This is a genomic window from Shewanella chilikensis, assembly GCF_002836945.1.
Taxonomy (GTDB): domain Bacteria; phylum Pseudomonadota; class Gammaproteobacteria; order Enterobacterales; family Shewanellaceae; genus Shewanella; species Shewanella chilikensis.
This window is the reverse complement of record NZ_NIJM01000001.1, coordinates 55,892-171,234: the sequence shown is the minus strand read 5'-3', so window position 1 is coordinate 171,234 and position 115,343 is coordinate 55,892. Positions and strand designations below refer to the sequence as shown.

Sequence of the window (115,343 nt, the reverse complement as noted above, 5' to 3'; positions counted from 1 at the left end):
CGAGCTCAAGCAGCAGCTCAAGTTGCTGTGGCATGTGCTGGTGCGTTTTGGTCACAGCCGCTGAGGGCACTCCATCTCTGGTCGGTCGTCTCGATTGAGCTGGTATTACCCCGTGAGTATGCACTGTGTGCTCACGGCGGTAGCTGTGCCATCGAAGCGACCCTCTAGCGTTAAGTAGAACTAGCGTTAAGTAGATAGCGGGGATGTCGTTAACCTGGGGTTAAGCTGCTTGGCTTATGGTGCGTTTTTTTGATCTGGCGCAAATTTTGTGAGTCCGGTAACAGTTCCTTGGCAACGGGTTTATTCCCTTGACGATGCCTGCGATACTGCTTGCCTACCGAACGATTCGCCTTAGGTCAAGCTATTACCTTGCTGCTTTGGCAGCAACAGCGTCATTAGCTGATTTTGCAGTAGGATCCCATGGACAAATCCTTAGAGAAACAACTCGGTCGCTGGCTCAAAGCGCAACAATCTGCCTGTGGCCCCTTCCTTAAACTCTCTGTGTTGTTGGGCGTACTCAACGGCTTGGCGCTGGTGGGTCAGGCCTGGGTGCTGGCCACTGTGTTGCAGGGGCTGATTATCGACGAGCTAGAGAGACAGGCATTTATTCCGCATATGTTGGCCTTTGCCACCTTGGTGCTGCTGCGAGCCGTTATCGCTTGGCTCAGAGAGCGAGTCAGCTTCGAGGCCGGCAGACGCCTTAGAGAGCAGATGCGCGCCGCTGTGCTCAATAAGCTTGAGCGTCTGGGGCCGGCCTTTGTCAATGGCAAGCCTGTCGGCAGTTGGGCCAGTATAGTGCTGGAACAGATAGAAGATTTGCAGGATTTCTACGGCCGTTACCTGCCGCAGATGAGCCTGGCGGCCTTTATTCCGCTGATCATCTTGGTATGTGTGTTCCCCATCAACTGGGCCGGTGGCCTGATTTTGCTCGGCACTGCTCCCCTCATTCCACTGTTTATGGTCTTGGTCGGCATGGGCGCCGCCGATGCCAACCGCAAGCATTTTGGCGCGCTGCAGCAATTGAGCGGCCACTTTATGGATCGCCTCAAGGCTTTGCCAACGCTCAAGCTTTTCTATCGCGCCGAAGCGGAGCAGCGCGCCATAGGCAAGGCCTCGGAAGATTTTCGTGAGCGTACCATGGCTGTGCTCAGAATGGCGTTTCTCAGCTCCGCCGTACTGGAGTTTTTCGCCGCGGTATCCATCGCCATTTTGGCGGTGTATTTCGGCTTCAGTTATCTGGGGCACCTGGACTTTGGCCATTACGGCATGGGTATCAGCCTGTTTACCGGGATGTTTGTGCTGATTTTGGCACCAGAGTTTTATCAGCCGCTGCGCGACATGGGCACTCACTACCATGCCAAGGCCCAGGCGGTGGGCGCCGCCGAATCCTTGATGGCACTGCTGGAATTGCCTGAGCCACTCAAGCGTGGCGAACAGCCCCTCTCCGGTGAGAGCATTGAACTGCAGGCCAGGGATCTCAAGGTGTTGAGCATAGACGGGGTGCCTTTACTGGGGCCGCTGAGTTTTAGCTTAGCGGCGGGCGAGAAGCTGGCCTTGGTGGGCCCGAGTGGCGCCGGTAAAACCAGCCTGCTCAACGCTCTGCTGGGGTTTCTGCCCTATGAGGGCAGCTTAAAGCTCAATGGTATTGAACTGGCCGAACTGGATCCTGCCGCCTGGCGCAGCCGTATCGCCTGGCTTGGCCAGAATCCGCAGCTGTTCCACGGCACCATCGCCGATAATCTGCGCCTCGGCCAGCCCGAATTGACCGAGGCGCAATTGTGGGATTATCTGCAACAGGCCAAGGTGGCCGACTATGTTCGCGCCTTGCCGGATGGGCTGGCGCATCAATTGGATGAATACAGCGGTGGCCTGTCTGTGGGGCAAGCGCAGCGGCTGGCTTTGGCTCGCGCCCTTGGGCGTCAGGCGCAGCTGTTTGTGCTCGATGAGCCCAGCGCCAGCCTCGACAGCCAGAGTGAACAACTGGTGCTGAGTGCGCTGTGGCAGGCGATGGCCGGTAAGAGCTGCCTGATGGTGACTCATAGATTGGATCAACTGGATCGGATGGACAGAGTCCTGGTGCTGGATCAGGGAAAACTGGTGCAGCAGGGCACCTTTGCCGAACTCAAAGCGCAGCCGGGCTTGCTGGCGCAGATGCTGGATGAGCTGCCGCTGGCGGTCTCCCTCGATGATACGCCGCCGATTGCCGCGACCGCTGAGGCGGAAGCCGGGTCAGACTCAAAACCCGCGTCTGAGTCAAAACCAGAGTCAAAACCAGAGTCAGGGGAGGAGCGTTGAGATGAAGCTGTTACTGCCCTTTATCCGTCTGTTCCGCCGCCAGTCTTTGATGATGTTTGTCGGCCTGCTGCTGACAGTAACGACCCTAATGGCCGGTATTGGCCTGTTGTCGCTCTCCGGCTGGTTTTTATCTGCTACCGCAGTGGCCGGTCTGGCTCTGGTGACGGCGGAAGCCTTCAACTACTTTACTCCGGCGGGCGGGGTGCGCTTCCTCTCCATTGCCCGCACGGCAAGCCGCTACGGGGAAAGGCTGGCTACCCATGAGGCCACTTTCAGGATCCTGACCGATCTCAGGTTGTGGGCCTGGCGCTCTTTGCTGCCTTTGAGTGAACGCAATCTCTCCGGAATGCGCCGCGGCGATCTGCTCAACCGTTTGGTGGCCGATATCGACACGCTGGATCACCTGTATCTGAGGTTGTTGACGCCGCTGACGGCCTTCTTGCTGATGTTGCTGGCATTGACCACCTTTATCGGTTGGTTTGATCTCAACTTGGCCATCCTGCTTTGTACTGGCCTCTTGCTCAGTTGGTTGTTGTTGCCGAGTGTGTTCTACCTGCTTGGCAGGCAGCCCGGGCGCGAGCTGATTGAAGCGCGGCGCAGCTACCGGGTTCGGCTGCTGGAATGGTTATCCGGCCAGGCAGAGCTGAGTCTGTTTTCCGATGCCAAAGGTGGCGCTGCTGAAAGCTTTCGCGCGGAACTCGACCGCGCCGAGCAGAGCTGGTTTGCCAGTCAGAAGGCGATGGCGGCGATCACCGGCCTGAGCCAGGCCATGTTGATCCTCTGTCACGGCTTGTTGGTGTTGTTGCTGCTCTGGTTTGCTGCCGCAGGTGTTGGGCCGGCCGTGCCTCCCGGGCCTTTGCTGGCCATGGTCTTGTTTGCCACTCTGGCCTGTATCGAGATGATGATGCCGCTGGCCGGCGCCTTTCAACATCTGTCTTCTGTGCTCCTGGCTGCCAAGCGGGTGTCCGAGCTGACAGAGCAGCGCTCCGACATTGAATTCCCTGCCGTCTCGGCAGGTGCGCCCGAGAGCGGCGCCCTTAGCATCAAAGATGTGCATTTCGGTTACACAGATACCCAGCCAGTGCTGCAAGGCTTGTCGCTGCAGGTCTCGGCGGGCAGCAAGGTGGCGCTCCTTGGGAAAACCGGTTCGGGTAAGTCCAGTCTGCTGGCCTTGATAACCCGTCAGTGGCAGCCGCAGCAGGGGGAGATACTGCTGGGCGGCGTACCTGTGGCCTCTCTGGATGAAAAGACCTTGCGGGCTTCCATGACAGTGGTCAGTCAGCGGGTACAATTGCTCAGCGCCAGTCTCAGAGATAACCTGCAGCTGGCCTTGCCGGAAAAAGTCACTGATGACACGCTAGCCGAGGTGCTGTGCCAGGTTGGGCTGGAGGGGCTGCTTGCGGGTGAGGGGCTCAACGCCTGGATAGGTGAAGGCGGGCGTCAGCTATCCGGTGGCGAGCAGCGCCGGATCGGCGTGGCTCGTGCATTGCTGCGGGATGCGCCGCTGCTGCTGCTTGATGAACCTACAGAGGGGCTGGATCGGCGCACCGAGCAGGAGATCCTCAAGTTGCTGTTGCAGTTTGCCAAAGACAAGACGCTGGTGATGATAAGCCATCGCCTAACCGGTATGGCGCAGATGGATGCCATCCACCTGTTGGATGAAGGCAAGCTAGTGGCCAGTGGTAGCCATGAGCAACTGCTGCAGGAGTCGCCAGCCTACAGCGCCCTGTATCAGAGGTTACACTGAGCCGCAGAGGTTCAAGTTAGCTTATTCAAAGGGATGCATCGGCATCCCTTTTTCTTTAAAAACGCAAAATTCTTGCCTGGATCACAGATCCCATACAGGTTCAAAGTCAGAATAGAGTTATTGGCATATGCCAATAACAAATAAGGATACTCCCATGCCCAGACCCAGAAAATGCCGCCGCCTGCAGCATGGCACGCCCTGCCGCTTCTACAAACCCAACGGCATTCCGGCCTCAGCCCTGGAGGCGGTCGCGTTGGCTGCCGATGAGTTTGAGGCCCTGGCGTTGGCCGATTTTCGCGGTCTGGCGCAACAAGAGGCCGCCGAGCAGATGGGGATATCCAGGCAGACTTTTGGCAACTTGATTAAGCAGGCACGCCATAAGCTGGCCAAGGCCCTGATAGAGGGACAGATGCTGGAGTTGCCCCACACTGAGGAACAGAGATGATAGTGATACCCTTGAGCCGGGGCCGCTTGGCCGGGCATTTTACCAAGGCCAAAGAACTGGCCTTTTATGATAACAAGCACAACCACTGTTTTACCCTGGATAATCCGGCAGCCGCAGGCGGCAACTGCGCCGCCAAAAAGGCGATGCTGCAGCTTATCAAGGACAAAGGTGGCCGCATTGTGTTGGTGGATCAAATCGGTGAGCGAATGTTGGGTAAGCTGCTCGATGGCGGCATCAGCGTTTGTCGGCCCGGCAAAGAGAGCAGTGATATCGCTGCTTTGCTGGTTGCGGCCAGTGATATTCAGTTGCGGCTGACCAGTGCTGCGGCTGGACGTCCGTCACTCAAACATCAAGCCAAAGGAGGCTGTGGTGGTGGCTGTGGTTGCCATGGTGATGAGCATGGCCATGAAGCGGAAGCGAAAGGCGGTTGTGGTGGCGGCTGTGGCTGTAAGAGCCGCACTGAGGCCAAATTAAAACCCCTTGGTGACCCGTTAAACCAGCAAGGCAAGTTGAGTTACGCAGGCTTCAGGCCTTTGCGATAAAGCCGTCTACAGAAATAGAAACAAGAGTGCCGGCAGAAAGCCGGCACTCTTTTGTCATCTTGTGTTGTCAATCATCCAGGCGGCACTGGCTCAGCAGTTCGCCACTTAAGCGGCATTCCAGGTCGACCCTTTTGCCAATATGAGGCGCAAGGCTGTCGTCGCTGGCCTTATAACCCCAGAGGCTGGCGCCTTGGCCGTCATCATTGACCAAGCCCTTGAGCTCTATGTCCGCTTCCTGCACCTCAGGTTCGATTTCCATTACCAGGAATTGGCCATTTTGCTCTGATCCTTCAACCTGTACCCAGGTGCCGTTGAGGCTGGCTTGGTTCAAACCATCTTCAAAGCGGGTCTGAGGCGTGAGTGTCAGCGCTATGCCGTTGATGCTGAATACACCGGCCTCATACACAGCCTTGCCTTCAACTTCAAAAGCGTGGCTTGCAATCACTGGTGGCTGACTCTGTTTTTCAAAGTCAATCTCGGTGGCCTTCAGCTCTTGAGTATCGTCTTGCCACAGGCCTTCCACATCGACCAAGGCACCGGGTTTGAGATCGGCAACAGTGCCATCTTCATAGAGAGTTTTACCATCCAGTGTCACTTGCCATTTTTGGTTCAAGGTGAAGCGGGTTTGCAACTCGTTGACCCAGGTAACCTGACCTTCGAGTTCTACCTCAGTGCCCTTGTCCAAATCCGGGGCGCGTTCGACTTCCACTTCAGAAGCCAGTAATACTTCACCCTGATATTGACCTTCAACTTCTACCCAGGAACCATTGGCCAGCGTGTCATCTACCTGAACGGCATTGGCACCATAGTCCACCTGCATATTACCGAGATAGAACTGCTTCAGATGAGTGTCCAGCTTGCTTACCCGACCTTCAACTTCCATCTCTTGCCTGTCATTGTCGATAGCAAAATAGGTGGCCTTGAACTGACTATCACTCAGGTTGTAACCACTGAGTTCAACTATATCACCTGCCTTGACTTTACTGAGGTCAAGTCCAGTTACTTGGTAACCGGCCACAATAGCCTGCTCGGCATCAATTGCGCTCACCGGGGAAACCAGCACAGGGTCATAGTCTACGCTGATGGCACTGTTGCCATCTGTCTTGATGTTGAGCTGCATACCGGGCTTCAACTCAGTGAGGCTGGCCTTGGTTTCATTGATTTCAACACTGGCCCTGGCCGCCGGGATTGCCACACCATTGACCCAAAGCGTATCCGTATCGACCTTTTGCAGGGTACCTTGGATAGTCTTGGCCAAAGTGGCAACCGGCGGTTGGGGATCGGGATTGTTCGACTCATTGGAGTCTGAACCGCCACAGGCGCTCAGTCCGGCAACGAGAGGAACCAGCCATATGCTTCTTTGCATTCTGTTCTCCTTAGGGTCTTGGTTTTTAAAGCGGCGGCAGGATAAACAACTGCAGATGAGGTTAAGATTAGGGCGGGATGAAAGTTTATTAATGATCGTATGCTGTCGTTAAAAAATAGAGGGTTACTTTGAAAATTCCTCTGCAGATGTGTTTGGTTTTTGAATTCAGTTAAGGTTTAAATCAGCATGATTTACTGCAATCGGCAGACAAACATGCTGTCTATACACTTTTTGTTCACATCCCAAGCCAACTTAAATCGCAAGTAGTATGATTTTTAGAGGGCTTATAAGGGAGGTGTCCAGGCAGTGGGAGACTCTGAATAGCTAAAAAAGAGAACAAGTTACTACTTGGAACTATGCTTTTTTATAGCTACAGTTATCAGTATTAGAAAAGTTGTGACAATGACGTCCCCCACTAATCAGGAAGATACTATGACCCTCACCAAAGAGAGTTCCTTGGATTTGGAAGTGATCAGTCTACTGGAAGACAGGCAGACGATTCATGCGATTAAACTCCTGCGAGAACGAGATAACCTGAGCCTGAAAGAGGCAAAAAAGAAGGTGGATGACTATTTGCAGGGGCATCCGGAACTGGAATTGGCCGACAAAGAGCCAGGAAGCGGCAATGCCATTGTTTGGATAGTGCTGGTAGGGTTGGCTGCAGCAGCAGCCTTGGCTGTCTCGACTCATTTGTAGCTGTTGAGATATCTCTATTTTAAGCCGTTATAAAGCGAGTTTATTTAAGCTTTCCTCATTAAAATGCAAAGAGAATTGAATATTTTAAATTCTCTTTGCATCTTTTGCCATTTTTGACTAATTGTTGAGCCTGAGTCGAGAAAACTCACGGAAGCGATTGGCTTGAATGTGGTACCTTTGCCCGCTTTGATTTTGACAAGATGACGCCCTTGTGCGGCGGAGACATAACAATGAATAACAAACACTGGATTGGCAATATCGGCGTGCAAGTCGTGATTGCCATGTTTTTGGGGGCGGCTGTCGGCTGGTGGTTTGGTGAGGATGCCAGCATGTTTGCCCCATTGGGGACTATTTTTATCCATTTGATCAAGATGTTGGTCATACCGCTGGTATTGGTGGCTATCATCTCAGGTGCAGCCAGTCTGGGGGATACCCCTTCGGCTGGGAAAATCGGTCTAGGAACATTCGGCTTCTTTATTGTGACTTCGGGGATCGCAGTCACCTTGGCATTGGTGCTGGGAAACCTGTTTCAACCTGGTAAGGGGGTTGATTTTACTGCTCACAGTATGACTGACCTAATGGAAGTCACCAAAGAACAGGGTGATCTACCAGGTGTAATGGATACTTTCATTGGCATGATACCAACCAATGTGTTTGAGTCGCTGACCGGGGGGAATATTTTACAGATCCTGGTGTTCAGTATCTTCTTTGGCATAGCACTGACCAAGGTCAAGGGCGATGGGGCCAAGCCGATCCTTGGGGCGCTCAATGCTATCACAGAGGCTATGGTCTGGATGATCAACTGTGTCATGTTGGTGGCACCCATAGGGGTATTCGGTCTGATGGCCGACTCAGTCGGCACCTTTGGTTTTGACGCTCTTGAGGTGGTATTTAAACTGTTCATCGTCTTCGTTGGGGCGATTTTGATTTACGGTTTCATCTTCTTCCCCTTGATGGTGCAGCTGTTTTCCAAGGTGTCGGCGGCGCGCTTTATCAGTGCAATGAAAAAGCCTCAGGTGATGGCCTTGTCTACGGCTTCCTCCATGGCAACCTTGCCGGTGAATATGGAAACTTGTGAGCAGGAGTTGAAGGTCTCAAAAGCCACAGCTTCTTTCGTATTGCCGTTGGGCGCCACCATCAATATGAGCGGCAACGCCATTTACTATGGTTTGGTCGCTATGTTCTTTGCTCAAATGTATAACATTGATCTGAGCCTTGCCGCCTATGCGGCTATTATATTCACTTCCACTTTGGGCGCTATTGGCCAGGCCGGGGTGCCGGGACCTTCTTTCCTGGTGGTGGCCGTATTACTGGCGGCCAAGATCCCTATTGATGGACTGCCACTGCTGTTTGCCCTCGACCGGGTATTTGACATGATACGTACATCGCTGAATATTACCGGCGATGCCGCCTGCGCTCTGGTGATGGACAACTTTTGTCCCGAGGAAGCCAAGAGCTGATAGCGTGAGTTTGTTTGCCGTGAGCAGGTAATAAAAAGCCAGGAAACTATTCCTGGCTTTTTTCATGGGTGGAGATTATTCCGCATCACCCAGTGACAGTAGAGTGGCATTGCCACCTATGGCTGTGATGTTGTTGGTGCGGGTCTTTTCCGTCATAAAGCGGGTCAGGTAGTGTGGCCCGCCAGCCTTGGGGCCTGTGCCGGAAAGCCCCTGACCACCGAAGGGCTGCACACCCACCACGGCGCCAATCTGGTTACGGTTGATATAGACGTTACCTACATTGACTCGGTCGGCAACGCTCAGGGCGTGGCCTTCATTGCGGCTGTGGATCCCCAGAGTCAGGCCAAAGCCTGTGCTGTTGATATCGGCAATCACCTTGTCCAGCTCTGAGGCTTTGAAACGGATAATGTGCAGTATCGGGCCGAAATGTTCTTTCTCCAGCACCTTGATGGAATCGATTTCCACCGCGGTTGGCGCAACGAAATGGCCATCCTTGCAGTCAGCGGGCAGCTCCACCTGTTTGATAAGCTTGCCTACCTGTTTTATGTGCTCGATATGGGCGTTGAGATTGGCCTTGGCTGTGGCATCGATCACCGGGCCGACATCTGTCTTCACTGAACCTGGATAGCCAATGCTGAGTTCATCCATGGCACCCTTGAGGATCTCCAGCACCCGTTCGGCGATATCTTCCTGCAGATAGAGTACCCGCAGCGCCGAGCAGCGCTGGCCAGCGCTGGTAAAGGAAGAGGCAACCACATCGTTGACCACTTGCTCCGGTTGGGAAGTGGAGTCCACCACCATGGCATTTTGACCACCTGTTTCGGCGATAAGTGGAATGATGGCGCCTTCGCGGGCAGCCAGAGCGCGGTTGATCACCTTGGCCGTGCCGGTAGAACCTGTGAAGCAGACGCCGCCGATACGTTCGTCGCTGGTCAGTGCGGCGCCGACACTGGCGCCTGTGCCCGGCAGGAATTGCAGCGCTTCTTTGGGGATCCCGGCTTCATGGGCCAGCTGTACGGCGCGGTAACCCACAAGGCAGGTTTGCTCGGCTGGTTTGGCGATAACTGTGTTGCCGGCAGCAAGGGCAGCAGTCACCTGACCGAGGAAAATCGCCAACGGGAAGTTCCAGGGGCTGATACAGACAAAGACACCGCGGCCTTGAACAAACAGCTCGTTCAATTCACCGGTCGGCCCAGGGAGCAGCTCGGGCTTGCTCATCATCTTCTTGGCCTGCACCGCATAGTAGCGGCAGAAGTCGATGGCTTCACGGACTTCATCTATGCCGTCCTGCAGGCTCTTGCCGGCTTCGCGGGTACAGAGCACTATCAGCTCTTCGCGATTTTCTTCCAGCAGGTCGGCCAGTTTTTGCAGCGCGTTGGCGCGCTGTGCCACCGGTGTGCGACACCAGGCGGGGAAAGCTGCGACGGCTGAACTGATGGCCTGCTCAACGGCTTGGTCGTCGGCAAAAATAACCTGACCGACGGTTTGTGTTGTGTCATAGGGGCTGACAACCGCCTTTGACTCGCCGCTCAGGGTTTCACCATTGATCAGCGGGCCGCCATGCCATTGATGAGTCTTGAACTGATCCAGTGCTGCGAAGAAGGGTTCGGCTTCAGAGAGAATGTTCATATTGAGTCCCTTGGAGTTTTTGCGTTCACTGCCAAAGATGTCGGCAGGCTTCACTATCTTGTTATTGGCCAGGGTTTTATATTGTTTGACTGTCACCAGAGGGTGGGTGATCAGTGAATCGATAGGCGTGTTGGGATCCACCAACTTATGCACAAATGAAGTGTTGGCACCGTTTTCCAGCAGACGGCGCACCAGATAGGGCAGCAGATCTTTATGGGCACCTATCGGCGCATAAATTCGGACGGTGCGAGCTCGGCTTTCCGCCAAAATAGTGTCGTATAGTTCCTGTCCCATGCCGTGCAGACGCTGGAATTCAAACTCACGATCGCCGGCCATATCGCTGATGGCAGCGACTGTCTGGGCGTTATGGCTGGCAAATTGTGGATAGATGGCACCGCGGGTCTTGTCCGACAGCAGGAAGCGGGCACAGGCCAGATAGGACAGATCCGTTCCCACCTTGCGGGTGTAGAGGGGGTAACCGGCTTCACCTGCCTGCTGAGCCCACTTGAGTTCGCTGTCCCAATAAGCGCCTTTCACCAGTCGCAGCGGGATTTCATCACCTTGCTCTTTGGCAAGCTTGGTTAGCCACAGGAGTACAGGCAGGGCCCGTTTGGAGTATGCCTGCACCACTATGCCCAAAAGGCCCCAACCCTTGGCGGCTTCAGAGTTGTATAGCTTGCGGAACAGCTTGAGCGACAACTCAAGACGGTCTACCTCTTCGGCATCGATAGAGATACCGACATTCAGGCTGCGAGCCTGCTCAATCAGCTTGATCACTGTGGCATACAACTCGGACATGACTCTGTCTTCATTGGCCACTTCATAGCGGGGATGCAGCGCCGACAGCTTGATGGAAATCGTCGGTCTGGGCGCCTGGGATTCATCGTACTGCTGGGCCCCCAATTCGCTGATGGCGTGGGAGTAATCCTGGAAGTATTTCTGGGCGTCTCTCTGGGTCAGTGCGGCTTCACCCAGCATGTCGTAAGAGTGGGTATAGCCCTGTTTGCGCTTGTCTTCACTGTTTTTTAGTGCTTCTTTAACTGTGCGGCCGAGTACGAACTGTTTGCCCATGATCTTCATGGCGGCATACATGGCTTGACGGATCACCGGCTCACCCAGGCGATTAACCAAGCGCTTCAATAAGTTGCTTGGACTGCCATCCAGGTTGCGATCCAGTTTGACGATTTTGCCCGTCAGCATCAGGCCCCATGTCGAGGCGTTGACCAATACTGAATCACTCTTTGACAGATGCTCGTCCCATTTGGCTCCTGAGAGCTTGTCTTCAATCAGGGCATCGGCCGTTTCCGGATCCGGGATCCGCAGCAGGGCTTCGGCCAGGCACATGAGTATGATGCCTTCCTGAGTCTCAAGGCTGTATTGCTGTAAAAAAGCGTCTATACCTACCATCAGACCTTTTTTGTCATATTGACGAACCTTGCTGACCAAGTCGTGGGCGCGACGGGTCACACGCTCAATGGTTTCGTCACTCGACGGGACTAGCTTGATCAGATCGGACAAATATTGCTCTTCGTCGACAATATAGTTGTCACTGATGGCTTTAAAGAGTTCGTCGAGATTGGCGCTATCATAGTGGCCTGCCAGAACTTCACTCGCTTTGAACATAGTTATCGCTTCCATCTAAGCCGGTTGGGGGCAGTTAAGGACTGCTCGAATTACCTGGAATATGTCTGACGCAAAAGACGCTTTATTAATTTTGTATACAATATTGGCGCTTGCGCGCGCCGATTATACAATCAAAATGTGATCTGTGACACCAATCTTGGCGGGAATGTGAAAATTGTTTAATTGGCTTTACGCACCCCAGCTGTAAAGTCACATAAACAAAAGGCCAGTGGTTTTAAACACTGGCCTTTGAGAAGGGAAAAATGCTATTACATCCAACGATCTTTCTTGCGTCGCTGTGGTCTTGGCATGTAAACCAGAATGACCCCGAGGATTAAACCCAGGGCGGCGATAAGTCCGCCTTCCTGCCACATACGAAAACGTTCGTTATCTTTCATTGACTTGAGCTTGGCAATGGCTTCATCGCGTTCTGTGCTAGCCTCTGCCAGTTCTGCCTGGGCCTTGCTCAACTGAGACTTGAGGCTACCCAGCTCGCCCTTGAAATCGCCATTTTCGTTCTGAAGCCCAGCGAGCTGGCCTTTGGCTTCGGTCAATTGGCTTTCCAGCTCAGAGACGCGAAAACGCAGCGATTTGTCTTTGGATATCATGCTGGTCAGAACCCAGCCTTCGCGATCCTTATGGTCGATAATCTTGGTGTAATCGCCTTGGCGCTCAGGTAAAACGCTTACCTGTTGACCGGCTTCAATACTACCCAGGATCCGGTATTGAGTGCCGGGTCCACCATGAATGTAGATGTAGACATCGTCCGAAATATAGCGCGTCTGGCCTTGGGCCAATAGGGTGGGAGACAGGAGCATCATCCCTATGAGAGTCAGGAGTCTTAACACTTAGTCATTCTCTGTCGCAAAATACTGCCCACATGCTAGGGATTTGAAGGCTTCAATGCAAGAGGGAAGTCATTCGACTTCCCTCTTATAATCATGATATTTACCGTGATTTCTAATGCTACTTCTGTTAACCGAACACACCCTTGATAGTGAAGAAGAACAGAATAGACAGGCCGGCACCGGCTGGTAGGGTCACGACCCATGAAACTACAATGTTGCGAACCACACCTATATTGATGGCGGCAATACCCCTGGCCATGCCCACACCCAATACCGCACCTACCAGAGTTTGAGTGGTAGAGATAGGTAAGCCTGTACCCGAGGCGATAACCACGGTTGAGGCCGCGGCCAGTTCGGCGGCAAAGCCACGACTTGGGGTCAAGTGAGTAATATTCTTACCTATGGTGGTCATTACGCGCTTGCCGAAGATGGCCAGTCCCATAACGATACCGACGGCACCCAGAGGCAGGATCCACCAAACCAGCGGTGCCTTGGCTTCAATGGCACCGCCACTGTTTACCACAGAAACTACTGCAGCCAATGGGCCAATAGCGTTGGCCACGTCGTTGGAGCCGTGGGCAAAAGCCATACAACAGGCGGTAACAACCATCAGAATGGCAAAGACTCGTTCAACGTTGCCGAAGTTGGTCTGGCGATCATTTTTGCTGCTCATCTTCAGACGGCTGATGGCGATTTTACCCGCAATACCCACCAGAATGGCGATCGCCAGTGCCAACAGATAGGCTTCTACAGTGCTGAACTTGAGACCAACGTGTTTCAATCCTTTGGTGATGGTAACCAAGGACATCACAAAGCCGGCAAATGCCATATAGAAAGGCACATAACGTTTAGCGTTTTCCAAAGGGTTTTCAGTATTGAAAATCAGTTTTTGTACGCTCTGGAAAATCATAAAGGCGATAAAGCCTGAGATGGCCGGGGTGACGACCCAAGAGCCAACGATACCAACGACTTTGCCCCAGGCAACGGCTTCAGTGCCAACACCCACAGCGGCAAAGCCTATGATGGCTCCCACGATAGAGTGAGTGGTGGAAACCGGCCAGCCCAGAGCTGATGCGGCTACCAGCCAGATACCCGCAGCCAACAGAGAGGCTATCATGCCGTAGACCAGTAGCTCGGGACTATCTATGAAGAAAGCGGAATCTATGATCCCTTTCCGTATGGTACTAGTGACTTCACCACCGGCCAGATAGGCGCCGGCGAATTCAAAGATCATTGCGATAATAATCGCTTGCTTAATGGTAATAGCGTTTGAACCAACAGACGTACCCATAGCATTTGCTACGTCGTTGGCCCCAATGCCCCAGGCCATAAGAAACCCGAAAACAGCCGCGATACCTATGAGCCATGGGCCATAGGTGACTAATACATCAACCATGTTGTTACCTTGATAACCTTTTGTTTGTTAGACGCGAGCCAGCATCAGCTCAAGGCGGGAACCGACACGTTCGGCAAGATCTGCCAGGTCACCAACCCACTCAATTATCTTATAGAGGAACATGACATCGATAGGATTAAGTTCAGCTTCCATGGCGAACAGCTGTCGACGCACCTGAATTTGCAGATCATCAGTGTCTTCTTCGATAGCATCGAGTTCACTGATCATTTTGGCTACCAAATCCACTTCACGGCCTCTAAAGCCTGCTTCCAGCAGATCATCGAGCTCGTTGATCGCTTCTTTGGCCAGGGCGACTGCATCCAGGCAGCGCTGCAAATAAGCGATGAATGGGGTTTGGATGGTTTGAGGAACAAGCAGTTGGCGGCCGATGATTCGACCGGAAATATCTTTAGCTTTATTAGCGATTTTGTCCTGTTGGGTCAGGAGCTCCAGTAAGTCAGTCCTTTCTACTGGCATAAACAAGCCACCTGGCAGTGTCAGGCGGATTTCGCGTTTAAGAAAGTCAGCTTCTTTTTCCTCTTGGCTGATCTTCTTGCGAATAGTGACCGCACTGTCCCAATCTTCAGCTATGGTCGCTTCGAAGAAGGGCACGAGTAGCGAAGCACAATCGTATACTTTGTCTATATGCTCTTGCAGAGGTTTTATCGGCGATTTTGCAAACACGCCTAAAATAGAGTTTACTGGCATAGCCGTTTACCTATTTAGGTTATTCCACTATTGGAAATGCGGGCGAATGTTAACCCAAGCGTCCGCTTATTGAAACTGTGTTTTTACAGAAAACACGTCAGTTTTTATTCTATCGGGTTATATATCACCCGACAGGATAATCCTAGGTCATTTTTGTGACAACAATATGACATTGTGACCTTTGCATGACGAGATGATGAATTTTTGATGACAAAATGAGCAGTAGTGCACCATGGATGCCGACAATCAACAAAATGAGATAGAACTTAAGCTCTTTTTCCCCGCCGCAGAAGTCAGTCACCTGACTACATTTCTGAACTCCTTACCTGCCGCCACACCCCAGGGATGCCGACAGTTGAGTAATGGCTATTATGATACGCCCGAGCTGGCACTGCGTCAGCTGGATATGGGGCTTAGAGTCCGCGGATGTGACGGCAAGCGGGAACAGACCATAAAAACAGCCGGCCGGGTCAGCGGTGGGATCCACAGTCGACCGGAATACAATGTCGATATTGATGTTAACAGCCCTATTTTATCGCTGTTTCCTGCTGAAATCTGGCCTGAGAATACCGACATCGACGCACTGCAAGCCCGGCTCGGTTGCCTGTTTCATACCGATTTTCAGCGTTGCTGCTGGTTGGTTGTTCAGGGGGAGAGTCTGATAGAGCTGGCACTGGATACCGGCACTATCACTGCCGGGGGACGGAGCGAATCGCTTTGTGAGTTGGAGTTTGAACTCAAGCGGGGCCGGGCGGCCGATCTCTTACCGCTGGCACAGCTGGTGGCAGCCAATGTGCCTCTGCGCCTGGGGAAGGCCAGTAAGGCGCAGCGAGGCTATCGCCTGGCGCAGCAGGCCAGTCCACTGGCGTTGGAGGCGCTGCAATATATCAGCTTGCCTTGTGATAGTGATATCAAGGCAACACTCTTGGTGGTGCTGGAAACGGCGTTGGAGCGTTGGCAATTGCTGGAGGGTATGATTGCCGAGAGTTTTGATGATCCGTCAGGGCAAGCGCTCTTGTGGCAGCGTCTGCGCTCTTGTGTGCGCCTGCTGCGCTTGACTTTGGGGCAGTTTACTCTGGGCAACAGCCAGACAGATGCGGGATTTGCCTGGCTGGAGCAGCAACTCGGCTTTGTAACAGAAGCCAATTATCTCACGCGTTTGGCCCAGGATAAGTTGCTGCTTGGTAAGTTGGCCGATGCAGATGATGTGCGTGAACGGGCATTGCAACAGCTGCAAAAGATGGATTTCCGCAGCCGCTTGCAAGCGCTATGGCAGGATTGCCGCTATGGTCAGCTGCAGTTGCAACTGGTGAACATGTTGCTCGAGCTCGCCAGTGGTGAGATGCAGATAGTCGTGGCCGGAGGTTTGCGGGGAACCTGTGACGGTCTGCAGGAGGCTTCCTGGCAAAAGCTGCTCGCGGCCATGCCGGGGGATGAACTCAGCCGTGATGATTATTTGAATCTGGCTACCGCTTTAGATGAAGGTATTTTGGTGGGGCTGGCCTATGGCAGTCTCTACTCATCCAAGGCTCGTGATAGTTTCCGCGCGCCCTGGCAGGATTTGAGTCAAGGGATCATTAGTCTTGGCGCTTATGTCATGGCCGAGCAGTTGGCGCCTGAGTTTGCCGAAGCCCTGGCCGACAAACAGCAGAGTTTGACTTTTGCTATGGAACAATCCCGTAAGATGGCGCTGCAGCAACATCCTTACTGGCGCTGATGCCTGGTAAGAGTTCCGGACGAATCGCTCGCGAGTAAGCATTAAGAAGGACGCCTCGGCGTCCTTCTTAGTTGATTCTATTCGTCCCGCTGTTGCTGCGCCAACTTCTGTTTCAAGTCGGCGATTTCCGTCAGCATCTGTTGTTGGTTAGCTTCCATACGTTCGAGTACCAGATCCAACTCGCTCTTAATGACCTTGCTTTGGTTTTCCAGGCTCTCTTGCTCATCGGGGGCGACAAACAGCGATGCCATATAACCGGAAATAACCCCGAAGAAACTGACCCCGCAGACGATGACTACGCCACCTATCACATGGCCTACTGTCGTCACAGGGTAAAAGTCACCGTAACCTACGGTTGAAATAGTCACAATCGCCCACCAGATAGCGTTTTCGGCGGTTTGAATATTGGCGCCTTCGACGCCGCTTTCCACCAGCAACATCATGACCGAGGCGATAGTGATGATAGTCACCATGGACACCAGTAGACTGGCGATGGTGGCCTGACGCCTTTGTTTTAGTAGTGGCCCTATCAGGGAACTGCTCATGCGAATGAGCCGCAATACCCGGAGGATCTGGAATAAACGGGCGAAGCGCAGCGCTTCAATCGCCGGAATACTGGCGACAAAGTCGACCCAATGGTATTTGATGTAGGCGAGTCGATTTTCTGCCCGGAAAAGCCCTATCAGAAAATAACTCATAAAGATAAAACAGATACCCGTATCGATGTAAAACAGTAGCTTGTGGGTTTCGGGATCGACAGGGACAAAGGTCATGATCAGGATCACAACCACAGAAATCAGCGACAATAACATCATCGCCAATTCGAAAGGGGATACTTGAACAGGCGGCTTCAGGAACCAGCGAGATTTATCCGGCATTGGTTCTTCCATTGAAAAACTAGATATCCTTTCAGGGTAAAAGACTTACCGTTTCCTGTAAACGCGCGTGTTTATTGTTCGTCTACGAATTGTACCAGGTCTTCCAATACCCGTTTTTTAATTTCTAGCTGTGCATCCGGCGTCAAGCCGTATTTTTCGGCGAGCTGGACATAGTCGGCAGGACTGAGCGAAACGGTTAACCGTGGCCGCTTGGGACGCTTGGCCACGGATAAACCCAATATCATGCGGATCTGATCTGAAGGGCTGACACCTGTATCCAGGGCCGCCTTGCGGATAGAGTATTGAAACCTTTCATCCAGATCGAATGCTACCTGAGTCGCCTTGGCAGCCTTTTGGTTTTGTAACCATTTTTCCGGATAAGGGTGGTTCTTGCTCATGCCGCATTATTCTCCTGGCCAGTAGTCACGAATATCGCTGAGGGGGCGGTAAAGGGTCAGCGCAACGTCGGTTTCGCCTCCTTCATAGACTTCGATATCCACAGCGCGAGACTCATCGTCATCCAGCAACTGATAGCTTTCGAAGGCATCACCTGTTGCACCGTCAGCATCCTGAGGAGGCCTGAGTCCACGGTAATCTTCCCGGTGGAAATAGCCAAACTCAGCAAAACTGACCTGATGGTAGTGTTTCCCGAGCCATTGCTCAAGCATCTCAGTCTCGGCAGTGAGTGCCTTGGTACTCAGCTCAGCTTTCCCCGGCTCATCGAAGATGGCGGAGAAATCATCCAGATCGAATAAGGCATCCACCTGAGCGCGGCTTATCTTCAGCGAGAAAGCCAGCCAGGTTTCGTCGTCTTCATCCAGCCCCAGATAGATGGCTTCGCCGCTGTGCCCCTTGAGTACCCATTCAGTCGACTGACTGCGCTGATACTCATAGGTATTGACGGCTTCGACCCTAAGCTGCTGCCCGCGCAGATGCGCGGGCAGGGCAAAGCTGTCATCAAGGGAGATCATATCGCCCTTTTGCAGCTCTGATGGGTGCTTAAGCTGACGCACTGGAGTTTCTTTTTTGCCAAACAGGCTGCCAAAGAATCCCATAGGTTATCAGCCTTTCTTGGCTTTCAAACGCTCGAGCACATCGCTGGCGTTGCTCTTCTGCTCACCGATACCGGCTTCAGCCAGCTTGGCTTTCAGCGATTGGTCGCTGTTCTCGGCTTCCAGGTTTTCGGCAGCCTTCAAGCGGTCGTCAAACTGTTGCTGACGTGCCTTGATACGCTCCAGTGAGTCTTTGGCGTTGAGCAGCTTGGAGTTGCTTGACGCGAAAGAGTCGGTAATGGAAGCCGTGGCCTTTTGCACGCTTTCAGTGGTCTTGACCATGCTCAACTGGCGCTGATAGTCGGCCAGCTGGCGTTCGGTCTTCTTCACTAGATCTTTCAGGCGGGCAGCATGGGCACTGAAGCTGTCGTTGGCAGTTTGTTGCTCGGCCAGTTCCATTTCCAGCTGGGCAATTTTCTCGGCCACTTCCAGTGCCAGGGTTTCATTGCCTTTTTCCAGTGCCTGAGTGGCATAGCCTTCATGCTCGGCGACAGCACGTTTAATGCGATCGATTTCACGGCTGGCTTGCATCTCTTTGGCCATCACATCTGTCAGTTCACGCTTGGCCTTGGTGAGGTGTTTCTCGGCGTCACGGATCTCCTGTTCGAAGATGCGGGTTGAATTGGCATCCACTATGCTTTGGCCGACTTCGTTGGCCCCACCGCGGAATGCTGTAAGAATTTTGTTCAGTATGCCCATGATTTGGCTCCTTATTTCAAAAAGTCGACCAGTTCGTCAATGACTTCGAGACAGTTGTCAGACAGGACAGAGAGTTCCTGCTCTATTTCCAGCATGCTCGATTGCAGGGAGAGTGCACCGTAAACCACATACTTATCGTCAATCTTGGCGAATGAAGACAGTGGCATAGGGATGTTGAGTTCCAACATGGTTTCAAACATCTCGGCACGGCGTTCCTGCTTGAGTTCATCCTCTCCCCAGAGATAACTGATGCAGAGGATTTGGTTTTCCGTTACCGAAACAAATACGGGGATCTCTTCACGGCCAACCACATTGACCTGCAACACTTCTACATCCCCTTCAATGGGGTAACAGTCAAACTGGAACCCAGTAGAGCTGTTGTCGCCAAGTCCATTTAAATGATTGGCAATAGTGTGAATATTCATATTTGTCCTCTTTGACATATTATGTCTGCGTTTAAAGATAACATCGAGACATAATATGTCAAGCGTTATCTTTGCCTGTTTAAAAGGTTGCTACACCCTGTTCATCTGTCCATGCCTGCAGGTGGTAGTAATACAGCTGCAGTGAGCCTATGGTGTTGGGCTGAACTTGGTCCATCTTAGTGTAAAACTGTTTCGGAAACTCGAAGGCGCCGCGAATAAGTCCGGGCGTCAACCAGTCATCCTCTACCGGCAGTTGCTGCATCTGCTGCAGCCGGCTCTTGGCGTCCTGGCCATTGAGTGTCCCTATGGTCCAGCCCCATTCGCCAAAGCTGGGCACATTGTGGTGATACTGATTCACCTTGAATCCCGCCAGCGCAAGGGTCTTGCCTACAGAGATAAAGGCCTTGGTCGCATGGTAAGGCGAGGTGGACTGTATACTGATGGCTCCATCCGCGCTCAAAAGTTCCCTGAGTTTTTTATAAAACAGGTCTGAATAGAGCTTATTGAGATCCGGATGGGAGGGATCAGGCAGATCCACTATGATGGCATCGTATTTATCGCCGCGGGCCAGCAAGCGGTCGACACCGTTAAAGGCATCGTCGAAAACCGTTTCCACCCTGGGATCGGCAAAGGCGTTGCCGTTGAGGCCGAGCAATGCTGTCCTGAGATCTTCCGGTACGTCAGCCCCGGGTTCTTTGAATAGCTTGACCATCTCGGCATCGAGATCCACCAGAGTGACCTGCTTGGGTTGCCATTTCAGTACCTGCTTCAAGCCCAATCCATCACCGCCGCCTATGATCAACACCTTGTCGTGACGGGCGCTTGCCGCCAGAGTCGGATGTACCAGGAAGGCGTGATAGATATGTTCATCACTGGAGGAGAACTGCAACCTGCCATTGATATAGAGGGAGTAAACAGGTGGCAGATGGTTACCCATCAGGCGTTTGGTCAGGGTCAGTTGCTGAAACCGGGTAGCCTTGGCATAGACCACCTTGTCTTTATACAGGAGGTTGTTGAACCCTTGCTCCCAAGTCGGCCCCTTAATGGCCAGCATCAGCAGCACTCCTGTGGCCAGTACGTGTGCCGCCAGTAACCAGTTGGCGGCGCGGATCCTGTCCCTGAAGCGGATAATAAAGATAAATCCGGCCAAGAGGTTAAAGGCGGCGGTCATGGCGGCAGCCAGCTGGATATCCAGCGCCAGCATAAAGCCGACCCAAAGCGCGGCGCCGACACCTGCGCCTATATAGTCGGCGCCATAAATGGTGCCGGCATTGTGCAGCAGGTGTTCTTCGGAAAGAGCCTGACGCACCCTGGCAATGAGCGGGATCTCCATCCCTATCATTAAACCGAGTAACACACCCCAGAAATAGGGCAGGTAGCGGGACAACTCCTGAAAACGGCCGATAAAGCCACCCTGAGGCAGATGATCCGGCGGTAGTCCCAGGGTTCGTCCTATCAGTTCCGGCAGCTCGTGGCCAAAACCGATGACAGCTGCGGTGATCAGAATCGCCAGAGAGCCCAGCAAGGCGACAGTCAATTCCAATACTGCAAAGCCACTGAAGGCGCACTTTATCTTGCGGGCGGCAAAGGCCCCCAAGCCCATGGAGACTATCATCAAGCCTATCATGGTGTAGATGGCCGCCTCGAGGGCGCCCAAAATGCGCCCGGCATAATGGGAAAGCAGGTATTCGTATATCAGACCACAGGCCGCCAGTACCCCCATGATCCCTAAAAGCAGGGCATCATCAAGGGCACCCAAGTGGCGTCTGTTGGGCTCTTGGGTGTTGGCGTTACTACTTAGTGCCACGGGATCAGGCCATCAAAGCGGTGAGGATCAGCGCAACCGCTATGCTGATCGCCATTTCAACTGCGGCCAAGCCTATGTTGTGCTGCTTCTCCACCTCATCGGCGAGGTCAATTTTTGCCAGCACCAGGAGTTTGACCAAGGGCAGCAACAGGCTCAGTACCACCAACATAATGAAGGAGAACACCAGCCAGCCAAGGGCGTTGGTGACATAGGCTTCAGGGCTGAAGACGATAAAGTGACTGGCGGCATTGAAGCTCAGCGCCATGGCTATCATCGCCCCGGCATGACGTATCGCCAGGGCGGTATTTCCCTGCGCCAGCGCCTGCTGCATTGAGCTGTCCTGATTGCGGGCGGCGTAGCGATTCTCTCTGAGGCGGGTCAGCAACACCAGCATCAATTGAGAAATAGCGAAGGCGCTGAGGATGGCAATAAAGGTATCCAGGGTCAGATCTTCGGCCCATAGCAGCACGGCGCGGATAATAATCGCAGTGGCGATAGCGGCCGAGGCATCGACTATCGCAACCGACACATTGCCTTTGAGTACCAGGGCGTTCTTGTCGATATTATTCAAGGCGATTTTATCGTGCAAAAAGCGCCCCAGTTTGATTAGCACTAGACCAAACAGGCCGTAGGCGCTCATGCCAATGGCTTCCTGCAGATAACTGTGAGCGGCGGCGCCGGTAATGGCGCCTGTCAGCACTATACCCAGTGCCGCCACAGCGCCGGCGGTGCTGATGCCGAAGGCGAAGTTGTCTCTGACCGCCAGCTCTTCACTGCTGTTTACCCGAATACTCCAGCCCTGCAGGTAGCGGGTCAGAGTGAGCAGTACCACGGCGATAGAAAGGTCGATGGCGAGTATGACGGCCAGTTCCTGAGTGATGCCGAATTCCTGAAATAGAGTCATGTTCATTCCTTAAGTTGTGATCCTGGCTGAGTTATTTGCCCCGGCTGACACCACGGCTGGTGCGACTGCCAGAATTACGGAAACTGCTGTCTTTAGAGTAGTTTGAGCGAAACTTGCTGGCCGATTGCCCACTGCTGGATGGCTTGGGTGCCGCGCTGCTCTGACGAGAGAGGGCGCTGGAGCCGGAGCGGGACTTGGCATAAGGGCTGTCAAAGCGTTTGCCTTGAGAGTCGAAACGTTTTTTGGTGCGCTCATAGACCTGAGTTTGGGCCTTGGCCTGCTTGGGGGAGGTATAGCGATAGCGGCCCACATCATTGTAGTAGCTGTAATCCCTGCCTCTGGACCAGTTGTCATAATAAACCGGCCTGTGGAACAGGTTGGAAAACATGGAGTACATGCCATACCAGGCCCAAAAGGACATGCCGTTGGAATCGGTTTGCCACTGGCCATAGGCGGGGTTACCCACCAACTGGCTGCCGGCACCAAAGTCTTCCGAGTCATTGGCCAGGGTTGAAGCCTCGCGGCTGATGGCGTTGACCCTGGCGAGTTTGCCCTCTGACATATCGGCAATCACATTGACGGGATCTGACAGCATGTCGTTGAACAGGCTTGAGTCCAGCGCTTGATAGAGGTTGTTTTCCTCTTCCAACTGTTGGTCAAGATTAACAAAGTTGCTCGCCACCTTGGCGTCTTTCACCCTGCTTTCCAGTGACTTGTACAGTGGTCCTTTACTGGTGGCATCCAGTGTCAGTTGCTCCACCAGCGGTTGTAATTCCGGCCGCTGCTGCGCCAGAATTTGACCATACTGTTTGAGTAAGATGCCATTGCGCAGCTGGTCTTTGTCCAGCATCTGGCCGAGTTTTTCCAGACGTTGGTCATTCAGCTGTTGCAACTGGGCAATCTGCTCTGGTCTATCGTCACCGCAGGCTGTCAGTGATAACAGCATCAGCAGACTGAGAATACGGATCAGCATTCCTGCCATGTTTTCTCCATTATGATAAGCACTTGAGACTGGCAAACGGTGCTAAAACCTCTGGTCCCGTAGGCCGTCAGTGCAAGTTGGTGTAATCTGTGCACAGAGTATCACCCACAAGAATTGGGGTGAAGTCAGAATCACAGGCATCGACTTGGTAACCCCCATGTCGAGCAGAGATACGTGCAGCAAAATGACATAATATGTCTAAATAGTCTTCAATACAATCGAACAGGGATAACTATGGAATTGGGGTGTGACAGTCAAAAGCCGTTTTCCGAGTTGCTGTGCCGGCAGGCCGGTAAGCATTGGCATCTGCTGGTGGAGCGCTGGCCTGAGGTGGTCACTGAGCTCAGCCTCATCGAGCAGCAGGAGGTGCAGCGGGTTATGGGCCTGAGTGATTATGTTGCCACTCAGCTGTGCCGCCACCCAGAATGGATTGCCCCCTTCTTTAGCGGCCAGCTCACTCGCCTGGATAGACAAGACTTTGCCGACGAAATCCAATCCCTGCTCGACCCTGTCACCCAGGAAGAAACCGCCAAATCAGTGCTGCGAAACTATCGCAACCGGCAAATGGTACGTCTCGCCTGGCGCGACTTCATGGGTTATAGCCCGCTGCAGGAGTCACTGCTTGATCTCTCTGTATTGGCAGAGGCACTTATAATTGGCGCCAGAGACTGGCTCTATCGCGAAATGTGCCAGAGTCTGGGAACCCCCTGTGACTGCGACGGCAAGCCACAACCTTTGATGATCCTGGGGATGGGCAAGCTGGGCGGTCGCGAGCTGAACTTCTCCTCGGATATCGATTTGATCTTTACCTTCCCGGAACACGGTGAGACCCAGGGCGGTCGGCGCAGCCTGGATAACCAGCAGTTCTTTATCCGCATGGGGCAACGCCTGGTCAATCTGCTGGGGCAAGTCACAGTCGATGGTTTCGTGTTCCGGGTCGACATGCGTTTGCGTCCCTATGGCGAGAGTGGCCCGTTGGTGGTCAGCTACAGCGCCCTTGAGGATTATTATCAGGAGCAGGGGCGTGACTGGGAGCGTTACGCCATGGTCAAAGCCCGCGCGCTTGGTCCCTGGACTCAATACTCTGACGAACTTCACGACCTGCTACGCCCCTTTGTTTACCGGCGTTATATCGACTTTTCCGCCATAGATTCCTTAAGGCGGATGAAGCGCCTGATTGCCCAGGAAGTGCGGCGGCGCCAGCTCAAGGACAACATCAAACTCGGTGCCGGCGGTATCCGCGAAGTGGAGTTCGTGGTGCAGAGTTTTCAGCTTATCCGCGGCGGCCGGGAGCCGGCGCTGCGCAGTCAAAGCCTGTTCGATGCCATAGATACCCTCTTTAGTTTGGGACAACTTGAGTACCTGGCGGTAGATGAACTCAAGCAGAGTTATCTGCTGCTGCGCCGGGTAGAAAACCTGTTGCAGGCCATAGGGGATAAACAGACCCAGACCCTGCCGGATAACGGCCTGGATTGGCATCGTCTCTGTTTTGCGTTGGAGATGGCCAATGAAGCTGAGCTGCGCAGTGAGATTGAGGCTGCGATGTTCAAGATTCATCGCCATTTTCGCGATACTGTCGGCGGTGATGAAGATAATGAGGAGCAAAGCGATAGCTGGGCCTGCCAGCTCTGGGTCTGTGACAGCGAGGAAGACATACAATCGCTGCTGGCCGAGCGAGGCATAGAAGACAATGAACTCTGGAGCAGTCTGGCTCATTGGCGCGAGACGGTATCACGCCGGGCCATAGGCCCGAGAGGGCGGGATACCCTGGATAAGCTGATGCCGAAAATGCTTGAGGAGCTGACGCTGCAGCCCAATCCCGGCAAGGCATTCAAGCCGGTAACCGGCGTACTGGAGCAGATCCTGACCCGTACCACTTATCTTGAACTTCTGTGTGAAAACCCTGGCGCCCGCCAACAATTGGTGAGCCTGTGTTGTGCCAGTCCCTGGATTGCCCAGCAGTTGGCGAAATTCCCCATGTTGCTGGATGAACTGATCGATCCGGCGCAGCTTTATGACACCACCTCTCTGGATGACTACGGCAGTGAACTGCGCCAATACCTGCTGCGGGTTCCGGAAGAGGATATGGAGCAGCAGATGGAGGCGCTTAGGCAGTTTAAACTGTCGCAACAGTTGAAAATTGCCGCCGCGGATGTCACCGGGGTCTTACCTATCATGCAGGTCAGCGATCACCTGACTTTTCTTGCCGAGGCCATCATAGAGCAAGTGGTGCAACAGGCCTGGCAGCAAATGACAGAGCGCCACGGCGTGCCGCCTGGCCTGGCTGACGGCGAGATAGGTTTTGCCGTCGTCGGCTATGGCAAGCTGGGGGGCATTGAGCTGGGCTACGGCTCGGATCTCGACCTGGTGTTTCTGCACAATGCCAAGGGTGGCTCGACTGACGGTGACAAGCCGTTGGATGTAGGGCACTTCTATCTCAAACTGGCGCAGCGGATATTACACCTGTTTTCCACCCGCACCATGTCGGGCGAGCTTTACGAGGTAGACATGCGCCTGCGACCATCGGGCGCCTCCGGGCTCTTGGTCAGTGAAATTGGTCGTTTCGGTGAATATCAGCAGCAGGAGGCCTGGACCTGGGAACATCAGGCTTTGGTTCGTGCCCGCTTTGTCTTCGGTGATAACGCCCTGGCGCAGGAATTTCAGGCGGTGCGTGACAGTGTGCTGAGCCAAGCAAGAGACAGGAAAAAACTGGCCAGCGAAGTGCGCGAGATGCGCCTTAAGATGCGCGACCATCTGCTCAAAGCGCCACAGGGAATGTTCGATCTTAAACAAAGCGTTGGCGGTATCGCCGATATTGAGTTTATCGCTCAGTATCTGGTGCTGGCCCATGCCCATAAGCACCCCGAGTTGTGTATCTGGTCTGATAATGTGCGGATTTTTGAGGTGTTGGCCGAGCTTGAGCTGCTGCCCTTGATGTCGGCGCAGCATCTGACCCAGGCCTATTGCATGCTGAGGGATGAAAACCACAGGTTGACTCTGGCCGGTTTGCCTGGGCTGGTGGCACAGGAAAAAGTGGCGGAGCAGGCCGAACGGGTCAGCAACATCTATGAGCTTATTTTGGGGTAAGAGTTATTTATGGCTGATGGGCAGGCTCGGATACAAGAGGTTGATGCCATCTTTATTCGACTTTCAATAACCTGCCCTTGGCTTGCCGGGAGTTCGCTGCAACATTTCGCTTAAGCGGCTGTAGGTGCGGCGAAACTCGAAGCTGAGGGCGCCGCCCTGATAAAGCTGCTCCAGTGGTACTTGGGCATGTAGCACCAGTTGTTTACCCCTGTCATAAAACTCATCTATCAGGGCGATAAAGCGCCGGGCGGCATCATCCTCTGGCGCATAACTGAGTTTTCTATCGCCTGTGCTGACGGCTTCGGCAGCATCTTCGGTGCCGCGGGCGCGGATCCAGCCGCGGCGCTCACCGCCAAGCCTGGGCACATGGCTCAGCAGCAGAGTATCCAGTGTTTCGGCCAGCTCCATATAATCCAGAGTGGATCTCGGCCCTTCGCAGAGCTGATCGAAGCGAAACCAGGCCAGGGATTGTGTGGCTTCCATGGCTTGGAAAAAAAGCGGTCTGCCCATGATGCTGAGTTGCCCTGGGCCCGAGGCGTTTTTTGAAAACCACTGGCTGAAGTCAGGTTCATTGCCAAGCTGCAGCAGGGGAAGTGCCGCCTGGGCATGGGGCGCGCCTTTGGTGAGGCGATGGTCCCGCTCGCCATTGAGGTGCAGCGATTCCATCTTCTGTTGCAACAAGTCGATAGTCGGTAAAAAGCGCTCTCGCTGCAGGCCGTTTTCATAGAGGCGCTCGATTGGCGTATTGGAAGTGCTGACCAGCATAACGCCACGGTTAAACAGGCCTTCGAGTAAACGTCCGAGAATAATGGCATCGCCGATATCCGAGACGAAAAACTCATCGAAGCATAACAGGCGGCATTCTTTGGCCAGTGTGGCGGCAATCTGATCCAAAGGCTCACGGGTGCCGCTGATGCGGTTCAGATCTCTGTGAACCCTGGCCATAAAGTGATGAAAATGCAGTCTGAGCTTGGGTTGCCCCTCGACGGCATTGAAAAAGAGATCCATCAACATGGTCTTGCCGCGGCCGACATCCCCCCACAGGTAGAGCCCGGGGACTTTGTTTCCCTGACCGAGCGCCTGAAAACGCTTATCAAGCGCTGCCAGCGCAGGCAACTGGGCGGGGTCTTGCTGCCAAGGGCCTTGGGCATAGCGTTCAGAGGGGGAAATTGTGTGCTTCATTCTGGACGTCTCATCCTGTGACTGTTATTTAAGTGCCATAAGTGCCGCGGGCGGCCAGTATAGCAAGGGCTTGAGCCTGAAGGAAAAGTGCCTGCCATGCCGCTTCATCTATTCATGGAATAGTGTTCAGTTCCTTTTACGGATAAGATGCGCCTTTTGAGCCATAGGTTGAGGAACAAGCCATGACGGCAGAATTGGCAATCATAGATATTGAGGAAGGTCAGGGCAAAGCCGCGGTGAAAGGAGCGCTTATCACGGCTCACTACCGAGGTTGGTTGAGTGACGGTACTCAATTTGATTCTTCCTGGGATAAGGGGCGTCCCTTTCAGTGTGTCATTGGCACAGGGCGGGTGATCAAGGGCTGGGATCTGGGCTTGATGGGAATGAAGGTCGGTGGCAAACGCCGACTCAAGGTTCCGGCACATCTGGCTTATGGTGAACGCCAGGTTGGGGCGCTGATCAAGCCGAATTCGGATCTTGAATTTGAAATTGAACTGCTGGAAGTCCTGACCCGCGACGATTGAGTCCAGGGCTTTTGAGCGCTATTGGCTCAGATGGATTTTGTTTTTATATAAAGCTGATATTATAGCTTTGCCCTTCATTCATCTGAGTCATAAAAGCACTATGAGCCGTTCCCCCTTCGCATCTTTTCAATGGCATTCAGACATTTTTGCCTGCGACAGTACGGATATCGAACATTTCTATGCCCAACTGCAACAGGAAGTTGACCGTCTGCAGCTGGGTCGCAAGAAGCTGGGCGAAATAGGTGATTATCCACTGGAGCTGTATCAGTCGCCCTCAGCGACGGCGGAGCTGCCTTCTGTGTTGATCAGTGCCGGATTCCACGGTGAAGAGGCTGCCGGCCCTTGGGGTATGCTGCATTTCCTCAGTGAACTGCAACAGGATATTTTCGAGCGAATTAATCTAAGCTTGTTGCCTTTGGTCAACCCCACTGGCTTTGCCAAGGGGCACAGATTCAATAAGTTCGGTGAAAACCCCAACCGGGGGTTTTTACAGCCCAAAGAGGGCGAAGCCAGTTCACCTTCGGTTGAAGGCAAGCTGCTGCTGGAATATGGCCAACTGCTGCAGGGCGCCAGCCGCGAAGGCATATTGACCTGTCATGAAGATGTGTTGCAGCAGCACACCTATATCTATTCTTTTGAGCCCAGACAATCACCCGGCCAGTTCAGTTTGCAGCTGCGTGATACTCTGGGGCGTTTCTTTGATATTGCCGCCGATGGCGATATCGATGGCTGTCCGGTGCAAGACGGGGTCATCTTCAACCACTTTGATACTTCGTTCGAGGCCTGGCTGGTTCGCACCGGTGCCAAGGTGGGTGTTTGCAGTGAAACGCCGGCAACCCAGAATCTGGATCAGCGAATTCTGGCCAACAGCGCCGTGATGCACGCCTTTGTGCAGCAGCAGTTGGCTCCCATCAAGGGGTAACAGCCAAAAGCGATACCGCTCAAAAGCAAGACCCCAGCCTAAGCTGGGGTCTTGCTTTTGAAAGGCTTTCAGGGGTTGAGGCGGGTAGGGATACCGCTTCTGTCATCCAACAGGCGTTTGAGCACGGTGGAGTCGGTGTCGGCATGGGCGATAAAGCGGCTGATGGCCGGGGTCATCTTCAATACCACAGGTGCGGTGGATTCAAACTCGGCCTCGGTGCGCGACAGCGGCTGATGCACTTCCAGATAGCGACCTCCATCCGGCTCCAGGCTGGCCTTTATCGGCTGATTGACAAACTGTACCCGGGTGCCGTTGGGCACAGTATTGAACAAATGTTCGATATCCTGATTGCGCAGGCGGACACAACCTTGGCTGACACGCAGGCCGATACCGAAGCTGGCATTGGTGCCGTGAATGGCATACAGGTTACCGATATAAAGTGCATATAAGCCCATGGGGTTATCCGGGCCTGCAGGCCATACCTTGGGCAGGGTGATACCGTTGGCGGCATATTCCTTGCGGATCCTGGCCGTTGGGGTCCAGGTGGGGTTGGCACGTTTGCGATAAACCTTGGTCACCCAGTTTTCCGGGGTATCCCGGCCTATCTGACCTATGCCTATGGGTAAGACCTGTACCGTATTGCTGTCTTTGGGATAGTAGTAGAGGCGCATTTCGGCCACGTTGATCACTATCCCTTTACGAGGGGCATCCGGCAGGATCAGCTTGTGAGGGATCAGTAATGTGCTGCGTGGCTTGGGAAGAAAAGGGTCGACCCCTGGGTTGGCCTCGGTCATGTTGGTTAGTCCCAGTTGATATTCGTCGGCAACACTCTCCAGTGTGCGCTTGTCATCTGGCACCACATAATACTGGTTGTCACCGACGATACTGCTGCCTTCGGGCGGCAGAGGATATTCAACGGCCTGCGACAGGCAGGCGGGAAGCAACAGGCCCAGTAACAGGGCGAGGCGGGGAATTCTTGTCATAGGATATTTTTCTTCATTAAACGCTGTCAGTCGCCCTGGTTTCAGGCATCAGAGTCGAGCAGGCATCCTTACCTTTTCCGGCGCAGATTTCAACAGATTGCGGCAAAAAAACTATTTCAGTTGTAGGCGTTTTGCCAGTCGATGCAGGTTGCCAGGGTCGACGCCCAACTCGCGGGCACTGGCGGCCCAGTTGTATTGATGCCGCTCCAGCACACTGCGCAGCAGCTGTCTTTGGAACTCCTCTGTGGCTTGCTTGAGTGTGATGGCTTCTGCAGGCGCTGTTGTGTCCAGCTGGCGCGACAGCGCACTTGGAGAGGGGGTCTTTGACTGCAACTCACCCAGTTGCAACTGGCATTGGTTATGGTCACTGGCGGCGCGCGCCAACACGCTGGCGCGGTGCAACAGGTGTTCCAGTTCCCTGACGTTGCCAGGCCAGTCGTTGGCCAGCAGCCAGGCTTCCGATTCGGCGGACAGACTCAGGCGCTCCAGCCCCAGCTTGCTGCGGCAACGTTCAAGAAAATGCCCGGCAAGCAGCAGTATGTCGCGACCCCTTTCTCTCAGTGGCGGTACAAGTAGCGGGAAAACACTCAGCCTGTGGTAGAGATCGGCGCGAAAGCGGCCTTCAACCACCTCGGTTTTGAGATCCTTATTGGTGGCGGCGATAACCCGCACATCCACTGTCAGGCTTCTGTCTTCGCCAACCCGTTGCAGATCGCCGTATTGCAGCACCCTGAGTAACTTGGCCTGCAGCGGCAGGCTGAGCTCGCCTATCTCGTCGAGAAACAAAGTCCCCTTGTCGGCCAATTCAAACTTACCGGCGCGATTGCTGATGGCGCCGGTAAAGGCGCCTTTGACATGACCGAAGAGTTCACTCTCGGCGACCGACTCGGGCAGGGCGGCGCAGTTGAGGTACACCAGAGCCTTGTTGCCTCTGGGCGAGGCGGCGTGTACTGCCTTGGCAACCAGCTCCTTACCCGTGCCGGTTTCACCGAGGATCAACACGTTCAGGTCGCTGGGAGCGACCACGGCAATTTCCCGCTTCAGCGCCAACATCAGCGGGCTTTCCCCCAGAAGTTCACTGTGGCCGGTTTCCGGCAATGGTTGACTCTGGCTCTGTAGCGACAGGCTTTCCAACTTATCCAGCAGCAGGGCATTGCCGAGGGAGGCGGCGGCGATGGCGCTCAGGCTTCGCAACTCTTCATCGCTGAAATCGTCGAACTGGCAAGGGTCCAGACCATCTATGGTCAAGGCGCCTATCAGCTGTTCCTTGTCCAGCAGCGGCAGGCCGATACAGGCATGCACCTTGAGCTTATCTGTGTGGGCGGCTATCAGGCCATCGTAGGGATCCGGCAATTGGCTGTCTGCCGGAAAGCGCACCAGATCGCCGGCGCGGGCGATGGCCTCCAGTCTCGGGTGCTCTGTGATGTTGAAGCTGCGACCGAGTACATCGGCCCTGAGGCCGTCGATTGCCAGTGGGATAAAGCGATTGCCCTGAAATCGCAGCAGAGCGGCGGCATCACAATGGAGATTGTCCCGTACTGTCGCCAGCAGGCGACTGAATCTGTCGCTGTTTGGCAAACCTGAGGTGATATCCAGCGCGATACGGGTAAGATCGGAATGGCTGAGTGGCATAAGCTGACCTGAATAGAATCCCTGGGGTGAGTCTACCCCAGGGACAGCGGAATGTCATTTTGACATTATTTTTCAGTGCGAGTGGCTAGTGACTGGTAGCAATGGCCAAGCGTTTGGCCTTGACCGCCTGTCGCAACAATCCCAAGAGGAAGGCGCCCAGCAATAAACCGCCGACGGAGAAGATGATGTCACCAAACATCCGCATCCATACCAGGCGTTCTACCAGCGGGCTGTGGATCACCTCTGCCGAGCGGGCAAACCAGTAGCCATGATCCAGCACGGCGAAGAACTGCACTATGCCCACCGGCAGCAATGACAGGAACAACATGGCGGCCAGCCCCAGATTCAGGCTCCAGAATGCCCCCTTGAGCCACTTGTCTTCCCAGCGCAGTTTACCGGCAAGTCCCGACAGGCAGAACAACATCAGGCCTATCCCCAGCATGCCGTAGACTCCCATAAAGGCGCCGTGGGCGTGGGTGGCCGTGGTATTCAGCCCTTGAATGTAATAGAGGGCAATCGGTGGATTGATCAGGAAGCCCAGTACACCGGCGCCCACCAGATTCCAGAAAGCGGTGGCAACAAAGAACATGATGGCCCAGTGATAGCGTTGCATCCAGGGAGCGGCCCGGCGCAGGCGATAGCTTTCTACCGCTTCAAAACCGATAAGGGCCAGAGGCACCACTTCCAGCGCCGAGAAGATAGCGCCCCAGGCGATGACCGAAGTGGGTGTGCCGGTGAAATAGAGGTGATGCAGTGTGCCTATCAGGCCCCCGGTCAGGAAGATCAGGGTAGAGAAGAGTACCGCACTATTGGCACTGCGGGCACGGATCAGGCCAAGACGCACAAACATCAGGGCGATAACCGAGGTAGCAAAGGTTTCAAAGAAGCCTTCAACCCACAGATGTACTACCCACCAACGCCAGTATTCGGCGATGGCAAGGTTAGTGTGCTTGCCCATAAACAGCCCGGCACCATAGAAGAGGCCGATGGCAACACAGGAGGCATAGAGCACCCAGAGCACAGGTTTTAGCTCAGACTCCTGTTTCAGGGCGGGCAACATGGCGCGGCTCACCAGCGCCAGCCAGATCATCAATCCGGCCAACAGCAGCAGTTGCCACACCCGGCCGAGATCTATGTATTCATATCCCTGGTGACCGAAGAGGAAGTTGTTGTCCAGTGAGAAATATTGCTGTACCCCCAGCCATTCACCGGCCATGGAGCCCAGCACCACTACCAGCAGAGCGACCCACAATAGGTTGACACCGAAGCGTTGATATTTGGGCTCGTGGCCGGAAAGCGCCGGCGCGATATAGAGTCCGGTACCGAGCCAGGCCGTCGCTATCCAGAATACAGCCAGTTGAGTATGCCAGGTGCGGGTCACTGAATAGGGCAGGATCTCACTCAAGGGAAAACCGTAAAACTCCTGGCCTTCAACCGCATAGTGCGCCGTGACGCCACCTAGCAGTATCTGCAGCAGAAATAGGCCGATAGCGGTAATGAAATATTTACCTGTGGCCTTTTGTGACGGTGTGGGTTTGTGTCTGAACAGGGGATCTTTTGTGGCGGGAGCCGGCAGGGCTTCATGTTTGCCGGCTGCGTGATACCAAACCAGGGCACCGATACCGGCCAGCAGAGTCACTATGCTCAGAATCGACCAGACGATATTGTCTGAGGTCGGTGTGTTACCCAGTTGCGGATCGTAGGGCCAATTGTTGGTGTAGGTGTAATTGGCATCCGGGCGTTCGGTCACTGCGGCCCAAGCGCCCCAAAACAGGAAGGCATTGAGCTGTTGACGGCGCTCGGCAGATCCTATGGTATTGGTTTTCATCGCATAGGCTTCCCGTAGCTCATTCAACGCGGGATCGTCACCGAACAAAGATTGATAGTGCTGACTCACTTGCGCCATGGCGGCGATACGGGTGTCGGAAAGCATTACCCGTGTGTGACCTCTCTCGTCTGTAGTGACAGTGTTATGGCGCAAATCATCCCTTAAAGCTTGCTCCAATGCGGCCTGAGTACTCTTGTCCAGGCTATTGAAAGGTTTGTTGTATGTCTCCTTGGCGCGAATATCCAGCCAGGCTTCGGCCTCACGGTGTAGCCAGTCTGCAGTCCAATCCGGAGCCACATAAGCACCATGGCCCCAGACGGAGCCAAGTTGATGCCCGCCCATGGAGCGCCAAACCAACTGCCCTTGTTCTATATCCTTGCCGCTGAAAACCACTTGGCCCTGGCTGTCGCTATAGGTATCGGCAATCGGTGGTTTTTCCCGATAGATTTCACTGCCGATACTGAGAAGCACAGTGAAAGAAGCGACCAACACAAGTAACAGTGCGATCAGGGTGAATTTTTGTCTGCTCATTGGCATCCCTCTGACAAAGTCTATTTGATAGGTTTCCTTCCATAGAGCAGCTAACGTGCCAACTTTTATTCTTGTTTTTAATCAGTGTATTACTTATTTGTGTGCTTTTGATACTGTCATTTTGATTGTGTTTAATGTGTCCTTTTAACATTAATTGTTGTCATTGTGACACTGACTGTTTACCAGAAAGCTATAACTGATATCTTGACGAGAATTCTTGGATTTCAAATTCTTTAGTTAATTGAAAAAATAGGTTTTTTTTCATTAATTTGAGTTTATGTTTCTTTGGGTGCGCATTTGATGTTTTATGGGTAAATATTCTATTTTTTAATGGGTTACCTGGCTTCTTTTTCTGGTTTTTTTCGCTAAAAGCAAAAATAAGTCAACTGTTTCTACTGAAAAATAACCCTAATTAATGATATAATCCCGCCTGTAACCCACGTGTTTTCCGGAGTCTCGTTAGAGCCAGGTTTCTCTTTTATTAGCTTCCCCGCATTTTCAACTGGAGGGTCATTTGAACGCAGATATCATCAACAGCTTTTTCCTTGTCGGGGCCTTGCTTGTCGCAGTCAGCGTACTGCTCAGCCCAGTATCGTCGCGACTCGGTATTCCTATTTTGGTGGTATTTCTCGCTGTGGGTATCTTTGCCGGTGAAGATGGTCCCGGCGGCATAGTATTCAACGACTATTCAGTTGCTTATTTGGTTAGTAACCTGGCGCTGGCGGTTATTCTGCTTGATGGTGGCATGCGTACCCGGGTTGCCAGTTTCAGGGTGGCATTGTGGCCGGCCTTGTCCTTGGCCACTTTTGGGGTGGCGTTAACCACCACGCTGACAGGTTTGTTGGCTGCCTGGCTGTTCGATCTCAACTTACTTCAGGGCATGTTGGTGGGGGCTATTGTCGGCTCGACCGATGCTGCGGCGGTATTTAGCCTGCTGAAAGGCAAAAACGTGAATGAGCGTGTCGGTTCGACACTGGAAATTGAATCTGGCTGTAACGACCCCATGGCCGTGTTTTTGACCGTGACTCTGATTGCCATTCTTGGCAGCAGTGGCGATGAACTCTCGGGCAGCTATCTGGCACTGAGCTTTATCAAACAGTTTGGCCTTGGCGGGATCCTCGGTGTCGGCGGCGGTTGGCTACTGTGGCAGGTTATCAATCGCAATCAATTGCCCGAAGGCCTCTACTCCATTTTGGTGCTAAGTGGCGGACTGATGATCTTCGCCATCTCTAATGCCCTGGGAGGCAGTGGTATTCTGTCTATCTATCTGGTGGGACTGTTTCTCGGTAATAAGGCGACCCGTGGCAAACACTCGATTCTCAACGTGCTCGATGGTATGACTTGGCTCAGTCAGATAGGCATGTTCCTGGTACTGGGACTCTTGCTGACGCCATCGGATCTGAAAGATATCGCCTTACCGGGTTTGGCACTGGCCTTTGGGATGATCTTTCTGGCGCGGCCGATTGCGGTTTGGCTCAGTTTGCTACCGTTTCGCAGCTTCCATGATAGAGACAGATGGTTTATCTCCTGGGTTGGGCTGCGCGGCGCAGTACCCATTATTCTCGCGGTATTTCCCATGATGGCGGGGCTGCCACAGGCGCAGCTTTACTTCAACCTGGCCTTCTTCGTGGTGATGGTTTCCTTGCTGCTGCAGGGCAGTACCTTGTCCAAGGCGGCGCAACTGGCCAAGGTGGAGTTGCCCCCCAAACCGGCACCTATTTCCCGCGCCGGGGTGGAAATTTATCCCACCAGTGAATGGGAGATATTTGTCTATCGCCTCAGTGAAAACAAATGGTGTATCGGTGAACCTCTGAGGCGCCTTGCCATGCCGGCGGGAACCCGGATTGCCGCCGTATTTCGCAATAACGAACTGTTGCACCCTTCGGGGAGTACCAGGCTGATGGCCGATGATATTCTTTGTGTGCTGGGGCAAGAGGACGATTTGGAGCCTCTGAGTCAGCTGTTCAGTGAGGCGCCAGAAAAACGCGAGGCGCCCCGCTTCTTTGGTGACTTCTTTATTTCTGTGGATGTGATGCTGGCCGACATGGCACCAATTTACGGCATGCAGCTGGAACCCGAATATGAGCAGCTGCGGGTTGCCGACTTACTGCAGCAGCAACTTGGCAGTCACCCTGTGGTGGGGGATCAATTCCTCTGGCAAGGGCTGGACTGGATAGTCGCCGAGGTGCAGGAAGGGACAGTCAGCCGGGTTGGTTTGAGATTGCCCTCTGAAGACTGAAAAAAGCGAAGAACGAAGAAATGCCGACCTTGAGTCGGCATTTTTACGGCTACTTTCTCAATAGAGTGAGGGATCGCTCTCATTGGGGCGGGTCTTGAACCTGCGATGCAGCCACATGTACTGCGCCGGATTACGGCTGATCAACTGCTCGACAATGCCGTTACCGCGTTTGGCGTCTTCCACCTCATTTTCGCCGGGGAAGTTATCCAGCGGCGCCTGTATCTCTATGTTGTAACCCGTATCGTCGGCGTTACGCTCGACAAAGAAGGGCAGCACTTTGGCTTTACCCAGTTTGGCCAAGGTGGTGCCGCCGGTAATGGTGGCGGCATCGGGAACGGCGAATAAGGGGATAAAGACGGCACTGGAGCGGCCAAAGTCCTGATCTGCTGTATACCAGATGACATCAGGGTTACGCAGGCAACGCACCATCTGCCTGAGATCCCGCTTGGGAACCAGCGCTTTGTTTGAACGCAAACGGCCCTTTACCTGCAGGTATTCCATTACAGGGTTGTTATGGGGGCGGTACACACCAACCCCGGGCTGAAATTGGCCGAATATTCTTGCGCCCATCTCCAGCGGCAAGCAGTGAACCGCAAACAGAATAACCCCCTGACCGGCTGCCAGTGTCTGCTCTACATGCTCCTGACCCTTTATCTGCATGTGCTTTTGCACCTTGTCATTGTTCCACCACCAGGCATTGATGGTATCGAAAATCGCCTTGCCTGTTTCCTGGAAATTACGTCTTAGCAGCGTCTCTCGCTCGGCCTCACTCATTTGTGGAAAACACAGCTCAAGGTTACGCCTGGCGGTGTTGACCCGGCTTCCGGCCAGCTTCATTGCCAGAAGGCCAAAGGTGCTGCCAAGCTTCATTTGCCATTTAAGTGGCAGCAGGAGAGTCAGCCTGGCCAGGCCGACAGCAAACCACAGCAACCAGAATTTAGGATGATACAAGTGAGTGGAAAATTGCGCTTTCTCTACCAAAACGATAAACCCGTTTACTGGAAAAATTACCGCATATTCTAACCCAATTTATTGTGAAAATTAGGTACAATTAGGGTTTATTTGGCCCGAAGAAGACAAGTTCGTTATGAAGGTAACTCTGCCCCCATTTGAAAAAGCCAAGGTTCTGGTCATTGGTGATGTAATGCTTGACCGATACTGGGGTGGCTCAACCGGTCGCATTTCACCCGAGGCGCCTGTACCTGTGGTGCGAATCAATCAGATAGAGGATAGGCCCGGCGGTGCTGCCAACGTGGCACTAAATATCGCGGCGCTGGGCGGTTCGGTGCAACTGGCCGGTATTGTCGGTGCCGATGAGGCCGCAGCTGCCCTGCATATGGGCATCAGCACCTTAGGCGTGGAACCCAAGTGGCTGACAGTCGAAAACAAACCCACGATCACTAAGCTGCGAGTGCTGAGCTGCAATCAACAGCTTATCCGCTTGGATTTTGAAGAGACCTTTGCCCGGGAACAGAGCCAGGCGTTATTGGCGCAGAGCGAGGCCTTGCTGGATGATTGCAAGGTACTGGTATTGTCTGACTACGCTAAAGGGGCCATCGACCAACCTCAGGCCTTTATTGCCAAGGCCAGAGCCAAGGGGATCTGTGTCTTGGTGGATCCCAAGGGCAGTGATTTCGGTCGTTATGCCGGAGCCAGCCTGATCACCCCCAATATGAATGAGTTTGAGGCTGTAGTGGGCACTGTCAGCTCTGAGGCCGATCTGGTGGCCAAGGCGCAGGCCTTGATTAGTGAGCATCAACTGGGGGCGATTCTGGTGACTCGTTCGGAGAAGGGCATGACACTTATCACCAGTGAAGGAGATGAGTTGCATATCCCGACTATGGCCAGGGAAGTTTATGATGTGACCGGTGCCGGAGATACAGTGATCTCGGCGCTTGCCACAGCTTTGGCTGCAGGCAGCGACCTGCCGCAAGCTTGCGCCATTGCCAATAGCGCCGCCGGTGTGGTGGTTGGCAAGCTGGGGACTTCCACCGTCAGTCGTATTGAACTCATCGAGGCCCTGGCTCAGCATCAGGGAGAGTCGGGCTTTGGGGTGGTCAGCGAAGATCAACTGCTGTACGCCATTCAGCAAGCCAAGCTCAGAGGTGAGCGGGTGGTGATGACCAATGGTTGCTTTGACATACTCCATGCCGGGCACGTCAGTTACCTTAAAGAAGCCAGGGCCTTGGGTGATAGATTGATAGTAGCGGTTAATGACGACGCTTCGGTAAAACGGCTCAAGGGTGAAGGACGTCCGGTCAATAGTCTTGAGCGGCGAATGGCAGTACTGGCGGGGCTGGCTTCTGTCGATTGGGTGGTGCCTTTCAGCGAAGATACGCCGCAGCGGGTGATCGCCAGATTGTTGCCGGATCTCCTGGTCAAGGGGGGCGACTACCGGGTAGAAGAGATTGCCGGCGGTGAAGAAGTGATCGCTGCCGGTGGCAGTGTTAAGGTGCTGGGATTCGAAGATGGTATCTCCACCACTGCCATTATTCAGAATATTATGACCAAGTCCTGATGTTGATGGCGGCGTTGCTATCGGGAAGCTTGTTTTGGACCGATGTGGGTCCGAAACAGGCTTTGATATGTCCGCCATCTGAATTACCTCAGTGTTTGCAGCAACTCCCCGATAGGGTCAAGCAACAATTGCCTCTGTCTCAACAAGCTTTCTTCGATGCTTTGGGGAGGAGAGGTGCCATGTCTCTGCCTGTCGAAGATGACAGAATTGCCGGCATGGTTCTCTGGGCACCGCAATATATCCCTCAAAGTCAAAGTGCTATCTGGAATGGTCAAAATCATGAACTGCCGTTGCAGCATCAGCCGCAATTAACTCTCTGGCATGAGTTGGGGCATTTGGAAGTAAAGCGCCTGCAAGGAAATGTTCTGCCTGCCGAGTTGTCTGAACTGGACCATGAGTGGCTGGCTGATACTTATCTCGCTTGGCGTTGTGCTAAAGAATGGAACAGTCTGGAACTTGTTTGGCAACAATACCATCGTCGCAACCTGGCCGTCATTTCTGATATCGGCAATTTGTCACACTGGAGCCCCCTTTACCTGATACAAGTGTTAAGAAGATATGATCAAAAGAAAATCGCAGGATTTGCTGATTTTACAACATTTGTGCTCGATTTTTATCCGGTTATCAGTAGTTATTCTCAGGACGAAGTGGCGGAATTTTCCAGCTTACTGCAACATCTTTTTTCTCGAAATCGTCGGCAAGCCCTTCCAGGCTATATGTTTTGGCGTCGTGAGCAGTTGGGTAGAGTGTTGCAACCCACCTTGGAACAGCTGTTAGGAACCGAAAGCGCCAATTTTTTGTTGTTTAAAGAAGGCATGTTGCAATAATGTGAAAAATAAGCTCTTTTTTTAGTTTTCTTAGCTGAACCTTTGCTGAACAAAAGTGAAAAACACTGTTAACCTCCCTCTTTTCGGCAGTATTCTCTTTAGCCCTTTGATAAGCTCGTTTGCAATAAAAACAACAGGGATAAGAGGCAAACAAGAATGGCCAAGCGTTCAAAGGCTCAGACTGAGCTGACTATCAATCAGATTATGGACGAAGCTCTCAAACAGATCTTAACTATTGGCTTTGAGGCTATGTCTTATACAACACTTTCTGAAGCAACGGGGATTAGCCGCACGGGAATTAGTCATCATTTTCCGCGCAAAATTGATTTTTTAACAAGATTAGATGTGCGTATTGGCCGATTGTTTCTGGCCGCTCTGGATTTTTCCAGTGTTGAAGCGCTCGAACATTCCTGGATGCAGGCGCTGCAACAAGCAGAGCATAGGGCGGTATTGAGGCTTTTCTTTAGTCTTTGTGGATACAATAATCCAGAGATCACTCTGTTTCGTGCCGTAGCTATGGCCAGAGAAAACGCTCAGATAGAGCTGGGGGATAAGGGTGACCAGATGATCAACGATCTCCTGGGGCGCAGTGCTGTTATGTTATTGTCCGACCCGGGTATCTCTTACGCTGCTTAAAATCCCGATTAAGCGACTCCCATTCAAGCGATTCATAGAGATAATTGAGACAGCAGGCTTAGGCCTGCTGTTTTACTTGGACGCTCTGTATATTAAGGCCAGCTGTCGCTGCGAAAAGCAGCGCCGTACACAGCAACTCTTTATTATCAAAGGCAACTTATATCAGAGCTGGCGGGTATAGGCCTGGCAGATATTCTGCTCACCTGTCTGCTTGGCTCGTTTCAGTGCCACTTCTGCATTGCCGAGGAATTGCTCCAGACTCTGGCCCGGTAGATAGGCGGCTATACCTATGCTGATCCCTTCGGCCAAGCCATTTTCACTTAGGCTGGCCAGAGCCTTGACCGCATAGTGGTGCGCCTGGTTGGCATCGGTTTCCGGCAATATGATAATGAGTTTTCCCAACTGCCAGTGGGACATTTGATAGCTGTTGGGCAGATCCCTGAGTAGTTGCATCTCCACCTCGTGTTGGCGGTTTTCCAACTGGCCTATATCACTCATATGGCTGAGCATGCCCTCGGGGCTTATGTCCATCAGAAGCAGACTGGCCTGTAGTTTTTCATCTTCGGACATGGACTTGAAGTAGCGATCCAGATCTCTGAGATTCACCAGGATGGTACTGCGGTGCGGCACCAGATCGCCACTGGCTTCAACTTTATTTCTCGGGGTTGCCTGTTCCAGGGTGCATATCAGATACTCAATCTCGCCGTCTTGATCCAGATAGCCCTTGAGCGTGGCCTGCAGGCAACTGCCATGACGCTGGGTACAAAGGATCTGCCCCTGCCACTGGCCTTGCATACTCACCAATTGGCTTATTCTTTGCCATTGGTTGCCAAGATCGTTTTCCAGTAGAGCCGCCAGACTATGGCTGATATCGCCATTGAGCTGCATCAGCTTATCGAAGGCGTCGTTAACTTTGAGCAACTGCCCCGACGGCGTGGTCAAGGCGGTAGCAACATTGCTGCCGGTCAACAGCTTGCTGAGGAAGGCTTCCTGTTGGGCTTGTTTGAGTTCGCCGATATCCTCAAAGGTAATCAGTAGATAAGTCTGTCGGCTGGCATAGTAACGGCGGATATGCAGTCTGAGTTGGGCGTTGTCCAGAGACTCTAGTTGCACCTCGCCACGCCACTCTCCGATATCTGCAAGTTGCTGTTTTATTGATGCGTAGAGCTCATCCTCCAACTGCAGGATCCGCTGCAAACTGCGATCCGGCAGCTCATCTTGTTCGAGTTGCAGAATACGGGCAGCAGTGGCGTTGGCGCTGACGATACGGCCACTAGGGTTGACCAGTACACAACCCAGGTTGGAGCGGAACAGGCCACGGGCCAACTCGATGCTGTTTTGTCTGGCACGCTGTTCGAGGCGGAACATATGGGTCAGCAGAATAACCGCGGTCGCCAGAATGGTCAGTATGGCGGCACAAGCCAACAACATATTGCGCCATTGGAAAAAGCGCGAAGCGATATCGTGATTGCGGATATAGGAAAGCAGCAGATATTCACGCTTGGCATCATTGGGCGAGGCCAACTGCAATTTGAGGTAGACGAAGGTGGCGTCTTCACCGTGGAATTGGCCAAAGTTGCTTGCGGCCATCTTGCTCCATAGTGCCGGGTAGCTCTGTCTTATGCTGCTGCCCATGGTTTCCGGTAACCTTGCCAAGGGCTCCAGATCCGATGCTCCGGCATAGAGCAGGCCTTGATTGTCAAACAGCAATAGCGGCGAGGCATTGCTGGAGAAAGCCGGTTTTATCGCCTGCAGCATTTGCAACATGGAGTTGTAGGTGACCAGATAACCGCGCACAGTCTGATCTTGAGTTTCCAGTCGGGCGACTTGATATATGTAAGGTTCGAGACGCCCGCTAATCGGGGCAAACTCCAATGCCGAGGTATAAATATCCTGGCTTCCGAGGTTATGCTTGTTACCCAAGAGTGCCGGCGGCATAGACATGCCGCCGAAGGTATTACTGGTAGCGATACGAAACTTGCCATCGGCATCAAACAGGGCCAGATCCAGTAGCTCTGGGGTGCTACGCTTCAGGCTGTCCCAGCTCGTCAATAGACGCTGATATTCCTTGTGTCCCGGATTATCCAGGTACTGGCGTAGATACTCGGACTTGGCAAACATCTGGGTGCGAAACTGTTGGAAGGAGATTTTATCGGCCAGCAGGGCGCCGACGGTTTGCAGCTCGCTGTATCTTTGTACCGCCCATTCCTCCTGCAGACGTCGTTCGCCTAAGGTGATTAACACATTGGTAATAAGTATCACAGTGATCACCAGCATGCTCAGCTGACTGGCAACGGCCAGCAAGCGCTGCTGGGACCAGTGAATACCCTGAGCCGAGATAAGCAAAGGCGTGTCTTTGAGTCCGGTATTCTTTTTGAACATGGAACTGTGCTGGCTCCAGAGTGAAAAATTGCGCTCATGTTAACACGAAATAACCCGGCGGGCATCGACGGTGACTGAGTGCTCACCGAGCGGTTAACAATGGGGCCAAGCAAGGCGCAAATCAGTTATGTGACGGTTTTGACCGGGGTTATGGCATCATCGGCTGGATTCAGCGGTTAAATTATCCCAGCTGCCCGAGGATCCTGTGCTTGAATTGACAACCGGCGTCTTCCACTAGTTTGCGACAGGCGTCGATATCCACCCCTTCCAGGCCATCGAGTGCCGATACCTGCACCTGCTTGATGTAACGGGGCGCTTCGCGGATAAAGGCGTTGACCGCATCCCAGGAACCCGCCAGCCGTGGGCGACAGTGTTTAATATAGCCTGTCTCTGTGTCGGCATTGAGTGAGATCGACAGGGCATCGACGCACTCGGCCAGCTCAGGCAATATGTTGCGCCTGTGAAACAGGTTACCGAGGCCATCGGTATTGACTCTAACCTTACCACCGCGGCGTTTTATTTCGCGGGCCACTTCCAGCAAGGTGTCGAGATTGAGTGTCGGTTCACCGTAGCCGCAGAACACATATTCATCGAAACGGGTTACCTCGCCGAGTAGCGGAATGATATCGCTGCCGCGGGGGCGGACCTTGAGATCCAGCTGATACTCATGAATACTCTTGCTGCCGTTGTGCTTGGGGCAGAAGCGACATCTCAAGGTGCAGCGGCCGGTAATATTCAGATAGCGGCTGTTGCGTATGTCATAGACGAGTGTGGGTTGGTTTTGGGCTGTGCTGCTCATAACGACTCAATAGGGCATGCAGGATATATCTTTGAGTCTAACCAAGAATCCTTGTTGAAAATGCTAGCAGGATCAGAAAACCCCTACTTGGGGCCTGTATTGGTCGGCTTGATATGAATTTGTTGCCTGATAAGGGAAGGGAGCCTTTGGGCTCCCTTAAATAACTTACTCAGTGTTGCGATTCATTTAACTGGGCCTCAGCCTCTTTAGGACGCCACCACCAGTGGTACAGGGCCCGGCTCTTGTGGGTCAGATCATCGAGAATGATATAGAGCATGGGTACCAGGATCAGGGTCACCAAGGTGGAGAACAGAATACCGAACGCCAGAGAGGTGGCCATGGGGATCACTATCTGTGCCTGCAGGCTGCGCTCCATTATGATGGGCACCAGGCCGACGAAAGTGGTCAGCGAGGTGAGGATAATCGCCCGGAAACGATAACACCCCGAATCTATGGCCGCCTTGACCACTGACTGACCCTGCTCACGGGCGCGGTTGACGAAGTCTACCAAAATCAATGAATCATTCACTACCACCCCTGCCAGAGCAACTATGCCGCAGAGACTGAGAATGCTCATGGACAGCCCCAGAATAAAGTGGCCAAAAAGTGCGCCTATCATACCGAAGGGGATCACCGACATGATGATCAGCGGCTGGCTGTAGGACTTGAGCGGAATGGCCATCAAGGCATAGATGGTAAATATCGCGAAGAAGAAGCCTTGCAGCAAGCCGACCATAGCCGCCTGTTCATCCTGGCTGGCACCGTCGAGGCTGGCGGAAATATGGGAATATTTACGCTCGAGCTCAGGCATAAACTTCTCCTGGATCTCCTGCACCACCTTGGAGGGCTCCACTTTATCCTTGTTGGCGTTGGCGGTTACGGTAATCGCCCTGCGACCATCCACCCGGGTTATGGAAGAGTAAGATTCCCCCAGTTCGAGTTCGGCCACGGTAGAGAAGGGCACCGCCATGCCATTTGGCGTGCGGATCATCATGTTCTCCAGATGGCCTATGGTGCGGCGCTGTTCCAGCGGATAACGCACCATCACCTTGACCTCTTCCTTGTTGCGTAAAATTCGTTGCGCCTCATAACCATAGAAGCCATAACGCACCTGGCGTGCCAGATCCGATAACGTCAGCCCAAGCGCCTCGGCCTCGGGACGAATTTTGAGGCGAATTTCATGGCTGCCGGAGGAGAAATTATCGGCAATATCATAAACGCCTTCATAACTGGCAAGCTTCTGCTTTAGTTCTTTGGCGGCTGCTGACAATTGTTCCAGATCGGTGGAGGTAAAGCGAAAAGAGATATCGCCGCCGGCATCATTGGTGCTGGCATTGATATTGAGTTTCTTCACCGCCACCAAGTCCGGCAGCTGTTTGCGCCAGGCCTCGGCTATAGTCACGCCGTCCACTTCCCTGTCTTCACCCTTGGTCAGCTCGGCAAAGATAAATGCCGAGGTGCGGCTGCTCATATTGATAAAGCTGTGCTTCACCACAGGGTAGCCGATTTCGGATTCCATCTGCTGGTTCATGGTATAGAGGGCATTTTCAATTTTCTGCACCACATCCAGGGTGTTGAGCTCTGAACTGCCTTCATCCATTTCCAGATTGACCTGGATAAAGTCGGATGGAATATCCGGGAAGAACACCCAGCGCACCTTGCCACTGGTGACCATGGCGACCGACAGAATAAGCACGCCGATAAAGCCCGCCACCAGGGTATATCTGTGGGGGATCATCCGCTCCATAAAGTTGCGGTAACTGTGGTGGATAAAATGCTGCACTTTTTCGTTGAAGGCGCGCTTGAAGCGGCCAAATGGCCCAGGGTTGGGATTGGGTTTGCTGGGCTTCATGTGCGCCAGGTGCGCCGGCAGAATGAACTTGGACTCTACCAGTGAAAAGGCCAGGCAGAGGATCACTATCATGCCGATGGATTTCCAGATGATCCCCATGGGACCGGGCACCATCAACATGGGGATAAAAGCGGCGATAGTGGTCAACACTCCGAAAGTGGCGGGCATGGCGACCTTCTTGGCGCCGCGGATCACATTGGTGATCGAGTGGCCGTGACGCTCGACCTCGGTATGGGCACTCTCGCCTATGACTATCGCATCATCCACCACTATCCCCAGCACCAAAATAAAGGCGAACAGGGTCAACATGTTGATAGACAAGCCAAAAGGTTCCATCGGCATCAGCGCCATGGCGCCGAGGAAGCACACAGGCAGCCCCAGCATAACCCAGAAGGCCAGTTTCAGATCCAGGAACAGTGCCAGGATAATGAACACCAACAAGGCACCCATAAACATGTTGGACAGCATCATGTTGAGGCGGCCCTTGAGATAGTGGGTTAGGTCACCCCAGTAGTCCAGTTTGGCACCACTGGGCAGAGTGGCCTGACGCTCGGCAATAAAACCTTTGACCTGATCGGCAATCGTCAAGGCGTTTTGATCGTCTATGCTGGTGATCTCTATGATGGCCGCTGGCATGCCGTCGAAGCGGGTGTACTCGAGCCGCTCCTCAAAGTCATCCTTGATCTCGGCCACCATGGGCAGCATTACCCGGCTACCATCGGCGCGGGTACTGACCACTATGTTGGCAAAGTCATCTCCCGTGTAGGCCTGGCCCTTGGTACGCAAAAGTATGTCACCGTCCTGAGCCCGAATTGAGCCACCGGGCAGATCTATCGAAGTGTTCTGCACTGCCTGCGCCACCTGAGTGAAGGTGAGGCCGTACTCTCTGAGCTTATCTTCCGAGACTTCGATACCGATTTCATAGTCGCGTACCCCGGTCACTTCGGCGCGGGTCACCGCTGGCAGGTTGGTGATCTCATCACGGATCTCCTTGGCCAGCTCTTTCATATCGTGCAGTGTCATGTCGCCATAGACAGACACCCAAATGACGTTGTTTTCTGGCTTGATCCTGAAAATATCCGGTTTTTCGATATTGGCCGGGAAGGTGGCGATGGCATCGACTCTGAGTTTGGCCTCATCCAGTACTTCTTTGGCATCATAGCCGTCTTCCACCTCTATGGTGACAGAGCCCACGCCTTCACTGGCAACCGAGGTGACTTTCTTGATGCCGCTGATGTCCTGAATCGCCTCTTCAATCTTGATGGTGATCCCTTCTTCAATCTCCTGCGGCGCCGCGCCGGGGTAGGCGACCGAGATCCGCAAATAGTTGAGTTCGAAGCTGGGAAACACCTCTTTATTGATCAGAAAGGCACTGAATATCCCGCCAATCAGCAAAACCCACATCAAGAGGTTGGCGGCGACATTGTTGCGGGTAAACCAGGCAATGATCCCTTTTTCTTGCTCCATCAGAGTTCACCCGCCGCAGCCAGGTGCTGCTCCTGAGTGTCACTATCTTCACTGTGGGAAGCGTCTTTGTCCTTGTCATTGGCGACACGAACCAATTGACCATTGGTCATATTGTTAAGGTTGGTCTTGGAAACCCGTTCGCCGTCTTTGAGGCTGTCCTTGATGTAGACATACTCAAGATCGGTACGCACCACGTTGACCTGACGCATCTCTATCTTGTTGTCCTTGTCTATTACGGCTACATGTTGATTACGCACCATATACCTTGGCAGTTTCACCAGACCATCCACTGTGCGGCCCTTGATCACGGCGTTGACAAAACTGCCGAATTTCAGTGGCAACTGGCCGCTCTGTTTCTGCTTTCGCAGATAAGGGTCCTGCACTTCGGCCACAAGATAGACCATGCGGTTGTCCGGATCTATCACCCCTTCACTGCGTACTACCTTACCGGTCCAGGTCACGGTTTTTCCCGCTAAGGCGGCGCTCAGGGTCACCTGAGTATCAGGGTTATCTACTGATTCCAGATAGGCCAGATCTTTGTTGGTCAGTGGCAGGCGTACTTCGGCCACAGCCGTGTCGTAAAGTTCTCCCAGGTTACTGCCTATGGAAACGTACTGCCCCAAATCGACACTGCGGGCACGCACTATGGCATCGAAAGGGGCTCGGATAACGGTGCGTTCCAAGTTGCGTTTGGCTCTGGCAAGTGCCGCTTCGGCATACTTGACGTTGGCTTGCTCTTTCTTCAACTGAGGAACCCGCAAGCCAAGCTCGGGTGGCATGCCATTGTCATAACCGCTGAATTCTATCTTGGCGACTTCGCCGCGGGCAATTTCTTCATCCAGTGCTGCCTTGGCCTGGGCCAGAGTCGCCTGGGCTTGCATCAGGTCGGCCTCATAATCAGAGGGTTCTATCGTTGCCAGTTCATCGCCCTGGTGCACCACACCACCGGCCACAAAGGCCGGGGCTATGCTGAGGATGCGGCCCTGAACTTCGCTGACCAGCTGGGTCTTATTCTTGGGGGTCACAGTGCCGTAGGAGGGCAGGTTGAGTGACATTGTCTGCTGTTCGACCTGAGTCACATCGACCACAGGCAGCGGGATCTCTTCCGCTTTTTGTTCCGGCTCCTGCTTGGTCATCATCAGGAGTTCGGCGCCAATTATGGCGACCGCTATGATGAGCAGTGGTGCTATTCTTCGGAAAAATGTCTTCATAATCTTCTGCATATCCATGCTTGCGGCTTGATCTGAGCCTAAATTACCAGACAAGCAACGGCCAATAAATGTGTTTTTGTAAATAAAATGTGTCAAAAGCTGTTGGTGGCGAGAAGGCTGTGAGGCAGGTAACAAAAAAGGACCCTAGGGTCCTTTTTGGCGATAGCTTAAGCCGAAGCTTATGGTGTTCTTGCAAAAGACTTAGTCCATTTGCCGCGAACCATGCCTTGTACTCAGGTCTGTAAGTCTAAGCAGAGAACCCATGGGGCTTGTTCGCCCCTTGCTTATTTCTTCTTCTTTTTCTTGCCGTTCTTGGTGCTGGTATCCTTGGTTTTGACCTTTTTCTTGGTCGGCACCTTGGCTTCTTTGTGCTTGGGACGCAGCTCTTCGATGATCCGCCGTTTCAGCTTCTGCTCAATATAGCGCTCAATCTTGTTGAGGATCCGCATATCATGGGCTTCCACCAGAGAGATGGCTGTACCCTTGGCGCCGGCGCGGCCGGTACGGCCAATCCTGTGCACATAGGCGTCGGCAGAGCGGGGCATATCATAGTTGATCACATGGGTAATGCCTTCGATATCTATGCCGCGGGCAGCGACGTCAGTAGCCAGCAGTACCTTGACTTCCCCCTTGGTGAAACGCCCCAGCGCCTGGAAACGCTTTTTCTGCTCCATATCGCCGCGCATAAAGGCGGCGGGGATCCCGGCTTGCAGCAACAAACCTTCCAGGCTGCTGACCACTTCGCGGGTCTTGCAAAAGACGATGGCGCGCTTGGTTTCTTCCTGATTGAGCAGGTGGCACAAGAGAGCAAACTTGTGCTCTTTGTTGTCGGCCAGGTGGATCCATTGATGGATTTTGGCCTTTTCGCTGCGTGGCGGTTCGGCTTCCACCAATACAGGATCATTGAGCAGCTCGCCGGCAAAACGGCGCACGCCGCTGCCTTCCAGTGTGGCGGAGAACAGCATATTCTGCTTACGCCCCTGCGCTTCTATGGCTAGGGTCTGCACCACCTGAGAGAAGCCCATATCCAGCATGCGGTCGGCTTCATCTATGATAAGCAGTTCCACTTCGGTGGCTTCAAACTTACGCTTCTCCAAGTATTCGAGCAGACGGCCCGGAGTCGCTACCAGAATATCCAGATTACCGGCCAGGGCTTCTTCCTGCGGGGCGTATGGAACGCCGCCTGTGATGATGCCAATCTCCAGCCCAAGTCCGGTTGCCAGATGGCAGGCGTATCTGTGTACCTGACTGGCCAGCTCGCGGGTCGGAGTCAGCACCAGTACTCTGGCCTGGCCAGGACGACGGCGAGGGAAGTCAATCAGGTGTTGCAGTGCCGGCAGCAGGAAACTGGCGGTCTTACCTGTGCCGGTTGGGGCGTGGGCAAGAATATCCCGCTGCTCCAGCGCCAAAGGCAGAGCCAATTGTTGAATACTGGTCGGTGTCTTGTGGCCCATGGCTTTTAGCGAATCCAAAAGCCTATGGTCCAGATCAAAATCTTCAAATAGCATGGGAAGCATCTCAAACAATAATGCGCGGGAGTATACCTTGTCTGGGTTGCCGTGCACAGCTTGTGGTCTGGGAACTTGCGAATAAGTCCCTTTGCTGCAAGCAATGGTTTAGAGTTTCAGGTAAAAATCCCGAGTCAGTTGTACCATGGCCTCTGAATAACGGCCATCGGCTTCTCTGATATAGAGAGCTGAGTGGGCTTCCTGCGCGGCAACTGCTTCCCCTTTCTTGACATGCTCAAGCAGTAACAGCTGTCGGTTACAGGGCTTTTGAGGCGTGCTGCTGACACTGACCCGTGCGGCCAGTCGCAAACCTTGCTCAATTGCGGCGCGTTTAAATCTGTCCAAGCTCTGGATTGGCAGAATAAGACTCGCCTGTCCCTGTGGTTTTAACAACTGCTTTATCGCCAGACACAGCTCGTCAAAGCTCAGATGCTCCGTATGTCTCGCTGTGGCTCGTTTGGGGTCATCCGAGCGCGGGCCGGTTTCGAAATAGGGCGGGTTACAGAGAATATGGTCGAACAGCGTTGAGTCAGCCAAGGTATGCTCATGGCAATAGGCCTGAATTGAGCCTTGATACAGAGCGAGTCTGCTCGACCAGGGTGAAGCTTTGAAGTTGGTATTGCTGGCATGGGCTGCGCTGCAGTCGAGCTCAACCGCCAGTATTTCGGCCTCACTGCGCTGCGCCGCCATTAGACTCAGCAAGCCGCTGCCAGCCCCTATATCCAGTACTCGTTTGGCCCCGGTTAAGGGCGCCCAGGCGCCCAAGAGCACCCCATCAGTACTGACCGGCATACCGCAGCCGTGATCTTCGATATGAAATGCCTTGAAACTGAATGCCATTAACTGCCCAACCTCCCAAGCAAAATGCTTGGCGCTGATTTTATCCCGAAAGAGTCGTGATTCGCCAAGGCTTTGCCATAGCTTTGTTTCGCTGGAGTTCATACTTTGGCAGGGGATGCTGCTCACTTTAGGTTAGTGATGTCGGGCGAGTGTGAAAGGTCGTACCAGCAGGGAGGTTGGGCCGCCAGTAAATGTTTGCAAAATGCTATGTCTGTTGCCTCGTTTGGGGCAGGGTGTGACCTTGAACAACTTTTTTTCATCCTGAGATTTGCATCTGTTGTGTTTTTGGTCGGCTATCGGGGCGTGTTATTGCGTACTTTGGTTAGGTCTGGTATTAGTGTTTCCCCTTAATTCGCGGCATTCTGCGAATTAGATCAAGGTAAAACAGTTTTAGGATAAGCAAAGCAGCGAAAACCCCTGCCAATTGTTCATAAACTCGCCAAGAATGGGCCGAATTTACCACGGATGCCTGTAATAAAGGCTTTACACTCGAATAGGGCGAGCGCGGCGGCTGTTATTTCAGCTATAGCTAAAAATGTCGCAATCACTTAAGTTTATTAAAAAAACATAACAAGATGGGGCATACAGTGCACAAGACTCAATTGACACTTGGTGACACCCTGGGCCTGGGATTCATGACCTTTGCGTTTTTCCTCGGGGCGGGCAACCTGATTTTTCCTCCTTTTGCCGGACAACTGGCAGGCGATAATATGCCACTGGCCATGATTGGCTTTTTGATTACCGCAGTGGGGTTACCGCTGGCCGGTTTGATTGCTGTGGCCAAGGCGCAGGGCAAGGTGATGAAGCTGTTACCAGCTTTTGCCGCGACAGCTCTGGCGGTGGCAATTTATATCATTATTGGCCCAGCCTTCGCGGCGCCTCGTACTGGCCTGGTGGCCTATGAGATTGGTGCGCTGCCTTTTATTCAAGACCCTGCATCGGTAGTCAATATTTTGGGGCTGGAACTGAATAAGCCACAGCTATTCTATACTCTGGGATTTTTTGTGGTGACCATGCTGCTGGCACTGTTTCCCGGCAAACTGATGGATAGTATAGGTAAGGTGTTGACACCTGTGCTGATTCTGCTGTTGGTGGGTTTGGCTGTCTCGGTGATCTTGCTGCCCGGCAGTGAAGTACCGGCAGCCAGCGGCGACTATATCAAGCACCCGCTGACCAAAGGCATTATCGAAGGCTACAACACCATGGACACTCTGGCGTCTTTGATGTTCGGTATGCTGATCATCGATATTTTGCGTAACAAAGGGGTGTCTGAGCCAGGCTTGCAGACTCGCTATCTGGTACGCGCCGCCTTGGTAGCCGCTGCCGGTCTGGCATTTGTGTATGTGTCGCTGTTCTTTCTCGGGGCAACCGCCGGCGATATGGCCAAGGGCGCCGAAAGTGGTGGCCAGATCCTCACCAACTATGTAACTCATGAGTTCGGTGATATGGGTATTATCCTGCTGTCCACTGTGGTTACTTTGGCCTGTTTGACCACGGCTGTGGGGTTGGTGAGTGCCTGCTCCGACTTTTTCCAAGAGTTGATCCCGGGCGCCACTTATCGTTTTCTGGTGGTGCTGTTCAGCGTCATCTGTGCCGTGGTGGCCAACGTAGGCCTGACTCAACTGCTGGCTATCAGTATTCCTGTGCTGATGACCATCTACCCTGTGGCGATAGCTTTGGTGTTGGTGACCTTCCTGACACCGTATTTCCGCAATCCGAAGTTTGCCCACAGACTGGCACTGTCGGTGGCCCTGTTCTTCGGTATTTTTGATGCCCTAAAGGTGACTGTGGCTTCACTCAAGCCGCTGACTGAAGTTGCCGAACCCAATGGTTTGCTGTTGGCCTTTGTGTCCGGGGTGGAAAGCCTGGCTCCTGTGATGTCTACTTTGCCGCTTTACGAAGAGGGCATGGCTTGGCTACCGCCAACCCTGACAGTGATGATTATCTGTCTGTTTGTTAGCCCCAAAGCGGCGCAAACGGCCTGAGGAAGGTATTTTCTCACAGTTTGCATCTATGCTCTGCATTGGCTTATCGGCCTGATGTAACATAGTTTGCAGCAAATGACTTAAGTCCTTTCCTGAGTGACTGGAGTCCATTTCGAGACGGCGTTATCCTTGATGACGCCGTTTTTTATTGGAGTATTGTTTGTGGCCGCGACTTCTTCATCCGCTTATGTCCAGGATCCCTTGATTGAAGGTTTTCTCGATGACATCTGGTCCAGTAAGGGCCTGAGCGACAACACCCTGGCGGCCTATCGCAATGACCTGCGCCATTTTGATCAGTACCTGCAGGGAAGAGGGCTGACGCTCAGCGCTGCCGGGCGTGAAGTGGTGCAGGATTATCTCGGTTTTCGATTCGATAAAGGGGGAGCCGAGAGTAGCAGCGCCAGGTTAAAGAGTAGCTTGCGACGCTTTTACGGCTTTTTGCTGCGTCGGCAACTGATAACGGAAGATCCCATGGCGCGTATCGCCTCCACCAAGCTCAAGCGCAAACTGCCCGGCAGTCTCAGCGAGGCCGAGGTGGATGCCCTGCTGGCAGAGCCCATACGGGAAGATCCGGTCGAAGCCAGAGATAAGGCGATGCTGGAGCTGTTATACGCCACCGGGCTCAGGGTCAGTGAATTGGTGGGATTGACGCTGGAGCAGATGAGTCTGCGTCAGGGGCTGGTACGGATCACGGGTAAAGGAGGCAAGGAGCGCTTGGTGCCCATGGGCGAGGTGGCCGTCAGCGAAATCGAGTCTTTCCTCAAGCTGGCGCGCGCCGAGCTGCTCGGCGGTAAACAGAGTGATGTGGTGTTTCCCTCCAAACGCGCCCAGATGATGACCCGCCAGACTTTCTGGCACAGGATCAAGCTCTATGCATTGCGAGCCGGTATCAGCACAGAGCTGTCGCCCCATACCCTGAGACACGCCTTTGCCACCCATTTGCTCAACCATGGCGCCGACTTGCGGGTAGTGCAGTTGCTGCTGGGGCACAGCTCCTTGTCCACCACCCAAATCTATACCCATGTGGCCAATGCCAGGTTGCAGTCGCTGCATCAACAGCATCATCCAAGAGGTTGAACAGGTTCCCCCCTATCAGCAAGCTATTCACTCACTTGGCTTTAACGCTAATGCCTGGGAAGGCTTTGATGGGAGCAAGCTCTTGTATAAGATGGTATTAGTTGCTTTAACTGACAACAGCCTGTAACTTTTCAGCCTCTGGCCCGGTCTGATGAAAGACGATAAAACCCAATCAGGCCCAAATAAGATAGGATTTCCAATGAAGTTAACCCGTGCATTTTCCCTGTGTCTGGCGCTGGCGGTTACACCCTTTGTCGGTGTCGCCTCAGCGGCTTCCGAGCCGGATGATCAACTGAAGCAAAAGCTCAGTGACACCTTGGGTATTGAAGTGATCTCTATGGCAGATTCACCCATTCCAGGTTTGTATCAGGCAATCACCAACCGTGGCGTACTCTATATCAGCAAAGATGGTTCCAAGCTGCTGCATGGCAATGTTTATGATATGAATCAAGGGATGAAAAACCTCACCGAGGCGGCGCTTGCTGGCCCAAGGCTCGAGATGCTTAAGCCATTTGAAGATAAGATGCTGGTCTACAAGGCCAAGAACGAAAAACATGTGGTGACTGTCTTTACCGATATCACCTGTGGTTATTGCCGTAAGCTGCATAACCAGATGCAGGAATACAATGATTTGGGGATAACAGTGCGCTATTTGGCTTATCCCCGCCAGGGCGTACCTTCACCCAACGCCCAGGAGATGGAAGCGGTTTGGTGTGCCAAGGATCCTCACAAGGCCATGGATGATGCCAAGGCCGGCAAGAGTATCAAAATGGCTAAGTGCGATGCCAATATTCCTGGGCAGTATCAACTGGGGATGAGTTTCGGCATCAATGGTACTCCGGCGGTTATCCTCGAAGATGGCAGCCTGATCCCGGGTTATCAGCCACCGAAAGAGTTGTTGTATAATCTTGAGCGTGCTCAGCAGTAATCGAAAAATCCCATTCAAAAAGGCGAGCAACCCACTCGCCTTTTTGTTATCTTGCCCGGCAAAGCCATTTTCAAGAATAGCCCACAGTGATCCACAAAATCGTCCGTCGTCCCAGGGTGGACGACAGCCATTTACCCGCAAATCTACATCCGCTTTTAAAACAGATTTACGCCTGTCGCGGCGTTCAGGCTCCCGAGTGCGAGTTGGTGCTCAAACGTCTGCTCAGGCCGGATACCATGCTGGGCTTGCAGCAAGGGGCCGAGCTGGTGGCCGATGCCATCGCGGCCAATCGCCGTATTCTGATCATGGGTGATTTCGATGCCGATGGCGCCACCTCCACCAGTGTGTGTCTGTTGGCGCTCAGAATGATGGGAATGGAAAACTGTGATTATCTGATCCCCAATCGTTTCGATTATGGCTATGGCCTCAGCCCTGAAATAGTGGCAGTGGCGCACGGCAAGGGCGCCGAGCTACTAATCACTGTCGATAACGGTATCTCCTCCATCGAAGGCGTCAGGGCTGCCAAGGCGCTGGGGATGACGGTTGTCATCACAGATCACCATTTGCCGGGCAATGAATTACCCGAGGCCGATGCCATCATTAACCCCAACCAACCCGGTTGCAGCTTCGCTTCCAAGTCGATTGCCGGGGTCGGGGTGGCTTTCTATCTGATGTTGGCACTGCGGGCCGAGCTGAGAAAACGTCACTGGTTTGTTAATCATGCCTTGGCCGAGCCCAACTTGAGCGTATTGCTGGACTTGGTGGCCCTGGGCACAGTGGCCGATGTAGTGTCGCTCGATGCCAACAACCGTATTTTGGTGGATGCCGGTATCAAACGGGTGCGAAACGGCGCCTGTCGTCCGGGGATCACCGCCTTGCTGGAGGTGGCCCGCCGCAATCCGGCGCGTTTGGTGGCCGCCGATTTCGGCTTTGCGGTTGGCCCCAGACTCAACGCCGCCGGAAGGCTGGATGAGATGGCACTCGGGGTCGAAACCCTCTTGTGTGATGACATGCTCAAGGCAAGAAGGATGGCGGCCGAGCTCGATGGCCTCAATGCCGAGCGCCGCGAGCTGGAAACCGGCATGCAGCAAGAAGCGATGAAGAGCCTGGAGGCGCTGCAGCTCAAAGAGAGTGAACAGCCCTGGGGCATAGCCCTGTATCAGCCGGACTGGCATCAGGGGGTGATAGGTATTCTGGCTTCCCGGATTAAAGACAGGTTTCACCGCCCGGTAATCGCCTTTGCCGAAGCCAGCGACACTGAAATCAAGGGCTCAGCCCGCTCCATCAAGGGGCTGCATATGCGCGATCTGCTGGAGCTTATCAATGCCCGTCATCCCGGAATGATCCTCAAGTTCGGTGGTCATGCCATGGCCGCCGGGCTGTCTTTGCGTAAGGATGCCTTCGAGCAGTTTGCCGAGGCCTTTGACACCTGTGTCCGTGAGCTGCTGACCCTGGAAGATCTCAATGGCGAGCTATTCTCCGACGGTGAATTGCCGCTTGAATGCTTTACCCTGGATACGGCGCAACTGCTCAGAGATGCCGGTCCCTGGGGCCAGGCCTTCCCCGAGCCGCTATTTGATGGCCATTTCAGAATTCTGCAGCAGAGACTGGTGGCAGAGAAACACCTTAAACTGGTGCTGGAGACTGAGTGCGGCCGGATCATGGCCGATGCCATCGCCTTCAATGTGGATCTCAAGACCTGGCCCGATGCCAGCATCAATCATGTGCGCCTGCTGTATAAGCTGGATGTGAACGAGTTTCGCGGCAACAGTAACCTGCAGTTGCTGGTTGAGCAGCTGGAGCCCCTGTAAAACAAGCAGTAAAACAATCAGTAAAACAGGCAGTAAAACAGGCAGCAAAACCAAGTGCAAACCGGGGTCTATTTAAGATAGAGACAGGCTGAGTAACGGCTCATATGTCGCAGGAGAGCAAGATGAATAATCTGTTTGCCAACATACCCAAGCAGCTCGATGCCGAGCAGTTTGACGCGCTTTTGGCTACGCCGGATCTTAAAATTGAGCGCATTCTGTCCCACGGTCAGGTAACGCCCGAAGGGCAATGGTACGATCAAGCGCAGCATGAATGGGTATTGCTGCTGCAGGGCGCCGCCCGGCTGCAATATCAAGATGGTTCAGAAGTGAGCCTGAACCCGGGGGACTGGCTCAATATCCCCGCTCATGTACGCCACAGAGTCAGCTGGACCGCCGAGGATCAAACCAGCGTCTGGTTGGCCATTTTTTACTCCTGAACCGACGGTTCTTGCTCTGCTCTTGCTCTGCAATCCGCTCAATTTTCCACAAAAAAGCCGCCAGCAGGCGGCTTTTGGCATTCAAGCTTAGGGCTTACTTGATGGTTTTAACCCCTTCTGGGGTGCCCACCAGTAGCACATCGGCGCCACGGTTGGCGAATAGACCATTGGTCACTACGCCCACTATGGCATTGATCTGCACTTCCAGCTCTTTGGGATTCAGTATCTTCAGGTTATAGACATCCAGAATGACGTTGCCGTTATCTGTTACCACACCCTCACGATAGACAGGATCGCCACCCAGTTTCACCAGCTCACGGGCCACATAGGAGCGGGCCATGGGGATCACTTCTACCGGCAGCGGGAAGTTGCCCAGCACATCGACTTGCTTGGTGTTATCGACGATACAGATAAACTTGTCGGCCACGGCCGCAACTATCTTTTCCCGGGTCAGCGCGGCGCCGCCCCCCTTGATCATGTCCATGTGGCCGTTGATTTCATCGGCGCCATCGACATACACAGACAGCTTGTCTACCGAATTGAGATCAAATACAGGGATCCCCAACTGTTTGAGCTTGGCGGTGGAGGCTTCAGAGCTGGAAACCGCGCCTTCAATTTCGGCCTTTATCGTGGCCAGAGCATCGATAAAGTGGTTGACGGTAGAGCCGGTGCCCACGCCAACTATGCTGTCTTTCTCGACATATTCCAGCGCCGCCCAACCGGCCGCCTTCTTCATTTCATCTTGGGTCATAATGCCATCCTGTTGATTCTGACAAATTCACTTGAACTTGCCCTAGTATACTCCGAGTTGCAGTGAAAAGTGCCGCTCAATCTTGTCCTGAAGAATAGTTCTTGAAGAACAACATAGGTTAAGCATTTTTTACTGCGCCCGCCTGCGCCCATGCGCTACCATAGCCGGTGGGGGAACGGCCAGGCTGATGTGGCAGTACTGCGCTGAAAAAGTGCACTGGTGCCGCTTGAATATGTCGCATACCGAACCTATTTAGAGCGCAAAACTGACCTGGTTTAAGGAGATTTAAATGGCTGGAGCGAGTCTACTGACTCTTTTGGATGATATTGCCACCATCCTGGATGATGTGGCGGTAATGAGTAAGGTTGCTGCCAAGAAAACTGCCGGGGTGTTGGGAGATGATTTGGCGCTCAATGCGCAGCAGGTAACAGGGATCAGCGCCGATCGGGAGCTGCCTGTGGTATGGGCCGTTGCCAAGGGCTCTTTTCGCAACAAGCTTATTCTGGTGCCGGCAGCCCTGCTGATCAGCGCCTTTATACCCTGGGCCGTTACACCGCTATTGATGTTCGGTGGTTTGTTTCTCTGTTTTGAAGGCTTTGAAAAACTCTGGCATAAGGCCAGCCATAGCAAGGCTTCTGCCGAAGCAGACGATGAAGCCGCCGTCGAAGCTGCCATGAAAGAGGTCGAGGATATTCGTGCCTGGGAAGCGCAGAAAGTCAAAGGCGCCATACGTACCGACTTTGTGTTATCGGCGGAAATCATCGCCATCACCTTAGGGATTGTGGCGGAAAAAGCCTTTATGACCCAGTTGGCCACTCTGTCTATCATTGCCGTGGTTATGACTATCGGGGTCTATGGCTTGGTGGCCGGTATCGTTAAGCTGGATGACGTCGGGCTGTATCTTTCAAGGCGTAGAGGCGAGGGTTTTTCGGCTCACAACCTCAGGCGTATTGGGCTTATGCTGGTCAGCGCCGCGCCCAAGCTGATGAAGCTGCTCACCATAGTGGGTACCGCCGCCATGTTTATGGTGGGGGGCGGTATTCTCACCCATGGCCTGCATTGGGTCAGTGAGCAGATAACCCATGTTGCCAACTGGGTAGGCTCTCTGGCTGTGGTCGGCCCTGTGCTGGCAGCGCTGACACCTACCTTGCTCAACGCCCTGTTCGGCATTTTGGCCGGTGCTATCGCCGTGGCCTTGATGAGTATGGTGGAGCGTTTGAGAGGCAAGGGCGAAAGCCACTAAACGTGCCAAGCCAACAAAAGATCAAAGCTAAAAAGACATTGGCTTGAATTGAATTAAAAAACGCGGCACTTGAGCCGCGTTTTTTGTGTTTGGTGCGGCTCAGTTAATCACGCCACAGGCCATGCGGGCGCCACCGCCGCCCAGTGGTGACGGGTGATCTGAATGGTTATCGCCTCCCATGTGGATCATCAGCGCTTTGCCCTTGACGTCGGCCAGTTTCAACCTTGGTGCCAACACAGGTGTGGAAGCCATGCCATCAGCATCGACATAGAGCGGTGGCAGATCACCCTTGTGATTGTCATCTGTCCAGGGGTAACCGTGCTTGCCGCTGCCATCAGGGTCGAAGTGACCTCCGGCCGCGCCGCCCAATACCGTCTTGCCGTCTTTGCTGCTGGTGTCACAACTGCCATTTTGATGCACATGGAAGCCGTGAACGCCGGGCGTGAGTTGCTTGAGGTTGGGGGTTAACACCAGGCCGTAGGCAGAATCGCTGAGACTGATGCTGCCTATGGGGCTTGGGCCATCTGCCGACAGTAATGAGATGCTGACCTCTTCGGCGGCCAGATGTGATGCGGCAAACACCAGTGACAAACAACCCGGGATCAGGATGGACTTTTTCATCGCTTGTTCTCTCCTTTGAGTGGAATTCCAAAAACGACAAGGCCGACTCGGCGGCACGATCATCAGCTGTATATATGGCTTTCAGCATAGAAGTCGTTTGGACAGAGTGCCAACAGGGCGGACGTTATTAACCGGCCCTGACATTCAAGCCAACGCCATAGGAGGATTTGCTAATTCACCAAGCTATTTCAGCAGCAATAACCGCCTAGAACTAGGTCTCAGTGTTGCTCCAGCTTGGCCTGCCACAGGGCGCTTTGCTCCATGGGGCTCAGTGAACGGCGGGCGCAGTAAAGGCTGATACCGCAGCAAAGCGGCACTATCAGGAGATCCGAGGCATGAAAGCGCAGTAACAACCAGAGTGCCAGGCTATAAAGCAGTAGCGTAATCAGCGGAACCGGCAGCAAAAGCTGCCACTCGAAACACTTCCCCAGCCATCTGGCACCCAGGCCCACAGCCACCGCCGGCAGCATATACAGCCAAACCAGAGTGCTGTTGCTGCTGGCCATAAATAGAAACAGCCATACAGCAAGAATGGCGCCCAGCAAGGCGCCGAGCATTGCCTTGGGCCGTGACTGTTGCCGGCGCATATTTTGATAGGTTTCCCGCTGCATCTGCTGCTTAACCTTGGCCCGCTGGGCACTGTCTGGTCTATCAAGGCTGCGATACTGGCGTGCCATACTTGCTTACTCCGCGACATCTCTGGCTGACTTTATACCACTTTTTTGGGTCAAGATTCAGCCGTCAGAGTGTTGAAGCTATGCAGCTTGTCCGGGGTGACGATAAAGGGCAGCGGGATATCCCAGGGGGCGAGGGGCAGGGAGTCCACCAGCTGCAGGGTATGGGCAAAGCCGACTGCCAGCAATGGCACAGTTCGGTCGCCTTGCTGCGCCGCGGCCAGTGTTCTGTCGTAGAAGCCGCCGCCCATGCCCATACGGTTGCCCTGGGCGTCGAAGGCCACTAATGGCGTGAGGATGAGATCCAGTTCAGCCAAAGGCACCAGACTGCGGATATCCAGCCTGGGCTCGGGGATACCAAAGCTGTTTGCGTGCAGTTGACTGGCGAGTTGATAGCGCAGAAACAGTAAACGCCCCGGGGCAAAGGGATGAATGATTGGCAGACAGGTGGTTATTCCCCGTTGCCATAGCGCTTCGATAAGGGGAGCTGTGTCCAGCTCGCCGTCACAGCTAAAGTAGAGGGCGACTGTCTTGATGGCTCTGCCCTGGGCGCTCAGTTCATCGAGCAAGGTTAGAAACTGCTCACAGCCCTTGAGGGCGGCAACATGCTGCTCGGCTTCGGGAATGGCCCTGCGGGCATGGCGAATAGCCTGCCTGAGCGTCTTGCAACGCCCATCACGGTTTTGGCTGCTTGAGTCTGTGTGGGTCATAAAGAGGATGCTCCCCAGAATGTCGATGCCGGTGTAGCCCTTGAACCGTAGGTTCAAGGCGGGTAAATGATTACCTCCTAAGGCTTCTCGGTTCGCGCCGAGCATGCACAATGTCAGTAAAACATTCACCCTGAGATTAAAAATATCGGCACAGGGACATTACCAGCTGTCGCACACCCCAGGGAGCAAATTCTGGGTCGAACCTGTGAGGGTTCGTGCTATTTCAGTTTAATCCTCTCTTGCGCTTCGCTCAACCAATGCGTGCTCAAGAGTGGATTGCAGCAAACGGATTCTGTCATCCATTTGGCTCATATAATCTTGATTCTTCCGCTGCTCTTCATAGAGCTCATAGCCTATGTTGAGTGCGGCCATCAAAGCCATTTCCTCACGGCTGATGGCGTTGGTGCGGGCCTTTATCTTGCCCAGTTGCAGCTCCAATTTCTGCGCCACCGCTTGCAGTGCCTGTTCCTGACCCGGGGGACAGGCGATGGAGTAGGTGCGCCCCAACAGGGTGATATCTATGGCACTGTTACTCATCTTCCGCACGGGATCCTTTTCTTTGGCTCTGTGGCGGAATATATCTAGCTCAGCGTTAAAGTGCAAGACAAGCGCCACTTTGTTGCGTCGGCTGCTGGTTCTATGAGCTTCCCTGGCGCAAAATCCCGGCAGTAGCTAAACGGCGAAGCCTGGATGCATTGCAAATGCACGACCTGGCTCGCAGCTTGGGTAAGATTCGAGTCTTGGTCGCCACCCCTAACTCTGCTAGCATGACGGGGGTAAATTCAATACTTGGACAGCTTTATGGCAACCCCACCCTCATTACGTATCGAAAGCCTGCGCAGTGCGCTCGACAACGCCGACATAGGTCAGCATCCGGTTGAAGTGCATGGCGCTTTGGTGGGCCTGATTTGTGGCGGCGTGCCACAACAGGAGCAGGCCTGGTATCAGCCACTGCTCGAGCTGATGAACGACGGCCAGCGCCTGCCCGACGAACTGACACAACTGATAACCGAACTTTTTGGTGATACCGTCAATCGACTGCAGGATCCAGACTTTGGCTTCACCCTGCTGCTGCCGGAAGAGGAAGAACCTCTGACAGTGCGGGTCGAGGCGCTCTCGCTCTGGACTCAGAGCTTCCTCACCGGCATCGCCATTATTCAACCGGGTTTGAATCAGGCATCGGAAGATGTTCGTGAAGTGATCAAAGATCTGGCGGAAATTGCCCAGGTAGAGTTCGATGTTGCCGACGATGACGAATCTGAAAGTGCATATCTCGAGCTGCTGGAGTTTGTTCGCATGGCCGCCATTCTCTGCTATTCAGAGTTCGGCCCAGAGTTGCCTGATCTCGACGCCGAAACACAAGACAATAATACGCTGCATTGACAGGGCGCCCGTTCGCCCGGTCATTTTCTGTGACGGCACCCATTGAGCGTGCCTGAGTAGAGGAAAGATGAACCCGCAAGTTGACGCCCAAGCTGTGAGTCAGGAATGCACTGAGCTGGATATCGCCATTGTCGGCGGCGCCATGGCCGGTGCCACCTTGGCATTGGGGCTGGCCGACCTGGCCAGGAAACTCTCCCGTCCGCTGAAAATAGCCGTTATCGAGGCCTTCGATCCCGCCAGGCAACATCCTGGTTTCGATGCCCGCTCCATCGCCATAGCCAATGGCTCAGTGTTTGAACTCAAGCGCCTCGGTATCTGGCCTTTGCTTGCAGACCTGGGCACGGCGATAACCGATATTCATGTCTCGGATCGCGGCCATTTCGGCATGACAGAACTCAACTCCGAGCAGTTTGCGCTGGACTCCCTCGGCCAGGTGGTGGAACTCGAGCGGGTCGGCCAGCGGCTGTTTGGCGCCATCGGCAAGAGTGATATCCAGCTTTATTGCCCGGCGCGTCTCGAGAAGCTGCAAACCTCGGCTGCGGGCCATAGTTTAACGCTCAGTAATGGTCAGCGGCTTTCCTGCCGCTTATTGCTGGCGGCAGATGGGGTTAACTCCTCGGTGCGTGCCCAGCAGCAACAGGCGTTGCAGCAGTTTGAGTTTGGTCAGAGCGCGGTTATCGCCAATGTTGCTACCGACAAGCCCCATAATGGCATGGCCTGGGAGCGCTTCACCGAGCACGGCCCGCTGGCTTTGCTGCCTATGGGCGACAGCGACGGCCAGGCCCGGCTCTCTCTGGTGTGGGCCTTGCCCCATGAAGAGGCCGAGCGGGTGCAAGCTTTGCCGCAGGCCGAGTTTTTGCAGCAGCTGCAACAGGCCTTCGGTTATCGGGCCGGGCGTTTTGTGGCCGTGGGGGAGCGTCACCGTTACCCACTGAGTCTCTCTTACATGCCAAGACCCATCTATCACCGCACGCTTTATTTGGGCAATGCCGCCCAGACTCTGCACCCGATAGCCGGGCAGGGGTTCAATCTGGGACTCAGGGATCTGGTCACTGTGCTGGAAACGCTGGAGCCGGTATTGGCCAAAGGCACTGACCCAGGCGCAGCCCAGGTGCTGCATGCCTATCATGCCGCCCGTGAGCAGGACAGACGCCAGACCATCAACAATATTGAGTTTCTGGTGCGCGGTTTTTCCAACAACTACTGGCCGCTGGTGGCCGGACGTAATTTGGGACTCAGGATCCTCTCCTGGTGTCCACCTCTCAAGACCCCGGTGGCCCACAGAGCCATGGGGTGGCACAGGCAATCGGCTGCTTGTTTGTTTTCCAGGAGTCAGTGACGATGAATTTCCAAAGCTATGATGTGGCCGTGGTGGGCGGCGGTATGGTGGGACTGGCAACGGCCTGCGGTTTGGAGCAGGCCGGGCTCAAGGTGGTGGTGATAGATGCCGCCGGTGCCGCGCCGGTCGAGGGTGCGCCGCGCCTGAGGGTCAGTGCCATCAACAAGGCCAGCCAGGCGCTGCTTGAACACTTGGGTGCCTGGGCCTATCTGGACAAGTCCCGTCTCGGGCCATACAGCAAAATGGATGTCTGGGAAAAAGACGGCATGGGGCGCATCCAGTTTGATGCCCAGAGCCAGTGTGAGACTTCCCTTGGCACCATAATCGAAAACGATGCCATTCACTACGCCCTGGCCCAGCGAGCCGCAGAGCTGGAACAGCTGACACTGCTGGAACACACCCGGCTTGAGCGTATCGCCTTTGGTGAGCGTGAAGCCTGGCTGACGCTGGATAACGGCGATAACCTCAGTGCCGCCCTGGTGGTGGCTGCCGATGGCGCCAACTCCTGGGTTCGTCAGCAGTGCCAGATCCCACTGACTTTTTGGGATTACGGTCATCACGCCATAGTCGCCAGCATTCGCACTCAGTTGCCCCATGGTGACTGTGCCCGCCAGGTGTTCAGTGCCGACGGCCCACTGGCGTTTCTGCCGCTTTATGAGAGCGACCTCTGCTCCATCGTCTGGTCGGTGCCGCCGCAAAAGGCCGAAGCCTTGCAGGCTTTGGATGATGAGGCCTTCTCCCGGGCGCTGACCGCCGCCTTCGATGGTCGACTGGGCCTGTGTCAGCTGGAGAGTGAACGCCGGAGTGTTCCGCTGCGGATGCGTTATGCGCGCCATTTCGCCCGCCATCGTTTGTTGCTGGCCGGCGATGCGGCGCACACCATACATCCGTTGGCGGGGCAGGGGGTTAACCTGGGCTTCCTCGATGCCGGCGCCATAGTGGAAACCGTGGCGGCATTGCACGGTGAAGGCAAGGATATTGGCGCCTATGGCGAACTGCGCGCCCTCGAGCGCTGGCGCAAGGCCGAGGCGATGGAGATGATAGCCGCCATGGAGGGGTTCAAGCGGTTGTTTGCCGGCAGTAATCCTTTGAAGAAGGCGATTCGCGATCTCGGTCTCAACTTAGTGGACAATTTCGCTGGGCTGAAAACAGTGTTCATGCAACAGGCCATGGGGCACAAATTCAAGCTGCCGCGTCTGTGCCGTCCTGAATAATCTTCATCCCCGGTTAGCCGAATGTGAAGGAAAATGCCCAAAAACAGTCGTTCTTGGGCGTTTTTTATGCTTTAACTGTGATTTGCTGTAAAAAAATTACAGGCAAACCATGAGAAAAATTAATCCATAATAGTTCGGATTAGAAAAATCACTTGTATACAAATTTGTGACGCAGGGTATAATTTCGCTGCATTTTAACTCAGTGTTGCCCCTGGGTGACACTGTAAAGCCCCGACTAGAAGGGATAACAATGGCTAATAAAACTGTACTCTTTAACAAGCACTTGGAAGCCAATGCCAAGATGGTTGATTTTCATGGTTGGGAGATGCCACTCAACTATGGTTCGCAGATAGAAGAACATCACGCAGTGCGTCAGGACGCCGGTATGTTCGACGTCTCCCATATGACGGTTGTTGATGTCAGCGGCAGCGACGCCAAAGCCTTCCTGCGTAAACTGCTGGCCAACGATATCGCCAAACTCAAGGTTTCCGGCAAGGCGCTGTACAGCGGCATGCTGAACCATGAAGCCGGGGTGATTGACGATCTGATCACTTATTATCTCGATGACACCCATTACCGGGTTGTCGTCAACTCAGCCACCCGCGACAAAGATCTCGCCTGGATTGCCGAGCAGTCCAAGCCCTATGATGTCACAGTGACAGAGCGTCCTGAGCTGGCGATGATTGCCGTGCAGGGCCCTAACGCCAAGGCCAAAGCCGCCACTGTGTTCACTGCCGAGCAAAACGCGGCCGTTGAAGGCATGAAGCCTTTCTTCGGTGTGCAGGCGGGCAACCTGTTTGTGGCTACCACAGGTTACACAGGTGAAGAAGGTTACGAAATTACCGTGCCGGCAGAAGAAGCCGAAGCTCTGTGGCAAGCGCTGCTCGATGCCGGTGTTAAGCCATGTGGTCTGGGCGCCCGTGATACGCTGCGCCTGGAAGCCGGGATGAACCTCTACGGTCAGGACATGGACGAAACCATTAACCCATTGGCCGCCAATATGGGCTGGACCATTGCCTGGGAGCCGAGCGATCGTGACTTTATCGGTCGTGAAGCCCTGACAGCCATCAAAGCGGCCGGAGCCGACAAGTTTATTGGCCTGGTGATGGAGCAAAAAGGCGTGCTGCGCCACGGCATGCCGGTATTCTTTACCGATGCCAACGGCCAAGAGCAGGAAGGCGTGATCACCAGCGGTACATTCTCACCGACATTGGGCTATTCTATTGCGATGGCCCGGGCACCGAACTCCATTGGGGATACGGCCGAAGTCGAAATGCGCAAGAAGCGCGTCGCTGTTAAAGTAGTGGCGCCAGGCTTTGTGCGTAACGGTAAACAAGCATTCTAAAACACGGGAAAGGAACAAGAATAATGAGCAATATTCCAAGCGAACTGAAGTACGCTTCTTCTCACGAATGGATCCGCAAGGAAGAAGACGGTAGCTACACAGTCGGTATCACTGAACATGCGCAGGAGCTGCTGGGTGATATGGTTTTCGTTGAATTGCCGGAAGTAGGCGACACTGTCAGCGCCTCTGAGGATTGCGCTGTGGCCGAGTCTGTTAAGGCCGCTTCAGATATCTATGCCCCTCTGTCCGGTGAAGTGATTGCCATCAACGAAGCGCTGGAAGACAGCCCTGAGCTGGTCAACAGCGATGCATTCGGTGACGGCTGGTTCTTCCGTATCATGCCTTCTGACCTGTCTGAGCTGGATAACCTGCTGGATGCCGAAGGATATCAGGCTGTCATCGACGAAGAATAAGCGTCGCTGAAAAACGAAGCCCTCCGGGGCTTCGTTTGTTTTACCACTAAATAAAGAGACTGGTACACCGCCTCCCTACGGCTGGATACCGGCGAACATGGAACAAGGTTAATCATGACCAAGCAAACCCTCACTCAGTTAGAGCAGCACGAACTCTTTATCCGTCGTCATATCGGCTCCGACGCCCTGCAGCAGCAAGAGATGCTGAACTATGTTGGCGCCGAGTCACTGGAAGATCTGACGGCGCAGATAGTACCGGAGTCGATTCGTCTGAACCGGGATCTGGCCGTGGGCGAAGCCTGTGGCGAAGCCGAAGGTCTGGCCTATATCAAGGGCCTGGCCAAGCAGAACAAGGTATTCAAGAGCTACATAGGCATGGGCTACTACGGCACTGAAGTGCCTAACGTCATTTTGCGCAATGTGCTGGAAAACCCGGGTTGGTACACGGCTTATACCCCATACCAGCCGGAAATCGCCCAGGGTCGTCTGGAAGCGGTACTGAATTTCCAGCAGATGTCGATGGACCTCTCCGGCCTGGATCTGGCCTCCGCCTCGCTGCTGGACGAAGCCACTGCCGCCGCCGAAGCCATGGCGCTGGCCAAACGGGTATCCAAGGCCAAGAAAGCCAATATCTTCTTCGTTGCCGATGACGTGTTCCCGCAGACGCTGGATGTGGTCAAGACCCGCGCCGAATGCTTTGGTTTTGAAGTCGTCGTCGGCCCCGCCGAGGAAGCGCTCAATCATGAACTCTTTGGTGCCCTGTTCCAGTACAGCGGCAAGACAGGCGAGCTGAACGATCAGCGTGAACTCTTTGCCAAGCTGCGTGAGCAGAAAGCGATTGTGGCTGTTGCCGCCGATATCATGTCGCTGGTATTGCTCAAGTCTCCCGGTAGCCTGGGCGCCGACGTGGTCTTTGGCAGCGCGCAGCGTTTCGGCGTGCCTATGGGGTATGGTGGCCCGCACGCCGCTTTCTTTGTGACCCGTGACGAGCACAAGCGTTCCATGCCTGGCCGTATCATAGGCGTTTCCAAAGATAGCCGCGGCAACACAGCGCTGCGGATGGCGATGCAAACCCGTGAGCAGCATATCCGCCGCGAAAAGGCTAACTCGAATATCTGTACCGCGCAGATCCTGCTGGCCAACATGGCCTCTTTCTACGCTGTATACCATGGCCCACAAGGGCTGAAGACCATAGCCGAGCGTATTCACCGCCTGACCGATATTCTCGCCGCCGGCCTCAAGGCCAAGGGCGTTGAGCTGGTCAACGCTAGCTGGTTCGACACTCTGACCTTAAAAGTGGCCGATAAAGACGCCGTGCTGGCTCGCGCCATTGCCGCCGAGAGCAACCTGCGTATCGATGCCGAAGGCACTTTGGGTGTCAGCCTGGATGAAACCACGACTGCTGATGATCTGGCGGCCCTGTTCGATATCATTCTGGGCGCCGGTCATGGCCTGGATGTGGCGGCTCTGGATGCTGAAATCCTTGCCAAGGGCAGTGAGTCCATCCCTGCGGCGCTGCTGCGTGATGAGGCTATTCTGACGCATCCAACCTTCAACAGCTTCCACAGCGAAACCGAGATGCTGCGCTACATCAAGCGTCTTGAAAACAAAGACCTGGCGCTGAACCACTCGATGATCTCTCTGGGTTCATGCACCATGAAGCTGAACGCTACCGCCGAGATGCTGCCAATCAGCTGGCCGGAATTTGCCAACCTGCATCCTTTCTGCCCGCTGGATCAAGCCAAGGGCTATGAAAAGCTGCTCAATGAGCTGTCAGACTATCTGGTGGAAATCACCGGCTATGACGCCATGTGCCTGCAGCCCAACTCGGGTGCATCCGGCGAATACGCCGGTCTGTTGGCCATCAAGAAGTACCATGAATCCCGCGGCGAGGGGCACCGCAATGTCTGTCTGATCCCTCAGTCGGCTCACGGTACCAACCCGGCTTCGGCGCAGATGGCCGGTATGAAGATAGTGGTTGTGGCCTGTGACAAGCGCGGCAACGTGGACATGGAAGATCTGCGCGCCAAGGCGGCCGAAGTGGCGGGCAACCTATCCTGCATCATGATCACTTATCCTTCCACCCACGGCGTGTATGAAGAAACCGTCTCGGAGATCTGTGAGGTGATTCATCAACACGGTGGCCAGGTGTATCTGGACGGTGCCAACATGAATGCCCAGGTGGGTGTGACCACTCCCGGCTTTATTGGCGCGGACGTTTCCCACCTCAACCTGCACAAGACCTTCGCCATCCCTCATGGCGGCGGTGGTCCAGGCATGGGCCCAATCGGCGTAAAAGCGCATTTGGCTCCTTTCGTTGCCGGTCATACTCTGGTTAAGCCGGGCCGCGAAAGCGACAACAACGGCGCCGTTTCTGCCGCGCCTTACGGCAGCGCCAGCATACTGCCAATCAGCTGGATGTACATCAAGCTGCTGGGCGCCAAAGGCCTGCGTGAATCAACCCAGAACGCCATGCTCAACGCCAACTATGTGATGAAGAAGCTGTCAGAGCACTATCCAGTGCTGTACCGCGGCCGTAACGACCGTGTGGCTCACGAGTGCATTATCGATCTGCGCCCGCTGAAAGAAGCCTCCGGCGTCACTGAAATGGATGTGGCCAAACGCCTCAACGACTACGGCTTCCACGCTCCTACCATGAGCTTCCCGGTTGCCGGAACCCTGATGATCGAGCCGACCGAGTCTGAGTCCAAGGCCGAGCTGGACAGATTTATCGAAGCCATGGTGGCCATCCGCGGTGAAATCGCCCGGGTCGAAGCCGGTGAGTGGCCTGCGGACAATAACCCGCTGCACAATGCGCCACACACGCTAGCCGACATCATGGATCCCGCCTTCGACAGCCGTCCATACGATCGCGAACTGGCGGTATTCCCTAATGCCACAGTCAAGGCCAACAAGTTCTGGCCGACCGTGAATCGTATTGATGATGTGTATGGGGATAGGAATTTGTTTTGTGCCTGTGTGCCCATGTCTGAGTACGAGTAACATGGCTACTTGTGATAACAACAATGGAAGTTGGAAACCTCGTAATCGAAGTTGGAAACTGAAATTGAAGTTGGAAACTAACTAAGTATAGAAGGCGAACCTGATGGTTCGCCTTTTTGTTATAAGAAAGTCAGTTTTACTCAGCTTTTTAATCACAGCTCTAAAACATTAATTGACTTACATTTTCTAATATTAGTAATGTGGCTACATGTTTTTGAAAATCCAAGTATTTGAGAGGGAGTATGAAGTTTTCTGAACGGAGAATGAAGGAAGCTCTTGAGCTTTTATTAGTTCTTAAGCAGGATAGCAGCCAAGTTGGACTTCTTCTCAAACTACAAAAGCAGCTGATAAGGCAGTTTGAATCGACCAGACTAACCTAGACATTTTCTTGGTTCATAAAATAGGTTCTATCATAGTCAGCCGGAGACTGATTATTTAAATAACCATGCTTTCGTTTGCTGTTATAAAACATTTCGATGTAATCGAAAATATCTTCTTTCGCTTTTTCTCTGTTTACGTACTTTCGTCGCTTAATTCGTTCACGCTTGAGTAGTTGGAAAAAACTCTCAGCAACCGCATTATCGTGGCAGTTTCCTCTGCGGCTCATGCTAATTGACAGGTTATGCTCGGCCGCAAATCGCTGCCAATCATAGCCCGTAAATTGACTACCTTGATCTGAATGTATTATCACCGTTTGTTTTGGCTTTCGTCGCCAGACAGCGGCAAGTAAGGCGCTTAACACTAAATCTGTATGCATCATCGATTGCATCGACCAGCCAACGACTTGGCGAGAAAATAAATCAATAACCACAGCTAAATAGAGAAACCCTTCGTACGTATCGATATAGGTAATATCGGTGACCCATGCCTGATTTGGCTGTACTACATCAAACTGTCTTTTAAGCTGATTATCTGCAACAACAGAGGGCTTAGAACCATTGTTGCCTTTGCGTTTCTTATAGCCGACCTGAGCTTGGATGCCAGCTAGCTGCATTAGTCGGTAGACCCTATTTTTCGAGCAACGCTCACCTAAATCCCGCATATCGCTTTGAATTTTTCGGTAACCGTATACACAACCACTTTCTAGCCAAGATTGCTTTATTAATCCTGTTAAGCGCCTATCATTTTTAGCTCGCTTAGATTCTGGTTGCTTAAGCCAAGAGTGAAAGCCACTGCGGTGGACTTGCAAAGCCTGGCACATCAGATTAATGGGGTATTGGTTGAGCCGAGATTTTATGAACGTGTACTTTTCTTTGACTCGCCCGCAAAGTACACGGCGGCTTCCTTTAACAGATCACGCTCTTGTTGGGTACGTTTTAACTCTTTCTCCAGGGCTTTGATGCGTTTTTCTTGCTCTGATAACTCTTGATAGTGTTCGCTATTGCTACCATAGCGTTTTAGCCAGAGGTAAAGGCTGTTAGTTGAGATATCTAAACGCTCGGCAACGCTTGAGACGGAATGACCTTTTTCGGTAACTTGCTTAACGGCCAGTATCTTAAATTCTTCGGGAAATCTTTTAGCGCTCATTAATCCTCCTAGGACACAAAGTTTACTACTTATTGGTGTCTAGGAAAATCTGGTCGATTCAATGCGTTGTAACTATTGGTTCTCATTCTTCAAGATGTTCAAAAATCATACTGTTTAAATAAACAGCTTTCATATATATTGTTTTGGTGTATATTAAAACGATGTATATAAGTTCTGGGTGTTTAAATGGAAACTGGGTTAGAGCAAATTTATCTTCATCATTCATACTTCAAAGGTAGGCTAACTCCAGTTGAATGCTTGGGGCATACAAATAACACTGGAGGAAATGGAGCCGGTAAGACAACCTTACTTAGTTTAATACCTGTTTTTTATGGGATGGAGCCGAGCAAAGTAGTTGATAGGGCCGCTGGAAAGTTATCTTTCGTCGATCATTATTTGCCAACAAAATTATCTATGATTGTGTTTGAGTATAAGAAGGAAGGTAGCCTCAAATGTGCAGTATTGTATAGATCTCGTGATGCAGTGGCTTATAGGTTTGTTGATGGCTCAGCTAATGAAGCGCTGTTTAATCAAGTTACATTAGATACCTTGAACAAAGTTGCAAGTGTTAAAGACTGGTTGAAAGATGTAGTTGCAAGCAGCTTTGATGTTTCAAAGCAAATTTCGACCAGTATTGATTATCGCTCGGTCATACAAAACGACAAGCAACGTTTAAGGGTTAAAAGAAAAGCACAAGCGTCTTTGGCACCGGAAGCTCATAAATTTTCTCTATGCACTCATGATTCACAAATGAGGCATATTGAGTCATTGGCATCGGTTTTGATGAGACATGACAAACTGTTAGCTCAATTTAAACTTATGGTGGTTGATAGTTTTCTTACAGATCAGATTGAAATCGGAGAGGCCCCTTATCACAAAGACGACTCAGAGTATGTGAGTAGTATTGAATCATTAATTGAATTAGATAAGCACAAAGATAAGTTTTCTGAATCCATACACCAATATGAAGCATTAAAAGAATCATGGAGTTACTTACTTGCTTATCAAGCTAGTCTTCAACAGGAATTAGCCACTGTTAAAGATAAATTTGAGAAGGCGGCAAAGAGAATTTCAAGTTTAAAATCTGAGAGAAGTGAACTACAACAAAAATACAACCAAGATACTTCTGTGCTCAACACAACATTCCAAGAGCTAACCAATCAAGCTGAAACGAAGAAAAACCTTATCGATAGTATTTACGATGAGCGTGAAAGGTGGGATGAAAAAGTCGATATTGCCACGAAGCTTTCGGAGTATGGTTCATTAGAGGCGTTTAAATTCAGAGCAGAGCAAGATGCCGAACACTTTAAGCAGCTGCTCGATTCAGCTAGCGCTGAGACGCAAGCTTATGATGCAAATGTACGTAAAGTAGAAAAAGCTTCAGAACAATTTGAGAAAGCTGAAATCCAGAAAATTGCAGACTTGACCCAAAAACTACATGAAGTTGAGGTGGCTACTGAACAAAGGCTACTAGAGAAGAGCGATGAATTTGCTTCAAAGATGGAAGCTGTTAGCGAAGATAGAGCACTCCTGAGTAAGTCATTGTCTGAGGAATTGAACAATTGTCGAGTTCAGTATGAAATTGCAGGGAAGTATACAGACACTGAGGATTCGGAGTTAAAAGAGTTAAGTAGTAAAGTTGAATCCTTAAAAAATTACGTTATATACGACATCGCCCAGAAAAAGTCGACTTGTGAAGCTGAAGTTCGTGATGCAAAAGTGGCTAGGGAGGACTTGCTTCAGCAAATAAAAAGACTAAAGAAAAAGTTGGAAGATACTGAAGAAAGAAGAGTTGAAATAACACGTCAGTTAAATCCAGACGATGGGACCGTAAGAAGCTTTCTTAATAAAAATATAGTTGATTGGAGAGAGTCTATAGGTAAGGTCTTGAGGCCCGAGTTATTATCTTTCAGAACACTATCTCCTGAAGTATCTGATGATGCTGAAACAAACAGCATATTTGGGTTATGCATAAACCTAGAAAATGTAGTGCCTCCTGAAGAAGCTTTATCTGATGATATTTTGAATCAACGAAGAGAGGAGTTAGGGAGAGAGATAGAAAATATTAAGTCTGATATAGGTGCGGTTGAGAAAAAAGCGAATGATCAAAATAAATCAATCGAGAAGTTAAAACTACAGGCTGATGGCTTAGTGAGGGAAGAGCATCGTATCAAGAAAGAAATAGAAACTTGTACTTTGCTTCAACAAAAGACCAAACAGCGAATCGATAGCAATATCGAACGCCGACAGAAAGAAATAAATGTAAGTATTTTAGTGTCGGCTAAAAAACTCGAAAGCTTTGAGCTAGAAACAAATAATATTAAAGAAGTGGAAACTGCTAAGTTTCAGGAAGACAAGCTTGCATTTAGGGCAAATGCATCGGCAGAAATAGGTCTATTACGGGAAGAGATTTCTGTCAAAAATGACTCTATTACCAATAGCCAAGAAGAGCTAAAAAAACGATTAGACGACTTAAAAGCTGCTTTCGATAGTCAGTTAAAGAAAAAGGAAATAGATCCCACAACAATTGATGCCGCCCGCACAAGAAAAGAGCAATCTGAAAGCAAGTATAGAGAAGTTAAGGCTTTTGATAAGGAAATCTCGGAGTATAGGTTATGGGAAAGTTCGGCTTGGGTTAAATTAGAAAATTACGAGAGTCAGCTATCTGCCCTATTAGATAAGGCTTCAGTGGCTCATAGAGAGCTTGAGTTAGCAAAAGAGCAATATGAAAAAACAAGAAAAAGCCTGACCGATGATATTGAGAGCCTCGCCGAGCAGCACGATAAGCTCGAAAAGGAAGAGAAAGCGATTATTTCTATTCTTGAATCTATAGAATTACATACACAAAAGATCCCTATTGGTCACCAGCCAATCCAATTAGGTGAATCATTCCCTTTAGAATTACTGATTGAATCTTCGAAAGAATGCTTGAGTTCAATTAATAAACTTAGACATAAAATCAGTTCTGCTGTTAAGAAAGTTGGCGACATACTGCTGAGTACAGGCAGTACCAACAATAAGGTATTACATATCTGGAAAAACATGGAAGAGCAACGTATAGCTTTGTCTCCTCATGATAAATTTTCGGAAGAATTTCATATTGAAAGTGTTACTGATGTAAAGAGGCTAATTGAAGAGTCGATACCAGACATCAAAGCAGTAATATTAGAGTCAATAAAAACTGTGGGCGCAAGGTACATACGCTTTTATCAAGCTCTCGATGGCCTAAAAAGAAAAGTTAAAAACGTTTCTTCGAAGCTGGTTAAAGAGATTAACACTTCAAATAACTTTAATGCATTAGACAATATTAGAGTGGAGTTGGTATCCAAAGTCGATGAGTTTGACCTTTGGGGAGATCTCAGGAGCTTCAATAGTGCTTGGAATAAATGGGGAGAAACAGGAAGAGAAAGCTTACCTGAAAAAGAGTTCATTGTGGCATTTTCCAATGTAATAGCGGAGCTAAAACAAAGCAAAATTTCTAGCTCAATAGACTCATTGGTAGATATTGACATCTCTATGACGGAAAATGGTCGACCTGTAAATATCAGAACAGACGCAGATCTTAAGAATATAAGCAGTACCGGTATATCCAAACTAGCAGTGATTGTAGTTTTTTGTGGAATGACTCGTTATTTATGTAAAGACAGAAACATTACCATTCATTGGCCTTTAGATGAGCTTGGAGAATTGTCAGATGAAAATGTGATGCTTTTATTTGATTTTATGGATCAGAATAACATCTCATTGTTTTGTGCCCAACCTAATCCTTCAGTTGTTCTTCTTAGATATTTTTCTACGAAAAATCATGTGGATAAAAATCTTGGAATTAAGAAATATGTATCTAACGAAGCTAAGAAAAAGAATCCGCTTAAATCTAAGCTATTAGCTGAAAAAGAACAGGAGCAAGCTAATGTCTAGTCGCTTTGAGAACTGTGTAGAGGAGCTTCTGAGTCAAAATATTATTTGTGAAGTCACGAATCCAGAGGGCTTCGCTTATTTAGATAATTCGGGACATGAAGAAAGCATTAATAATTTTCTCCATAGAATAGGTCGAAAGGTAGTTAGAACTAGAGATAAGAAAGGTTTTTACTGTGTATTTAGTTCCATTGAAGAAACAAAAAAGAGAAATGCAGTCGAACGACATTTTGAAAATGTCATCGTAAATTTGGAAGGCCTAATCAATTGGCTAAGGCTCGTCAGAAATGCTGGTAATGAGTCTAGGCCAATTGAAGCAGGAATGAGGTTACATGAATCCGAATTGTTGTCAGCAATAGAGGAATCCTCTTCTCTTAACTTGCAGTTGGACAATATTGCTCATCAATTTAATCGAGCGCAGAAATCTACAGAGGTGAAGTCAAAGCTACGTTCTATTTTAAACTTCTTAGAAAATGAAAAGTACTTCACTAGCATTGGTAATACTGGTTCAGTGTATATAGCTACTGCAAAGTGGTCACTGATTTATGATCAGCTAGAGTTTATTCGAATGTATGACGGCTTCGAGGAGAAAGAACCTGTAGAGCAACAAACGGAGTTGTTTTAATGGGAAGAAAAGAAGATTCAAAGGCTGCAATTCGAGCTCTTAATAAACACGTAGAGATCGTAGATGAGTCTTGTTATGTCGCCAGAGGGCAAATTGAAGATTCACCAGAAAATGAGAAGGTTATTGACTCTCTTCGCAAAAATAGACTGGCTTATTACTTGGATGAGTCCCTAGGAGTACAGCTCCATAGTAAAGTTCGCGGTTTACTCGATCATGTGACTAGTAGGCACCGCTTTAGAGAGAGGCATGGTGCTTTTTCTGGATTAATTGATGACTTAGAAAATTCAATTCAAAGCTATAAACAAGCAAAGTCACGTAGATTTAATGATGGAGAAAGATTCTTTGATGAGACAAGAGAAATCGTCATGGAACTCATGGACACACTCACTGAGACAGTAAATATGTTCCATCACGTTATTGGTGACGAATTTAGCGTGGCATTTGATATCGATGAAAAAATAAAACTTACTACGAGATGTAAGGACGAAATTACTAAACTAAACCTAGTATTTGCTCAACTGAGTGTTGAGAAAATGAGTGATTGGGTTGGACTAGATCTCCAACTTGAAAGGTTACTGATGAAAGCGCTTAAAGGGCATGTAGACAAATGCTTAAAAGACTTGGCTGCCAGCAATCGTAAACTCGTAAAAATGCTGGATAAGTTATTGAAAGATAAAAGCGCTCAAAAGCTCAATAAACTTATCGACTCCTTTCATAACAAGTATGTATCAGAGCCAGGCTACAGGCCTAGCATTTCAGCTTTGTCTGATCTGCCTATTTGTGTCTCAATTGCGGATAAGCTTTCTCTAGGTGGTTTCGCCGATTTGGAAAGTGCAAAAGATGAAGAGCATTTAATTAATGCGGCGCTCTCGGCTCTAAAAAAATCAAAGAGTTCCAGCTTAGAATTAAGAGTTGATGAGCAAAAGGTAGAAATTACAGATGGTCGAGGTGAAGAAATTACCGAAGAGCTAGACCCGCTCATACAAAATGTAGAGTTTTTCTTTGATGCAATCTTCGACGATGAGTATACCCAAGATCTATCCGCTATGGCTGTATTTCACAATTTGAATGTAGAGTCTACTCCAGAAGATTGGATGTTGATGATCATGAGCTATTTTGAGGCCCAGAGAAAAGCAGTACTGAAAGTAGCTGAGGTGGAAGAAGTTAGAGAAATTATAGCGCCTTTCGATGGGGCTATATATGTCAAAGACATACTCTTCAGAAAGGTTGCTCATGAAGCTAGATAAAAAGACTATAAGAGCTGCCCAGAATTTAATCAGAAGATCTCCCAGTCAAATCAGTGAATCGGCTGTTCTGCGTGCAATTGTTCAAGAACTCGAAATTGGCATAATCAGAAATAAAAAAATATATTTCACACCATCAAACCTAATTGAAATAGAAAATTATTTTAACAAGGTATTGGGAAAGTCAATTTTAGACATCGATTTAGATGTGGAAACTAGGCTTGAGGCTTCCTCCTTTTTTAGTAATGAAAAATGGGCATCTGGAGGCGTTTTTGAAGTGATGCTCTCAATGACGGGCAGAGGAATCATCCCTGGAATTAAAGACGCAATCGAAGCACAGCCAAATATTGTCTATTCCATGAAGCTTCGCGATATTGATGTCACTAAGATAAGTAAGTTAATCATCGTTGAAAATGGGGAACTCATAACAAATTGGGAACTAGTCATTCCTTCTTTACCGCTTGAATATCAAAGTGCCATCGCCGTATTTCGTGGTTATGGTAAAAATCAAAAATACTTAAACGAGTTAATTTGCAAAGTTCGGCCAGACACTAAGGTTGGAGTGTTCTTTGACTATGATGCTGCGGGAATAGACATGGCATTAAAGCTCGCTGAGCATAGAGTGATCGACCTGATCATTCCAAGCATACTTCCTGAGGATGTGATTGCCAAATCAAAGCTGGAGGAGTTTGGGAATCAGTTTGAACAGTTAACACGAAGACTTAACTCTCCTGATACGCCCTATGAAATTAGAGAAGTTTTAAAGAACCTAGAAAATAACAAGTTGGCCATAACACAAGAACACCTAATCACGCATGGTGTTCCCCTGAAGTTAATTAAAAATGTGGGAGAAACCATATGATTAATGGAGGATTAAATACAAAGGAAGTAAGACTAAAAGCAATCGAGATGTTTGCGTATTGGGAAGGGGGTGTAAACGCTTCAACGTTGGCAAAATTATTTAAAGTCACCATTAGCAATATTACTAAAAGCTTCACTGAATATAGGGACCTATATCCTAATTCATTGAAATATAATAAAAGCTTAAAACAGTATGAGCCAACTTCTAGTTTCACCTGTCACTATATTGATGAAACATGGCAGGAGTATGTGGCATTTTTAAGGATTAATAGTCAAGTATATAAATCCGATTACTGGGGAGCTTTGGCTGTCGATTTTGGTCCTTTACATACTGGAAACGTTGACCCCAAAATAGTTAGGGTTGTAACTCAAGCTATAAACAAGAAGCTATCAGTTAAGGCTACTTATTACTCTCTAACCAACCCCAATGGCATCGAAAGGATTATTCATCCTATTGCATTAGCTGATAGTGGTGTTCGTTGGCATTGCCGAGCATATGATGAATATCGTAGTGAATTTAGAGACTTTCATCTTGGTAGAATCACTGCTGCGGAACTGAATGAGCCGTCTGAGGTTGAGTATGAACAAGATGAAGCTTGGATGACCATGATTAAACTGAAAATCGCCCCGCAACCCGCCTTAACTGAACCTCAGAAACAGGTAATTATGATGGACAAAGGAAAGGGGGATAGCTTCACTGTAGAAGTTAGAGCTGCTATGGCTGAGTATTATATTCAGTATCACCTTATAGATAAGGAAATAAGGGAAGGTAATCCCTTAGTCAGACCTTTGTATTTAGAAAATTATGACGAAGTGAAAGCTTGGTTATTTGGGTAAAGATTGTATGGAAGACATGGAGTTACTTATCATTCACGATCGGCTGGAAGAAATATTACGAGCAGAAACGCATGTATTAGAAAATAAACTACTATCTGATCCTCTCAATGTTAACAGGAAAGGACATCCAAGTTTGACTGATATCTGGTATTCACCAGGTGTTGAATTTAAGTGCCTATTGGACAGGAATGTAGTTTCTTATTTGATCAGCTTGGTTAATGGTTTAGATATTTCTGAACAGAAAAACCAACAGCCCTATAGGAGTGTAGCTGCTCTGCAAGCTGTACTAAATGCAGGAAATATTTTATCGGAAACAGGTTATTCCTATCACGAATATATAGAGCGAAATGGTTTAGATAAAGCAGATGATGAGCTAGCATTATTTCGAACAGCTGATAACTTAAATCCTAATATTTACTTAGACTTATTTCTAAAGCAAAGAGATAGCATAAGTCGTAATGAACTGTCTTTGTTTAAGACAGGCGAGCTTATAGGTGGCAAGTTACCAGAGAGATTAACTTTGGTAGAGAGAAATGCAGTCATAATAAAGAAAGCGATATCTCTAGCTCGTTCTAAAAGAATATCTCCATATCAAACCATGCTTGAACTGATGGATTGGATATATGATGAATATATGTTTTCAGCACCATCATTTCACTTTTTATCTGTTTATTTTAGTAGCTGGAAAATTTCAAAAATGCTCAAATCTCATGGGCCTAAAGATCTTAGAAACGCTATATGGGATATTTCTTTCATTCAACTTCTAATTAAATACTGTCGTGAAGACAGCGATTCTGTTTGGTTATTTAGTTCATTTGATAAAGCAATTCATTCCGTTGTTGACCTCACATTCGTCAGAAGGGAAGAAGATGAAAGCATGTACATGGAAAGGCTTGAAAACTCATATGCGTCTATGTGGGGAAAGAAAAATGGTTACGGTAAAAAGTTACTAAATAAATTGGTAAAAATTAGTGAAAATGGCGACGATCCTCAGAGGAAGATAAATCTGTTTAATGGCAGTGCAGAATACCAATTCGATTTAAGGGCGAGAGTTCAAAGGGAATATGAGGAGGCTTTATCTTGAATAATATAGCGACTATGGAGCCAATTAAAGAGCAAAACATTGGTATTAAGGCAGAGATCTTAGAAGAAATAGTTCGCCGAAAGGAAGTCTATAAAAAGTCCCCAGCAGATATGATTTCTGCGTTCAACCGTGAAGTTGAAACTGAAAAAGAGTACAACGGAAGACAGTTACTTGAGCTTCTTCAAAATGCTGATGATGAAAAGTCAGATGAGGTAAGAATTGAATTAGATACTAAAGCTAATTTGCTAAGTATTAAAAATAGAGGAACTGGCTGTAGCGCTTTTAGCTCTAACGGAATTAGATCTTTAATGATTTCTAATTTGAGTACTAAAACATCTAAAAAGTTCATAGGAAATAAAGGGCTTGGCTTTAGATCGATCATTAATTGGAGTGAATCGATATCAATTAATAGCAACAACCTAAGAATTGAGTTTTCAAATGAAATTGTAAATGGTGTTTTTGATGAGCTGTTTTTACCAGGAGAGCGCAATGCTATTAGAAAAGCACAAAATTTACCTGATTCAATTTATCCTATTCCATTCCTATCTATTCCGAAGTTAACAGAGGAAATAAATCACGACTGGATCACGTCAATTGATATACGATACAAAGTTGGCTTCCTAGGTGATATTAAAAAGCAAATAGACGAGTTAAAGAGTGAGATCCTACTCTTTTTAAACTCTATTAAAACATTAACAGTTTTTGTTGATGGAAAGTGTATCAAGGCAATAGATAAAACGGATCTTAGTGAAAAATGGAACGTCTATGAACACAAAGGAGAATTACCTAAAGAGTTATGGGATAAAGAAAGTGAAGAAGAGTTCTTCGATTTAAAAATTGCTCTGCAAGATGAACTCTGCTGTGATATTCGAGAAATTTTCGCATATTTCCCTACTAAATTAGCTGTTGACTTTCCTTTTATTATTCATGGAACCTTCGAATTAAACAGCTCCAGAAATGAGATAAATGACAGTGAAAAAAACCGCTTCATTTTAAGAGAGTTAGTTAAGTTAATTATTGATACAGCGAAATCTTTAACGAAAGGTAATATTAGTTACAAAGCTATTGAGCTTTTGTCATACAACAATCCTAATAACATTCTTATGGAGCTGGGGTTCTACGATGCTATTGATGATGCGATCAACACTTTGGAGGTGTTTCCTTGTGTTGACGGAACTTATAGAAAAAAATCAGAAGTTATATTTATAGATGCGCTTTCTAGTTTTGTGTGCTCTATTAACCAAGAGTTCGTCTTTGAAAACTTGTTAATTCCCTTAGATGGCACTACCGACCTTTCGAGTTTAAATTTAAATGGAAGTGTAGATACTGAAAAATTGAGAGTTTTAAGTAAAAATATAAATAGCATAGAAGACAGAGCTTCTATGATTTATATGTTTTACCACACTTTCAAGCATGATGAAAAATTAGAGCTTTTAATTGACTCAAGTGGAGCATTGATTTCTCTTGAAGATGAAGTATATACGCCTTCATCGATAGATATTAGTGTACCTGATTATATCAGTATCAAGTTTATTCATAGAGACTTGTTTGAATTATTGATCAAAAAATTTGAGATTGATTCGAATGAAAAAGCTCGTGAATTGCAGAGAGCTTTGAGACAAATCACAAATATTCAACAGTATCAGCCTATACCGGTACTTCAGAAAATAGTTTCAAATGCAAACCGTTTAATTAAAGAAGACAATAACAAAGTTGAAGAAATACTAACCAGTATGGTTCGTTCTCTTTATGAAAATTTCAATAAATTGAACTATCCACAACAAATACCTGATTCAAAAATCCAACTTTACAATAAAGAACATACTCTGACTGATGCAAGCGATTTATATTTATCTAAGGGCTATCCTTCTGGAACTTTAAATGAGTTCTTATTTGAAGGAATATTCAGAGATAATGTATTTCTATGTGCACCTTCCAAATATAGGTTAGGTGAAGAGGATCCGGATAACCTAGAACAGTTCTTTTTATGGCTAGGAGTTAACAAAAATAGTAAGTTTAACGAAGTTAAAGGTAGAAGAAATTTAGAGTACGAAAAATTTGTTTTTCAGTGTGTTCCTCGCCCTTTAGGTTATAGAGTTGGTTCTTTTCATTACAAGGAGATCGATAACTTTGAGCTTATTGCGCAAAATATCTCGTTAGAAAAGCTAGTCATATGGTTTATCCAAGATAAAGACATTTATAATCAGTTAGATGATTCAGCAAATACTGACAAATTTAGTTTTAACAAGGACAGAGAATATTATGGGTCTTATAGCCATAATATTTCACATAAACCTTCATTTATTAAGTATCAAGTAAAATCTCTCGGGCTGTTTAGAGACTTTTTTTTCGCTAATGAGAAGCTAAGCCCTCTTGTAAATAGCATCAGCTTCAATTTTGATTATGAGCAATTCAATTATTTCGGTATTAGTCGATCAGATGTTGAAAGTTTGTTATTAAAAATTGGTGCAACTGATAAATTTGAAAAACTATCTTTGGAAGCAGTACAAAGAATCATTAGTGAACTTCCGGTAAAGTCCCCTGATGGGAGACAGACTCAGGCAATATATAAGTTGGCGGTTAGGCATTTTGAAGTCAATAAACAACCTTTGGACAACCAAGAAACGAAGCTTTTTGCTTTAAAAGGACAAACTCGTTCTTATCAATCTGCTGATAAAGTTTTTTACAATGGAAATATAAAACTACCGAGGAAGATTGCCGCCAGCGTACCAGTGTTAAACTACCCAAGAAGACAAAACACTCAAAATATTATCGAGTTTTTTGGAGTGCAGAATCTAAATGAACTAGATGTCGAAATTACAAGTACATCCTCTTTACCTTCTTTAAGTAGTAGCTTCTCGTCATTTTTAGAGGAAATTGCCCCATATATTTTGGTTTATCGAATACAAGATATTGAAAAAGATCAGTCTGCGAAAGCAGAACTAGCAAAATTGAGACGGTACAGGGTTGTTTTATGCGATGACGTTAAGTATCAGATTAATGGAGAAAGTTTTGAGCTAGAAAATAATGACTACATTAAACAGGATAACGATTTTGTCATTAAAGTTAGACCTGAGTCAACGGTCGGAGATCTTAGGCATGATTTCGATTTTCAAGAAACCTTTGCAGATATAATAGGATTAATTTTCGATATTCAGGACACCCGAGTATTCCGAGATGTTGTCAAAGAGGAAGCTTCGTATCTAGAAAAAACTATTAAAAATGATATTGGTGAAGAAGAGTTAATTAGAACAAGAGAATTATTAGGAATCTCAGATGAACTGTATTCATTTTGGAAAACAGTCTATTCCTTATTAGGTAAAACTTATAGGTTTGAGTCTGATGATAATTTGCTTGAAAGTGTGTCGGCTGAGCTTGAATTGCAAATTGATGTTGAAAGAATAGATTTCAAGGAGTTGGATGGCCTTGAAAGTTGCAGCGCGATAAAAGAGCTTTTCGCGGAGAAGGGAATAAATGTTGCTGACTTCAATCGTTCAGAATTTGCGTACTATAAGATAGATTTATCAAAGTATCATGTTAGTAAGCTAAAACAGGCGTTCGAGAGAGCTTTATATTTGTTTAAGAAGATGTTGTATCAATGGTGCATAGTAAATTCTAGAGAATCTCAATTTACTCATTACGTATCACAATACGAGAGTAACGATAATTTCATTATTTTATCAGCTAGACAAAATAAACAATCTTTTGAAATGAACTACGAAAAGTATGTAAACAACTATATCTCAGATGTTTTAGGGCAAGAATCTATCGAAGAAACACAAATTGATTTTGAAGCCGTGTACGACAAACACGCTGAATTAATTGATATTGATAGGGTTGAAGGTGATCAAGAACTAATGAGTCTAATGTTTTTTTCTCATAAGTGGGAAGAAGTTAAAACTCGTATAAATGAAAAATTTGAGTCTGAGAATGTTACAAAGAAACCTCACGGTGTTGAGGGTTCTGTTCGACAAACTAAACAAATAAAGAGTGCATCTCTTAGTAAACCAAGAAATATCAAAAACAACCAAAGTAAATCGAAGAAACCATTTAAACACTCAAAGTCATTATCGGATAACAATAGAATCAACGGTAAAAGGTCTGAAGAAGACGTTTATAATTCTCTTGTTAAACAGTTTGGTAAACAAAAAGTTACTTGGGTATCTAAAACTAGTGATGGCGATGGTTACGATATTAAATATATCAATGAACTTGACGTAACGAAGTATGTTGAAGTTAAAACTTACTCTGGTGATAGATTTCATTTGAGCAGGAATGAGCTTGAATTTGCTAGGAAGAATATTGGGAATTATGAAATTTTCTTAGTCTCTAATGAGATTCTTAGAATTGAACATATAGACTTTGATGATAAAGAACGGTTCCATCTAGAAAGCAGAGAATATGTTGTTTCGTTTACAATAGAGTAGTAAGTCTCACACTTGTTAACCATTTGTGGGTTTTGTTGCTTAATTCGATGGAACTAAATCAAGAAGCTACGATCTGATCGGCTACACCCATTAATCGTCGTAGCCTCATGCCTAAACCTCGTTACAAAACAACTAACTGGACGCAGTACAACAAAGCCTTAATAAACTGTGGTTCTCTGACCTTTTGGGTTGATGAGGAAGCGATAGCCGAGTGGAAGCAAAACAAACAAGGCAAGCGCGGCAGACCTCGCCAATTTAGCGACTTAGCCATTACTACTGCACTGATGGTGAAACGCATATTCTCTATGCCGTTGAGAGCACTGCAAGGATTTCTAGACTCGGTATTTAAGCTGGCTAACATCCCGCTAGTTTGTCCGCACTACACCTGCATAAGCCGTCGCGCTAAGGAAGTTGAGGTTTCATTTAAAACTAAAACCAGAGGTGCGATACAACACCTAGCTATTGATGCCACAGGTCTCAAGGTTTATGGTGAAGGTGAATGGAAGGTCAAGAAGCATGGTACTGATGGGAAGCGTAGGGTTTGGCGTAAGCTGCATATCGCAGTAGATACTAGCACCCACGAAATAGTCGCAGCAGAGCTGAGCTTATCTAACGTAACCGATGCCGAAGTACTTCCCAACTTGCTTAAGCAGACACGTCGTAAAATCATTGAGATATCAGGAGATGGTGCTTATGACACAAGGAATTGCCATGATGCCATACGGGTCAAGCGAGCTGTTGCGCTCATCCCGCCAAGAGAGGGAGCAGCCTTCTGGGAACAAGGGCATCCTCGTAACTTAGCGGTAGGTTGCCAAAAGCTCTACGGCTCCAACAAGAAGTGGAAAAAGCGGTATGGCTATCATAAGCGCTCGCTATCAGAGACAGCAATGTACCGAGTAAAACAGCTGCTAGGTGGGAAATTAAGCTTAAGAAGTTACAATGCTCAGGTTGGCGAGACTTACGCCATGATCAAAGCGCTGAACAAGCTTACAGGGTTTGGTATGCCTGAAACTCAGTATGTTGTATAGGAATTGCTCAATTTCAGGCGGTTTGGTTTCCTGTCCGAATTACGCAACAAAGCCCCCAGTATCCCCGCCCGTATCTGCCATTCAATGCTGCTATAGTCTGAGTCCTCCAGGGTTTTGCTTATTACAGCGCGAATAGGGTTCAGGTCAACATAAACCATGCAGGCTAATAGGTTACATCACCCAGCATTAAAAAGGTGATTGAAGAACAATTGTTGTGGTGGTTGACTGGTGGGTTATAAGCTGGTAGTGGTGGTGTTAACAAGGAGGTATAAAGTGAAAAAAATATTTCTCTTACTGGTGGGGATTCTACCATTTTCATCAATGGCTACTCAGAACTATTTGTGCTCAAGTTGTACAAATGATGCTAGTGCACGACAGTTTGCTGTTAAAAATTTTACGCCACGTCTAAATTGTTACCCGGAAGACAGAACTCAACCCATGACACCAGATAATATGATTTGTGGCTCAACGAGCAATAACATAGCCCTGGTCAACCCCAATTCCGGTGTTGTTTATAGTTTCAGTGTAGGGCACGGCTCTGATGGGACAGCTTATAAAGCGACGACTTGGTCTTTTTCTATAACATCAGAACAAAAGGCTCTTTTGTCAGATGCCGGGCTAGCCTATGGAGCCTTAAAAAAATCAGTTTTAGAACAAAATAAAATCCGTCGAGACGAGATTGGTATTATCTCAGCTGGAATTAATCAAGTTGGATTATATGATAGTAAGCAGGGTAGCAGTTCTGGTGTTTCAAGCGAGTGCTCCATAGACACAGCACTCACTGTTATAGTTGACCCAAATAAATTAACAGATATAGAAAATAAATTAAAGTCAGATATAGTTAGCGGTACTCGTCTTTTGGAGGATATTCATGCTGTATTGAGTAAGAATGGTTCGTCAATCGATATAAATGATGTACAAGTAACTCTAAGTAATCGGCTGGGAACAGTAGGTCTTAACTATACAAATAAAGATCCATCCTTATCACTTCAGTTCGGCTTTAGACAGTCTGAGGGTAGTGGGTTTATGACAGATTATCTTCTATTTGACTTAAGTGTTATTAAAAATGACAACATCACAGCTACACCAATAATTGATTTAACATTGAATGATCTTTCGGTAGTCGCTGGAGGCTATACTTTAGCACAGTTGAAGGGGAAGAATGGTCCTCTCGCTTTTACTGACCCCTGCATTCTTAGCAAGTTAAAAACACTAGGTGAAAGCGGTGATTTTAAAAACTCATCAGGTGGTCCCTCCAACTTCAGCAATGTTGGTGAAAATACCGGCGAATCTAGTGACGGCGGGTACCAAACTTGTACGGTTTATTTCTATCAGGTAGGTGCTCTAAAATACGTATTTAGAGTTCCAGTTAATGAATGTTAAATCTGATTTTTTATTTAGGCTGGCTTTTATTGCTCACAAGAGCCAGCTATCCCTATCATATTGCTTTAAAAGCTTGGGCTGCTTCTTGTCCATTGAAATAGATGATTTTTACGGAAACTCTCGTTTTCTCCATAACCGCTCCCAGCGTACCATCCGACCCTTTGAACAACCGACTAAGGCCCTTGGTTAAGCTCGCCATTGATGGAGTGTTTAAGCAGTTCAATATGGCCGCGCTTGTCATTGCAGGCACCCGGTAGAATCTGTAGAACGCAGGGGCAGGATTGATGATGTCGTTAGAGTTCAAATTTCCGCTAAGAAAGCATTGCAGAAGGCTGCTTGTAACATTTATCCTGAACCTTACTCAAATGATATCAATGCTTTACATAGCTAAGTATTGAGCAAGGTTTTATACAAGGAACAAGATAAATGGAAACAGATGTGCTGGAGATTTTGCAGAACTTCCACTCTGATGGGCTTTTTGTTGCTCCCAACATACCCAGTAAGAAAGCTAAAAATGCCAGTGCATGTTATGGCATGCCTGCGTCAGTCAATATTTATGCCATAGTCGATTCTACGGTTTTTGGTTCTGCAAAAAATGGTCTGGCATTTACATCTGAAGGATTGTTTTGGAAAAATGACTGGACTACAACTTCTGCAAAAAACCAAATGTCGTGGGAAGAGTTGATAAACACCAGTCAAGAGCATGCCGTTGACGGTTCCGAGCTGTTGTTGGGGCAAGGCTGTGCTTTTGGTATGGCGGGTTCCGGGATGAAGCCCGCGGTTTTATTGACACTATTGGAAAGACTGACCCAAAAGATACAAGGCAATACAGGGACGACAGAAACTGCTGAAGTTTCGAATGTGGCACAAGCCGGCGTTACTCCGGCAGCAGATGCAAATAGTGACGCTTCTGTCTGCAACACAGCTTCGGCGAGCGTTACTGCTGAAAATCTTCCCCCTGAAGGCGTTACAACCGAGAGTGTTACTCCGGCAGCAGATGCAAATGGTGACGTATCTATCACCAATACAGCTCCGGCGGGCGGCAAAGCTGAAAGCGCTGCCCCCGAAAGCCTTACGCCTGAAAAGCCGCAGCAGGAATCCAGTTCCAAGCCTGCTTTTGAAGGTAGCTATCAGCGGGAATACTTGGATATAGTTAACGCTGTGGCCAAGAGGCATCGTCTATCCCAGCAAATCCAAATCGCGCCGGCTATCAAAGTCCACAAAGTCAGAAAAGTCATTGAGATATCAGAGGGTAAAATTGAACCTTACGATATCCTGATGATTGTGGATAACACCTTTATGCAAACAACCAAAGATTTTCTGGTTGTGACTCCTCACGCCATTTGGGCTAAAGGTACGCTAAGAAAGGTAGAGAGCTTTTCCTTAAGTGAAATTCGTAGTATTCGCTGTGATAAAAAAACTCTGTTTATCAATGATTATGACTTCCAATACTTGGATCAGTTTTCTGAAAACGAAGTTTTGATATTGACGAATATGCTCGAAGAGCTAGTGGTCGCATTGCGTAAGTCTGACTCCGTATCGGATACTGACGAGCAGCTTGAATTACCTGCTGCTTTGGATACTTTGTTATCCAACATATACGAAGTGGTATTGGATGATGTTGTTTCCGGCTTGAGGGACAAGGGATACCCCGAAAACAAACAGTTGGTTACTTCGATGGCGGAATGTTGTTTTAGTACCTTTTTCATTGTTGACTCCCACTTAAAATATCGGCATCAAGATACAGCTGAATTGGTGGGGCAATACTTACTCGCTCAAACATTGTCTGGCTTATTTGCGTTAATGAGCGTAGAGCGGTTATGGCACCGTACAGAAGTGAAATCCACCTATGTGATGATGCAATGTTCTGTGATCATTCGAACATGCCAGTACTTTGAAAGACAAGGAATAGCGTTACGGCCGAACCAAAACTGGTATTTGCAGCTTTTTCAAACTGTGATGGACGCCAATACCCTGGAACAAGGTGCAGAGTTAATTGACCGGGAGATGGGTAACCTCAGTGCCGATAGACAATTAGCCATTGATTGTGCCTTCAAGAGTGGTAAGGGGGTTAGGGAAATGTTGTGTGATGCTCTTTGACCGGTTCCAGTTGTTCTCAATAGGTGTGAGTCAAGCCTACATTAACGTATGAAACAGCGCATTTCAGTCTTGTTCTAATGCGAAAAAGTGGTTACCAGTTAGGCGGTGGATTATTCGCCTCTTAACTGGTAGTACAGTAGAAATAGACATGCCTATGTATAAGCGTCGAGTTAAAGATGGCATCACTGCCAACATTAAAACGACGCAACCACTACTTAAATGAGTCATGGTTCCAGCTGCCAAGGTACTTAAAGGTAAGCACTTTTAATGATGAGTCATTGGCATCTAAGCCGGTTTGGGCTCGTTCAGGTGATAAATGAATACAAAAGTCAAATTTTCAGGCAGGGTAGGGTTATAAAAATGATAAATGTCTATGTGGTATTTCTATTTGCCTGTTTTTCAAAAGTTTTTATGCTTTAGTTTCCCCATTCCAAGGATTTAGTCTGCTAAGCCCTCCTTCTGGAAATATTTGCTATTTCTCTCACAACAACTTGAATCCCATGCCAAAGCTGACTAGCTTTGTGTGATGCAATGGAAGGCGGGATAGTCTGGCTCGCCGGTATGCGGTAACAGATAGGGAGAGGCTGTTTATGTTTAATCGAGTGTTGAGTCGGGTGTGGTTGGGTACAAGATCCTTTGGCAATAAGGCGGCCGTCAGTGCCAAGCGCTTTTGGGCTTATCTGCCTATCCATGTGTCTATCTTGGTCTCTGTGAGTGTGCTGAGCGCCTGTAATTCGGATTCACAAGAGGTGGTGCTCAATCCTGTCGACACGGCCAAGATGCAGCAGACGGTGGAACAACTGGCCAAGGAGATGCTGGTGCCCGGCGCAGTGGTGATTCTGCGAACGCCAAGGGGCGATTTTAAAACCGCCTATGGGGTAACCCGTTATGGCGGCAATGAAGCGACCGATTTTGACCAGCATGTCAGGGTGGGATCCAATACCAAGACCTGGGTCGGTACCGTGATTTTGCAGATGGTGCAACAAGGGCGATTGCAACTGAATGACACTGTCTCCATGTTTCTCAACAATGTACCAAACGGTGAGTTGATCACCATAGAGCATTTGCTTACGATGCGCAGCGGCCTTTTCAACTACACCACCACACTTGAGTTGAATCAGACGCTTGATGAGCAGCCAACCAAGGTGTGGACTCAGAATGAGCTACTGGCAATGAGTTTTGCCCATAGACCTGGTTTTGCCCCCGGCAGCGCATTTGAATACTCCAATACCAATACCGTCTTGCTGGGACTGATTGCCGAGCAAATCGATGCCAAGCCGCTGGCGACTGTGATGCAGCAGAGGTTGTTTGCTCCCTTGGGGCTTGAGCGGACTCTGTTTCCCGATATCCATTCGAATACTCTTCCCACGCCCTTGGCGCGGGGTTATATGTATGGCACCAATGTGTTGACTATGGATCCACCCTATATGCTGCCCGAAAAGATGCAGCGAGAAGCCCGAGAGGGCATTCTGGCACCCATAGATCAAACCGAGGCCAATCCTTCCTGGGGCTGGGCGGCCGGCGCCGGGATTTCCAGTGCCAATGAGTTGGCAACCTGGGTAGAAGCTTTGGTTGCCGGAGAACTGCTGAATGCCGATTGGCAGCGAAGGCGTCTGGATAGTGTCAGGCCGATAGATCCCGAGAATCCCAACACTGCCTATTACGGCTTGGGGATCGCCAAGTTTGGCAACCTCTATGGGCATACAGGTGAGCTGCCCGGCTATAACTCTTTTATGGGGCATGATCCTGTTAACAAGGTGACTCTGGTGGTTTGGACTAACCTGGCACCGGCTGTGGATGGCAAAGATCCGGCTACCACCATAGCGGCGGCCCTAATTAACATGCTCTACATTCCCTGAATATTGCTTATCTGCATAATGCACTGATAAGCAACCTGTAGCAGCATAGTGGTTATGATTACCTATCTGTCGGCATTGACTGAGGAAACTCTTATATCTTTTAAGGGAAATAGAGTCTGGCAAGATATTTCAAAAGGATTCGAAAATGTCCCTTGTGTATTCTTCTTTTTATTTTTCGGTGACTAATATCGTTCCTGGTAAATTGTGTTGAGCTTTTAAAAATATGCGCGAAGTCAGCATTGGCTGTAATTATCCGCCGAAGCTGGATGTTTTTTGCTGATTTTAACTTTATGTCTTATCAATATTTTGAATTTAAAGATATTTTTCGTAAAGATACTGTGTTGTTGTTTTTCGCCAACTCAAGCGTATTATGGTTTTTAAGTAATTAAATCAGTATTTTAAGTTTTTTGGTGTGCAGGGCTTATGTGCCGTGCATAGGTTGTTCATTCAATGGGAACGTTGAACTTTCTGGTTGAAGCACGCTGAACTATTGTTTGCTTTTCAAACTTAAGTTTCATTTTTCTCGTTAAATCTTTATTTGGTTAATAAATATTTAATTTAAAATTAAGCTTCAATTAATGTTCGTGTGTTGGTGGATTGTTTTTAATGTTGATTGCATTTACTTTATTTGTCTAAATTGTGATCTTATTTACAAAGTAAATTTTTTTATTTTCCTATTCTAATATTTGGTACTCATTTCGTAGTACCTCTTACGCATTAGGGGAAAATAATGAGAAAAATAAAGAAATACCAGATGGTGATGATAATTGCTGCAGCATTAGGCGTGTCGGCCTGTGGCAGTGACGGTAAGGATGGAAAACCGGGTGAGCCCGGAACCCCAGGTATTCCCGGTACGCCTGGAGAGCCGCCAGTAGTGACTACATCTGCGGTTGCCAAGGTGCTGGACTGGCACTTTGGTGATGGTTTGGTCAATGTCGAGTTTACCGTTGAAAATCAAGATGGTATACCCGTTGAAGATTTAGACAAGGTCGAATTGTTGTCTACTGTAACCAATGCGCAGGGCTTCCTTGCCGATACAGTAACAATGACTTATTTTGCCGGAGAGTCTAATTCCAAGGGGACTTTGACTCACGAAGGTGACGGGGTTTATACCTTGTCTATGCCCCGTGAAGGCGTGACATCTGAATCAGTGGGTATAGGTTATATTCGTCCGGGTAATGGTAATAATGGTATGCCGCGTACTAAGCGGGTAATGCTGACTCAAACAGATCAATATGCCCAGGTCAGCACTACAGAAGATGCCAAATGTGTGGCGTGTCATGGTGAGTTTACTGCAGCGACAGGCAATTCCACTTGGGGATGGCACCAACACCATCACGCCTTAAATAATGATCAAGAAGTAGTAATTGTTGAAGCTTGTTTGAGTTGCCATACCCAGACAGAGAAAAAAGATGGTGGCTATGCGTTAAATACCTTGGCAATGATAGGTCACGGGAAAATGTCTGATGGCGAGGGAGGTAAGGTTTCCAAAGGTCATGCGGCTTTATGGGGGAATTACTCCATGAACATGAAGCGTTGTTCTACCTGTCATGCCGATGATGTTCAGTTCACAGCCTCCATTAATGGCTGCGTGACTTGTCACACCGGCCTGTTTGATGCCGATCGAGTTGGTAATGTTAATCATACCGGCTTTACCGATGCTTCATGCCAGACCTGTCATGGACCCGATGGTTACATGTATGCTCATAACAATGGTGCGGCGCGGGATGAAGCCCTTAACCGTTACCAATTTGAGCTAATCTCAGTACAGCGTTCTGCCGATAAGAGTCAAATTGAAGTCACGGTAAAAGCGACTGATGCCGATGGTAAATCCGTGGATATTGCTGCTATCAGCGATGCGACTCCCCGTGGTTGGGCAACTATTGTCAAACATGGTGAAGCTGTACTGCCTGGTCGTGATGAAGGCCATGTGGCACGTTCTACAGCAGGGGTAACCAACGAGGATGGTTCGTATACCTATACTATTGAACATGCCGCACCATACGAAGAGGGTGAAGTTCTGGTGGGCGGTGTCGACGGTCGAATCGCCTATGCCGATGGTAATGCACCTATTACTGTGTCCAATATCAAAGAGGTGCGTCGTACCAGCTCTGATGGCATGAAGTGCCTTAACTGCCATACCGAAGGTTTGCAGGGGCATGGTGGGCAGCGGGGGGGCTTTGATCTCGGCGGCGATGCCTGTACCCAGTGCCACAGCGCTTACAGCTGGGCTCCGGGTAAACAGGGTGAAGACTATCCTATGGCTTGGGGACCTTTGGTGCACAACATGCACTTTGGTGATTACAAGGTTAAACGTGGCGTGAATGATATGCCTACTACAGACAAGAACAAGAAGGTGGAATGTGTGGCTTGTCATACCGGTGAGATCAATCTGGAAAAGGTTGCGCCGGCAGTCGTGCTCAACGGGCTTGATGAAAACAGTGTCTATGGTATTACCGCCATTTCTGCGAACTGCGCGGCATGTCATAGCACTCCGGCCGCCAAGGCTCATATGAGTACCCAAGGTGGTGACTTTAATGTAGCCGTCACGCCATCAGCCGTTCATCAAGGCGAAAGCGCCGAATTCAATGTATTCGATCCGGCTCCGATCGTTGAATCTTGCTCCGTGTGTCATACCCCTGCGAGGATGGCTGAGGCCCATCAGTATTAACTGGTAGGATAGAGGCTAATAGGCCCGGGACAGCATCCGGAATTTTCAACTTTCCGATGACGCTGAACCGGGCCTTTTATTACTGTGACTTTTTGATCGATGTTTGAACTGTTGAAGTAATCTTGACCGTTAGAGTCAGCTACAGGTGTTTGCAGCATATGCTGAAAAAAGATAACACCGGATTTGAGCATCTTGGCGGCGTTTTCCAAACAGTTTTTTACCTTAAAGTATTGGCCGGGATTACTGTGTCGGCAATCATCTGCCTGAGCCATTTGTGGGCCGAATCCTGGTTGAAATGTTTGTGCCACAACAACACGTATGCGCCTGGCACCAGATCTATCGGCACTTCCAGCGTCGCCAGCTCAACATGTTGCAGCGCCTGGGCCGCATATTTGGCAGGTGCGCATAGTAGCAATTCGCTGTGACGGCACAGCTCAATTGCAGTAGGAAAGTCAGTGATGTTAGCGCGGATCCGTCGGGTCTTGTGATTGAGTGCCAGTACATCATCCAGCAGCCAATGTTCGATACCGCCAAAGGCTACCTGCAGATGCTCGAAGCTGAGAAAACGCTCCAGGTTCCAGTCGCCCTCAAGCGCAGGATGATCCGGCGGCAGCAGACAGATGGGCTTGTCGCGGGTCAGCTCCAGATACTCGAGTTCATCCGGTAGGCTATTGATATGCATTAGCGAGCGCGGATCCCACTCGCGGCAGCCTATGGCAAAGTCCAGCTCGCAGCGCAGCAGCTGCTCCATGGTGCCCGGGTGCCAGGTCTTGCAGTTGATATCCAGCCCGGGAGCCTGGCGCAGCAAGGAAGGCATAAAATGCGGCAGGGTGAGGGAGTAGGCGGTTTCCACCAAGTGCATACGAAACTGACGTTCACTGGCGGCGGGGTCAAACTTGTCCGGTAGCGTCAACCGCTCGGCCAACCTGAGCCATTGCTGCAGCTCTGGCCCCAGAGCCAGCGCTCTGGGAGTGGGCTTGAGACCAAAGGCGCTACGTTCAAACAGCGGGTCATTGAACAACTCCCGCAGGCGGTTGAGCTGCTTACTGACGGCCGATTGACTCAGGTGCAACCGCCTGGCCGCGCCGGTAACGCTTTGTTCTTCCAGCAGGACTTCCAATACCGGAAGCAGGTTGAGATCGACTTTCATTATTATCCCGGGCGCAGGGGTGGATAGAGCAGTTTAGCAGCTTGCTTTGCCAGGCCAAAGTCCGAATAGGCGCAATTCCTGACTGAAAAAATGCCTCACAGAATTAGCAACTGGCGTAGAGTCCTGCTTGCAGCTATGCTAATCGCGAACTTTTTATCAGGGAAAGATAATGAAACCTTTAAATCTATTATTTGTTGTCTCATTGGCATTGGCGGCGCCGCTGCAGGCAGCCGAAGATCCTGCCGTAGCCGAAGCCATTGAGGCCGGGTTACAGCATTACCGTAAGGGTGAATTGAGCCAGGCCAGTTCCCAGCTGGATTATGCTTCAGCCCTTATCCGGCAACAGCGGGCCGGGGAAGTGGTCGGGGTATTTCCAGAGCCATTACCTGGCTGGCAAGCAGATGAACCTTCAAGTGAAAGTGGTGGCATGATGTTGGGGGGCGGCATCAATGCCAGCCGCCACTATTATAAAGAAGAAAGTGCGCAGTTGGAGATAGAGTTGGTGCTTGATTCTCCCTTGTTACAGTCTGTTATGGCCATGCTGACCAATCCTTCAATGATTGCCATGAGCGGAGGCAAACTGATCAAGGTTCAGGGACATAATGCCATGCTGAGCACAGAGTCCGGTGAACCTGAGCTGACTGTGATAGTCAATGGCAATGCCATGTTTACCCTCTCGGGTGAAGGGGTTAAAGCCAGTGAATTACAGGAGTTTGCCAATGCTTTGCAGCTGGATAAGCTTTAAGCTTTGGTGTTTTTGAATGCTGAAGCATCAGCTTGATAGAGCTCCGGCTAAGTAACACGGAGCTCTTGTTTTCCTGGGAGATATCCGGGGGCGTTTGGGAGCGAGTGATCCTCAGCGCAGTAACTGCTGATAGAGCCAAGATTTGAGTTCGGCACGGCGCAATGTCAATTGGCTGAAACGTTCTTCTGCCGTGGGCACACAGTTTTCTTCCAGACCGCGGATCTCAAGGTCGAGAGCCTGATACTCTGCCGCCAATTCACTAAAGTGCGGATCGTTTTCCCCGAGTTGTTGAATTTTTTGTTTGTACTCCGGAAACTCCAGGATCAGCGCATGATTTTCGCCCAACATAAGCTCTCTCCTCCAATGGTGTCTGGTCGACGTAGGCTTAAGCCTTGATTCCTACTCTACCCAGTGGCGCTTTGTCTGTCATCCAGAGAAAGCCGACAACTGATTATAATCCCTGTTTTGCTATGTCAATTAATCACAATGCCGGATACGGCAAAACTGAGCAGGCGAAGATGTACTTGGATTGGAGTCCTGTATAACTGCCGCTTCAGCTTGCTTGGTTTGTAGCGGAAAGTCTGTTGTTGCACAAAGCTCCTGCTATGTTTCAGGAAAGCCTATACAAGACTTTGTCTTTGAATATCTATGAGTGGCCGTTAATCATTGTGGCATTTCCCGATAGCATAGACGACAGCAAGGTGTTGGTAACTTAAGTGGGGGACCTGTATAAAAGGTGTCATTTGGGCTGGCTTTAATACGGCAAGAGGGGGGAGTCTCTCTAAAAACTCAGTCAATATCGCTACTAAGCAGGTTATACCCGGTAAACACAATTTAACAAGTGCTAATACTTAGGTATTGGTTTTTCCTACTTTTGCAGAATATGCCACGGATCTTTCTTTAATCTCTGTAAGATATCTCTTACTTCTTGTATTTGAAACTAGCTTTTTAATAGTGTTGGATTTTTATAAAAAAGTGGTTTTGATTGTCTAATATTCTTAAATTTAGTCTTTATGGGGAATATATACCCCACTAAAGAATTATACACTTTAAGTTTGTTGTTTCTTTTGTTAATCAAATGTGGTTGCACCTATTATACTAAGGTCTTGAACGCCGATTGACTATGACTTGTTGGGCTTGTAAGTTAGGCCTGCTTTTGAAATGGACTTACCAGTCGTAAAAGATCTTATATGGAGATAATCTCATGGCGAAAGATGGTTCAGTCGCTCCGAAGGAACGTATTAACATCAAATATGTTCCCTCTACGGGTGATCAACAGAGTGAAATGGAACTTCCTCTTAAGTTGTTGGTTTTAGGTGACTTTAATGGTCATCCTGAAGACTCTCAATTGGAAGAGCGTAAGACGGTTCAAGTTGATAAATCTAATTTTGAATCCGTTATGAAAGAAGCCAATCTGTCAATTTCTGCGACAGTTGACAATAAATTGACAGATGAAGATGGTGCTGAGTTGTCTGTTGATCTTAAATTCGATTCCCTCAAAGATTTCTCACCTGATTCTATCGGTGAGCAGGTTCCTGAAATTCAAAAGTTAATCGAACTTCGTGAAGCTTTGGTTGCACTTAAGGGACCATTGGGAAATATTCCTGCCTTCAGAGCCAAGTTGCAGGAATTAATTGCAACGGAAGAGTCTAGAGAAAAGCTGCTGAGTGAATTGCAGCAGATGGAACAATAATTCAAGCCAATATAAGCCGTTATGGAGATAGGCTGTGGATTATGTCTCGGATATAGACACAAGTGTAATTGAGGAATCAAAATTCATGGATGTTCAAAATCAAACATCAGGCGCTTCCCAAAGTGCCAATGCAACTCTGCTCGATCAGATAATGGCACAAACCCGGATGGCGCCGGTGGATGAAGGCTATGACATTGCTCGCCGTGGTGTTGCTGCTTTCATCGGTAACATTCTGGAGACAGACAACACTGCCGAGCCGGTCAACAAGGCTCTGGTCGATAAGATGTTGGTTGAGCTGGACAAGAAGATCAGCCAGCAGATGGATGCCATTCTGCACAATGAAAAGGTGCAGCAGATAGAATCAGCCTGGCGCAGCCTCAAGCTGTTGGTCGACAGAACCGATTTCCGTGAGAATATCAAAATTGAATTGCTGCACGTCACCAAAGACGAGCTGCTGGATGATTTTGAATTTTCACCGGAAACTGCTCAGTCCGGTCTGTACAAGCATGTTTATTCTGCCGGTTACGGCCAATTCGGTGGTGAGCCTGTCGGCGCTATCGTCGGTAACTATGCCTTTACCCCTTCGACTCAGGATATGAAGCTGCTGCAGTACGTTGGTGCTGTTGGGGCCATGGCTCATGCGCCATTCCTGTCTTCAGTTGCGCCTGAATTCTTCGGTGTCGACTCGTTTGAAGAACTGCCGAATCTCAAGGATCTCAAGTCTACTTTCGAAAGCCCCAAGTACAGCAAGTGGCGTGGGCTGCGTGAGTCTGAAGATGCGCGCTACATAGGCCTGACGGCGCCTCGCTTCCTGCTGCGTGTGCCTTATGACCCAATCGATAACCCGGTTCGCAGTTTTAACTATCGCGAAAATGTCAGCGCCAGCCACGAAGATTACCTCTGGGGTAATACAGCGTTTGCGCTGGCTACCCGTTTGACCGAGAGCTTCGCCAAGTATCGCTGGTGTCCTAACATCATTGGCCCACAGAGTGGTGGTGCGGTGGAAGATCTGCCGGTACACGTGTTTGAATCCATGGGCGCTTTGCAGTCCAAGATCCCGACCGAAGTCTTGATCACCGACCGTAAGGAATTTGAACTGGCCGATGAAGGCTTTATCAGCCTGACCATGCGTAAGGGCAGTGATAATGCGGCCTTCTTCTCTGCCAACTCGATTCAAAAGCCCAAGGTGTTCCCCAACACCAAGGAAGGCAAGGAAGCCGAGACCAACTACAAGTTGGGTACCCAGATCCCTTACATGATGATCATCAACCGCCTGGCACACTACATCAAGGTGTTGCAGCGTGAGCAGATAGGTTCCTGGAAAGAGCGTCAGGATCTGGAGCGCGAGCTGAACAACTGGATCAAACAGTATGTCGCCGATCAGGAAAACCCACCGGCAGATGTTCGTAGCCGTCGTCCTTTGCGTGCCGCCAAGGTTGAGGTGATGAATGTTCAGGGCGATCCCGGTTGGTATCAGGTTTCCATGGCTGTGCGTCCGCACTTCAAGTACATGGGTGCCAACTTTGAACTGTCGCTGGTAGGACGTTTGGATCAGGAGTAATCACGTTGTTGAACGATGATTTCTCCGGAACTTTTGGTGTTGGCTTCTTTGAACGCTTGGGAGCCGAACGCCAAAGTGGATATGGCGACAGCAGCTTGGATGCTGTCGTCGATTCCATCAAACGTAATGTTTCACATATTCTCAATACCCGCATTGGAGAAAGCCAGAGCTGTCCTGAACTGGGACTGTTCGATTTCAATGATGCCAGTTCCGCCAGTGTGGATCTTGGCCTGAGGATGCGTAACGGAATCAAGGCTTGCCTGAGTCGCTTTGAACCCAGGCTGACAGATATTGATGTCAGCGTGTTGTTCGATGAGGGCAATCCGATGAACCTCAGGTTCCACATCTATGGCAGCATCAAAGTGGCTTCCAACAAGGATAAGTTGAAGATCGATTTGTTATTGGATAACAGTCGCAGATACAGAGTGGTTTAGCAGTGTCTCAGGATAAATACTTCAGGGATGAACTTGCTTTCTTGAGAGAGCAGGGGCGGGAATTTTCGGATATCCATCCGCAGTTGGCGCGTTATCTTCACGGTAACCACACTGATCCCGATATCGAGCGTTTGCTCGAGGGCTTTGCTTTTCTGACCGGTCGACTCAGGGAAAAGATTGACGATGAATTCCCCGAGTTTACTCACTCGATGATCAGCATGCTGTGGCCCAACTATCTCAGGCCGATTCCCAGTCATACCATCATGCGCTTCTATCCGCATGAGAAGGGGATCACCCACAGGCAGGAGATTGCGGCCGGTTGTATGCTGGACAGTCATCCGGTCGAAGGGCAGATCTGTCACTTTCGTACCTGTCGTCCTGTTGATGTTTATCCGGTGCAAATCCGTCATATAGATGCTTCCCATTCCCGGGAAGCCTCTATTATTCAATTGGATTTTGATAACAGCAGCGACCTTTCCCTGCTTGAAATGGGGCTGGAAAGCCTCAGGTTTTATCTGGGAGGCCAAAGCTACAGTGCCCAGATGCTGTATCTTTGGTTGAATCATTATCTGGACTCTATCGAAATTGTCGGCGCCCATGGCAGCTATCGTTTGCCGCGCAGCAGCTTTGCGTCAGTAGGATTTGAGGCCGGCAGCGGTATCTTGCCCTATCCGAAAAACGTCTACGAAGGCTACCGCATTCTGCAGGAGTACCTGACATTCCCCGAGGCGTTTCATTTCTTCGATATCAAGGGAATCGCCAAGTGTATCCCCGAATATCTCAAGGGTGACTTCAGCCTCAAACTCACTTTTTCCAAGACGTTGCCTGCCGACGTGCATGTGCGTCAGGATACTTTCCTGCTCTACTGTGTTCCGGCTATTAACCTATTTGAGCACGACGCCGATCCTATCGATCTCAACGGCAAGCGGGTCGAATACCCGATTGTACCCTCCAGTCGCCATCCAGCTCACTTTGAAATTTTCAGTGTCGACAAGGTGCAGGGATGGCTGGACTCCAATGAGGGCAGAATGCGCGGCCAGCAGCGAGTCTATTCGCCGTTTGAGAGCTTCCAACATGAAGTGGAGCGCGCCCGTAATCGCACCGCGCTGTATTACCGGATGCGGGTGCGCGACAGCATGCGCAACGACGGCCTGGATCATTGCCTCTCGTTTGTGCGCAGCGATGAAACCCAGTGCCTGGAGATGACAGAAGCCGTGTCGGTGACACTGACCTGCTCCAACCGGCAACTGCCGACCAAGTTGGGCAAGGGCGACATCTGCGTCGCCACAGATACATCGCCAAGCTTTGCTCGTTTCAGCAATATCACCGAGCCCAGCCACCCTTTGCGGCCTGTGCTCGATGGCAGTTTGTTGTGGACCCTGATCTCCAACTTGTCGCTCAACTATCTGTCACTGCTGTCCCGTGATGCCATCTGTTCCATCATCCGCGCCTATGACTTCAAGGCGTTGGTCGACAGACAAGCCGAGCGGGTCACCCGGATGCGACTCGACGGCATCAGCAGTATTCAGTCTGGGCCGACCGAAAGAATTGTCAGGGGATTGCCGGTTCGCGGCCTCAAGACAGAACTGGTGCTCGACCAACAGTATTTCGGCTCCGAGGGCGACCTTTATCTGTTCGGCACTGTGCTGAACCACTTTTTTGCCCTCTACGCCAGCATCAACTCGTTTCATGAGTTGGTGGTTATCAATGCTCACAACAAGGAAAGGTACACATGGGATATCCAGAGCGGTCAACAACCGCTGATATAACCTTTCCGGAGCCGGGGGGCAGCAGGCTGCCACAGGACTACCGTGAGTACAGCTTTTTCCAGTTGGTGGAGTTATTGCACCAACTGGAAGGCAGAGATCCGGAAGATGCCCAGTGGGAACTGGCCGGTGAGTTGCAGTTCAGCGCCAATCCAAGCCTTGGATTTGCGCCGGCGGATATCTCCATGCTTGAGTCTCTGGGGGATGGGCGCCTGCGGCTGGAGACTTGTTTTCTCGGTCTCAATGGTGCCCAGTCGCCGCTGCCCAGTTACCTGCTGGATATGCTGCTCGAAGATGAAGACGGCATTCGGCGCAACTTTCTGGATTTCTTTAATAACAGATTGATTTCCTTGTTTTATCGCCTGTGGCGCAAATACCGCTACTACGTGCGTTTTCAGGACGATGCCAGCGACAGCTTTTCAGCCCAGGTTTACGCCCTGGTGGGGCTGGCCAACGAGGATATTCGCGGCGACACGCCGATCAACTGGTGCAAGATGCTGGCCTACGCCGGCATGCTCGCCGGTCGCAGCCGCTCGCCCCAGGCGGTTGCCGGTATAGTGGCGCACTGTTTTGACCTGCCCCAGGTGAGTATTCGCCAATGGCAACTGCGACAGGTGGAGATCCCCGAGTTCCAGCGTTGCCGTTTGGGGATGGCCAATTCCAGGCTGGGGGAAGACACAATGCTTGGAGAGCGGGTCGGCGATCTTTGCGGCAAGTTTGTGCTCTGTATGGAAGATCTGTCACCAGAGCGTTTTCGCGATTTTCTGCCCTCCGGGCGGGAGTTCCAGCCACTTTGTAAGGTGATGGAAGTGATCCTGCGGGAACAGATGGCCTACGACCTTGAGCTGACGCTCAGGGAAGATGAAGCCCCGCTGCTGCAACTGGGGGAAGAAAAGGGCGGCCAATTGGGATGGTCCTCTTTCCTCGGCAAGGGCGATAGCACGCGTAAGAGCGTATTGATTCAAATCAGGCAATAAAGGGAGGTTGGCCTCTTGAGTAATTTGATTGCGTTGAATGTGGTGAACTCCCAGCTGTTGGAGTCAGGCCTGGTGCCCCACACGAGAATGAACAAGGACGGTGGCCTGATAGGCGCCGGCCCAGGTTGCGAATGGGTGCTCAGGGACAGGGAGCGCACCATAGGCGACTACTTCTGTCGCATCCTCTGGTTGGACGGTCATTTCTGTATTGAAGATCTCTCTGGCCGGGTGTTTCTCAACGGCTCCACAGTGGAGCTTGGGCGGGATCGCAAGGCCAGGCTGAATGAGAACGATCATATCGCCATTGGCCCCTACAAAGTGCGGGTGACGCTGCTGGGCAGCGAGCAGGCCGATGACCCGGTAACCGGCCAGCTTTCTGAATGGTTCAAGTCTGAGAACGGTTCACTTATTCAGGCGGAAACCGCCGAAGAAGAGGAAGAAACCGATGCCAGCCTGGATGACCCTTTACTGGCACTGGACAGGCAACAGCAGGCCGCGGTCAAAAGCGTTGAATTTGACCAGGAATCTGTGACCAAAGAGCAGGAAAACGCCGAATCCCTGCTGGCCAAGGAACTCTACTGGCAAGGCAAGAATTTTACCGCCCAGGCCGATACGGACTTCGATACCGGTTCGGCTATTCATCTGAACAAACGAGCGAAAATGGACAATATTATGGACGAGAATGCACTGGACTTACTGGAATCTGAAGTCAAAAACGGCCTGGGCAATGATTGGCCCGCCGATGAAGGCACCCATATAGCCACCGGCCCTATGCTGCGCGGCTTAGGAGTACAGCTGGGTGATATGAACGACACAGGCACCCAGCAGGCACTGGCCATTGAAATGGGCGCTGCTTTGCAGGCCGCCATTAAAGGCCTGCTGTCACTGCATCAGGACGCGCAAAGCAGCCGTTATGATCTTATCAACAAGAACCTGCAGCCCATCGAAGATAACCCGCTGCGTCTGGGACTGGATTATCAGGAAACCGTCCGCACCCTGTTTGATGACAACAAGAGCCCGGTGCATCTGTCTCCGGCGGCCGCCATCAGCGAGAGCCTGAATTCCATTGAGCACCACAATGAAGCGGTACAGCATGCCATCACAGAGGCGCTCAACTACATCCTCAAGTCTTTCTCACCCGACACCCTGCTGAGGCGCTTCAGCCAATACCGCAAGGTGAGCGAGTCGGCGCTCAACCCAGGTGATAACTGGGCCTGGGAAATGTATGAGAACTACTACCAGGAGCTGACGTCATCCCGTCAACAGGGCTTCCGTAAACTCTTCTGGGAAGTGTTTGAACAGGCCTATGACAAGAAACTCAGGGAACTGCAAAGGGAATTCTGATGGGACTGATAAGGCTGGGTTTAATCGGGCTTTGTTTGCTTCAGCTGGCCGCTTGCAGCTCGGCATGGAATGCCACCAAGAAAACGGCGCAAGTACTGTGGGACCCTTCCATTCCAGTGGGAGAGGCCAAAGACCTGCCGACACAACTGACCTACAGCATGTATGCGCTCGATAAGGTCAACCCCAATGCGGCCGGCGATGCCACGCCGCTGGAGCTGGTGGTGTACGAGCTGGAAGATGACTCCAAGTTTCTGGCCGCCGACTTTGACTCGCTCAAGGCGGATTACAAAGAGGCGCTCGGCTCCAATTATATCGACCACAGTGACTACACCCTGCTGCCGGGACAGTTCAAGTTTATCGACCATTTCGCTGTCGATGAGGACACCAGATACATAGGCATCATGGCGCATTTCAGTGATCCCGAGGTCGCCCAATGGAAGAAGGTCGTCAAGATCAAACCCATGGGCCGTGAATATCACCTGCTGATGTTTTTCAGTGAGCAGGACATAGTACTGGATAAAGTGGAATAACAATGTCTTCAAGAAACAGAGTGATATGGAGTGAAGGGCTGTTTATCAAGCCTCAGCACTTCCAACAGCAGCAGCGTTATCAGGAATACCTCACTGACGCCAGGCTCAATGCGGTCAGCGGTTACCTCTATGGGATCACCGAGCTTGAACTCAACCCCGAGTATCTCAGCTTTGGTCGCATTGCGATTCAGCGTGCCCGTGGCGTAATGCCGGACGGCACTGTGTTCAACATCCCTCAGGAGGATGTATTGCCGGACGCACTGGAAGTGGCCGACAGCTCACTGGCCAACCAGATTGTTTACCTGGCGCTGTCGCTGCGCAGTGATTCAATTACCGAAGTGGCCCAGGACGAGCAGGGCGCCGGACGTTATCTCAATCGGCGTCACGAGGTGCGGGACATTCACACCCATCAGGGCGACTTTACCGCCATTGATGTCAGCCCGGTCAGGCTCAGATTGATGCTGGAGAAGGAAGATCGCAGCGCCTACAGCTCGCTGGCCATCGCCCGCATTCTGGAAAAGCGTCCCGACGGCAGTGTGGTGCTGGATCCCAACTTTATTCCCTGTCACTACAATGTCAGCGCCGTGCCGATTTTGCACCGTTTCCTCGGCGAGATGGCCGGTCTGATGCGCGAGCGGGCACGCAATATCGCCCAGCGCCTGGGCTCACCGAGCCAGGGCGGGGTGGCAGATGTGGCCGATTTCATGTTACTGCAATCTCTCAACCGCATGCAGCCTGTGTTGCAGCACCAGTCACTGTCGCGGACCCTGCATCCGGAAACCCTGTATCAGGCTCTGGTCAGTGTTTGCGGTGAGCTGTTCACCTTTACCGATGATAGCCGCATGGCACCGGCGTTTGCCGCCTATGACCACGATATGCCGGTAGCGGCCTTCACTCAGGTAATGTCGACTCTGCGTCAGTCTCTCAGCATAGTGCTCGAGCCCAAGGCGGTATCGCTGCAGCTGCACAAACGCAAGTATGGCCTCATGGTGGCGCCGGTGCAGGATCCGGATCTGTTGAAACAGGCTGACTTCATTCTGGCGGTGCGCGCCAGAATGCCGCTGGACGAACTCAAGAAACTGTTTATCCAGCAGACCAAGATCGCCTCGGTGGAGAAGATCCGCGAGCTCATTTCGCTGCAGCTGCCGGGTGTGCCTCTGTCTCCGCTGCCAGTGGCCCCAAGGCAGTTGCCTTACCACGCGGGTTACACCTACTTCCAGCTGGAGCGTTCCAGCCGGGCCTGGGAGATGCTGGTGAATTCCAGCGGTTTTGCCTTCCACGTGGCGGGGGACTTCCCGGAACTCGAACTGCAATTCTGGGCTATCAGGAGCTAAGAAATGGATATCAAAGCAGAAAAACAGCCTATATCGCCTGAGCAGGTCGAAGAGCTGCTCTATGACGAAGCGCAGAACATGAATGCCGATAAAGAGTATTGGTTTCAACTACGAGGTGACAGCCTCAATGCACTTATCGATGCGGCATCCCCTCTTATCGGCATGGTGTTGCGGGTACGCAAGCTGGCCATCTTGGATGATGTGGAAAAGCTCTATCACAACACTGTGGATGACATCATGGCCATCGAGGCCGAGCTCACCGAGGCGGGCTATGATCGCGCCGAAGTGCTGGCCTATCGCTATGTGCTTTGTTCCTTTATCGATGAAGCCGTGATGAATACTCCCTGGGGCGCCGACAGTGCCTGGGCCGAACATTCACTGCTGACCCGTTTTCACAATGAAACCTGGGGCGGTGAGAAGGTGTTTGGCATCCTGCAGCGTCTGGAAACCGAACCGAGCAAATATCGGGAACTGCTGGAGTTTATCTACCTGTGTTTCTGCCTTGGTTTCGAAGGGCGCTACAAGGTGGTGGCCAACGGCCGTGAGGAGTTCGACAAGATAGTCAACCGCCTCTATGAAACCCTGCGCCACCTCCGGGAAGAAGAACCGGAACTGCTGACCGGGGCCACAGAGCATGTGGTCAACACCCGTTATCGCCTTGGGCGTCAGATGCCTATTTGGACAGTCTTTGCCGGTTTCGGCCTGATGCTGACCATAGTCTTTCTGTTTTATTCCCTGTCCCTGGCGAACAAGTCCTCGGGCGTGCTCAAGCAACTGTATCAGATCCTGAATTGAGGAAGCTGTGATGATCCGAATTGAACTCACTACCTTGATCGGCAAGCTCAATGCCGTGACCAAACTCGCCATGGAAGAGGCGGCATCACTCTGTATTGCCCGTCAGAACCCTGAAGTGACCTTTATGCACCTGCTGACTTGTCTGCTGGACAATCCGCTGGGTGATGTGCGTCTGCTGCTCAAGGCCGCCGAAGTCGATGCCGAGCAGGTAAGGCAAATTGCCGGTGAAACCCTGCCAAGGGAAGAGAGCCTGGAAACCTATCCGGCATTTTCACCGCTGCTGGTCGAGCTGCTGCAGGATGCCTGGCTGCTTTCAAGCACTGAACTTGGCCAGACGGAACTGAGATCCGGCGCCATCTTCGCCGCCGCACTGATGCAGGCCGAGCGTTACCTGCCAAGGGATCTCGCCACTCTGCTTGGCAGTATCAATCGCGAAACCCTGAGACGGGAATTCACTACCCTGACCCAGGCTTCATCCGAATCGCAAACGGTCAAGGCCGAGCGCGGCGCGCCGGTACTGAATGAGGCCCAATCGTCGCTGGCCAAATACACCAGCAACTTTACCGAGTTGGCCCGCAAAGGCGAGCTGGATCCTGTATTGTGCCGGGATGATGAGATCAACCTGATGATCGACATCTTGAGCCGCCGCCGTAAGAACAACCCGATAGTGGTTGGTGATGCCGGTGTGGGCAAGAGTGCCGTGGTGGAAGGTTTGGCGCTGCGTATTTGTGACGGCCGGGTGCCGGATGCGCTCAAGGGGGTGCAGCTGTTGTCGCTGGATCTTGGTCTGTTGCAGGCAGGCGCCGCGGTCAAGGGCGAGTTTGAAAAGCGCCTGAAGTCGATTATTGAAGAGGTCAAACAGTCGGCCGAACCCATCATACTCTTTATCGATGAAGCCCATACCATGATAGGCGCCGGTAATCAGGAAGGCGGCGGTGATGCGGCCAACCTGCTCAAACCGGCTCTGGCCCGCGGTGAGCTGCGTACCATAGGCGCCACCACCTGGAAAGAGTACAAGAAGTATTTCGAGAAAGACCCGGCGCTGAGCCGCCGTTTCCAACTGGTGAAACTCGATGAGCCCAGTGTTGAGCAGGCGGTGAATATTCTCCGTGGCCTGCATGGGGTCTACGAGTCTTCCCACAATGTATTGATCCAGGACTGCGCCCTGCGCTCGGCGGCTTATCTGTCGGCGCGCTATATCTCCGGCCGTCAGTTGCCCGATAAGGCCATCGATGTGCTGGATACCGCCTGTGCCCGTATCGCCATTAACCTCAGCAGTACGCCCAAGCGTTTGGCGGCATTGGATAACTTGCGCCATCAGCGCCATATGGAAACCGAACTGCTGGAGCGCCAGAAAAAACTCGGTCATCCGGTTGATGAAGAGCGCCTGAATCATCTGCACCAGGCCCAGGAAGAAGCCGACAATGAGTATGCCGAGCTGGAATCCCTGTGGCAGCAGCAACAGGCCGGAGTCACTCAGGTGGTGGCCCTGAGACGCGCCATTCTTGATTGTGACGATGAAGCAGAGCTCGAAGGGCTGCGGCTGGAGCTGCAACAGGCCGAAGAATCACTCGAAGCCATCAGTGGCGATCAACGCCTTATTTACCCTCAGGTGGATGAGGCCCAGATAGCGGCAGTCATCTCCGACTGGACCGGCGTGCCGGTATCGCAAATGAGTGGCGATGAGCTGCACAAGATAACCCATCTGCCCGAGCTCTTGGGGCATAGCCTCAAAGGGCAGGATGTGGCCATTGCCCGCCTGCACAAGAATATGCTCACCGCCAGGGCAGACCTGCGCCGCGCCGGACGTCCCAAGGGCGCCTTCCTGCTGGTGGGCCCAAGTGGCGTCGGCAAGACAGAAACCGTGGTACAGATTGCCGAGCAGCTCTACGGCGGCAAGCAATTCCTGACCACTATCAATATGTCCGAATATCAGGAGAAGCACACTGTCTCCAGGCTGATAGGCTCGCCTCCCGGGTATGTCGGTTTCGGTGAGGGCGGTATTCTGACCGAGTCCATCCGCAAGATGCCTTACTCCATAGTGCTGCTCGATGAGGTGGAAAAGGCGCATCCGGATGTGCTGAACCTCTTTTATCAGGCGTTCGACAAGGGCGAATTGGCCGATGGCGAAGGCCGGTTGATTGACTGCCAGAATGTGCTGTTTTTCCTGACCTCCAACCTGGGCTATCAGACGATAGTGGACTACAGCGCCCAGCCAGAGCTGCTGGACGACAAGCTTTACCCTGAGCTGGCGGCCTTCTTCAAGCCTGCGCTGCTGGCACGGATGGAGATAGTGCCCTATCTGCCGCTGGGTGAAGAGGTGCTCAAGGAGATCATTCACTACAAGTTGGCGTCGCTGGAGCAGCGTTTGCTGGAGCGTTACAAGGCCAAGGTGCATTGTGACGAGGCTCTGGTGGATGAAATCATGCGCCGCGCGACCCGCAGTGAAAACGGCGCCCGGATGCTGGAAGCCATCATAGACGGCCAGGTACTGCCGCCCTTATCGCTGTCGCTGCTCAACAAGCTGGCGGCCAAAGAGGAGGTCAGTGAGATCCATCTGGGCTGCCGTGACGGTGAGTTCTTCGGAGAGGCGCGATAGTGGTGACTGAGCAGTGGTTGGAACAGGCGGCAAAATTGCTGGAATGCCAGCAGTTTGATGGGCTGTTGCAGCAGTTTCTCGATACTTTGGCATTGGAGCTGGGGCTGGATAACCATCTGTTTCTGGCGCCGGGCTTCGATGGTCGGGAACTCAAGCCACTGTCCTGCCTTGGCCTGTGTGAAGGGATCTCATTGCAGGCGCTTTGTTTGGCGGTTACCGACTTTCGACATCCGTTCGCCCATGTGTTGCAGACAGGCGAAGCCATGCTGCTGAACAAGGCCCGGCTCGCCTACTGGCAGGAGCACAGCGGTTTTGTCAGCCTGTGCGATCGGGTCGGCAAGGAGCAGGCACTGCTGCTTTTCCCGCTGAGCCATGAGGGTCATGTGCGGGCTATCCTCTGCCTGCGTCTGGCCGAGCAACAGGGCAGTGGTCTGCTTGTCCGTCAGGACTGGCAGCAATATGCCGCCGTGTTTATGCGCCACTGGCAGTTGCTGGATAAGTTGTTGCGGCAGAATTCAGATCAGTCTCAGCTGTCGAGCTCGCTCGATGAACTGCGTCGCCAGCAGCAACAACATGATGCCATGCAACAACTTGGCAAGAACCTGGTGGGCGACAGTCAGGCCATGAGTCAGCTCAGGCAGGAGATAGTGCGCGGCGCGGCCTCGCAGTTGTCTGTGTTGGTGCAGGGTGAAACGGGGACGGGCAAAGAACTGGTGGCCCGGGCGATACACGACTTTTCCGAGCGCAGCGGCAAACCTTTCGTGGCAATCAACTGCGCCGCAATACCGGAAAACCTGCTGGAGTCCGAGCTGTTCGGTTATGCCAAGGGGGCCTTTTCCGGTGCCGACAAGGATAAGCAGGGGCTGATAGCCCAGGCGCACCAGGGCACGCTTTTTTTAGATGAAATCGGTGATATGCCTTTGAATCTGCAGTCCAAGTTACTGCGGGTATTGGAAACAGGACACTACCGGGCACTGGGAGGCAACAAGGAGATCTACGCCGATTTTCGCTTGGTGGCCGCTACCCATGTGAACCTCAAGGAGCAGATCCACAGTGGCGAGTTCCGTCGCGATCTTTTCTACCGCTTGTGCCAGTTTCCACTGCAGGTACCGGCGCTCAGGGAGCGGCTCGAGGATATCCCCGATTTGGCGGCGCACTTTATTGCGCTGTTCAATCAGAGTCAGCAGCGACAGATCCCCGGCATCCGCTTCAGCGCCCTCAATCGGCTGAAGAACCACGGCTACCCGGGCAATGTCCGCGAGCTGCGCAATATGCTGGATTATGCCTGCGCCCTCACCGCCGACGGTGTCGAGATAGATACTGCGTCTTTGCCAGCAACGGATTCGGAAATGCCCAAGCCGCAATTGCCTACCGAAGAGGGGCAGGAGTTTGAGGCCATTTCCGATCTCAGGCTGGCGGTAGCTCAGTTTGAGCGGGCGGTGATCAGCGCCAGATTGAAGGCCTGCAACGGTGACAGAGCCAAGGCGGCTGTCAGTCTGGGAATGCCGAAACGCACCTTTTCCCACAAATGCCAGAAGTTGGAGATTAACGAATAATGTCAAGGATTCAAGGCGTTATATTTTTATGCCTGTGGGGGATGGCCGCTTCGGCTCAGGCCTCGGACGACACAGTGGCCAAGGTAGAGGCTTGTACCCAAATCCCTTCCAGACTGGAGCGACTGGCTTGTTTCGATGAGCTGTTCAACACTCCGGTGGCGACCGTGGTGCCGCAGCAAACCGCTGACAGCAGCCCTTATCCCGAGGCGTTTCAGGTCGCCATGGCATCCGAGAAAAATCGTCAACAGGGCATGGCCTTTATTGCAGGGCATCAAGCGGATGCCGTAGAAGATCTCTGGTTGACCGCGCCCGCCATAGGCGCCTTGCCACCACGTCCGGTACTTATGCTCAGCTGCATCGACGATATCAGCCGGGTCGAGCTGATGTTGCCCACGGCGCTGGAAGATGGCTGGGCTCAGGTAGGGCTGCAGATCAACGGCATTGAGCAGCAGTCGCAGCGCTGGCTCAGTGATGATACCGGCTATATCTTCCGCACCGGCCGCGGCCTGCCGGCCATTCAGGTGATGAAAGCCCTGATCCGCGGCGACGATGTGCGCCTGCGTTCGGCCAACAAGGCGATAGACGGCTTACAGTTTGATACCCGAGAACTTGGCAGTGCGCTCAAGCCACTGCGTCAATCTTGCAGGTGGTGATAGATGGATCTGAATCAATACCTGGATAAAGTCAGTCGCCCCATCAGTGAGGCCAATCCCATAGGAGAGCGTCTCAGCGATGATGTGCTGTTTGACTATGTGGAAGGCCAGATGATGAAGGTGGGGTCGCTTTCGCATTCCGAAGTGCAATGGCACGAGGTGGAGAGTGCGGCCTTAAAGTTGCTGGAAACCAAGAGCAAGGATTTAAAACTGCTTACCTATTTGCTGCAATGCCTGCAGCATCAGTGCAGTTTGGAGCGTTTCTCCTGTTCGCTGGCACTGCTGGAGCGTTTTATGGCCTCCTTCTGGGAGACTTGCCATCCGGCGCCGGGCCCCAGAGGCGTGTTGCCCAGGCGCAAGTTTTTCGCCCAAATAGTGCAGCGAACTCTGAAAGCAGCCGAAGGGCTGGATACCGATTTTTGCGATCCCGACACCAAGTCGGTATTGCTGCAGTCTCTCAAGGCTCTGTGTGATACCGCGGCCGCCAAAGAGTTGCCTGTGGATGAACTGCAGGCCCTGGAGGCCAAGCTCAAGCGCCGTTTCAGCAGTGAGCCTGCCAACAAGCCCAAACCGGCGCAGGAATCCAGCGCCGGTGAAAGCCGCAGTAGCAGTGAAAGCAGGGATATGCCTAGGCTGGAGATAGACAACAGCAGTGACAAGGCGACCAAGCAAGCTCTGCTCAAGGTGGCAGACTTTATCGCCGAAAATCCGGCGGGCATGGCGCTTGGCCTCAGGCTCAGACGCTTTGCCATCTGGTTCAGTGTGACCTCGGCGCCGGAAAATGCCAATGCCAAGGGCGAAACCAGCCTGATGCCTATCTCTGCCGACAGAGTGGCCGAGTATCGCAGCCAGTTGGCCAAGAGTCCGGATCTGGCGCTGTTCAGACGCATAGAGCAGAGCCTTAGCCTGAGTCCTTTCTGGATTGACGGTCACTGTCTCAGTGCCCAATTGGCACAGACCTTGGGGCAACCGGCCTGGGCTCAGGCGATTCTGGAGGAGACGGCGGCCTTTGTTGAACGTCTGCCTGCACTTTTGGATATGTCGTTCAAAGGCGGCGTGCCTTTTGTTTCCAAAGAAACCCGCAGTTGGCTCAACGGCAGCGAACAGCAGGGTTCAGGTTCGGCCGAAGGCAACAGTTACGAGCAGGAAATTTGGGAACTGGCCGCCAGTGGCGGGTTGTCGCTGGCATTTGCGGCGCTCAACGAAAAACTGCACAAGGCCACTGAGCCGAGGGACAAGTTCTATCTGCGGCTGCTGGGGGCCGACTTGAAAGACAAACACCAGTTAGGGGCCATGGCAGAGGTGGAATACCAAGTGCTGCTTGGCCAGGCCACGGACACCAGTCTGGCGGATTGGGAGCCGGGTCTGATGTCTCGTTTACAACAAAAAGTCAATCTGAGTTAGGTACAGGGAAATGTATATGTGGTCGATGATCAAATCCTTTTTGAGGAAACTGCTGCCGGAACTGAAGTCGGCGCTGCCCATTTTGCTGGTGGCTATCTTCGTTCTGGTCAATGTGGCGATTTGGTGGGCGGGCCCCTGGCTGGAGCTGGACGGTGAGAAACCGTTGGCATCGACAACGGCCCGAATTATAGCCAGCACCATCTTCTCCCTGTCCTGCTTTACTATTTGGGGCTGGGTGCAGTGGCGTCGTTTGCTGCGTATCGGCGCCTTGAAGGTCAGGGAGCAGCAGCTCAAGGAAGACCCGGTGAAGATCCTGGTGGAACGCCAGGAGCAGGAACTCAACGAGGTGATGGTGGGCATGAAAGAAAGCCTCAACACCCGTAATTACCTGTACGCCTTGCCTTGGTTCCTGGTGCTTGGGGTGGAAAACGCCGGTAAGACCAGCCTGATTAACCGCTCCGGGCAGAAGTTTGTTTTCTCTTCCGTTATGCGCGCCTCGGGCAAGAAGTCTGAAAACCCTTTCTCTTTTGACTGGTGGATAGGTGACGATGCCGTACTGATTGACCCGGACGGTGAGCTGTTGACCCAGAAGCCTTCGGTAACCAGCCCGGATGGCGAGACAGAGCGCCGCCTGTGGTTGCACTTTGTCGAGTGGCTGGAGCGCACCCGCAGTCGCCGCCCCCTGAACGGCGTGGTGTTGGCGCTGGATATGGCCAGCCTGGTCAGCGATCCTGTGGCTGAACGCAAGGCCTACGCCCACTTGTTGCGTGCCAGATTGCGCGAGCTGATGGAAACCCTGTCAACTCGTCTGCCCGTGTATATCACCCTGACCAAACTGGATCTGCTGCTGGGATTCGAGCCCTTCTTCCGCCATTTCACCCAGGCGCAGCGAGATGAGATCCTAGGTTTCACCTTCTCCCTGAACTCGGTCAACGATCTCGACAGCTGGCTCAATGAGTTTGATCAGGATTGGCAAGACTTTATTCAGCGCATCAATGCCGGCTTGCCAAGGGCGCTGCTGCAGTGCCGCGACAAGGAAGAACGCTCGGCCATCTACAGCTTCTCACGCCAGATTGCCGGTGCCCACAAGGTGCTGCGTGAGTTTTTCGTCGATGCGTTGGCAAGCGATCAGTTCTCGACCTCGGCACTGGTGCGCGGGGTTTATATGACCTCTGTTTACCAGCAAGGGGTGCCGACAGATGCCTATGTGGATGGTGCTTCCCGCCGTTATGGCCTGAGTGAGTCGGTCAACAGTGCCCAGCGCAGTGAAAACTCTACTCCCTATTTCACCCGTTCGCTTTTTACCCGCATTATATATCCGGAAGCGGGTCTGGCTTCGGACAACTTCAAGGTGGCCAAGCAAAAACGCCGCATCATGGCGCTGTCCTTTGTGGCTTGCTCTATCGCCTCTGTGCTCTTGATTGGCAGCTGGCACAGATACTACCTGCTCAACAGCGCTCAGGCCGATGCCGTGCTGAGTAAGGTGAATGAATACAACGAGCTTATCGATAACACCAATTTCGATCCGCTGGCTCGCAATGTGATCCCGCCACTGAACACCATTCGGGCGGCTACCCTGGAGTTTGGTTTCTTCCGTGACAAGCCGAGGTTAATCTCAGATCTCGGCCTCTACCAGGGTCACACCATAGGACCCAAGGTGGAAGAGACCTATCTGAACCTGCTGTCCTATCGTTATCTGCCGATACTGCTCCGGCAAGTGGCACGGGATCTGGCCGATGCGCCAGAAGGCAGTGATGAAAAACTGGCGGTATTGCGGGTATTCAGAATGCTGGCCGACAAGAGTGGCCGCCGCGACAGCTTTGTTCGCGAATACTTTGCCGATGTTTGGCAGAAGGCCTATGAAGGCAATCGTGAGCTGCAGACCCAACTGATGGAGCATCTGGATTACGCCTTGTTGCACACTGACTTGCAGCATGCACGGCTGGAGTCCAATCCGGACGCCGAGACTGTACTCAAGCCGTTCGATACCATGGTGGCCCAGGCCCAGAATGAGCTGAGCTTGCTGCCGATAGAACAACGGGTATACAGATACCTCAAGTCCTCTTCCGTATCTCAGTTGGGGGCACCGCTGGATCTGCGTTTGACCGTTGGCCCGGCCAATGAATTGGTGTTTGACTCCCAGATGGCGGCACAGGATCCTGAGATCTTCAAGATCCCGAAAATACTCACCAAACAAGGTTTTGAGCGCTTCTTTATCCCGAGATCTGATTCAGTCGCCGAACTGGCGTTGATTGACAGCTGGGTACTCGGCCAGGCTCACAGCACAGACTTCAGCGATGCCGACAAGACGGCGCTGCGCAGCAAGATAGTGGCTCAATATCTGGCCGACTATAATGCCAGCTGGCGCCGGGCGCTGAATGGTTTTGAACTGAAGAATTTCGAAGACATCAACCAGGCGGTATTGGTACTGGATAACGTAGCCATGAGCAACAAGCCGCTATCGCGCCTGCTGGAAACGCTGGGCAGCAATACCCAGCTGTTTCCGGATATGCCGGAAGATGAGCAGGCCCGTCAGGCGCTGCTCAAATCGCCTCAGTATCGTATCGCCTCGACCATAGACGGTGACTTTGTTGAACTGAACCAGATGCTCAAGTCCCAGGACGGTAAGCCGGCTTATCTGGATGAAGTGATGCAAGCCGTGGTGCGCCTGCATGCCTATCTGCGCGGGATCCAAAACGCCCCGGATGTGGGCAAGGCGGCACTGAAGGCGGCTCAGGAAAGGCTCAAGCTCAACGACGCCGACCCTGTTTACGCGCTGGAACGTATTTCCGATGGCCTGCCCAAGCCGCTGGACTCCATGGTGTCCAAGTTGGCCAAGGAGAGCTGGAAGGTGGTGCTGCAGAGTGCTATCAAGCATCTTGAGGTGCGTTGGTATAACGAAGTGTATATGGAGTTCCAGCAGGATCTGGCATCCCGTTATCCCTTCAATCCCAAGGCCACTAAACAGGTGTCGATTGCCGATTTTGAACGTTTCTTCGGCCCGCAAGGCACACTGAATACCTTCTATGATCAGCAGATGCGGATGTTCCTGGAAGAAAATATGGATCAGCTCAACCAGCTGGCAGGCAGTGAAACAGGCCTGATCCGTAAAGAGGTCTTGCAGGCGATAGAGCAGGCGAAACAGATCCAGACCGCCTTCTTCAACCTCAAGGGCAACCTGGACGTACAGTTCACCCTGGAGCCACTGCAGATGAGCCCCAACAAGCGTCGTAGTGTGATCAACGTCGATGGCCAGTATGTGGAATACACCCATGGCCCACGTCGCGCCATCGAATTGGTATGGCCCAACACCCTGCGGGAAACGGCCGAGAGTAAGCTGACTTTGGTGCCAAGCGAAGTGAATATGTCACCGCGTTCCTTGAGCTACGAAGGCCCATGGGCATTCTTCAGGCTGCTCGACAGCGCCAGGATCACCGGCTCCAGTTCGACCAGTGTGGATTACCGGTTCAATGTGGATAAGGGCGATATCTCCTATCGGATCCACACGGCAGACAACAGTAATCCCTTTACCTCAAATCTGCTCAGCAACTATCAGTTGCCTAAAACACTCTACTGAGCCGCCGGGCTTCCACAGCGTGGAAGCCCAATTCCCCTGTGGGACTCAACTTAATGGAATTTGAGGTGTACCAAGTTGATACAGCAAACAACAGTGAATGCCGGATGGTTCAGAATGACCGCAGCACCGGCTCAGCTTCGGGAAGATAACCGCTATCAGCAGATGCGTAGTGAGATCAACCGGCGCCAATCTCCCTTCAGTGGTGGGACGGATTGGGAAAAGGTCTATGATCTCGCAGCCACCCTGGCGATGACAGATGGGGTGGATCTACTGGCGGCCAGCTACTTTTCGGTAGCTGCGGCCAAGACCCGCGGCATTGCCGGTTTGGCATCCGGACTGGAGTTACTGTTAACCGTGTTGGCGCACTCGAAAGAGATGGGCACTATCAGCCCGGAAAAGTGCGCTGAAATACTGAACTGGGCCATAGGTAAGTTGTTGCCGGAGCTCAAGGATATGCAGGCTACTGAAGGCAATATCCGTGAGTGGTATCGTTGTGAATATGCCTGTCAGCAGCTGTTTGAGCTGATGCAGGTGCGTCAACCC

The 115,343-nt window shown here is 51.1% G+C and carries 87 protein-coding genes and 1 other RNA gene (2 of these 88 running past the window's edge); 55 read left to right on the top strand and 33 right to left on the bottom strand.

The genetic code is table 11. The features are described from left to right. The 5 genes from CX651_RS00740 to CX651_RS00720 all read left to right on the top strand — a co-directional run. Positions 1-64: the 3' portion of a DUF3626 domain-containing protein gene (locus CX651_RS00740; RefSeq protein WP_101052674.1), read on the top strand. It extends 983 nt beyond the left edge of the window; the window shows 64 of its 1,047 coding nt (coding positions 984-1,047); its start codon lies beyond the left edge, outside the window; its stop codon occupies positions 62-64. Between the two features lie 356 nt (positions 65-420). Continuing rightward, positions 421-2,295, top strand: coding sequence for a heme ABC transporter permease/ATP-binding protein CydD (gene cydD / locus CX651_RS00735; protein ID WP_101052672.1), 1,875 nt, complete (start codon positions 421-423; stop codon positions 2,293-2,295). Position 2,296: 1 nt separating this feature from the next. After that, on the top strand, positions 2,297-4,042 hold the full coding sequence (cydC, locus tag CX651_RS00730) for a heme ABC transporter ATP-binding protein/permease CydC (RefSeq protein WP_101052670.1): 1,746 nt from the start codon (positions 2,297-2,299) through the stop codon (positions 4,040-4,042). A 154-nt stretch (positions 4,043-4,196) separates the two neighbouring features. Beyond that, positions 4,197-4,487 (top strand): DUF134 domain-containing protein, encoded by a 291-nt coding sequence (locus CX651_RS00725; RefSeq protein ID WP_025888568.1) that lies wholly within the window; start codon positions 4,197-4,199, stop codon positions 4,485-4,487. Further along, positions 4,484-5,029 (top strand): NifB/NifX family molybdenum-iron cluster-binding protein, encoded by a 546-nt coding sequence (locus tag CX651_RS00720; RefSeq protein ID WP_101052668.1) that lies wholly within the window; start codon positions 4,484-4,486, stop codon positions 5,027-5,029. Before CX651_RS00725 ends, CX651_RS00720 begins: the two co-directional genes overlap by 4 nt. 67 nt (positions 5,030-5,096) lie before the next feature. On the opposite strand, the gene CX651_RS00715 is transcribed toward CX651_RS00720, so the two are convergent. Next, positions 5,097-6,395: a DUF5666 domain-containing protein gene (locus CX651_RS00715; protein ID WP_101052666.1), complete on the bottom strand. Its 1,299-nt coding sequence runs from the start codon at positions 6,393-6,395 to the stop codon at positions 5,097-5,099. 432 nt (positions 6,396-6,827) lie between these two features. Here CX651_RS00715 and CX651_RS00710 point away from each other — a divergent pair, with 432 nt between their 5' ends. After that, complete coding sequence (locus CX651_RS00710; RefSeq protein WP_101052664.1) at positions 6,828-7,091, top strand: hypothetical protein; 264 nt, start codon at positions 6,828-6,830, stop codon at positions 7,089-7,091. Between the two features lie 230 nt (positions 7,092-7,321). After that, entirely contained in the window at positions 7,322-8,551 is a 1,230-nt protein-coding gene (locus CX651_RS00705) for a dicarboxylate/amino acid:cation symporter (RefSeq protein WP_101052662.1), read from the top strand. 75 nt (positions 8,552-8,626) lie between these two features. Here CX651_RS00705 and putA read toward each other — a convergent pair whose 3' ends face one another. From putA to CX651_RS00685, 4 genes are all read right to left on the bottom strand, one after another. Continuing rightward, complete coding sequence (putA, locus tag CX651_RS00700; RefSeq protein WP_189577738.1) at positions 8,627-11,818, bottom strand: bifunctional proline dehydrogenase/L-glutamate gamma-semialdehyde dehydrogenase PutA; 3,192 nt, start codon at positions 11,816-11,818, stop codon at positions 8,627-8,629. Positions 11,819-12,072: 254 nt separating this feature from the next. Further along, positions 12,073-12,651 (bottom strand): TIGR04211 family SH3 domain-containing protein, encoded by a 579-nt coding sequence (locus CX651_RS00695; RefSeq protein ID WP_101052658.1) that lies wholly within the window; start codon positions 12,649-12,651, stop codon positions 12,073-12,075. 127 nt (positions 12,652-12,778) lie between these two features. Further along, positions 12,779-14,047 carry an inorganic phosphate transporter gene (locus CX651_RS00690; protein ID WP_101052656.1) on the bottom strand — a complete coding sequence of 423 codons (1,269 nt, stop codon included), beginning with the start codon at positions 14,045-14,047 and terminating at the stop codon, positions 12,779-12,781. A 27-nt stretch (positions 14,048-14,074) separates the two neighbouring features. Next, positions 14,075-14,755, bottom strand: a complete 681-nt coding sequence (locus CX651_RS00685; protein ID WP_039034527.1) for a TIGR00153 family protein — start codon at positions 14,753-14,755, stop codon at positions 14,075-14,077. A 232-nt stretch (positions 14,756-14,987) separates the two neighbouring features. Here CX651_RS00685 and CX651_RS00680 point away from each other — a divergent pair, with 232 nt between their 5' ends. Continuing rightward, complete coding sequence (locus CX651_RS00680) at positions 14,988-16,472, top strand: CYTH domain-containing protein (RefSeq protein WP_167398127.1); 1,485 nt, start codon at positions 14,988-14,990, stop codon at positions 16,470-16,472. Between the two features lie 77 nt (positions 16,473-16,549). On the opposite strand, the gene CX651_RS00675 is transcribed toward CX651_RS00680, so the two are convergent. The 8 genes from CX651_RS00675 to CX651_RS00640 form a co-directional block, all read right to left on the bottom strand. After that, on the bottom strand, positions 16,550-17,350 hold the full coding sequence (locus CX651_RS00675) for an ion transporter (protein WP_101052654.1): 801 nt from the start codon (positions 17,348-17,350) through the stop codon (positions 16,550-16,552). Positions 17,351-17,421: 71 nt separating this feature from the next. Then, complete coding sequence (locus tag CX651_RS00670; RefSeq protein WP_100144902.1) at positions 17,422-17,748, bottom strand: hypothetical protein; 327 nt, start codon at positions 17,746-17,748, stop codon at positions 17,422-17,424. Positions 17,749-17,754: 6 nt separating this feature from the next. Continuing rightward, a complete protein-coding gene (locus tag CX651_RS00665) occupies positions 17,755-18,405 on the bottom strand; it encodes a hypothetical protein (protein WP_039034530.1) in 651 nt (216 codons plus the stop codon). Positions 18,406-18,411: 6 nt separating this feature from the next. Continuing rightward, positions 18,412-19,101, bottom strand: coding sequence for a PspA/IM30 family protein (locus CX651_RS00660; protein WP_025010358.1), 690 nt, complete (start codon positions 19,099-19,101; stop codon positions 18,412-18,414). Between the two features lie 11 nt (positions 19,102-19,112). Next, a complete protein-coding gene (locus tag CX651_RS00655) occupies positions 19,113-19,526 on the bottom strand; it encodes a YjfI family protein (protein ID WP_025010359.1) in 414 nt (137 codons plus the stop codon). Positions 19,527-19,605: 79 nt separating this feature from the next. Next, entirely contained in the window at positions 19,606-21,333 is a 1,728-nt protein-coding gene (locus CX651_RS00650) for a polyamine aminopropyltransferase (protein ID WP_101052651.1), read from the bottom strand. A gap of 4 nt (positions 21,334-21,337) precedes the next feature. Further along, on the bottom strand, positions 21,338-22,237 hold the full coding sequence (locus CX651_RS00645) for a DUF350 domain-containing protein (protein ID WP_101052649.1): 900 nt from the start codon (positions 22,235-22,237) through the stop codon (positions 21,338-21,340). A gap of 31 nt (positions 22,238-22,268) precedes the next feature. Beyond that, entirely contained in the window at positions 22,269-23,219 is a 951-nt protein-coding gene (locus CX651_RS00640; protein ID WP_101052646.1) for a hypothetical protein, read from the bottom strand. 234 nt (positions 23,220-23,453) lie between these two features. Between CX651_RS00640 and glnE the strand changes: the two genes are divergently transcribed. After that, positions 23,454-26,306: a bifunctional [glutamate--ammonia ligase]-adenylyl-L-tyrosine phosphorylase/[glutamate--ammonia-ligase] adenylyltransferase gene (glnE, locus tag CX651_RS00635; protein ID WP_101052644.1), complete on the top strand. Its 2,853-nt coding sequence runs from the start codon at positions 23,454-23,456 to the stop codon at positions 26,304-26,306. A 63-nt stretch (positions 26,307-26,369) separates the two neighbouring features. On the opposite strand, the gene zapE is transcribed toward glnE, so the two are convergent. Beyond that, a complete protein-coding gene (gene zapE, locus CX651_RS00630; protein WP_071237745.1) occupies positions 26,370-27,488 on the bottom strand; it encodes a cell division protein ZapE in 1,119 nt (372 codons plus the stop codon). 182 nt (positions 27,489-27,670) lie between these two features. Here zapE and CX651_RS00625 point away from each other — a divergent pair, with 182 nt between their 5' ends. Then, on the top strand, positions 27,671-28,012 hold the full coding sequence (locus CX651_RS00625; RefSeq protein WP_025890081.1) for an FKBP-type peptidyl-prolyl cis-trans isomerase: 342 nt from the start codon (positions 27,671-27,673) through the stop codon (positions 28,010-28,012). A 100-nt stretch (positions 28,013-28,112) separates the two neighbouring features. Beyond that, positions 28,113-28,934, top strand: coding sequence for an N-acetyl-ornithine deacetylase (locus tag CX651_RS00620; protein ID WP_025890080.1), 822 nt, complete (start codon positions 28,113-28,115; stop codon positions 28,932-28,934). A gap of 68 nt (positions 28,935-29,002) precedes the next feature. Here CX651_RS00620 and CX651_RS00615 read toward each other — a convergent pair whose 3' ends face one another. From CX651_RS00615 to CX651_RS00605, 3 genes are all read right to left on the bottom strand, one after another. Continuing rightward, the gene (locus CX651_RS00615; protein ID WP_025890079.1) at positions 29,003-29,917 is read right to left on the bottom strand and encodes a L,D-transpeptidase family protein; all 915 of its coding nucleotides are present in this window, start codon (positions 29,915-29,917) and stop codon (positions 29,003-29,005) included. A 111-nt stretch (positions 29,918-30,028) separates the two neighbouring features. Then, positions 30,029-31,549, bottom strand: a complete 1,521-nt coding sequence (norR, locus tag CX651_RS00610; RefSeq protein ID WP_101052642.1) for a nitric oxide reductase transcriptional regulator NorR — start codon at positions 31,547-31,549, stop codon at positions 30,029-30,031. Between the two features lie 85 nt (positions 31,550-31,634). Next, the gene (locus CX651_RS00605) at positions 31,635-33,908 is read right to left on the bottom strand and encodes a nitric-oxide reductase large subunit (protein WP_101052639.1); all 2,274 of its coding nucleotides are present in this window, start codon (positions 33,906-33,908) and stop codon (positions 31,635-31,637) included. 514 nt (positions 33,909-34,422) lie between these two features. Between CX651_RS00605 and CX651_RS00600 the strand changes: the two genes are divergently transcribed. Further along, positions 34,423-36,147 carry a potassium/proton antiporter gene (locus CX651_RS00600; RefSeq protein WP_101052637.1) on the top strand — a complete coding sequence of 575 codons (1,725 nt, stop codon included), beginning with the start codon at positions 34,423-34,425 and terminating at the stop codon, positions 36,145-36,147. Between the two features lie 57 nt (positions 36,148-36,204). Here CX651_RS00600 and lpxL read toward each other — a convergent pair whose 3' ends face one another. Next, positions 36,205-37,128: an LpxL/LpxP family Kdo(2)-lipid IV(A) lauroyl/palmitoleoyl acyltransferase gene (lpxL, locus tag CX651_RS00595; RefSeq protein ID WP_101052635.1), complete on the bottom strand. Its 924-nt coding sequence runs from the start codon at positions 37,126-37,128 to the stop codon at positions 36,205-36,207. Between the two features lie 106 nt (positions 37,129-37,234). Between lpxL and hldE the strand changes: the two genes are divergently transcribed. The 3 genes from hldE (at position 37,235) to CX651_RS00580 (ending at position 40,128) form a co-directional block, all read left to right on the top strand. Beyond that, on the top strand, positions 37,235-38,665 hold the full coding sequence (gene hldE, locus CX651_RS00590; RefSeq protein WP_101052633.1) for a bifunctional D-glycero-beta-D-manno-heptose-7-phosphate kinase/D-glycero-beta-D-manno-heptose 1-phosphate adenylyltransferase HldE: 1,431 nt from the start codon (positions 37,235-37,237) through the stop codon (positions 38,663-38,665). Positions 38,666-38,844: 179 nt separating this feature from the next. Further along, a complete protein-coding gene (locus tag CX651_RS00585; protein ID WP_226563771.1) occupies positions 38,845-39,492 on the top strand; it encodes a hypothetical protein in 648 nt (215 codons plus the stop codon). A 156-nt stretch (positions 39,493-39,648) separates the two neighbouring features. Next, complete coding sequence (locus tag CX651_RS00580) at positions 39,649-40,128, top strand: TetR family transcriptional regulator (protein ID WP_101052629.1); 480 nt, start codon at positions 39,649-39,651, stop codon at positions 40,126-40,128. 162 nt (positions 40,129-40,290) lie between these two features. Here the strand turns inward: CX651_RS00580 and CX651_RS00575 are convergent, their stop codons facing one another. The 6 genes from CX651_RS00575 to CX651_RS00550 form a co-directional block, all read right to left on the bottom strand. Beyond that, complete coding sequence (locus tag CX651_RS00575) at positions 40,291-42,510, bottom strand: PAS domain-containing protein (protein WP_101052627.1); 2,220 nt, start codon at positions 42,508-42,510, stop codon at positions 40,291-40,293. A 181-nt stretch (positions 42,511-42,691) separates the two neighbouring features. Further along, positions 42,692-43,309, bottom strand: coding sequence for a TatD family nuclease-associated radical SAM protein (locus CX651_RS00570; protein ID WP_101052624.1), 618 nt, complete (start codon positions 43,307-43,309; stop codon positions 42,692-42,694). A 169-nt stretch (positions 43,310-43,478) separates the two neighbouring features. Next, positions 43,479-46,628 (bottom strand): efflux RND transporter permease subunit, encoded by a 3,150-nt coding sequence (locus tag CX651_RS00565; RefSeq protein WP_101052621.1) that lies wholly within the window; start codon positions 46,626-46,628, stop codon positions 43,479-43,481. After that, a complete protein-coding gene (locus CX651_RS00560) occupies positions 46,628-47,842 on the bottom strand; it encodes an efflux RND transporter periplasmic adaptor subunit (RefSeq protein ID WP_101052700.1) in 1,215 nt (404 codons plus the stop codon). Before CX651_RS00560 ends, CX651_RS00565 begins: the two co-directional genes overlap by 1 nt. Before the next feature lie 281 nt (positions 47,843-48,123). Then, positions 48,124-49,347: an ATP-dependent RNA helicase SrmB gene (gene srmB, locus CX651_RS00555; RefSeq protein WP_101052619.1), complete on the bottom strand. Its 1,224-nt coding sequence runs from the start codon at positions 49,345-49,347 to the stop codon at positions 48,124-48,126. Positions 49,348-49,455: 108 nt separating this feature from the next. Next, positions 49,456-50,187 carry a tRNA1(Val) (adenine(37)-N6)-methyltransferase gene (locus CX651_RS00550; RefSeq protein ID WP_101052698.1) on the bottom strand — a complete coding sequence of 244 codons (732 nt, stop codon included), beginning with the start codon at positions 50,185-50,187 and terminating at the stop codon, positions 49,456-49,458. 575 nt (positions 50,188-50,762) lie between these two features. Between CX651_RS00550 and brnQ the strand changes: the two genes are divergently transcribed. From brnQ to CX651_RS00525, 5 genes are all read left to right on the top strand, one after another. After that, positions 50,763-52,172: a branched-chain amino acid transport system II carrier protein gene (brnQ, locus tag CX651_RS00545; RefSeq protein WP_101052617.1), complete on the top strand. Its 1,410-nt coding sequence runs from the start codon at positions 50,763-50,765 to the stop codon at positions 52,170-52,172. Between the two features lie 132 nt (positions 52,173-52,304). Then, positions 52,305-53,249, top strand: a complete 945-nt coding sequence (gene xerD / locus CX651_RS00540; RefSeq protein WP_101052614.1) for a site-specific tyrosine recombinase XerD — start codon at positions 52,305-52,307, stop codon at positions 53,247-53,249. A 199-nt stretch (positions 53,250-53,448) separates the two neighbouring features. Further along, positions 53,449-54,177 (top strand): bifunctional protein-disulfide isomerase/oxidoreductase DsbC, encoded by a 729-nt coding sequence (dsbC, locus tag CX651_RS00535; protein ID WP_101052612.1) that lies wholly within the window; start codon positions 53,449-53,451, stop codon positions 54,175-54,177. An 86-nt stretch (positions 54,178-54,263) separates the two neighbouring features. Further along, on the top strand, positions 54,264-55,988 hold the full coding sequence (recJ, locus tag CX651_RS00530) for a single-stranded-DNA-specific exonuclease RecJ (RefSeq protein WP_101052610.1): 1,725 nt from the start codon (positions 54,264-54,266) through the stop codon (positions 55,986-55,988). Positions 55,989-56,110: 122 nt separating this feature from the next. Then, complete coding sequence (locus tag CX651_RS00525) at positions 56,111-56,425, top strand: cupin domain-containing protein (RefSeq protein WP_101052608.1); 315 nt, start codon at positions 56,111-56,113, stop codon at positions 56,423-56,425. 94 nt (positions 56,426-56,519) lie between these two features. Here the strand turns inward: CX651_RS00525 and rpiA are convergent, their stop codons facing one another. Continuing rightward, complete coding sequence (rpiA, locus tag CX651_RS00520) at positions 56,520-57,176, bottom strand: ribose-5-phosphate isomerase RpiA (RefSeq protein WP_071475467.1); 657 nt, start codon at positions 57,174-57,176, stop codon at positions 56,520-56,522. Between the two features lie 289 nt (positions 57,177-57,465). On the opposite strand from rpiA, the gene CX651_RS00515 reads away from it, so the two are divergent. Beyond that, positions 57,466-58,419, top strand: a complete 954-nt coding sequence (locus tag CX651_RS00515; protein WP_101052605.1) for a DUF808 domain-containing protein — start codon at positions 57,466-57,468, stop codon at positions 58,417-58,419. A gap of 99 nt (positions 58,420-58,518) precedes the next feature. Here CX651_RS00515 and sodC read toward each other — a convergent pair whose 3' ends face one another. The 5 genes from sodC to zapA all read right to left on the bottom strand — a co-directional run bounded on the left by sodC (position 58,519) and on the right by zapA (position 60,961). After that, entirely contained in the window at positions 58,519-59,040 is a 522-nt protein-coding gene (gene sodC, locus CX651_RS00510; RefSeq protein ID WP_101052603.1) for a superoxide dismutase family protein, read from the bottom strand. 218 nt (positions 59,041-59,258) lie between these two features. Next, positions 59,259-59,717: a hypothetical protein gene (locus CX651_RS00505; RefSeq protein ID WP_101052601.1), complete on the bottom strand. Its 459-nt coding sequence runs from the start codon at positions 59,715-59,717 to the stop codon at positions 59,259-59,261. Between the two features lie 50 nt (positions 59,718-59,767). Then, a complete protein-coding gene (locus CX651_RS00500; RefSeq protein WP_101052599.1) occupies positions 59,768-60,424 on the bottom strand; it encodes a 5-formyltetrahydrofolate cyclo-ligase in 657 nt (218 codons plus the stop codon). 7 nt (positions 60,425-60,431) lie between these two features. Then, positions 60,432-60,612, bottom strand: a non-coding RNA gene (gene ssrS, locus CX651_RS00495) — 6S RNA. A gap of 40 nt (positions 60,613-60,652) precedes the next feature. Then, positions 60,653-60,961, bottom strand: coding sequence for a cell division protein ZapA (zapA, locus tag CX651_RS00490; RefSeq protein ID WP_039034557.1), 309 nt, complete (start codon positions 60,959-60,961; stop codon positions 60,653-60,655). A gap of 264 nt (positions 60,962-61,225) precedes the next feature. Here zapA and CX651_RS00485 point away from each other — a divergent pair, with 264 nt between their 5' ends. The 6 genes from CX651_RS00485 (at position 61,226) to gcvP (ending at position 69,121) form a co-directional block, all read left to right on the top strand. After that, positions 61,226-61,807 carry a UPF0149 family protein gene (locus CX651_RS00485; RefSeq protein ID WP_028779383.1) on the top strand — a complete coding sequence of 194 codons (582 nt, stop codon included), beginning with the start codon at positions 61,226-61,228 and terminating at the stop codon, positions 61,805-61,807. A gap of 67 nt (positions 61,808-61,874) precedes the next feature. After that, positions 61,875-63,146 (top strand): 2-octaprenyl-6-methoxyphenyl hydroxylase, encoded by a 1,272-nt coding sequence (gene ubiH, locus CX651_RS00480; protein WP_101052597.1) that lies wholly within the window; start codon positions 61,875-61,877, stop codon positions 63,144-63,146. 2 nt (positions 63,147-63,148) lie between these two features. After that, positions 63,149-64,360, top strand: coding sequence for an FAD-dependent monooxygenase (locus CX651_RS00475; protein WP_101052595.1), 1,212 nt, complete (start codon positions 63,149-63,151; stop codon positions 64,358-64,360). A gap of 250 nt (positions 64,361-64,610) precedes the next feature. Next, a complete protein-coding gene (gene gcvT, locus CX651_RS00470; protein ID WP_101052593.1) occupies positions 64,611-65,705 on the top strand; it encodes a glycine cleavage system aminomethyltransferase GcvT in 1,095 nt (364 codons plus the stop codon). A 23-nt stretch (positions 65,706-65,728) separates the two neighbouring features. Then, positions 65,729-66,118, top strand: coding sequence for a glycine cleavage system protein GcvH (gcvH, locus tag CX651_RS00465; protein WP_025009008.1), 390 nt, complete (start codon positions 65,729-65,731; stop codon positions 66,116-66,118). A 114-nt stretch (positions 66,119-66,232) separates the two neighbouring features. Next, complete coding sequence (gene gcvP / locus CX651_RS00460) at positions 66,233-69,121, top strand: aminomethyl-transferring glycine dehydrogenase (RefSeq protein WP_101052591.1); 2,889 nt, start codon at positions 66,233-66,235, stop codon at positions 69,119-69,121. Between the two features lie 376 nt (positions 69,122-69,497). Here gcvP and CX651_RS00455 read toward each other — a convergent pair. Further along, positions 69,498-70,648, bottom strand: a protein-coding gene (locus tag CX651_RS00455) for an IS3 family transposase (protein ID WP_101052589.1) whose coding sequence is annotated in 2 segments (ribosomal slippage) — positions 69,498-70,402 and positions 70,402-70,648 — 1,152 coding nt in all. Because the reading frame shifts where the segments join, the coding sequence is not laid out codon by codon here. Between the two features lie 186 nt (positions 70,649-70,834). Here CX651_RS00455 and CX651_RS00450 point away from each other — a divergent pair. From CX651_RS00450 to CX651_RS00390, 12 genes are all read left to right on the top strand, one after another. Further along, positions 70,835-74,566, top strand: a complete 3,732-nt coding sequence (locus tag CX651_RS00450; RefSeq protein WP_101052587.1) for an ATP-binding protein — start codon at positions 70,835-70,837, stop codon at positions 74,564-74,566. After that, positions 74,559-75,188: a hypothetical protein gene (locus tag CX651_RS00445; protein WP_101052585.1), complete on the top strand. Its 630-nt coding sequence runs from the start codon at positions 74,559-74,561 to the stop codon at positions 75,186-75,188. The genes CX651_RS00450 and CX651_RS00445 overlap by 8 nt, the downstream gene beginning before the upstream one ends. Beyond that, on the top strand, positions 75,188-76,435 hold the full coding sequence (locus tag CX651_RS00440) for a hypothetical protein (protein ID WP_101052583.1): 1,248 nt from the start codon (positions 75,188-75,190) through the stop codon (positions 76,433-76,435). The genes CX651_RS00445 and CX651_RS00440 overlap by 1 nt, the downstream gene beginning before the upstream one ends. Then, positions 76,422-77,294 (top strand): DUF7281 domain-containing protein, encoded by an 873-nt coding sequence (locus CX651_RS00435; RefSeq protein ID WP_101052581.1) that lies wholly within the window; start codon positions 76,422-76,424, stop codon positions 77,292-77,294. Before CX651_RS00440 ends, CX651_RS00435 begins: the two co-directional genes overlap by 14 nt. Then, positions 77,291-78,130: a helix-turn-helix transcriptional regulator gene (locus tag CX651_RS00430; RefSeq protein ID WP_101052579.1), complete on the top strand. Its 840-nt coding sequence runs from the start codon at positions 77,291-77,293 to the stop codon at positions 78,128-78,130. The genes CX651_RS00435 and CX651_RS00430 overlap by 4 nt, the downstream gene beginning before the upstream one ends. Before the next feature lie 7 nt (positions 78,131-78,137). Beyond that, positions 78,138-79,214: a hypothetical protein gene (locus CX651_RS00425; protein ID WP_101052577.1), complete on the top strand. Its 1,077-nt coding sequence runs from the start codon at positions 78,138-78,140 to the stop codon at positions 79,212-79,214. After that, entirely contained in the window at positions 79,211-83,641 is a 4,431-nt protein-coding gene (locus CX651_RS00420) for a DUF3883 domain-containing protein (protein WP_101052575.1), read from the top strand. The genes CX651_RS00425 and CX651_RS00420 overlap by 4 nt, the downstream gene beginning before the upstream one ends. 107 nt (positions 83,642-83,748) lie before the next feature. Beyond that, positions 83,749-84,669, top strand: coding sequence for an IS5 family transposase (locus tag CX651_RS00415; protein ID WP_101052573.1), 921 nt, complete (start codon positions 83,749-83,751; stop codon positions 84,667-84,669). A gap of 273 nt (positions 84,670-84,942) precedes the next feature. Next, positions 84,943-86,052, top strand: coding sequence for a hypothetical protein (locus CX651_RS00410; protein ID WP_146225978.1), 1,110 nt, complete (start codon positions 84,943-84,945; stop codon positions 86,050-86,052). Positions 86,053-86,478: 426 nt separating this feature from the next. Next, the gene (locus CX651_RS19945; RefSeq protein ID WP_198552032.1) at positions 86,479-88,152 is read left to right on the top strand and encodes a hypothetical protein; all 1,674 of its coding nucleotides are present in this window, start codon (positions 86,479-86,481) and stop codon (positions 88,150-88,152) included. Between the two features lie 590 nt (positions 88,153-88,742). After that, positions 88,743-90,011: a serine hydrolase domain-containing protein gene (locus CX651_RS00395; protein ID WP_101052567.1), complete on the top strand. Its 1,269-nt coding sequence runs from the start codon at positions 88,743-88,745 to the stop codon at positions 90,009-90,011. A 730-nt stretch (positions 90,012-90,741) separates the two neighbouring features. Then, complete coding sequence (locus tag CX651_RS00390; protein ID WP_146225979.1) at positions 90,742-92,682, top strand: multiheme c-type cytochrome; 1,941 nt, start codon at positions 90,742-90,744, stop codon at positions 92,680-92,682. A gap of 217 nt (positions 92,683-92,899) precedes the next feature. Here the strand turns inward: CX651_RS00390 and CX651_RS00380 are convergent, their stop codons facing one another. After that, positions 92,900-93,838 carry a LysR family transcriptional regulator gene (locus CX651_RS00380; protein WP_039035788.1) on the bottom strand — a complete coding sequence of 313 codons (939 nt, stop codon included), beginning with the start codon at positions 93,836-93,838 and terminating at the stop codon, positions 92,900-92,902. A 163-nt stretch (positions 93,839-94,001) separates the two neighbouring features. Here CX651_RS00380 and CX651_RS00375 point away from each other — a divergent pair, with 163 nt between their 5' ends. Further along, positions 94,002-94,577 carry a hypothetical protein gene (locus CX651_RS00375; protein WP_101052563.1) on the top strand — a complete coding sequence of 192 codons (576 nt, stop codon included), beginning with the start codon at positions 94,002-94,004 and terminating at the stop codon, positions 94,575-94,577. Between the two features lie 111 nt (positions 94,578-94,688). On the opposite strand, the gene CX651_RS00370 is transcribed toward CX651_RS00375, so the two are convergent. Continuing rightward, on the bottom strand, positions 94,689-94,925 hold the full coding sequence (locus tag CX651_RS00370) for a YdcH family protein (RefSeq protein WP_101052561.1): 237 nt from the start codon (positions 94,923-94,925) through the stop codon (positions 94,689-94,691). 856 nt (positions 94,926-95,781) lie between these two features. On the opposite strand from CX651_RS00370, the gene tssB reads away from it, so the two are divergent. From tssB to CX651_RS00295, 15 genes are all read left to right on the top strand, one after another. Beyond that, positions 95,782-96,270: a type VI secretion system contractile sheath small subunit gene (gene tssB / locus CX651_RS00365; RefSeq protein ID WP_101052559.1), complete on the top strand. Its 489-nt coding sequence runs from the start codon at positions 95,782-95,784 to the stop codon at positions 96,268-96,270. Between the two features lie 85 nt (positions 96,271-96,355). After that, positions 96,356-97,831 carry a type VI secretion system contractile sheath large subunit gene (gene tssC, locus CX651_RS00360; protein WP_071476943.1) on the top strand — a complete coding sequence of 492 codons (1,476 nt, stop codon included), beginning with the start codon at positions 96,356-96,358 and terminating at the stop codon, positions 97,829-97,831. Between the two features lie 5 nt (positions 97,832-97,836). Beyond that, the gene (gene tssE / locus CX651_RS00355) at positions 97,837-98,265 is read left to right on the top strand and encodes a type VI secretion system baseplate subunit TssE (RefSeq protein ID WP_101052557.1); all 429 of its coding nucleotides are present in this window, start codon (positions 97,837-97,839) and stop codon (positions 98,263-98,265) included. A gap of 2 nt (positions 98,266-98,267) precedes the next feature. Next, complete coding sequence (gene tssF / locus CX651_RS00350) at positions 98,268-100,034, top strand: type VI secretion system baseplate subunit TssF (RefSeq protein WP_101052555.1); 1,767 nt, start codon at positions 98,268-98,270, stop codon at positions 100,032-100,034. Beyond that, the gene (tssG, locus tag CX651_RS00345; RefSeq protein WP_101052553.1) at positions 99,998-101,008 is read left to right on the top strand and encodes a type VI secretion system baseplate subunit TssG; all 1,011 of its coding nucleotides are present in this window, start codon (positions 99,998-100,000) and stop codon (positions 101,006-101,008) included. The genes tssF and tssG overlap by 37 nt, the downstream gene beginning before the upstream one ends. Positions 101,009-101,023: 15 nt before the next feature. Next, on the top strand, positions 101,024-102,352 hold the full coding sequence (tagH, locus tag CX651_RS00340; protein ID WP_101052551.1) for a type VI secretion system-associated FHA domain protein TagH: 1,329 nt from the start codon (positions 101,024-101,026) through the stop codon (positions 102,350-102,352). After that, positions 102,352-102,882, top strand: coding sequence for a type VI secretion system lipoprotein TssJ (gene tssJ, locus CX651_RS00335; protein ID WP_025889986.1), 531 nt, complete (start codon positions 102,352-102,354; stop codon positions 102,880-102,882). The genes tagH and tssJ overlap by 1 nt, the downstream gene beginning before the upstream one ends. 2 nt (positions 102,883-102,884) lie before the next feature. After that, positions 102,885-104,216 (top strand): type VI secretion system baseplate subunit TssK, encoded by a 1,332-nt coding sequence (tssK, locus tag CX651_RS00330; protein WP_071237773.1) that lies wholly within the window; start codon positions 102,885-102,887, stop codon positions 104,214-104,216. A 3-nt stretch (positions 104,217-104,219) separates the two neighbouring features. Then, positions 104,220-105,011, top strand: a complete 792-nt coding sequence (gene icmH, locus CX651_RS00325; protein ID WP_028781258.1) for a type IVB secretion system protein IcmH/DotU — start codon at positions 104,220-104,222, stop codon at positions 105,009-105,011. A 10-nt stretch (positions 105,012-105,021) separates the two neighbouring features. After that, complete coding sequence (tssH, locus tag CX651_RS00320; RefSeq protein WP_101052549.1) at positions 105,022-107,610, top strand: type VI secretion system ATPase TssH; 2,589 nt, start codon at positions 105,022-105,024, stop codon at positions 107,608-107,610. After that, the gene (locus tag CX651_RS00315; RefSeq protein WP_025889988.1) at positions 107,610-109,166 is read left to right on the top strand and encodes a sigma-54 interaction domain-containing protein; all 1,557 of its coding nucleotides are present in this window, start codon (positions 107,610-107,612) and stop codon (positions 109,164-109,166) included. The genes tssH and CX651_RS00315 overlap by 1 nt, the downstream gene beginning before the upstream one ends. Further along, on the top strand, positions 109,166-109,819 hold the full coding sequence (vasI, locus tag CX651_RS00310; protein ID WP_101052547.1) for a type VI secretion system-associated protein VasI: 654 nt from the start codon (positions 109,166-109,168) through the stop codon (positions 109,817-109,819). Before CX651_RS00315 ends, vasI begins: the two co-directional genes overlap by 1 nt. A gap of 3 nt (positions 109,820-109,822) precedes the next feature. Beyond that, positions 109,823-111,223: a type VI secretion system protein TssA gene (gene tssA / locus CX651_RS00305; RefSeq protein ID WP_101052545.1), complete on the top strand. Its 1,401-nt coding sequence runs from the start codon at positions 109,823-109,825 to the stop codon at positions 111,221-111,223. Between the two features lie 16 nt (positions 111,224-111,239). Further along, the gene (gene tssM, locus CX651_RS00300) at positions 111,240-114,800 is read left to right on the top strand and encodes a type VI secretion system membrane subunit TssM (RefSeq protein ID WP_101052543.1); all 3,561 of its coding nucleotides are present in this window, start codon (positions 111,240-111,242) and stop codon (positions 114,798-114,800) included. 114 nt (positions 114,801-114,914) lie between these two features. After that, a protein-coding gene (locus CX651_RS00295; protein ID WP_101052541.1) for a type VI secretion system ImpA family N-terminal domain-containing protein crosses the window boundary here: on the top strand, positions 114,915-115,343 show its 5' end (the start). The gene runs 807 nt beyond the window's last position; the window shows 429 of its 1,236 coding nt (coding positions 1-429); its start codon is at positions 114,915-114,917; its stop codon lies off the right edge, out of view.

What these genes read in the sequence shown, in the direction of transcription:
- CX651_RS00710 (WP_101052664.1), top strand. Translation starts at nt 6,828, where the DNA reads ATGACCCTCACCAAAGAGAGTTCCTTGGATTTGGAAGTGATCAGTCTA.
- srmB (WP_101052619.1), bottom strand. Translation starts at nt 49,347, where the DNA reads ATGCTATTTGAAGATTTTGATCTGGACCATAGGCTTTTGGATTCGCTA.
- tssK (WP_071237773.1), top strand. Translation starts at nt 102,885, where the DNA reads ATGTCTTCAAGAAACAGAGTGATATGGAGTGAAGGGCTGTTTATCAAG.
- sodC (WP_101052603.1), bottom strand. Translation starts at nt 59,040, where the DNA reads ATGAAAAAGTCCATCCTGATCCCGGGTTGTTTGTCACTGGTGTTTGCC.
- CX651_RS00475 (WP_101052595.1), top strand. Translation starts at nt 63,149, where the DNA reads ATGAATTTCCAAAGCTATGATGTGGCCGTGGTGGGCGGCGGTATGGTG.
- CX651_RS00585 (WP_226563771.1), top strand. Translation starts at nt 38,845, where the DNA reads ATGTCTCTGCCTGTCGAAGATGACAGAATTGCCGGCATGGTTCTCTGG.
- gcvH (WP_025009008.1), top strand. Translation starts at nt 65,729, where the DNA reads ATGAGCAATATTCCAAGCGAACTGAAGTACGCTTCTTCTCACGAATGG.
- zapE (WP_071237745.1), bottom strand. Translation starts at nt 27,488, where the DNA reads ATGAAGCACACAATTTCCCCCTCTGAACGCTATGCCCAAGGCCCTTGG.
- tssJ (WP_025889986.1), top strand. Translation starts at nt 102,352, where the DNA reads ATGGGACTGATAAGGCTGGGTTTAATCGGGCTTTGTTTGCTTCAGCTG.
- CX651_RS00440 (WP_101052583.1), top strand. Translation starts at nt 75,188, where the DNA reads ATGGGAAGAAAAGAAGATTCAAAGGCTGCAATTCGAGCTCTTAATAAA.
- CX651_RS00450 (WP_101052587.1), top strand. Translation starts at nt 70,835, where the DNA reads ATGGAAACTGGGTTAGAGCAAATTTATCTTCATCATTCATACTTCAAA.
- norR (WP_101052642.1), bottom strand. Translation starts at nt 31,549, where the DNA reads ATGCCACTCAGCCATTCCGATCTTACCCGTATCGCGCTGGATATCACC.
- CX651_RS00690 (WP_101052656.1), bottom strand. Translation starts at nt 14,047, where the DNA reads ATGGTTGATGTATTAGTCACCTATGGCCCATGGCTCATAGGTATCGCG.
- glnE (WP_101052644.1), top strand. Translation starts at nt 23,454, where the DNA reads ATGGAATTGGGGTGTGACAGTCAAAAGCCGTTTTCCGAGTTGCTGTGC.
- CX651_RS00390 (WP_146225979.1), top strand. Translation starts at nt 90,742, where the DNA reads ATGAGAAAAATAAAGAAATACCAGATGGTGATGATAATTGCTGCAGCA.
- rpiA (WP_071475467.1), bottom strand. Translation starts at nt 57,176, where the DNA reads ATGACCCAAGATGAAATGAAGAAGGCGGCCGGTTGGGCGGCGCTGGAA.
- CX651_RS00615 (WP_025890079.1), bottom strand. Translation starts at nt 29,917, where the DNA reads ATGACAAGAATTCCCCGCCTCGCCCTGTTACTGGGCCTGTTGCTTCCC.
- CX651_RS00580 (WP_101052629.1), top strand. Translation starts at nt 39,649, where the DNA reads ATGGCCAAGCGTTCAAAGGCTCAGACTGAGCTGACTATCAATCAGATT.
- zapA (WP_039034557.1), bottom strand. Translation starts at nt 60,961, where the DNA reads ATGAGTAACAGTGCCATAGATATCACCCTGTTGGGGCGCACCTACTCC.
- CX651_RS00485 (WP_028779383.1), top strand. Translation starts at nt 61,226, where the DNA reads ATGGCAACCCCACCCTCATTACGTATCGAAAGCCTGCGCAGTGCGCTC.
- CX651_RS00430 (WP_101052579.1), top strand. Translation starts at nt 77,291, where the DNA reads ATGATTAATGGAGGATTAAATACAAAGGAAGTAAGACTAAAAGCAATC.
- CX651_RS00655 (WP_025010359.1), bottom strand. Translation starts at nt 19,526, where the DNA reads ATGAATATTCACACTATTGCCAATCATTTAAATGGACTTGGCGACAAC.
- CX651_RS00570 (WP_101052624.1), bottom strand. Translation starts at nt 43,309, where the DNA reads ATGAGCAGCACAGCCCAAAACCAACCCACACTCGTCTATGACATACGC.
- ubiH (WP_101052597.1), top strand. Translation starts at nt 61,875, where the DNA reads ATGAACCCGCAAGTTGACGCCCAAGCTGTGAGTCAGGAATGCACTGAG.
- dsbC (WP_101052612.1), top strand. Translation starts at nt 53,449, where the DNA reads ATGAAGTTAACCCGTGCATTTTCCCTGTGTCTGGCGCTGGCGGTTACA.
- CX651_RS00705 (WP_101052662.1), top strand. Translation starts at nt 7,322, where the DNA reads ATGAATAACAAACACTGGATTGGCAATATCGGCGTGCAAGTCGTGATT.
- CX651_RS00720 (WP_101052668.1), top strand. Translation starts at nt 4,484, where the DNA reads ATGATAGTGATACCCTTGAGCCGGGGCCGCTTGGCCGGGCATTTTACC.
- CX651_RS00505 (WP_101052601.1), bottom strand. Translation starts at nt 59,717, where the DNA reads ATGGCACGCCAGTATCGCAGCCTTGATAGACCAGACAGTGCCCAGCGG.
- vasI (WP_101052547.1), top strand. Translation starts at nt 109,166, where the DNA reads ATGTCAAGGATTCAAGGCGTTATATTTTTATGCCTGTGGGGGATGGCC.
- CX651_RS00395 (WP_101052567.1), top strand. Translation starts at nt 88,743, where the DNA reads ATGTTTAATCGAGTGTTGAGTCGGGTGTGGTTGGGTACAAGATCCTTT.
- CX651_RS00515 (WP_101052605.1), top strand. Translation starts at nt 57,466, where the DNA reads ATGGCTGGAGCGAGTCTACTGACTCTTTTGGATGATATTGCCACCATC.
- CX651_RS00645 (WP_101052649.1), bottom strand. Translation starts at nt 22,237, where the DNA reads ATGACTCTATTTCAGGAATTCGGCATCACTCAGGAACTGGCCGTCATA.
- CX651_RS00660 (WP_025010358.1), bottom strand. Translation starts at nt 19,101, where the DNA reads ATGGGCATACTGAACAAAATTCTTACAGCATTCCGCGGTGGGGCCAAC.
- tssG (WP_101052553.1), top strand. Translation starts at nt 99,998, where the DNA reads ATGGGATATCCAGAGCGGTCAACAACCGCTGATATAACCTTTCCGGAG.
- CX651_RS00425 (WP_101052577.1), top strand. Translation starts at nt 78,138, where the DNA reads ATGGAAGACATGGAGTTACTTATCATTCACGATCGGCTGGAAGAAATA.
- gcvP (WP_101052591.1), top strand. Translation starts at nt 66,233, where the DNA reads ATGACCAAGCAAACCCTCACTCAGTTAGAGCAGCACGAACTCTTTATC.
- cydD (WP_101052672.1), top strand. Translation starts at nt 421, where the DNA reads ATGGACAAATCCTTAGAGAAACAACTCGGTCGCTGGCTCAAAGCGCAA.
- CX651_RS19945 (WP_198552032.1), top strand. Translation starts at nt 86,479, where the DNA reads ATGGAAACAGATGTGCTGGAGATTTTGCAGAACTTCCACTCTGATGGG.
- CX651_RS00525 (WP_101052608.1), top strand. Translation starts at nt 56,111, where the DNA reads ATGAATAATCTGTTTGCCAACATACCCAAGCAGCTCGATGCCGAGCAG.
- icmH (WP_028781258.1), top strand. Translation starts at nt 104,220, where the DNA reads ATGGATATCAAAGCAGAAAAACAGCCTATATCGCCTGAGCAGGTCGAA.
- CX651_RS00715 (WP_101052666.1), bottom strand. Translation starts at nt 6,395, where the DNA reads ATGCAAAGAAGCATATGGCTGGTTCCTCTCGTTGCCGGACTGAGCGCC.
- tssA (WP_101052545.1), top strand. Translation starts at nt 109,823, where the DNA reads ATGGATCTGAATCAATACCTGGATAAAGTCAGTCGCCCCATCAGTGAG.
- hldE (WP_101052633.1), top strand. Translation starts at nt 37,235, where the DNA reads ATGAAGGTAACTCTGCCCCCATTTGAAAAAGCCAAGGTTCTGGTCATT.
- CX651_RS00575 (WP_101052627.1), bottom strand. Translation starts at nt 42,510, where the DNA reads ATGTTCAAAAAGAATACCGGACTCAAAGACACGCCTTTGCTTATCTCG.
- putA (WP_189577738.1), bottom strand. Translation starts at nt 11,818, where the DNA reads ATGGAAGCGATAACTATGTTCAAAGCGAGTGAAGTTCTGGCAGGCCAC.
- CX651_RS00680 (WP_167398127.1), top strand. Translation starts at nt 14,988, where the DNA reads ATGGATGCCGACAATCAACAAAATGAGATAGAACTTAAGCTCTTTTTC.
- CX651_RS00620 (WP_025890080.1), top strand. Translation starts at nt 28,113, where the DNA reads ATGAGCCGTTCCCCCTTCGCATCTTTTCAATGGCATTCAGACATTTTT.
- CX651_RS00725 (WP_025888568.1), top strand. Translation starts at nt 4,197, where the DNA reads ATGCCCAGACCCAGAAAATGCCGCCGCCTGCAGCATGGCACGCCCTGC.
- cydC (WP_101052670.1), top strand. Translation starts at nt 2,297, where the DNA reads ATGAAGCTGTTACTGCCCTTTATCCGTCTGTTCCGCCGCCAGTCTTTG.
- CX651_RS00375 (WP_101052563.1), top strand. Translation starts at nt 94,002, where the DNA reads ATGAAACCTTTAAATCTATTATTTGTTGTCTCATTGGCATTGGCGGCG.
- xerD (WP_101052614.1), top strand. Translation starts at nt 52,305, where the DNA reads ATGACGCCGTTTTTTATTGGAGTATTGTTTGTGGCCGCGACTTCTTCA.
- tssC (WP_071476943.1), top strand. Translation starts at nt 96,356, where the DNA reads ATGGATGTTCAAAATCAAACATCAGGCGCTTCCCAAAGTGCCAATGCA.
- CX651_RS00445 (WP_101052585.1), top strand. Translation starts at nt 74,559, where the DNA reads ATGTCTAGTCGCTTTGAGAACTGTGTAGAGGAGCTTCTGAGTCAAAAT.
- tssB (WP_101052559.1), top strand. Translation starts at nt 95,782, where the DNA reads ATGGCGAAAGATGGTTCAGTCGCTCCGAAGGAACGTATTAACATCAAA.
- CX651_RS00640 (WP_101052646.1), bottom strand. Translation starts at nt 23,219, where the DNA reads ATGGCAGGAATGCTGATCCGTATTCTCAGTCTGCTGATGCTGTTATCA.
- CX651_RS00500 (WP_101052599.1), bottom strand. Translation starts at nt 60,424, where the DNA reads ATGACCCACACAGACTCAAGCAGCCAAAACCGTGATGGGCGTTGCAAG.
- CX651_RS00685 (WP_039034527.1), bottom strand. Translation starts at nt 14,755, where the DNA reads ATGCCAGTAAACTCTATTTTAGGCGTGTTTGCAAAATCGCCGATAAAA.
- gcvT (WP_101052593.1), top strand. Translation starts at nt 64,611, where the DNA reads ATGGCTAATAAAACTGTACTCTTTAACAAGCACTTGGAAGCCAATGCC.
- CX651_RS00435 (WP_101052581.1), top strand. Translation starts at nt 76,422, where the DNA reads ATGAAGCTAGATAAAAAGACTATAAGAGCTGCCCAGAATTTAATCAGA.
- CX651_RS00415 (WP_101052573.1), top strand. Translation starts at nt 83,749, where the DNA reads ATGCCTAAACCTCGTTACAAAACAACTAACTGGACGCAGTACAACAAA.
- CX651_RS00370 (WP_101052561.1), bottom strand. Translation starts at nt 94,925, where the DNA reads ATGTTGGGCGAAAATCATGCGCTGATCCTGGAGTTTCCGGAGTACAAA.
- tssM (WP_101052543.1), top strand. Translation starts at nt 111,240, where the DNA reads ATGTGGTCGATGATCAAATCCTTTTTGAGGAAACTGCTGCCGGAACTG.
- brnQ (WP_101052617.1), top strand. Translation starts at nt 50,763, where the DNA reads ATGGGGCATACAGTGCACAAGACTCAATTGACACTTGGTGACACCCTG.
- tssH (WP_101052549.1), top strand. Translation starts at nt 105,022, where the DNA reads ATGATCCGAATTGAACTCACTACCTTGATCGGCAAGCTCAATGCCGTG.
- CX651_RS00670 (WP_100144902.1), bottom strand. Translation starts at nt 17,748, where the DNA reads ATGAGCAAGAACCACCCTTATCCGGAAAAATGGTTACAAAACCAAAAG.
- CX651_RS00625 (WP_025890081.1), top strand. Translation starts at nt 27,671, where the DNA reads ATGACGGCAGAATTGGCAATCATAGATATTGAGGAAGGTCAGGGCAAA.
- CX651_RS00665 (WP_039034530.1), bottom strand. Translation starts at nt 18,405, where the DNA reads ATGGGATTCTTTGGCAGCCTGTTTGGCAAAAAAGAAACTCCAGTGCGT.
- CX651_RS00565 (WP_101052621.1), bottom strand. Translation starts at nt 46,628, where the DNA reads ATGGAGCAAGAAAAAGGGATCATTGCCTGGTTTACCCGCAACAATGTC.
- CX651_RS00605 (WP_101052639.1), bottom strand. Translation starts at nt 33,908, where the DNA reads ATGAGCAGACAAAAATTCACCCTGATCGCACTGTTACTTGTGTTGGTC.
- CX651_RS00550 (WP_101052698.1), bottom strand. Translation starts at nt 50,187, where the DNA reads ATGGCATTCAGTTTCAAGGCATTTCATATCGAAGATCACGGCTGCGGT.
- CX651_RS00675 (WP_101052654.1), bottom strand. Translation starts at nt 17,350, where the DNA reads ATGCCGGATAAATCTCGCTGGTTCCTGAAGCCGCCTGTTCAAGTATCC.